General features: G+C 69.0%; 104 protein-coding genes (1 of these 104 running past the window's edge). 47 read left to right on the forward strand and 57 right to left on the reverse strand.

Going from position 1 to position 113,591, the window contains the following annotated elements; translation table 11 throughout:
* The 9 genes from TSH20_RS25710 to TSH20_RS25750 all read left to right on the forward strand — a co-directional run.
* The coding region (locus TSH20_RS25710) for a methyl-accepting chemotaxis protein (protein WP_247874531.1) at window positions 1–425 on the forward strand (425 nt) is incomplete at its 5' end.
* 19 nt (window positions 426–444) lie between these two features.
* On the forward strand, window positions 445–1,368 hold the full coding sequence (locus TSH20_RS25715) for a protein-glutamate O-methyltransferase (RefSeq protein ID WP_109157044.1): 924 nt from the start codon (window positions 445–447) through the stop codon (window positions 1,366–1,368).
* A gap of 3 nt (window positions 1,369–1,371) precedes the next feature.
* Window positions 1,372–2,034 carry a chemotaxis protein gene (locus TSH20_RS25720; RefSeq protein WP_109157043.1) on the forward strand — a complete coding sequence of 221 codons (663 nt, stop codon included), beginning with the start codon at window positions 1,372–1,374 and terminating at the stop codon, window positions 2,032–2,034.
* A gap of 3 nt (window positions 2,035–2,037) precedes the next feature.
* Window positions 2,038–3,099, forward strand: coding sequence for a chemotaxis response regulator protein-glutamate methylesterase (locus tag TSH20_RS25725; protein ID WP_109157042.1), 1,062 nt, complete (start codon window positions 2,038–2,040; stop codon window positions 3,097–3,099).
* Between the two features lie 56 nt (window positions 3,100–3,155).
* A complete protein-coding gene (locus TSH20_RS25730) occupies window positions 3,156–4,292 on the forward strand; it encodes a methyl-accepting chemotaxis protein (protein WP_109157041.1) in 1,137 nt (378 codons plus the stop codon).
* Window positions 4,293–4,345: 53 nt separating this feature from the next.
* The gene (locus TSH20_RS25735; RefSeq protein WP_109157040.1) at window positions 4,346–4,651 is read left to right on the forward strand and encodes an STAS domain-containing protein; all 306 of its coding nucleotides are present in this window, start codon (window positions 4,346–4,348) and stop codon (window positions 4,649–4,651) included.
* Between the two features lie 5 nt (window positions 4,652–4,656).
* Window positions 4,657–5,475, forward strand: a complete 819-nt coding sequence (locus TSH20_RS25740) for an ATP-binding protein (RefSeq protein ID WP_247871507.1) — start codon at window positions 4,657–4,659, stop codon at window positions 5,473–5,475.
* 35 nt (window positions 5,476–5,510) lie between these two features.
* Window positions 5,511–6,734 (forward strand): fused response regulator/phosphatase, encoded by a 1,224-nt coding sequence (locus TSH20_RS36205; protein WP_282183586.1) that lies wholly within the window; start codon window positions 5,511–5,513, stop codon window positions 6,732–6,734.
* Entirely contained in the window at window positions 6,731–7,948 is a 1,218-nt protein-coding gene (locus tag TSH20_RS25750; RefSeq protein WP_109157037.1) for a fused response regulator/phosphatase, read from the forward strand. The genes TSH20_RS36205 and TSH20_RS25750 overlap by 4 nt, the downstream gene beginning before the upstream one ends.
* Before the next feature lie 100 nt (window positions 7,949–8,048).
* Here the strand turns inward: TSH20_RS25750 and rpsD are convergent, their stop codons facing one another.
* Window positions 8,049–8,663: a 30S ribosomal protein S4 gene (rpsD, locus tag TSH20_RS25755; RefSeq protein ID WP_014248629.1), complete on the reverse strand. Its 615-nt coding sequence runs from the start codon at window positions 8,661–8,663 to the stop codon at window positions 8,049–8,051.
* A gap of 240 nt (window positions 8,664–8,903) precedes the next feature.
* Here rpsD and TSH20_RS25760 point away from each other — a divergent pair, with 240 nt between their 5' ends.
* From TSH20_RS25760 to TSH20_RS25775, 4 genes are all read left to right on the forward strand, one after another.
* Window positions 8,904–10,046: an NAD(P)/FAD-dependent oxidoreductase gene (locus TSH20_RS25760; protein WP_109157036.1), complete on the forward strand. Its 1,143-nt coding sequence runs from the start codon at window positions 8,904–8,906 to the stop codon at window positions 10,044–10,046.
* Between the two features lie 143 nt (window positions 10,047–10,189).
* Window positions 10,190–10,666, forward strand: coding sequence for an Hsp20 family protein (locus tag TSH20_RS25765; protein WP_042689584.1), 477 nt, complete (start codon window positions 10,190–10,192; stop codon window positions 10,664–10,666).
* Between the two features lie 130 nt (window positions 10,667–10,796).
* On the forward strand, window positions 10,797–11,018 hold the full coding sequence (locus TSH20_RS25770) for a DUF1150 family protein (RefSeq protein WP_109153517.1): 222 nt from the start codon (window positions 10,797–10,799) through the stop codon (window positions 11,016–11,018).
* A gap of 159 nt (window positions 11,019–11,177) precedes the next feature.
* Window positions 11,178–12,254, forward strand: coding sequence for a hypothetical protein (locus TSH20_RS25775; RefSeq protein ID WP_109157035.1), 1,077 nt, complete (start codon window positions 11,178–11,180; stop codon window positions 12,252–12,254).
* A gap of 35 nt (window positions 12,255–12,289) precedes the next feature.
* Here the strand turns inward: TSH20_RS25775 and TSH20_RS25780 are convergent, their stop codons facing one another.
* The 4 genes from TSH20_RS25780 to rmuC all read right to left on the reverse strand — a co-directional run bounded on the left by TSH20_RS25780 (window position 12,290) and on the right by rmuC (window position 16,602).
* On the reverse strand, window positions 12,290–12,490 hold the full coding sequence (locus TSH20_RS25780) for a hypothetical protein (protein WP_244560865.1): 201 nt from the start codon (window positions 12,488–12,490) through the stop codon (window positions 12,290–12,292).
* 128 nt (window positions 12,491–12,618) lie between these two features.
* Window positions 12,619–14,643, reverse strand: a complete 2,025-nt coding sequence (locus tag TSH20_RS25785; RefSeq protein WP_109157034.1) for a methyl-accepting chemotaxis protein — start codon at window positions 14,641–14,643, stop codon at window positions 12,619–12,621.
* 176 nt (window positions 14,644–14,819) lie between these two features.
* Window positions 14,820–15,008: a hypothetical protein gene (locus TSH20_RS25790; RefSeq protein WP_109153504.1), complete on the reverse strand. Its 189-nt coding sequence runs from the start codon at window positions 15,006–15,008 to the stop codon at window positions 14,820–14,822.
* Between the two features lie 136 nt (window positions 15,009–15,144).
* A complete protein-coding gene (gene rmuC / locus TSH20_RS25795; protein WP_247871506.1) occupies window positions 15,145–16,602 on the reverse strand; it encodes a DNA recombination protein RmuC in 1,458 nt (485 codons plus the stop codon).
* Between the two features lie 173 nt (window positions 16,603–16,775).
* On the opposite strand from rmuC, the gene TSH20_RS25800 reads away from it, so the two are divergent.
* On the forward strand, window positions 16,776–17,369 hold the full coding sequence (locus tag TSH20_RS25800; RefSeq protein WP_109157033.1) for an NUDIX hydrolase: 594 nt from the start codon (window positions 16,776–16,778) through the stop codon (window positions 17,367–17,369).
* On the opposite strand, the gene TSH20_RS25805 is transcribed toward TSH20_RS25800, so the two are convergent.
* Window positions 17,366–18,607 carry a ChaN family lipoprotein gene (locus TSH20_RS25805; protein WP_247871505.1) on the reverse strand — a complete coding sequence of 414 codons (1,242 nt, stop codon included), beginning with the start codon at window positions 18,605–18,607 and terminating at the stop codon, window positions 17,366–17,368. The two genes, TSH20_RS25800 and TSH20_RS25805, sit on opposite strands and share 4 nt — an antisense overlap.
* Before the next feature lie 283 nt (window positions 18,608–18,890).
* Here TSH20_RS25805 and TSH20_RS25810 point away from each other — a divergent pair, with 283 nt between their 5' ends.
* Window positions 18,891–19,628: an SDR family oxidoreductase gene (locus tag TSH20_RS25810; RefSeq protein WP_109157032.1), complete on the forward strand. Its 738-nt coding sequence runs from the start codon at window positions 18,891–18,893 to the stop codon at window positions 19,626–19,628.
* Between the two features lie 45 nt (window positions 19,629–19,673).
* Here the strand turns inward: TSH20_RS25810 and TSH20_RS25815 are convergent, their stop codons facing one another.
* Window positions 19,674–20,837 (reverse strand): aminotransferase class I/II-fold pyridoxal phosphate-dependent enzyme, encoded by a 1,164-nt coding sequence (locus tag TSH20_RS25815; RefSeq protein ID WP_109157031.1) that lies wholly within the window; start codon window positions 20,835–20,837, stop codon window positions 19,674–19,676.
* A 47-nt stretch (window positions 20,838–20,884) separates the two neighbouring features.
* Complete coding sequence (locus TSH20_RS25820; RefSeq protein WP_247871504.1) at window positions 20,885–22,318, reverse strand: gamma-glutamyltransferase; 1,434 nt, start codon at window positions 22,316–22,318, stop codon at window positions 20,885–20,887.
* Between TSH20_RS25820 and TSH20_RS25825 the strand changes: the two genes are divergently transcribed.
* The 4 genes from TSH20_RS25825 to TSH20_RS25840 all read left to right on the forward strand — a co-directional run bounded on the left by TSH20_RS25825 (window position 22,278) and on the right by TSH20_RS25840 (window position 26,770).
* On the forward strand, window positions 22,278–23,645 hold the full coding sequence (locus tag TSH20_RS25825; RefSeq protein ID WP_109157029.1) for a M48 family metalloprotease: 1,368 nt from the start codon (window positions 22,278–22,280) through the stop codon (window positions 23,643–23,645). The genes TSH20_RS25820 and TSH20_RS25825 overlap by 41 nt on opposite strands.
* A gap of 166 nt (window positions 23,646–23,811) precedes the next feature.
* On the forward strand, window positions 23,812–25,227 hold the full coding sequence (locus TSH20_RS25830; protein WP_109157028.1) for an esterase-like activity of phytase family protein: 1,416 nt from the start codon (window positions 23,812–23,814) through the stop codon (window positions 25,225–25,227).
* A gap of 132 nt (window positions 25,228–25,359) precedes the next feature.
* Entirely contained in the window at window positions 25,360–26,127 is a 768-nt protein-coding gene (locus TSH20_RS25835) for a DsbA family protein (RefSeq protein ID WP_109153514.1), read from the forward strand.
* A 13-nt stretch (window positions 26,128–26,140) separates the two neighbouring features.
* Complete coding sequence (locus TSH20_RS25840; protein WP_247871503.1) at window positions 26,141–26,770, forward strand: HAD family phosphatase; 630 nt, start codon at window positions 26,141–26,143, stop codon at window positions 26,768–26,770.
* A gap of 21 nt (window positions 26,771–26,791) precedes the next feature.
* Here the strand turns inward: TSH20_RS25840 and TSH20_RS25845 are convergent, their stop codons facing one another.
* The 5 genes from TSH20_RS25845 to TSH20_RS25865 all read right to left on the reverse strand — a co-directional run bounded on the left by TSH20_RS25845 (window position 26,792) and on the right by TSH20_RS25865 (window position 31,253).
* Window positions 26,792–27,460, reverse strand: coding sequence for an MT-A70 family methyltransferase (locus TSH20_RS25845; protein ID WP_109150884.1), 669 nt, complete (start codon window positions 27,458–27,460; stop codon window positions 26,792–26,794).
* Window positions 27,461–27,591: 131 nt separating this feature from the next.
* Window positions 27,592–28,299 carry a Crp/Fnr family transcriptional regulator gene (locus TSH20_RS25850; protein WP_247871502.1) on the reverse strand — a complete coding sequence of 236 codons (708 nt, stop codon included), beginning with the start codon at window positions 28,297–28,299 and terminating at the stop codon, window positions 27,592–27,594.
* Window positions 28,296–28,928: a YgjV family protein gene (locus TSH20_RS25855; RefSeq protein ID WP_109157027.1), complete on the reverse strand. Its 633-nt coding sequence runs from the start codon at window positions 28,926–28,928 to the stop codon at window positions 28,296–28,298. The genes TSH20_RS25850 and TSH20_RS25855 overlap by 4 nt, the downstream gene beginning before the upstream one ends.
* Before the next feature lie 393 nt (window positions 28,929–29,321).
* Window positions 29,322–29,882: a cold-shock protein gene (locus tag TSH20_RS36210; RefSeq protein WP_109157026.1), complete on the reverse strand. Its 561-nt coding sequence runs from the start codon at window positions 29,880–29,882 to the stop codon at window positions 29,322–29,324.
* 264 nt (window positions 29,883–30,146) lie between these two features.
* Window positions 30,147–31,253, reverse strand: a complete 1,107-nt coding sequence (locus TSH20_RS25865) for an alkene reductase (RefSeq protein WP_109157025.1) — start codon at window positions 31,251–31,253, stop codon at window positions 30,147–30,149.
* A 214-nt stretch (window positions 31,254–31,467) separates the two neighbouring features.
* On the opposite strand from TSH20_RS25865, the gene TSH20_RS25870 reads away from it, so the two are divergent.
* Both TSH20_RS25870 and TSH20_RS25875 read left to right on the forward strand, forming a co-directional pair.
* Window positions 31,468–32,232 carry a histidine phosphatase family protein gene (locus TSH20_RS25870; RefSeq protein WP_109157024.1) on the forward strand — a complete coding sequence of 255 codons (765 nt, stop codon included), beginning with the start codon at window positions 31,468–31,470 and terminating at the stop codon, window positions 32,230–32,232.
* A gap of 25 nt (window positions 32,233–32,257) precedes the next feature.
* On the forward strand, window positions 32,258–33,169 hold the full coding sequence (locus TSH20_RS25875; RefSeq protein WP_109157023.1) for an NAD(P)H-hydrate dehydratase: 912 nt from the start codon (window positions 32,258–32,260) through the stop codon (window positions 33,167–33,169).
* A 3-nt stretch (window positions 33,170–33,172) separates the two neighbouring features.
* Here the strand turns inward: TSH20_RS25875 and TSH20_RS25880 are convergent, their stop codons facing one another.
* Window positions 33,173–33,922 (reverse strand): ribonuclease T2, encoded by a 750-nt coding sequence (locus tag TSH20_RS25880; RefSeq protein ID WP_247871501.1) that lies wholly within the window; start codon window positions 33,920–33,922, stop codon window positions 33,173–33,175.
* A 130-nt stretch (window positions 33,923–34,052) separates the two neighbouring features.
* Here TSH20_RS25880 and aat point away from each other — a divergent pair, with 130 nt between their 5' ends.
* Together aat and TSH20_RS25890 are read left to right on the forward strand one after the other, a co-directional pair.
* Entirely contained in the window at window positions 34,053–34,706 is a 654-nt protein-coding gene (gene aat, locus TSH20_RS25885) for a leucyl/phenylalanyl-tRNA--protein transferase (protein WP_109157048.1), read from the forward strand.
* 125 nt (window positions 34,707–34,831) lie between these two features.
* Entirely contained in the window at window positions 34,832–36,394 is a 1,563-nt protein-coding gene (locus TSH20_RS25890; RefSeq protein ID WP_109157022.1) for a hypothetical protein, read from the forward strand.
* Here TSH20_RS25890 and TSH20_RS25895 read toward each other — a convergent pair.
* From TSH20_RS25895 to TSH20_RS25910, 4 genes are all read right to left on the reverse strand, one after another.
* The gene (locus TSH20_RS25895) at window positions 36,292–37,401 is read right to left on the reverse strand and encodes an anhydro-N-acetylmuramic acid kinase (protein WP_109157021.1); all 1,110 of its coding nucleotides are present in this window, start codon (window positions 37,399–37,401) and stop codon (window positions 36,292–36,294) included. The genes TSH20_RS25890 and TSH20_RS25895 overlap by 103 nt on opposite strands.
* A 39-nt stretch (window positions 37,402–37,440) precedes the next feature.
* Window positions 37,441–38,304, reverse strand: a complete 864-nt coding sequence (locus tag TSH20_RS25900; protein ID WP_109157020.1) for a hypothetical protein — start codon at window positions 38,302–38,304, stop codon at window positions 37,441–37,443.
* A gap of 216 nt (window positions 38,305–38,520) precedes the next feature.
* Window positions 38,521–38,985, reverse strand: a complete 465-nt coding sequence (gene bcp / locus TSH20_RS25905) for a thioredoxin-dependent thiol peroxidase (RefSeq protein ID WP_109150874.1) — start codon at window positions 38,983–38,985, stop codon at window positions 38,521–38,523.
* A gap of 44 nt (window positions 38,986–39,029) precedes the next feature.
* Window positions 39,030–42,032 (reverse strand): bifunctional [glutamine synthetase] adenylyltransferase/[glutamine synthetase]-adenylyl-L-tyrosine phosphorylase, encoded by a 3,003-nt coding sequence (locus tag TSH20_RS25910; protein ID WP_109157019.1) that lies wholly within the window; start codon window positions 42,030–42,032, stop codon window positions 39,030–39,032.
* A gap of 99 nt (window positions 42,033–42,131) precedes the next feature.
* Here TSH20_RS25910 and TSH20_RS25915 point away from each other — a divergent pair, with 99 nt between their 5' ends.
* The gene (locus tag TSH20_RS25915) at window positions 42,132–45,848 is read left to right on the forward strand and encodes a DUF3971 domain-containing protein (protein WP_109157018.1); all 3,717 of its coding nucleotides are present in this window, start codon (window positions 42,132–42,134) and stop codon (window positions 45,846–45,848) included.
* A 109-nt stretch (window positions 45,849–45,957) separates the two neighbouring features.
* Here TSH20_RS25915 and leuC read toward each other — a convergent pair whose 3' ends face one another.
* From leuC to TSH20_RS25930, 3 genes are all read right to left on the reverse strand, one after another.
* On the reverse strand, window positions 45,958–47,361 hold the full coding sequence (gene leuC, locus TSH20_RS25920) for a 3-isopropylmalate dehydratase large subunit (protein ID WP_109157017.1): 1,404 nt from the start codon (window positions 47,359–47,361) through the stop codon (window positions 45,958–45,960).
* A gap of 151 nt (window positions 47,362–47,512) precedes the next feature.
* The gene (locus tag TSH20_RS25925) at window positions 47,513–48,931 is read right to left on the reverse strand and encodes an FAD-binding oxidoreductase (RefSeq protein WP_109157016.1); all 1,419 of its coding nucleotides are present in this window, start codon (window positions 48,929–48,931) and stop codon (window positions 47,513–47,515) included.
* A gap of 111 nt (window positions 48,932–49,042) precedes the next feature.
* Window positions 49,043–50,038: an L-threonylcarbamoyladenylate synthase gene (locus TSH20_RS25930; protein ID WP_109157015.1), complete on the reverse strand. Its 996-nt coding sequence runs from the start codon at window positions 50,036–50,038 to the stop codon at window positions 49,043–49,045.
* A 114-nt stretch (window positions 50,039–50,152) separates the two neighbouring features.
* Here TSH20_RS25930 and parA point away from each other — a divergent pair, with 114 nt between their 5' ends.
* Window positions 50,153–50,797 carry a ParA family partition ATPase gene (gene parA / locus TSH20_RS25935; protein ID WP_109157047.1) on the forward strand — a complete coding sequence of 215 codons (645 nt, stop codon included), beginning with the start codon at window positions 50,153–50,155 and terminating at the stop codon, window positions 50,795–50,797.
* A gap of 110 nt (window positions 50,798–50,907) precedes the next feature.
* Here parA and bfr (TSH20_RS25940) read toward each other — a convergent pair whose 3' ends face one another.
* Both bfr (TSH20_RS25940) and bfr (TSH20_RS25945) read right to left on the reverse strand, forming a co-directional pair.
* Window positions 50,908–51,387 carry a bacterioferritin gene (bfr, locus tag TSH20_RS25940; protein WP_109157014.1) on the reverse strand — a complete coding sequence of 160 codons (480 nt, stop codon included), beginning with the start codon at window positions 51,385–51,387 and terminating at the stop codon, window positions 50,908–50,910.
* Between the two features lie 14 nt (window positions 51,388–51,401).
* Window positions 51,402–51,884 (reverse strand): bacterioferritin, encoded by a 483-nt coding sequence (bfr, locus tag TSH20_RS25945; protein ID WP_109150867.1) that lies wholly within the window; start codon window positions 51,882–51,884, stop codon window positions 51,402–51,404.
* Window positions 51,885–52,305: 421 nt separating this feature from the next.
* On the opposite strand from bfr (TSH20_RS25945), the gene tyrS reads away from it, so the two are divergent.
* Window positions 52,306–53,574: a tyrosine--tRNA ligase gene (tyrS, locus tag TSH20_RS25950; protein ID WP_109157013.1), complete on the forward strand. Its 1,269-nt coding sequence runs from the start codon at window positions 52,306–52,308 to the stop codon at window positions 53,572–53,574.
* A gap of 52 nt (window positions 53,575–53,626) precedes the next feature.
* Here tyrS and TSH20_RS25955 read toward each other — a convergent pair whose 3' ends face one another.
* Window positions 53,627–54,937: a branched-chain amino acid ABC transporter permease gene (locus tag TSH20_RS25955; RefSeq protein WP_109157012.1), complete on the reverse strand. Its 1,311-nt coding sequence runs from the start codon at window positions 54,935–54,937 to the stop codon at window positions 53,627–53,629.
* 210 nt (window positions 54,938–55,147) lie between these two features.
* Window positions 55,148–56,167: an aspartate-semialdehyde dehydrogenase gene (locus TSH20_RS25960; RefSeq protein WP_109157011.1), complete on the reverse strand. Its 1,020-nt coding sequence runs from the start codon at window positions 56,165–56,167 to the stop codon at window positions 55,148–55,150.
* A gap of 227 nt (window positions 56,168–56,394) precedes the next feature.
* Between TSH20_RS25960 and TSH20_RS25965 the strand changes: the two genes are divergently transcribed.
* Window positions 56,395–58,005 (forward strand): ABC transporter substrate-binding protein, encoded by a 1,611-nt coding sequence (locus TSH20_RS25965; protein WP_109157010.1) that lies wholly within the window; start codon window positions 56,395–56,397, stop codon window positions 58,003–58,005.
* 39 nt (window positions 58,006–58,044) lie between these two features.
* Here the strand turns inward: TSH20_RS25965 and TSH20_RS25970 are convergent, their stop codons facing one another.
* A complete protein-coding gene (locus TSH20_RS25970) occupies window positions 58,045–58,650 on the reverse strand; it encodes a cysteine hydrolase family protein (RefSeq protein ID WP_109157009.1) in 606 nt (201 codons plus the stop codon).
* 85 nt (window positions 58,651–58,735) lie between these two features.
* Here TSH20_RS25970 and TSH20_RS25975 point away from each other — a divergent pair, with 85 nt between their 5' ends.
* Window positions 58,736–59,641 (forward strand): LysR family transcriptional regulator, encoded by a 906-nt coding sequence (locus TSH20_RS25975; protein WP_109157008.1) that lies wholly within the window; start codon window positions 58,736–58,738, stop codon window positions 59,639–59,641.
* 24 nt (window positions 59,642–59,665) lie between these two features.
* Here the strand turns inward: TSH20_RS25975 and TSH20_RS25980 are convergent, their stop codons facing one another.
* From TSH20_RS25980 to def, 4 genes are all read right to left on the reverse strand, one after another.
* The gene (locus TSH20_RS25980; protein ID WP_247874533.1) at window positions 59,666–62,143 is read right to left on the reverse strand and encodes a PAS domain S-box protein; all 2,478 of its coding nucleotides are present in this window, start codon (window positions 62,141–62,143) and stop codon (window positions 59,666–59,668) included.
* A gap of 530 nt (window positions 62,144–62,673) precedes the next feature.
* Complete coding sequence (gene truA, locus TSH20_RS25985) at window positions 62,674–63,411, reverse strand: tRNA pseudouridine(38-40) synthase TruA (protein ID WP_109157006.1); 738 nt, start codon at window positions 63,409–63,411, stop codon at window positions 62,674–62,676.
* A 5-nt stretch (window positions 63,412–63,416) separates the two neighbouring features.
* Window positions 63,417–64,361, reverse strand: a complete 945-nt coding sequence (gene fmt / locus TSH20_RS25990) for a methionyl-tRNA formyltransferase (protein WP_109157005.1) — start codon at window positions 64,359–64,361, stop codon at window positions 63,417–63,419.
* A gap of 32 nt (window positions 64,362–64,393) precedes the next feature.
* Window positions 64,394–64,906, reverse strand: coding sequence for a peptide deformylase (gene def / locus TSH20_RS25995; protein ID WP_109157004.1), 513 nt, complete (start codon window positions 64,904–64,906; stop codon window positions 64,394–64,396).
* A 140-nt stretch (window positions 64,907–65,046) separates the two neighbouring features.
* Here def and cobS point away from each other — a divergent pair, with 140 nt between their 5' ends.
* Genes cobS through TSH20_RS26010 form a run of 3 tightly spaced genes read left to right on the forward strand, consistent with a single transcriptional unit; the run spans window position 65,047 to window position 67,074 of the window.
* The gene (cobS, locus tag TSH20_RS26000; protein ID WP_109157003.1) at window positions 65,047–65,856 is read left to right on the forward strand and encodes an adenosylcobinamide-GDP ribazoletransferase; all 810 of its coding nucleotides are present in this window, start codon (window positions 65,047–65,049) and stop codon (window positions 65,854–65,856) included.
* Entirely contained in the window at window positions 65,853–66,497 is a 645-nt protein-coding gene (locus tag TSH20_RS26005; RefSeq protein WP_109157002.1) for a histidine phosphatase family protein, read from the forward strand. Before cobS ends, TSH20_RS26005 begins: the two co-directional genes overlap by 4 nt.
* A gap of 52 nt (window positions 66,498–66,549) precedes the next feature.
* The gene (locus TSH20_RS26010) at window positions 66,550–67,074 is read left to right on the forward strand and encodes a pyridoxamine 5'-phosphate oxidase family protein (protein WP_109157001.1); all 525 of its coding nucleotides are present in this window, start codon (window positions 66,550–66,552) and stop codon (window positions 67,072–67,074) included.
* Between the two features lie 232 nt (window positions 67,075–67,306).
* Here TSH20_RS26010 and TSH20_RS26015 read toward each other — a convergent pair whose 3' ends face one another.
* The 6 genes from TSH20_RS26015 to TSH20_RS26040 form a co-directional block, all read right to left on the reverse strand.
* Window positions 67,307–67,978 carry a ChrR family anti-sigma-E factor gene (locus TSH20_RS26015; protein ID WP_247871500.1) on the reverse strand — a complete coding sequence of 224 codons (672 nt, stop codon included), beginning with the start codon at window positions 67,976–67,978 and terminating at the stop codon, window positions 67,307–67,309.
* 10 nt (window positions 67,979–67,988) lie between these two features.
* Window positions 67,989–68,564, reverse strand: coding sequence for a sigma-70 family RNA polymerase sigma factor (locus TSH20_RS26020; protein ID WP_109157046.1), 576 nt, complete (start codon window positions 68,562–68,564; stop codon window positions 67,989–67,991).
* Window positions 68,565–68,814: 250 nt separating this feature from the next.
* Window positions 68,815–70,803: a molybdopterin biosynthesis protein gene (locus TSH20_RS26025; protein WP_109156999.1), complete on the reverse strand. Its 1,989-nt coding sequence runs from the start codon at window positions 70,801–70,803 to the stop codon at window positions 68,815–68,817.
* A gap of 40 nt (window positions 70,804–70,843) precedes the next feature.
* A complete protein-coding gene (locus TSH20_RS26030; protein WP_109156998.1) occupies window positions 70,844–72,052 on the reverse strand; it encodes a molybdopterin-binding protein in 1,209 nt (402 codons plus the stop codon).
* Window positions 72,049–72,966, reverse strand: coding sequence for a PleD family two-component system response regulator (locus TSH20_RS26035; protein ID WP_109156997.1), 918 nt, complete (start codon window positions 72,964–72,966; stop codon window positions 72,049–72,051). The genes TSH20_RS26030 and TSH20_RS26035 overlap by 4 nt, the downstream gene beginning before the upstream one ends.
* Before the next feature lie 8 nt (window positions 72,967–72,974).
* Window positions 72,975–76,862, reverse strand: a complete 3,888-nt coding sequence (locus TSH20_RS26040) for a response regulator (RefSeq protein WP_109156996.1) — start codon at window positions 76,860–76,862, stop codon at window positions 72,975–72,977.
* 274 nt (window positions 76,863–77,136) lie between these two features.
* Here TSH20_RS26040 and TSH20_RS26045 point away from each other — a divergent pair, with 274 nt between their 5' ends.
* Window positions 77,137–78,531: a PQQ-dependent sugar dehydrogenase gene (locus TSH20_RS26045; protein ID WP_109156995.1), complete on the forward strand. Its 1,395-nt coding sequence runs from the start codon at window positions 77,137–77,139 to the stop codon at window positions 78,529–78,531.
* A gap of 35 nt (window positions 78,532–78,566) precedes the next feature.
* Here TSH20_RS26045 and TSH20_RS26050 read toward each other — a convergent pair whose 3' ends face one another.
* The 4 genes from TSH20_RS26050 to TSH20_RS26065 form a co-directional block, all read right to left on the reverse strand.
* Entirely contained in the window at window positions 78,567–79,343 is a 777-nt protein-coding gene (locus tag TSH20_RS26050; RefSeq protein ID WP_109156994.1) for an RNA methyltransferase, read from the reverse strand.
* Between the two features lie 175 nt (window positions 79,344–79,518).
* Window positions 79,519–80,649: a UDP-3-O-(3-hydroxymyristoyl)glucosamine N-acyltransferase gene (lpxD, locus tag TSH20_RS26055; RefSeq protein WP_109156993.1), complete on the reverse strand. Its 1,131-nt coding sequence runs from the start codon at window positions 80,647–80,649 to the stop codon at window positions 79,519–79,521.
* A gap of 70 nt (window positions 80,650–80,719) precedes the next feature.
* The gene (locus TSH20_RS26060) at window positions 80,720–81,184 is read right to left on the reverse strand and encodes a cupin domain-containing protein (protein WP_109154454.1); all 465 of its coding nucleotides are present in this window, start codon (window positions 81,182–81,184) and stop codon (window positions 80,720–80,722) included.
* Window positions 81,185–81,307: 123 nt separating this feature from the next.
* Entirely contained in the window at window positions 81,308–81,991 is a 684-nt protein-coding gene (locus TSH20_RS26065) for an OmpA family protein (RefSeq protein ID WP_109156992.1), read from the reverse strand.
* A 53-nt stretch (window positions 81,992–82,044) separates the two neighbouring features.
* Here TSH20_RS26065 and TSH20_RS26070 point away from each other — a divergent pair, with 53 nt between their 5' ends.
* From TSH20_RS26070 to TSH20_RS26080, 3 genes are all read left to right on the forward strand, one after another.
* Complete coding sequence (locus TSH20_RS26070; RefSeq protein ID WP_109156991.1) at window positions 82,045–83,082, forward strand: DctP family TRAP transporter solute-binding subunit; 1,038 nt, start codon at window positions 82,045–82,047, stop codon at window positions 83,080–83,082.
* 145 nt (window positions 83,083–83,227) lie between these two features.
* The gene (locus TSH20_RS26075; RefSeq protein WP_109156990.1) at window positions 83,228–83,767 is read left to right on the forward strand and encodes a hypothetical protein; all 540 of its coding nucleotides are present in this window, start codon (window positions 83,228–83,230) and stop codon (window positions 83,765–83,767) included.
* Entirely contained in the window at window positions 83,764–84,258 is a 495-nt protein-coding gene (locus TSH20_RS26080; protein ID WP_109156989.1) for a hypothetical protein, read from the forward strand. The genes TSH20_RS26075 and TSH20_RS26080 overlap by 4 nt, the downstream gene beginning before the upstream one ends.
* Window positions 84,259–84,472: 214 nt before the next feature.
* On the opposite strand, the gene acs is transcribed toward TSH20_RS26080, so the two are convergent.
* Entirely contained in the window at window positions 84,473–86,413 is a 1,941-nt protein-coding gene (acs, locus tag TSH20_RS26085; protein ID WP_109156988.1) for an acetate--CoA ligase, read from the reverse strand.
* A gap of 390 nt (window positions 86,414–86,803) precedes the next feature.
* Between acs and TSH20_RS35090 the strand changes: the two genes are divergently transcribed.
* Entirely contained in the window at window positions 86,804–87,028 is a 225-nt protein-coding gene (locus TSH20_RS35090) for a hypothetical protein (RefSeq protein WP_158282064.1), read from the forward strand.
* A 158-nt stretch (window positions 87,029–87,186) separates the two neighbouring features.
* On the opposite strand, the gene TSH20_RS26095 is transcribed toward TSH20_RS35090, so the two are convergent.
* From TSH20_RS26095 to TSH20_RS26110, 4 genes are all read right to left on the reverse strand, one after another.
* Complete coding sequence (locus TSH20_RS26095; RefSeq protein WP_085090178.1) at window positions 87,187–87,606, reverse strand: EVE domain-containing protein; 420 nt, start codon at window positions 87,604–87,606, stop codon at window positions 87,187–87,189.
* 17 nt (window positions 87,607–87,623) lie between these two features.
* Window positions 87,624–87,908, reverse strand: coding sequence for a YciI family protein (locus TSH20_RS26100; RefSeq protein ID WP_109156986.1), 285 nt, complete (start codon window positions 87,906–87,908; stop codon window positions 87,624–87,626).
* Window positions 87,909–87,988: 80 nt separating this feature from the next.
* Window positions 87,989–88,618, reverse strand: coding sequence for a 3'-5' exonuclease (locus tag TSH20_RS26105; protein ID WP_109156985.1), 630 nt, complete (start codon window positions 88,616–88,618; stop codon window positions 87,989–87,991).
* A 22-nt stretch (window positions 88,619–88,640) separates the two neighbouring features.
* On the reverse strand, window positions 88,641–89,243 hold the full coding sequence (locus tag TSH20_RS26110; protein WP_109154464.1) for an NUDIX hydrolase: 603 nt from the start codon (window positions 89,241–89,243) through the stop codon (window positions 88,641–88,643).
* A 395-nt stretch (window positions 89,244–89,638) separates the two neighbouring features.
* Here TSH20_RS26110 and TSH20_RS26115 point away from each other — a divergent pair, with 395 nt between their 5' ends.
* The 4 genes from TSH20_RS26115 to TSH20_RS26130 all read left to right on the forward strand — a co-directional run bounded on the left by TSH20_RS26115 (window position 89,639) and on the right by TSH20_RS26130 (window position 94,511).
* Window positions 89,639–90,544: a class I SAM-dependent methyltransferase gene (locus tag TSH20_RS26115; protein WP_109156984.1), complete on the forward strand. Its 906-nt coding sequence runs from the start codon at window positions 89,639–89,641 to the stop codon at window positions 90,542–90,544.
* Between the two features lie 347 nt (window positions 90,545–90,891).
* Window positions 90,892–93,579 carry an aconitate hydratase AcnA gene (gene acnA / locus TSH20_RS26120; protein WP_109156983.1) on the forward strand — a complete coding sequence of 896 codons (2,688 nt, stop codon included), beginning with the start codon at window positions 90,892–90,894 and terminating at the stop codon, window positions 93,577–93,579.
* A gap of 240 nt (window positions 93,580–93,819) precedes the next feature.
* Entirely contained in the window at window positions 93,820–94,032 is a 213-nt protein-coding gene (locus TSH20_RS26125) for a hypothetical protein (RefSeq protein ID WP_109156982.1), read from the forward strand.
* Window positions 94,029–94,511, forward strand: coding sequence for a hypothetical protein (locus TSH20_RS26130; RefSeq protein WP_109156981.1), 483 nt, complete (start codon window positions 94,029–94,031; stop codon window positions 94,509–94,511). Before TSH20_RS26125 ends, TSH20_RS26130 begins: the two co-directional genes overlap by 4 nt.
* An 18-nt stretch (window positions 94,512–94,529) precedes the next feature.
* On the opposite strand, the gene TSH20_RS26135 is transcribed toward TSH20_RS26130, so the two are convergent.
* Complete coding sequence (locus TSH20_RS26135) at window positions 94,530–97,682, reverse strand: PAS domain-containing protein (RefSeq protein ID WP_109156980.1); 3,153 nt, start codon at window positions 97,680–97,682, stop codon at window positions 94,530–94,532.
* Window positions 97,683–98,045: 363 nt separating this feature from the next.
* Here TSH20_RS26135 and TSH20_RS26140 point away from each other — a divergent pair, with 363 nt between their 5' ends.
* Both TSH20_RS26140 and TSH20_RS26145 read left to right on the forward strand, forming a co-directional pair.
* Window positions 98,046–99,095 (forward strand): amidoligase family protein, encoded by a 1,050-nt coding sequence (locus TSH20_RS26140; protein ID WP_109156979.1) that lies wholly within the window; start codon window positions 98,046–98,048, stop codon window positions 99,093–99,095.
* Between the two features lie 10 nt (window positions 99,096–99,105).
* Window positions 99,106–99,849 carry a gamma-glutamyl-gamma-aminobutyrate hydrolase family protein gene (locus TSH20_RS26145; protein WP_109156978.1) on the forward strand — a complete coding sequence of 248 codons (744 nt, stop codon included), beginning with the start codon at window positions 99,106–99,108 and terminating at the stop codon, window positions 99,847–99,849.
* A gap of 129 nt (window positions 99,850–99,978) precedes the next feature.
* Here TSH20_RS26145 and TSH20_RS26150 read toward each other — a convergent pair whose 3' ends face one another.
* The gene (locus TSH20_RS26150) at window positions 99,979–100,398 is read right to left on the reverse strand and encodes a hypothetical protein (RefSeq protein ID WP_109493000.1); all 420 of its coding nucleotides are present in this window, start codon (window positions 100,396–100,398) and stop codon (window positions 99,979–99,981) included.
* Between the two features lie 363 nt (window positions 100,399–100,761).
* On the opposite strand from TSH20_RS26150, the gene TSH20_RS26155 reads away from it, so the two are divergent.
* The gene (locus TSH20_RS26155) at window positions 100,762–102,408 is read left to right on the forward strand and encodes a phospholipase D-like domain-containing protein (protein WP_109156976.1); all 1,647 of its coding nucleotides are present in this window, start codon (window positions 100,762–100,764) and stop codon (window positions 102,406–102,408) included.
* Window positions 102,409–102,444: 36 nt separating this feature from the next.
* On the opposite strand, the gene TSH20_RS26160 is transcribed toward TSH20_RS26155, so the two are convergent.
* The 3 genes from TSH20_RS26160 to TSH20_RS26170 all read right to left on the reverse strand — a co-directional run bounded on the left by TSH20_RS26160 (window position 102,445) and on the right by TSH20_RS26170 (window position 104,590).
* Window positions 102,445–103,215 (reverse strand): OmpA family protein, encoded by a 771-nt coding sequence (locus TSH20_RS26160; protein ID WP_109156975.1) that lies wholly within the window; start codon window positions 103,213–103,215, stop codon window positions 102,445–102,447.
* Window positions 103,212–103,802, reverse strand: coding sequence for a DUF4398 domain-containing protein (locus tag TSH20_RS26165; protein ID WP_109156974.1), 591 nt, complete (start codon window positions 103,800–103,802; stop codon window positions 103,212–103,214). Before TSH20_RS26165 ends, TSH20_RS26160 begins: the two co-directional genes overlap by 4 nt.
* A gap of 137 nt (window positions 103,803–103,939) precedes the next feature.
* Entirely contained in the window at window positions 103,940–104,590 is a 651-nt protein-coding gene (locus tag TSH20_RS26170; RefSeq protein ID WP_109157045.1) for a DedA family protein, read from the reverse strand.
* Between the two features lie 135 nt (window positions 104,591–104,725).
* Between TSH20_RS26170 and TSH20_RS26175 the strand changes: the two genes are divergently transcribed.
* The 3 genes from TSH20_RS26175 to TSH20_RS26185 all read left to right on the forward strand — a co-directional run bounded on the left by TSH20_RS26175 (window position 104,726) and on the right by TSH20_RS26185 (window position 106,243).
* Window positions 104,726–105,397: an NnrU family protein gene (locus TSH20_RS26175; RefSeq protein WP_109156973.1), complete on the forward strand. Its 672-nt coding sequence runs from the start codon at window positions 104,726–104,728 to the stop codon at window positions 105,395–105,397.
* A gap of 111 nt (window positions 105,398–105,508) precedes the next feature.
* The gene (locus TSH20_RS26180) at window positions 105,509–105,943 is read left to right on the forward strand and encodes a CBS domain-containing protein (protein ID WP_109156972.1); all 435 of its coding nucleotides are present in this window, start codon (window positions 105,509–105,511) and stop codon (window positions 105,941–105,943) included.
* 33 nt (window positions 105,944–105,976) lie between these two features.
* Entirely contained in the window at window positions 105,977–106,243 is a 267-nt protein-coding gene (locus TSH20_RS26185) for a DUF2934 domain-containing protein (protein ID WP_109154475.1), read from the forward strand.
* Window positions 106,244–106,270: 27 nt separating this feature from the next.
* Here TSH20_RS26185 and TSH20_RS26190 read toward each other — a convergent pair whose 3' ends face one another.
* From TSH20_RS26190 to TSH20_RS26200, 3 genes are all read right to left on the reverse strand, one after another.
* Entirely contained in the window at window positions 106,271–107,077 is an 807-nt protein-coding gene (locus tag TSH20_RS26190) for a cold-shock protein (RefSeq protein ID WP_109156971.1), read from the reverse strand.
* Window positions 107,078–107,249: 172 nt separating this feature from the next.
* Window positions 107,250–107,465, reverse strand: a complete 216-nt coding sequence (locus tag TSH20_RS26195) for a hypothetical protein (RefSeq protein WP_109156970.1) — start codon at window positions 107,463–107,465, stop codon at window positions 107,250–107,252.
* Between the two features lie 38 nt (window positions 107,466–107,503).
* On the reverse strand, window positions 107,504–108,079 hold the full coding sequence (locus tag TSH20_RS26200) for a hypothetical protein (protein WP_247874535.1): 576 nt from the start codon (window positions 108,077–108,079) through the stop codon (window positions 107,504–107,506).
* 222 nt (window positions 108,080–108,301) lie between these two features.
* Here TSH20_RS26200 and TSH20_RS26205 point away from each other — a divergent pair, with 222 nt between their 5' ends.
* On the forward strand, window positions 108,302–109,249 hold the full coding sequence (locus TSH20_RS26205; protein WP_109156968.1) for a DMT family transporter: 948 nt from the start codon (window positions 108,302–108,304) through the stop codon (window positions 109,247–109,249).
* Between the two features lie 9 nt (window positions 109,250–109,258).
* On the opposite strand, the gene TSH20_RS26210 is transcribed toward TSH20_RS26205, so the two are convergent.
* The 4 genes from TSH20_RS26210 to TSH20_RS26225 all read right to left on the reverse strand — a co-directional run.
* On the reverse strand, window positions 109,259–111,790 hold the full coding sequence (locus TSH20_RS26210) for an ATP-binding protein (protein WP_109156967.1): 2,532 nt from the start codon (window positions 111,788–111,790) through the stop codon (window positions 109,259–109,261).
* Window positions 111,791–111,931: 141 nt separating this feature from the next.
* Complete coding sequence (gene maiA / locus TSH20_RS26215) at window positions 111,932–112,582, reverse strand: maleylacetoacetate isomerase (RefSeq protein WP_109156966.1); 651 nt, start codon at window positions 112,580–112,582, stop codon at window positions 111,932–111,934.
* Between the two features lie 50 nt (window positions 112,583–112,632).
* A complete protein-coding gene (locus tag TSH20_RS26220) occupies window positions 112,633–113,337 on the reverse strand; it encodes an ABC transporter ATP-binding protein (RefSeq protein ID WP_109048004.1) in 705 nt (234 codons plus the stop codon).
* A 14-nt stretch (window positions 113,338–113,351) separates the two neighbouring features.
* Window positions 113,352–113,591: the end of an ABC transporter ATP-binding protein gene (locus TSH20_RS26225; protein WP_109156965.1), read on the reverse strand. 585 nt of this gene lie beyond the right edge of the window; only the last 240 of its 825 coding nucleotides appear in the window; its start codon lies beyond the right edge, outside the window; the stop codon is at window positions 113,352–113,354.

The following is a 113,591-nucleotide window of genomic DNA, read 5'->3' on the forward strand; positions in this document are numbered from 1 at the left end:
CGCGGGCCGGCGACGCCGGGCGCGGCTTCGCCGTGGTGGCGCAGGAGGTGCGGCAGCTCGCCCAGCGCTCCGCCCAGGCGTCGAAGGAGATCAAGGCGCTGATCATGGACAGCGGCGGGCAGGTGCGCGACGGCGTCGATCTCGTGCGCTCCGCCGGCAGCTCCCTGACCGAGATCGTGTCGGGCATCGGCCGGGTCGCCGATCTGGTGTCGGAGATCGCGCGGGCGACCGCCGAGCAGGCGTCCGGCCTGGACGAGGTCAACATCGCCATCGCCCAGATGGACGAGATGACCCAGAAGAACGCCGCCCTGGTGGAGGAAAGCACCGCCGCCGCCCGCTCGCTGGAGGAACAGGCCGACCAGCTGCGCCACCAGATGACCTTCTTCACCCTGGACCGCCAGTCCGCCTCCCGCCAGTCTGCCTGAGGACGCCACCGGTGCCGCGATGACCGACCGCTCGCCCGCCTTATCGACCGAACCCGCGACGCCGCGGCGCTCCCTCGCCGCCTCGCCGGCCGCGGTGTTCGGCGGTGCGCGCGAGTTCCGGTTCGAGCGGCATCATTTCGACCTGATCGCCGGGCTGCTCTATCAGCTGGCCGGCATCGCGCTGGCCCCGCACAAGGCCGAGATGGTCTATGCCCGCCTGGCGCGGCGCCTGCGCGAGTTGCGCCTGCCCGACTTCGACGCCTATTGCGCCCTGCTGCAGAGCGACGAGGTGGCGGACGAGATCGGCTTCCTGGTCAATGCGCTGACCACCAACCTGACCAGCTTCTACCGCGAATCGCACCATTTCGACTTCCTCGCCTCCACCGTCCTGCCGGAGGTGCGGGAGCTGAACGTCCAACAGTCGAAACCGCGCCTGCGGCTGTGGTCGGCCGGCTGTTCGTCGGGGCCGGAGCCCTACACCATGGCGATGGTTCTGGTCTCGACCATGGGCGCCGATCTGCGCCGCTGGGACGCCCGCATCCTCGCCACCGACATCGACACCCACATGGTGGACACCGCCCGGCGCGGCATCTATCCGCTGTCGGGCGCCACCGGCATCCCGCCACAGGTCCGCCAGCGCTTCACCCAGGACGTGAAGCTGGACGGCGAGCCGGCGGTGGCGATGGGCGAGGAGCTGAAACGCCTCGTCACCGTCAAGCCGCTGAACCTGCTGGAACATTGGCCGATGTCCGGCCCCTTCGACGCGATCTTTTGCCGCAACGTGCTGATCTATTTCGACCGTCGCGGCCGGATGCAGGTGATAGAAAACTTCGCCCGGATGCTCCGCCCCGGCGGGTATCTGTTCCTCGGCCACTCGGAGAGCCTGTATGGCGTGTCGAACCTGTTCCGCCAGGCCGGTCCGACGATCTACCGGAGGGACTGAGCGATGAACGCCGTCCCCCTTCCCCGATCCGGATCCAACCGGTCCGCGACGCACCGGCGCCTCGGCAGCGGGCGCTACTTCAACCAGGAATTCAAGGTCGACACCGTCAAGATCGCGCTGGGCCAGCAGGCGGTCAGCGACCGGCCCGACCTGATGATCGCGACGACGCTGGGGTCCTGCGTGGCGGCCTGCATTCACGACCCGGTGCGCCGCATCGGCGGCATGAACCATTTCATGCTGCCCGACCTGCCGGAGATCGAGCTGGAGGGGGCCGGCGTCGCCGCGCGCTATGGCTCGGTGGCGATGGAGCGGCTGATCAACGCGCTGCTGGCGGCGGGCGCCGAACGCCGGCGCCTGCAGGTCAAGCTGTTCGGCGGTGGCCGGGTCATCGAGTCGAGCTACGACATCGGCGGGCTGAACAGCCGTTTCGCCCTGGATTACGTGCGGGCGGAGGGGCTGATGCTGGCAGGCCAGGACCTGGGCGGCGGCTCCGCCCGGCGGCTGCATTACTTCCCCCACAGCGGCCGGGCGCTGCGGCGCCTGCTGCGGCCGGAGGCGGCGGCCGACACCGTCACCCGCGAACGGCGCTTCATCACCCACCTGAGCCAGAGCCCCGAGGAAGGCGAGGTCGAACTGTTCGCGCCCGCCGATCCGGGAGGGAGCTGACCGATGCCCAGACCGATCCGTGTCGTCATCGTCGACGACAGCGCCCTGATGCGCGAAATGCTGAAGGATATCCTGAGCCGGGAGGCGGGGATGGAGGTCGCCGGCGTCGCCCGCGACCCCTTCGAGGCGCGCGAGGTCATCAAGGCCACCAACCCCGACGTCATCACCCTGGACGTCGAGATGCCGAAGATGGACGGCCTGTCCTTCCTGGAGAAGATCATGACCCTGCGGCCGACGCCGGTCATCATGGTCTCCTCCCTGACCCGCGAAGGCTCCGACGCCGCCATCCGCGCGCTGGAGCTGGGGGCGGTGGACTGCGTCGCCAAGCCCGGCGGCTCCGACGGGCACGGGTTCGAGGCGACGGCGATGGAGCTGGTCTCCAAGATCCGTGTCGCCGCCACCGCGCGCCTGACCATGCGCCGCCCGGCCGCCGTGCATGGCGTGCTGCCGACGCCGCGCCGCGCCGGGTCGGGAAAACGGCTGATCGCCATCGGCGCCTCGACCGGCGGGGTGGAGCGCATCCGCGACGTGCTGGCCGCCATGCCGGCCGATTGCCCGCCCATCGTCATCACCCAGCATATGGGGCCGAGCTACGTGCCCAGCTTCGCGGCCCGGCTCGACCGGCTGTCAGCGCCCACCGTCCGGGTGGCCGTCCATGGCGACCGGCCGGCCCAGGGGCTGGTGCTGATCGCCCCCGGCGACCGCCATCTCGCCATCGTCCGCGACGCCACCGGCTTCGTCTGCCACATCCAGGACACGCCTGCGGTCAGCGGCCACCGCCCGTCGGTCGACGTGCTGTTCGCCTCGGTCGCCAAGGCGGCCGGCGGCAATGCGGTCGGCGTCATCCTGTCCGGCATGGGCCGCGACGGCGCCATCGGCATGAAGGCGATGCATGAGGCCTGCGCCTTCACCATCGGCGAGCAGGAATCGAGCTGCGTCGTCTATGGCATGCCGCGGGCGGCCAAGGAGGCCGGCGCGGTCGCCGTCGAACTGCCGCTTACCCAAATTCCCGCCGAAATGCTGCGCGCCTTCGACGCCGTCGGCGAGCGCCCCCGTACCGCCTGATCCGACCGGGCATCCGGGCAGAGTTTCCCCGGGCAGAGTTTCTAAGGAGCACCAGTATGTTTACCCCCGCTTCCCCCGATGCCGTGCCCGCGACGCCGGACAGTTTCCAGGACGGAGCCCAAGGCGGAAACGCCAAGGTCGCGGTCACTGCGGAGCTGCTGTCGACATGGCTCGGTTTCGCCGATGTGCAGCGCCGCACGCTGGACGTCGTGCAGGGCGAGCTGACGCGGACCTCGAACCATGTGGAGACCTCCACCCTCGACCTGTCGGACCGCTTCCGCGAGCTGGCCCAGAAGGCGCTGGAACAGTCGGAACGGGTGGCCCAGATCGTCGCCATGGCCGGGTCGGTCGACATCGACGGCGAACGGGTGCCGCTCGACACTCTGGTCGTCGGCATGCAGGACGTCATCACCGACATGGTGACCAACATCGTCACCCTGTCGCGTCACGCCATGAGCATGGTCTATCTGCTGGACGACGTGCAGAAGGACGTGGCCGAGCTGGAGAAGTCGATCGGCGACATCGACGGCATCAACCGCCAGACCAACTTCCTGGCGCTGAACGCCACCATCGAGGCCAGCCGCGCCGGTGAGGCCGGGCGCACCTTCGCCGTGGTGGCGCAGGAGGTGCGCCACCTCTCCCGCTCCACCGGCGAGCTGGCCGAGCGCATGCGCAGCAAGGTCACCGCCGTGGTGAAGGGCGTCCGCAACGGCCACGACATCCTGCGCCAGATCGCCAACACCGACATGTCGCCCCAGATGCTGGCCAAGGAGCGCGTCGACAAGACGATGGACAGCCTGGTGGCGCAGACCAACCATTTCCAGTCGGTGCTGGAAACCGCCGCCTCGGTGTCGTCCGACATGTCCGCCACCATCGCCCATGTCATCACCGGCATGCAGTTCCAAGACCTGACCAAGCAGCGGATCGAGGCGATCAACGACAGCCTCGCCATCATGGGCGCCGGGCTGGGAGAGCTGGAAACCCAAATCCGCGCCCAGGTACCCGCCGGCATCGGCGCACGGGAGCCTGAGGAATGGCTGAACCAGCTGATGGGTCGATTCACGCTGAGCGAGATGCGCGAGCGCTTCGTCCGCAAGCTGCTGCTGGAAGGCACCGCGCTGGACGAAAACGGCGTGCTCGACCTCAATGCCGCAGGGGGAAGCGGCTCGGGCGGTGATATTGAACTCTTCTAGCGCGGTGCGCCCGCCGCCTGTACAGTGAACCACTTTTCCGGAAAGACGGGCCTATGAATTACGGCATAGAAGTGCGCGACCAGGAGGCGGTCGTCCGCCTGCGCGGCCGGCTGACCTTCAACGATCATGCAAAGTTGCGGACCCTGATCGGCGAAATGGGGCAGAACAAGCTCAAGCGCCAGGTGCTCGACCTGTCGTCGCTGGAGTTCGTCGATTCCGCCGGCATCGGCATGCTGCTGATCGCGCGGGAGGAAATGGACCGCGCCGCCAAGCAATTCGTCCTGCGGGGCGCCGCCGGCCAGGTGAAGCGGGTGCTGACCGTGGCGCAGATCGCCAAGATCGTTGCGATGGAGGACTGATCCCGGTGAGCGACGGGACGGCCCAGAGCATGGCCCAGAGCGCGGCCGACAGCGCGGCCCGGGGCGCGACCGGGACGGTCGGATGCCGCACCCGCTTCGCCGGCCTCGCGGCTCCGGGGATGCCGGCCGAACGGCTTGCCCGGCTGGCTCAGGCTCTGGGTCTGGCCCCGGTTGCGGAGCCCGCCGGGCCGGCGGCGCTGGCTGTCCTGCTGACCGGAGCGGACCCCGGCAGAAATGCCGACGAGCTGTGGCTTCCCCCGGTCGCCGCCTGGATCGAACCGCCGGACGGCAGCGATGCCGCCGGGCTGGTCCCGCTGCTCGCCGACGCGGCGGGCAACGACCTCTACCTCAACCTGACCACCGCGACCGCCCATGACCTCCAACTCGGCGGGCGGCTGCTGGCCGCGCTGAACGCGCGCCATCGGCTGGACGGGGACCGCCGCGACGATCTGGAGCTGGCCCTGCACGAGGCGGTCAGCAACGCGCTGGTCCATGGCAACCTGGGCGTCGCCGGCATGAAGGAGCTGAGCGCGCAGGAACTGGAACGCTTTTCCCGCGACCTGGGCGATCGTCTGGCCGACCCGACCCTGGCCGCCCGCCGCATCGTCATCGCGTTGCGGATCGATCCTGCAGAAAATGGGCTGGCAGAAGATGACCGCGCGCTGGCGACGGTGGAGGTCACCGACGAAGGCGAAGGCTTCACCCCCGGCCCGCGCACCAGTTCCGGCGCCTCCGGCCGCGGTCTGGACCTGATCGGCAACATCGCGGACGAGCTGGAGATCGCAAATGGCGGCCGCAGCATCCGCCTGAGGTTCCGGCTGTGACCGCGGTGGGATGGCATAGCCCCGGCTGCACGGCCGTGTCGGCGCCGCCGGACGGGCTTGCCAATCCGCAGCGACCGGACGGCCGCGCCTGCGAATACCAGGACCCCGACTGCACCATCCTCGATTGCCCGATCCTGGTGGTGGACGACACCGCCTTCAACCGCACCCTGATCGGCGCCTTCCTCGCCGAGGCCGGCTTCCGCAGGGTCTCCTTCGCCGCAAGCGGGCTGGAGGCCCTGGCGATGATCGAGGCCGCCCTCCCCGACCTGCTGATCCTCGACATCATGATGCCGGGAATGGACGGGTTCGAGGTCTGCCGCCGCCTGCGCGCCATGCCGGAGACCGCCGACCTGCCGATCCTGGTGCAGACCGCGCTGTCGTCCGGCGAGGACCGCAACCGCGCCTTCGCTGCCGGCACCACCGATCTGGTGTCGAAGCCGCTGGAGCGCACCGAGTTGCTGGCCCGCGTGCGCATCCATCTGGAAGACCGGGTGCTGATCCGCCGTCTGCAGGCCTATCGGGCGCGGGTGGAGGCGGAGCTGGCCATCGCCCGGTCGATGCACGAGCACCTGCTGCCGACCCCGGCGCAATGCGACGCGGTGGTGGCCGCCGCCGGCTGTCGCCTGCGGGCCCACAGCGCGATCTCCCCCCATCTCGGCGGCGATTTGTGGGGGCTTCTGCCGCTCGGCGGAGGGCGCTTCGGCGTCTATCTGCTGAATGTCGCCGGCCGCGGGGTTTCGGCGGCGCTGAACGCCTTCCGCCTGCATGCCCTTCTGCAGGAGCTTGGACCCGTTCACGGCCAGGACGCCGCCGGCCTGCTGACCGCGCTGAACGACCGCGCCGCCGGGCTTCTGGCCGCGGGGGAAAAGGCGACCATGACCTATGGGGTGGTGGACGGCAAGGCCGGCCGCTTCATCCACGCCTCGGCCGACGGCGCCCCGCCGATGATCCTGGATGGTGACGGCGGACCGCATTTCGGCCTGGCCACCGGCCTGCCGATCGGCATCGCCCCCGGCACCCGCTATCGCAGCGAAATGATGGAACTGCCGCGCGGCGGCGTGCTGGCGCTCTACTCCGTCGCTGTGCTGGAAGCGCTGGACGCCGGCGGGACCGGAATCGGGCTTGGCTGGATGATCGCCCGCGCGGTGGCGGAAGGCGAGGGTTTCGACGCGGTGGTCCGTTCGCTGGGCTTTGCCCTGGGCCGGGCCAGCGGCGACGACCACACCTTGCTGTGGATCGAGCGGGAGTCGGCGCCATGACCGGTTCGCCGCCACCCGGCCTGCTGCCGGTCGAGACGCGCGATGCCTTCGACGGGCTGGCCGGCGCCCGTGTGCTGGTCGTCGACGACAACCGCATCAACCGCCATCTGCTGCTGGCATTGCTGGAGCGCGGCGGCATCACCCTGATCGAACAGGCGGAGGACGGGCACGACGCCCTGGTCCGGATCGAGCGGTTCAAGCCCGACCTCGTGCTGCTCGACCTGATGATGCCGCAGATGGACGGGTTCGAGATGTGCCGGCGCCTGCGCGCCGATCCGCGCTGGAAATCGCTGCCGGTCCTGGTGCAGTCCAGCCTGAACCGGGCGGAGGATCGCGCCCGCGCCTTCGCCGCCGGGGCGACCGACTATGTTACCAAGCCGATCAACGCGGTGGAACTGCTGGCCCGCGTCCGCATTCATCTGCGCAAGCGCACCATGCTGCGCGACCTGCAGCAGTATCACGGCCGCACGGAAGCCGAGCTGGAACTGGCCCGTGCCATGCAGGCCCGGATGCTGCCGGGCCCCGACCGCCTGGCGGAGCTGGAGGCGGCGACCGGCATCGCCATCCACACCCATTTCGCCCCCTCGTCCGAGTTGGGCGGCGATTTCTGGGGAATCAATCGGCTGCCGGACGGCCGGGTGGCCATCTATCTGGTCGACTTCTCCGGCCATGGCGTCGGGGCGGCGCTGAACACCTTCCGGCTGGACGCCATCTGTCGCCAGATCGGCAGCACGGAACTGAGCCCGGCGGAGTTCCTGGCCGCCGTCAACCGCCGGCTGTGCGGGCTGCTGCCCTGCGGCCAGTTTGCGACGATGCTGACCGGCGTGATCGACCCGGCAGCCGGCCTGTTCCACTATGCCTCGGCCGGATCGACGGCGCCGATGATGTGGCATCCGGGCGATGAGGCGCCGCGGCTGGGCGACGGCAGCGGCCTGCCGCTCGGCCTGCTGGCATCGGCCAGCTACGACAGCCGCCTGATGCCGATGCCGCCCGGCGCCCGCCTGTTCCTCTATTCCGACGCCGCCATCGAGATCCCGATCGGCGGTGAGGACAGCCACGAGGTTCTGGACGAATACGGTCTCGCCACCCTCTTCGCCCGCCGTCTGCAGGAGCCGGACGACGCCGCCCTGCTGTCCGGCTTGCTCGGCGACCTGAAGGCGACCGGCCCCATCGACGACGACCTGACGGCGCTTCTGCTGACGCGGCGGACATAACACCGCGTGCGGGAGGGACCGCATTGGCGAGATACCGGCCGAAAAGCAAAAAGGCCGCTCCCGAGGGAGCGGCCTTTCGCGTTCGGCGGGAGCCGACCGATCAGCGCGAGTAGAACTCGATGACCAGGTTCGGTTCCATCTGGACCGGGTACGGAACGTCGGCCAGCAGCGGAGCGCGGACGAAGCGGCCCTTCAGCGCGCTGCTGTCGACTTCCAGGTAATCGGGGATGTCACGCTCGCCGGAAGCGGAGGCTTCCAGGATCAGCGCCATCTGCTTGGACTTGGCGCGCACCTCGACGGTGTCGTTGTCCTTGATGCGGGCCGACGCGATGTTCAGGCGGCGGCCGTTGACCAGGATGTGGCCGTGGTTGATCAGCTGGCGCGCGGCGAACGGGGTCGGCGCGAACTTCATGCGGTAGACCACCGCGTCCAGACGACGCTCCAGCAGACCGACCAGGTTCTCGCCGGTGTCGCCCTTGCGGCGGACAGCCTCGGCATAGATGCGGCGGAACTGCTTCTCGCCGATGTTGCCGTAGTAGCCCTTCAGCTTCTGCTTGGCCATCAGCTGCAGACCGTAGTCCGACGGCTTCTTGCGGCGCTGGCCATGCTGGCCCGGGCCATACTCGCGCTTGTTCAGCGGGCTCTTGGCACGGCCCCACAGGTTGACGCCAAGGCGGCGGTCAATCTTGTACTTGGACTCTTGACGCTTGCTCATAACTCTCAGGCCTCGTTGGACACGAGTTGATGTTGTCCCGGTAGTTCCGTCCGCCTTGTTACAGGCGGCGGACGGGGCGTCAAAGATTGCGCGCGCCCGCTTTCCCAGGAGGTGAAGGCGCGCACAATACCCATTGGCGGGCCGGAGTCAAGCCTGACGGCATATCCGGAACTTCTTGCGCACGCCCCTTCTTTGCGCTCCCCTTCCCGGCACAAGATTCGGCAGGCAGGAATAGGCGCGATGGAACGGGTGGAGTGCGTGATCGTCGGCGCGGGCGTGGTCGGGCTGGCGGTGGCGCGGCGGCTGGCGCAGGCCGGGCGCGAGGTGATCGTGCTGGAGGCAGCGGACGCTATCGGCACCGGCACCAGTTCGCGCAACTCCGAGGTCATCCATGCCGGCATCTATTATCCGACCGGCAGCCTGCGCGCCCGGCTGTGCGTGCCCGGCCGCGACGCGCTCTATGACTATTGCGCCGCCCATGGCGTCGAGCATCGCCGCGTCGGCAAGCTGATCGTCGCGACGGAGGAGATCCAGTTGCCCAAGCTGGCGGCGATCCGCGCCCAGGCCGCCGCGAACGGCGTCACCGACCTGACCGAGATCGATGCCGCCACCGCGCGGGCGTGGGAGCCCAACCTGCGCACCGTCGGCGCCCTGCTGTCGCCCTCCACCGGCATCATCGACAGCCACGGGCTGATGCTGGCCCTGCTGGGCGACGCGGAGGAGGCCGGGGCGATGCTGGCGCTGCTGAGCCCGCTGACGCGCTCGCACCGAACCGCCACCGGCTTCGAACTGGAGGTCGGTGGGGCGGAGCCGATGCGCATCGCCTGCTCCACCCTGATCAATGCCGCCGGATTGGGCGCCTGGGGCGTGGCGCGCGGGCTGGAGGGGCTGGATGCCGCCCATGTGCCGCCGCGCGTGCTGGCAAAGGGCAATTACTATGCGTTGGCCGCCGGCCGCTCGCCCTTCTCGCGGCTGGTTTATCCGGTGCCTGTTGAAGGCGGGCTGGGCGTGCACCTGACGCTGGACCTCGCCGGACAGGCCCGATTCGGTCCCGACGTGGAGTGGCTGGGCGATGTGGAGGGCAGCGTTGATTACGCCGTCGATCCCGCCCGCGCCGACTCCTTCTATGGCGCGGTGCGCGCCTATTGGCCGGGGCTGCCGGACGGCGCGCTGGTGCCGGCCTATTCCGGCGTGCGGCCGAAGCTGAGCGGGCCGGGGCAACCGCAGGCCGACTTCCTGATCCAGGGTCCGGACACCCACGGGGTGGACGGTCTGGTCAACCTGTTCGGCATCGAATCGCCGGGCCTGACCTCCTGTCTGGCCATCGCCGACGCGGTGGCGGTGGCACTCGGCGAGGCGCCTGAGATTCTTAACCATTCCTGAGGCTCACAGGGTTCTTGACCGCGACCTCGGCTCTCCCAATCTATAGGCATGGCGGCGCCGGCCGATGCTGGGCCGCCGACCCGCCGGGCGCCGGAAACGGGCCCATCTTCCGCAACTCGCTCCCGTCGTGAGGAGGATGCGTCGTGACGACTCGCCTTTCGCTCTTCAACAGCCCGCTGCTGCTTGGCTTCGACCAGTTCGAGCGGACGCTCGACCGGATCGCCAAGAATTCGGCCGAAGGCTATCCCCCCTACAACATCGAGCAGATCGGCGACGACGGCCTGCGCATCACGCTTGCCGTGGCCGGCTTCACCTCCGATGACCTGTCGGTCCAGATCGAGGACAACCAGCTGGTCATCCGCGGCCGCCAGACCGACGACAAGTCGCGCGTCTACCTGCACCGCGGCATCGCCGCGCGGCAGTTCCAGCGCAGCTTCGTGCTGGCCGAGGGGATCGAAGTGGTGGGCTGCTCGCTCGACAACGGGCTGCTCAACATCGACCTGACCCGCCCGATGCCGGAACCGAAGGTCCGCACCATCAAGATCGAGCAGCCGAAGAAGGCCGCCGGCGGCGCCATGCCCCGCACCATCGACGTGTCCGCCGATGGCCGGGACGACTGATCGCCGGAAAGCCCGATCGCTGGAAAGTCTGATCCAGGTCACAGCCTTCACCCCCGTTCTCCGACACTCTACCCCCGACACTCTGCACGCGCGGTCGCCCATGACGGGGAGCCGCCGGGAGATCACGATCATGATGAACGATACCCACACCCAGCTGCGCCAGCTGTCGCCCCAGGATTTCGCCAGCTTCGGCCTGGGCGACGTGGCCTATGTCCGCCCGGTCGAGATGGACGGAACCGCCGCCTTCGCCATCCACGCCGCCGACGGCACGCCGCTGAGCGTGGTGGCCGACCGCGAGCTGGCCTTCGCCGCCATCATCCAGAACGACATGGAGCCGGTCAGCGTCCATTGACCGGTTCGGCCGGGGCGCCGCCGCCATCGGCGGGCGCCCCCGGCCGGTTGCGCTGCAATCCGCCACATCTCGATCCTTGTCAGCCCTGACTCCTGTTGTAAGGTGCGCTCTGCGATAATCGCCGAGACAAGACGCGAAGAGGCAGTGGGGGACGGTCGGTTGGACGGCGGGGCAAGCGAAACGGCGGCGGATGCGAAGTCCGCTCCCGATACGGAAAAGCGCAGGGCCTGGGATGACGAGGCGCGCGATTCCCTTCACATCCTGCCCTTGTCGGCGATCCCGTTGGAAACGCCCGGCCTTCAGCATGCGCGCCTGATCAAGAATGTCCGGCTGCAGACGGTGGTGGAGATGTTCCGCGATGCCCAGACCGGCAGCGGGCAAGTCTCCCCCCGTCACATCCCCGCCTATTTCGAATCCTACAAGGACGAGGTCGAACGCGATCTGGTGAAGCTGGAGAAGATCGGCGCCGCCTCCAGCTTTGACGTCTATTCCTCGCGGATCGAGCTGCGCCGGCTGAACATCGACGTCAACAATGTCGAATCGCTGACCCTGTCCGACCGCAAGAAGGCCGAGCTGACCAACTACATGCGGGTCTTCACCCGGCCGCTGATGGAATATGTCTATGGCACGGAGGAGCTGCAGGTCTCCGACGTGACCGACATCATCCAGCTGTTCGCCAATCCCAACCGGGACGAGGCTCTGCGCAACCTGCGCATGATGGCCGACCGGCTGGACATTGGCCTGGGCGAGATCCCGCAATTTCTCGAGGAATACGGCGACGTCTTCCTGTCGCTGGCCTATTTCCGCAAATGCCTGGACGAGATCGTGCCGGAGGTGCAGCGCTTCGTCGGCTGGATGGGCGAAATCCGCAGCTCCGCCGAGGTCAAGCGCGACCCCCGCCAGATCAGGATGCTCGACGACATCGCCCGCGACCTGACCGACATCTCGACCTCCATCACCGGCCGGTTCGAGAGCTTCGACAACCGATCGAAGGACTTCTGGAGCGACATCAACGCCGACACCTTCCGGTCGATCCGCGAACTGATCTCGTCCCACCACGTCACCATCGGCGGGGTGCTGTGCGGTCTGGCGGTGAAGATGAATCTGTGGAAGCACCGCTTCGCCCGCGGCGGCGGCGGCCCCAACCGGCGCATGGAGTTCGTGAAGTCGGAGATCCTGCCCGGCCTGTCGCACATCAAGGCGCTGGAACAGTCGGCGCGGACCGGCCACCTATAGTCGCCGGCCGCTCTCCGCCCGATCCCCACCAGCCTTCAATCCATCGACAGCATCTTCCCCATGCCGTTGTCCAGCAGGATGGTGGCGAACAGCGTCAGGATCGGGATCAGGAACATCAGCCCGATGACGCATCGCACGATCAGGTCCTTGCGTCGGGCGGAGCGGCACAGCGGGCAGTCGTCGGGACCATGCCCGTAATCGGACCCGCAATAGGGACAGGCTGTGGTGTCGACCATGGCAGACGGGCTTTCAGCATGGGCGGGAGGCCCTGGAACCAAGGCCATTCTGGACCCGCGCCCCCGCCCGTCGTCATGAAATCCCTGTCATACTTAAGGCTTTTCCCGTCCTGTGGCGGGCCAGCCGCTCAGGCCGCGCGATCCATCGGCACCAGCCCGCCGACGCTGCGGCCGAACTGCGCCGCGAACCGGTCGCGCTCGGCCCCGGCCAGGGTGAAGGTGACATGCAGGCGTCCGGCGGCACCGCGTTCTGCCGCACGCACGACGGCAGGCACCGGCTCCAGCCCCGGCAGCGCGACGCGCAACGCGGTGCCTTCCGCCAGTCCGTTCCACGCCTCCTGCGGCAGGCCGCTCAACTGTGCGCCACCTTCCGAGGCGTTGTCGACCGTCACCGGCAAGTCGCGCCCGCCCACCGTGATCCGGCCCGGACGGTTCAGCGGATAGCGCGGAGCGGCCCGGCGGTTCACCTCCGGCGTCGCCGTGCGGATCGCTTCGATCAGGACGCGGCGGAGTTGGTCGATGCTGGCGGCGACGCGGGTGGACAGCGCATTGACTTCGCTGGCCCGCTCGCCGGTGGCCGTGGCCTCCTGAGACACGGCGGCGATGCGGGTCGCCACCTCCTGCGCGGCGTTGGAGGTCTGGACGACATTGCGGGCGATCTCGCCGGTCGCCGCCTCCTGCTCCTCGATGGCGGCAGCGACGGTGGCCGACACCGATTCGACGCCGCGCACCCGCTCGGCGATGGCGCGCACGGCATTCACCGCCTCCGCCGTGGTGGCCTGGATGGTGGCGATCTGACTTTCGATCTCGTCGGTCGCCCGCGCGGTCTGGCCGGCCAGCTGCTTCACCTCGCTCGCGACCACGGCGAAGCCCTTGCCCGCCTCGCCGGCCCGCGCCGCCTCGATGGTGGCGTTGAGCGCCAGCAAATTGGTCTGGCCGGCGACGTCGTTGATGAGGTCGGTCACCTCGCCGATGCGGGTCACCGCCTCGGCCAGACGCTGGATGGTCTCCTCCGCCCGGACCGACGCGCCGACAGCGTCGCCGGTCATCGTGGTGGCGGTGCCGATCTGGGCCGCGATCTCGCGGATGGAGGCGCTGAGCTGCTCCGACGCGGCGGCCACGGTCTGGGCGTTCGACAGCGCCTGGGTCGCGGCGGCGGCGACATTCTGGCTGTTGTCGCTGACCGCACGGGCCGATTCGGCCATGCGGGTGGCATTGCCGGCCATCTGGCTGGTCTGGCTGGCGACCACGTCGACCGCGTTCGACGCCTCGGTCTCCACCGTTTCGGCCATGCGCTGCAGGGCCGTCTGCTTCTCGCGCTCCGACCGCTCGCGCTCCTCGTCGCGCAGACGGCGCAGGCGCTCGGCCTCCTCGGCATTCTGCTTGAAGACGTTGAGCGCCTGGGCCATCGCCCCCACCTCGTCGCCGCGGTCGGCGCCGGGAATGGCGACGGCGAGGTTGCCCTGGGCCAGGGTCCGCATCGCCACCGTCAGTTCACCCACCGGCCGCACCACCCGGCGCCGGATGCCCAGCACGCCCAGCACCACGACCACCAGCACCAGGGCCGACACACCCCACACCGCGGTCATGAACAGGCTCTCGCGCCCGGCGGCATAAACCTCCGTCTCGCTGTTGTAGCGGGTGGTGTCCTCGACGATCCGGTCGACGACGGCGCGGTGGGCGGCATAGGCCTCGGCGATGGCGGCGTAGGAGGCGCGCGCCGCCGCCTCGTCCTTGCGGGCCAGCGCCGGCAGGAATCTCGTCTCGATTTCGCTCCAGAAGCGCATCACCGGCGCGTGGGAGGTCCGGGTCAACTGGTCGACCAGCGCCGGCTCGAAGCCCTCCTTCAGCCAATACTCGTGCCGCTCGTCATAATCCTTGCGCAGCTGCGCCAGCCGCGTGCGGCGCTGTCCGACCGACGCCGGGTCGTTCATCGCCAACGTCGCCTCCAGATAGGCTTCGATCACATATTCCGGCGGCGGCAGGATGTCGGCGATCAGGTCCTTGCCCAGGACGATGCGCTGGTAGATCGGCCCCCCCACCTTCAACTCGCGGATCGCCAGTGCGCCGGTGACGACCACCGCCAGGAAACCCAGCGTGACCACCACCCCGAACAGATTGGTAAGCGCGGCAATCCGGAGGTTTTTCAGCATGGTGCAACCCCTGCGCAAAGACGACAGCATAGGGTTGCTTCTCAAAATAAACCTAATGTGACAAGCAAAAAACTTGCTCGATTATCGGGTCTATTGGAAATGATGTTTCGTTAAGCGTTTTGCATACGGATTGTGCAGGGTCTGCGCAAGGGTCGACCAAAGAGCTGGACGCGATCTCAGGTCAAGACCAAGGTGCCGACCCAGCCAACCAGGGCAAGAATCACCAGCATCACCAGCAGAGCCACGATCACGGCATTGGTGCGCCGAATCGAACGGCAGCGCGGGCACCCCTCCTCGGCGGCGGGATAGCGGTGGGCGCAACGGTCGCAGCGGACGGTCTGGTCGGTTGCGGTCTGGTCCGACATCGGCGGGTTCCATGGGGTCGAAGGGCGGTAACGCCGCATGGATAGCACGCCCGCCGCCGCACCGCAGCGTCGATGAGCGGCGGCCGGGCGCCGTCGCCGGTGGGGCGAAATGCCGCATCAACCGGCCGGACGCCCATCAATCGGCTGCGGTGGTCTCCACCGGCGGCACGGCGCGCAGTTCGGCCGCCTGCAAACGGCGCGGGCTGTGGTCCAGCGGTTCCAGCAGCGGCATCTCCGCCCCTTCCGGCGCGGCGTGCAGATCGCGGAAGCGGCGTGCGCTGACCAGAACGCGCGACTCCAGCGTCCCCACCGCGCTGTTGTAGCAGCCGACGGCCTTGTCCAACTGCCCGCCCAGCTTTTCCATATGGCCGCCCAGGTCGGACAGCCGCTTGTAAAGCTCAGCACCCAGTGCGCTGATTTCGCGGGCATTGTCGGCCAGCCGCTCCTGCCGCCAGCCGTAGGCGACGGCGCGCAGAAGCGCGATGAGGGTGGTCGGCGTCGCCAGGATGACGCGATGGTCGATGCCGGCCTCGATCAGCGCCGGGTCCTGCTCCAGCGCCGCGGAGAAGAAGTTCTCGCCGGGCAGGAACAGCACGACAAATTCCGGGCTGTCGTCGAACTGGTCCCAATAGCCCTTGGTGCCGAGTTGCTTCATATGCTCGCGCACATGGCGGGCATGGCGGATCAGACCGTCGCGCCGCGCCACCTCCTCCACCGCCTGGATGCCGTCCAGATAGCCTTCCAGCGGCGTCTTGGCGTCGACCACGATGGTCTTGCCGCCGGGCAGCGTAACGATCAGGTCGGGGCGCAGCCGGCCGCTGTCGACCGACACCTGCTCGACGAAATCGCAATGGTCGAGCATGCCGGCCATCTCGCAAACCCGGCGCAGCTGGATTTCGCCCCAGCGCCCGCGTGCCGCCGGGGTGCGCAGCGCACGGACGAGGTTGCCGGTCTCCGCCCGCAGTTGGGTCTGGGTTTCGACCAGCGACAGCACCTGCTGCTTCAGCCCCTCATAGGCGCCGGCCCGCGTGCTTTCCAATTCGCGGATCTGGCGGTCCATCGCCTCCAGCGACTGGCGCACCGGGTCGACGATGGCGGCGATGGCGGTCTGCCGCTTGTCCAGATCGCCCTTCGCCTGTTCCTGGAAGCCGGTCAGCGTCTCCCGCGCCAGATCGAGGAAGCTGCGGTTGTTCTGGTGCAGCGCCTCCGCCGACAGGGCCTTGAAGCTGTCGGCCAGCGCGGCCTGGGCGCGCTCCAGCAGCGCCATCTTCTCAGCCGCGGCGGTGCGCTCCGCCTCCAGCCGGGTGGACATCTGGGCATGGCGTTCGCGGGCGTCGGCGACCTCGCCATGCAGACGGGCGATCTGGTGGTCGCGCGCCTCGATCTCCTCGCGCAGATCGTCCTCTGTCCGTTCGGCGAGATCCAGACGGGTGGCGAACTCCGCATGCAGGGCGGCGGCGGCGGCTTCCGCCCGGCCGGCGGCGGCGCGCATCACCGCCCAGGCGACGGCGGCGCCCAGCAGCAGCCCGGCCACCAGCCCGACCGCCAGCGACAGGCCGTCAATCACCATCCCGTTCACCAGGAACTGCGTCACCCCGACCACCCCCACACCACTGGTACCACCGCTGGCCCCACCACCGAAACCGGCACAGCCTATCGGAACGAATCGCGAATTGGAACAGGCCGCGAACGGACAGAGGGCCGCACCGGCCGAGCCGCCGCTTTCCCCGCTTGCCCAACCAAGGATACGGCGCCATATCGGAAGCCATGCCGAACGACACGCTCCCCGACAAGAATTCCCCCGATTGCGGCCCCGACTGCGGGGGACCGCGCGTCCGCGCCATTCCGCCCGGCGAGGATCGCGAGCGGCTGATGTGCCCGGACTGCGGCTATATCGCCTACCAGAACCCGTTGATCGTGGTCGGGGCGGTGGCGACCTGGGAGGATGGCCGCATTCTGCTCTGCCGCCGCGCCATCGAACCGCGCAAGGGCTTCTGGACCCTGCCCGCCGGCTATATGGAAGAGCGCGAGAGCACCCGCGACGGCGCTGCCCGCGAAGCCTGGGAGGAGGCGCGGGCGCGCATCGACATCGACCATCTGCTGGCGATCTACGACATTCCGCGCATCAGTCAGGTCCAGATGATCTTCCGCGCCCGCCTGCTGTCTCCCGATGTCGAACCCGGCCCGGAAAGCCTGGAGGTCGGCCTGTTCGCCTGGAAGGACATCCCCTGGAGCGAGCTTGCCTTCCCCACAGTCGTCTGGGCCCTGCGCGAGCATCATGAGCGGCTCGGCCGCTCCGACTGCGCGCCGGCGGTCAATCCCACGCCGGACGCGCTCGCGCGGTGGGAGAAGATGCTTTAGGGCGTCCCTGTCTTCTCCGTCGGGAACTTCGCCACCAGTTCCTGCTCCGCCCCGTCGCGTCGGATGGTGAGCGGCAGCCAAGTGCCCGGCGCCTGACGGCGGATCACCGCCACCAGATCGGCCGGCGCGCGCACCGGCGTGCCGGCGGCGATCAGGATGCGGTCGCCGGTGCGCAGGCCGGCCGCAGCGGCCACGCTGCCGTCGCCGACCGCCCCGACCGTGATCCCTTCTGGCCCGGGGTCGAGCTGCACGCCCAGCTTGGGACGTTGCGGTTCGGCATCCTCTCGCGCCGGCCCCAGGCCGAAGACGGCATCGGCGATGCGGCCGTCCAGATCGTCGCAGTCGCGGTCGGCGTCCCAGGGCAGCAGCACGACGGCGTCGCGAATGCCGAGGTCGGCCAACTGGTGCGGCACGCCGTCGCGCCGGGCCACATGCCCCTCCCCCAGGATGCCAACCACGCTGCGGCCGGTGGCGCGGCGGGTCTCGGCGATCTTCTCCGCCATCGCGCGGTCCCAGACGCCTTGTGCCTCGATGAAGCGCTGGGCAGCCTTGTTGGGAGCATCGTCGGGCGCGGCGGCGCGGGCTTCCGAGTGGTCGTGCGCCGCCAGCGTCTCGGTCAGGCGGTTGCGGTAGGCCTCGGTCGGCGGGGCCGGCGTGCCGACACCCTCACGGTCGGCCTCCGGGATGGCGGCCCAGCCATTGCGGGCGGTGCGGCTGACCAGCGATCGCTCCACATTCAGCGCCACCACCGGCAGCCGGTGCAGACGGGCGAACTGCAGGATCGGCAGATAGAATTGCGGATCGAAGCCCCAGACGCTGCGCCAGTCCGTCTGCTTCAGGAACTCGCCCTCCGTCAGTTCTCCCGCCACCCAGCGGTCGAGCACCGGCTGCAGCCGGCGCGGCAGCATCTCCATCCCGACGGCCAGATCGGGGTTCAGCGCGTGCAGCCCGGCCAGGGTATGGAGCTGCCAGCGGTGATGGTCCGGCTTGTCATGCTGCTCCCCCAGCAGGACCACGGGCGCATCGGCGATGCGGCGCAGCAACGGCACCGGCTCCACCGCCGTTCCGGTGCCGTCCGCCCACACGCCGGGCGGCACGCAGCCGATGCGCGCGGCGTCCTCGGCCTTGGCCTCCGTGGCCCAAGCGGTCGGAGCGCTCAGGAACAGCGCCGCGACGGTCAGCAGGGCGAAGCGGCGGCGCGGAACGACGGCGGCGGGACGGAAGGGCTGGCGCGGCAAGGGCTGGCTCCGTCGGTGCGGGGATTGCGCCAAGGTTGGCGCTGCCGGGCGCAACGTCAATGGACAAAGCCGGCGATTGCGTCGTTCAGTCGCGCCCAACAGCGGATGGGCGGCCGGCATACTGGCGGATGACAGGCGAAGCGGCGGCGGGTAGGATCGCCGCAGGCGGTGGACCACCGGCGGATACAGGAGCGCCCGGCTCCCGCATCCGTAACCCCGAGGCCGTTTCCCAGGGCGTCCGCCTTCCCCGCCGACCGCAATCATTCGTGAAGCGCAGCCCCCCATGCCGCACCGCAAAGTCGTCATTCTCACCGGCGCCAGCCGGGGTATCGGACACGCCACCGTCACCCGGTTCAGCAACGAAGGCTGGCGCGTGATCTCCTGCTCGCGCGAGGAGGTGCCGGACCATTGCCGGCGCGATCCCAACTGGACCCACCACATCCCGGCCGACCTGTCGGACCCGGCCAGCCGCGCCGCCTTCGTGGACGAGGCGAACAAGGCGCTGGACGGCGCGCCGCTGCACGCCCTGATCAACAATGCCGGCATCTCGCCCAAGACCCCGATCAAGGAGCGGCTCGGCTGCCTGAACGGCTCGATCGAGGGCTGGCACCGGGTGTTCGAGCTGAACTTCTTCGCCGCCCTGGTGCTGGCGCGCGGCTTCGCCGCCCCGCTGTCGCGGGCGAAGGGGGCGATCGTCAACGTCACCTCCATCGCCGGCCATTCGGTGCATCCCTTCGCCGGCTCGGCCTATTCGACCTCGAAGGCGGCACTGTCCGGCCTGACCCGCGAAATGGCGGTGGAATTCGCTGAGATCGGCGTCCGCGTCAACGCCGTCGCTCCCGGCGAGATCGAGACCGCGATGACCGGCCCGGAATACGACGTGCTCATCCCGCGCATCCCGCTGAAGCGCATGGGCACGCCGGAGGATGTCGCCGCGGTGATCTTTTATCTCTGCGGGCCGGACTCCGCCTATGTGACGGGCACGGAGACCTTCATCACCGGCGGGCAGCATCTGTTTTGAGGGATGGACGGGGGCTGCCGCAGCCGCCCCCGTCCAACAGGTCCATTATTTCCCCGCCCGCCAGGCGATCAGCCGCCGCGCCGCCTCGGCGATGGTCTCCTCCGCCCCGGCGAAGCTGAAGCGCAGGAAGCGGCGGCCGCGGGCGGTGTCGAAGTCGATTCCGGGGGTGCAGGCGATGCCCGTCTCCTCCAGGATCTGCTTCGCCAGCGCCTCGCTGTCGTCGGTCATGTCAGACACGTCGGCATAGATGTAGAAGGCGCCGTCCGCCGGAGCCATCTTGGTGAAGCCCGCCTTCGGCAGTTCCTCCAGCAGCAGCGCGCGGTTGCGGGCATAGCGGGCGACGTGACCGTCTAGCTCCTCCGTGCAGTCGAATGCCGCGACCGCCGAGACCTGGCTGAGCGTCGGCGCAGAGATGAACAGGTTCTGCGCCAGACACTCGACCGAGCGCAGCAGGTCGTCCGGCACGATCATCCAGCCGAGACGCCAGCCGGTCATCGAGAAATATTTGGAGAAGCTGTTGACCACCAGCGCCTGATCATTCACCTCGGCAGCCGTCACCGCGTCAGTGCCATAGGTCAGCCCATGGTAGATCTCATCCGACACCATGCGCACGCCGTTGGCGCGGCACCAGTCGGAGAGCGCGGTCAGTTCCTCACGGCTCAGCATCGTGCCGGTCGGGTTGGCCGGGCTGGCGACGATCAGGCCCTGCACCGGCTCGTCCATGGCTTCCAGCAGTTCGATGGTCGGCTGGAAGCGATGCTCCGGCCCGGTCGGCAGTTCCACCGGGACGACGCCCGCCGCGGTCAGGGTGTGGCGGTAGGCCGGGTAGCTGGGTGACGCCATCGCCACCCGGTCACCCGGATCGAAGGCAGCGAGGAAGCCCAGCTGGAAGGCGCCCGACGACCCGGTGGTGACGACCACGCGGCGCTCCGGCACATCGACGCCGTAACGGTCCTTGTACCATTTGGCGATGGCCGCACGCAGCGGCGGGATGCCGAGCGCGCCGGTGTAGCCCAGCGGGTCGGCGCCCACCACCGCGGTGGCCGCCGCCTGCACCACGCCCTTCGGCGCCCCGGTGGAGGGCTGCCCCACCTCCATATGCAGGACCTCCAGACCGGCGGCCTCGCGCTCGGCCGCGGCGTGCATCACTTCCATCACGAAGAAGGGCGGAATCGCGCCCCGCTTGGAAACCTTGGGCTGCTTGCTCATGATCGTCCGTCTCTAACTTTCTTTGGGCGGGCCGTTTTCCGGTTGGATCATTCCCGCTTGCGTTCGCTTTCGACCGTCAGCCCCAGGCTGCCGGCGCGCGGGTCGATTGCCGTCTGGCAATAGCGGACACCGTCCTCGATCGAAACCCGGCAACCGACGAAGCTGACCCGTCCGGGGATGGATTGCGGACGGGCCGCCTGGATCTGCGGGGCGGTGGACTTGTCCTCCAGACCGGCTGGAAGGGCGGCCGACAGCAGTGCGGCCGGGCCGGCGGCCGGGCCGTCGTCGCCGTTGGCGGTGCCGACCCCGGCGAACAGGGTGCGGCCGATGATGGAGTTGGCGATCAGCGCCGGCGCGCCGAAGCCGCCGCGGTCGACCCCCTGGGCCACCAGCATGCCGGTGCCGGGGATACCGCGGCCGGTGCCGAAGGGCGCCCCCTGGGTGAAGGCGCAGGCGGCGCCGTTCTCGTCCGGATCGATCACCATCACGCCGGCACCGGCGGCGGTCGCGCCCTTGCCGGTGGTGCCCAGCAGCTGGGCGGCGCGGGTGGCGCGCTCGCCCGGCGGCAGGGCGGCGACCGCCTTCCAGGCCTGGATCAGGGCGGCGCCGGCCTCCGGCTCGTTCAGATCGGGCACATGCAGGTCGCTGATGTCGAAGGGCACGGTCAGCGTGCCGGCGACGCGCGGCTGATAAGCGCGCAATTGCGCCGGATCGATGCCGGTGCCCTGGGCGACCGTGGCGGCGAGCGGCCCGCTGTAGAAGGCGCCCACCCCCTGCCGGCGCAGGACCGACAGGGTCGCAGCCAGCTCCGGCTGGCCGACCACCGCGCCGACGGCGGGAGTACCTGTGCCGAGGAAGCGGCGCCGCGTCTCCGAATCGGAAGCCAACCGCCCGCCGAAAGCGGTCAAATCCTGCACCAGCGCGCGGCTGAGACCGGGGGAGAACTGGGCCAACTGTTCGGCCGGGGAGACGACCTGCTCCCACCGCATCACGCCGGCGGAAGCCTGGACGGCGAACAGGCCGCGCGCCATGGCGGGCATGGCGGCGCCGGCGGCGCCAGCCGGACGCGGCAGGAAATCGATGGTGCGGGCCTTCTTCGAGGCGGCATCGAACAGCACGCAGACGCCGCCGCCGGCCAATCCGACGCGGGACGGCAGGCTGGCGGTCATCGCCAGCGCCATCGCGGCCACGGCGTCACCGGCCTTGCCCCCCTGGGCGATGATGTCGCGCCCCACACCGGCGGCATAGGGTTCGTCGGCGACGACGAAGCTCTGCACCGTGGCGTCGGTCTTGAACTTGGTGTTGACGCAGCCCGCCAGCAGTGATGCAGCTATGGCAACTGCGCCCAACCGTTGCCAGATTTGCAAGCGAGTGTGTCGCGGTCCGGAGTTCCGCCGGTCGCGCGCGGGAATCCGCTGTTCCAAGCCGGAGGTCGTCACGGTGCGCAAGCCCAGCAGGCTGGTTTCGGTCGTCGCCATCATGTCCGTTTGTCTGATGTCGCTGGTGTGGGGAGCGCCACCGGCGAGCGCGCAGCGCCGCTCGGAGATGCAAATCCTCAGCGACGCCGAGACGGACCATATCATCCGCAAGATGGCCCGGCCAATCTTCCAGGCGGCAGGCGTCGACCCGGATTCGGTGCAGATCCTGCTGATCAACGACCCGTCGGTAAACGCCTTCGTCGCCGGCGGGCAGAACATCTTCATCCACACCGGTCTGTTGCTCGACGTCGACAATGCCGACCAGTTGCTGGGCGTGATCGCGCACGAAACCGGCCACATCTCCGGCGGCCATCTGGTGCGCGGGTCGGAGGCGATGGACAACGCGTTCCTCTCCTCGCTGCTCGGCATGGGGCTGGGCGTCATCGGCGGTTTGGCGTCGCGCAATGCCGGGGCAGGTGCCGCCGGCGTCATGCTGGGCCAGCATCTGGCGGAGCGGAACTACCTGTCCTTCTCCCGCACGCAGGAGGCATCGGCCGATCAGGCCGGCCTGTCCTTCCTGGAACAGTCGGGCATCTCCGCCAAGGGAATGGAAACCTTCCTGGAGAAGCTGGGCGTCGGCGATCCACTGATGAACGACCGCGACGCCGGTTACCGCCTGACCCACCCGCTGACGCGCGAACGCATCGACGCGGTGAAGTCCTTCGTCTCCCGCTCCCGCTATGCCAACGCCCATCTGCCGGCGGCGACGGAGGCCGATCTGCGGCGCATCCAGGCCAAGCTGTACGGCTATCTCGATCCGCGCGGCGCCCTGCAGCGCTACAAGGCGAACGATCCCTCGCCCGCCGCCCGCTATGGCCGCGCTTATGCCTATTTCCGCCAGGGCGACATCAAGCAGGCGACGCCGCTGATCGACGGGCTGATCGCCGACGAGCCGAAAAACCCCTACCTGTATGAGATGAAGGGCGACCTGATGCTGCAGACCGGCCGGGCGCCGGATGCCGCGGCCCCGTATCGGAAGGCGGTGGAGCTGGCTGGTTCCGAAGCCGGAACGATCCGCGTCTCCCTCGCCCACGCCCTCTTGGAACAGCATGATCCCCGTCTGGCGGACGAGGCGCTGAAGAACCTGCAGATCGCCTCGAAGGGCAAGGCGCAGTCAGCCTTCCTGTGGCGGCTGACCGCGCAGGCCTGGAGCATGAAGAAGAATGACGGCATGGTCGCCTACGCCACGGCGGAGGAGGCGCTGGCGCGCGGCGACATGCCGATGGCCAAGGCGCAGGCGGAGCGGGCTGAAAAGCTGCTGCCCGCCGGATCGCCGGGCTGGCTGCGCGCCCAGGACATCCGCGGCCAGACCGGTGGCGGCCGACAGTAACGTCAGCAGATCGTAACGCCGGGCTGGGGTCATATGACGAAAGCGTCCTTCCGGTAACGCAACGGTCACCGAACCGTCCCGGCCACGTCATCGCCGCTTGCTATTCCGCGGACATCGAGCGCGCCCCGCCAGCCGGGCGCGCGGTTCCGTCCACGGAGTACACCGCATGCCGTCCGCCCGTCCCCAGCCCTGGCATGGCCCCCTGCTCGCCACCGCAGCGCTGCTGTCAGTTAGCCTCGCCGCCCTCCCGGCTCTGGCCCAGGAGCAGCAGGCCAAGCGCTATCCCGCCACGCTCGCCGGACATGCGGTGCTGCCGGCCGACACGCTGGTGCAGGCGCCGGCCGATGCCGGGCCGCTGTTCGCCAGCGCCGGCAAGTTCACCAACGCCGACCGCAAGCGCGTGGATGCCGTCGGCAGCATCCGCGCCACCTCCTTCGCCGCCGATCCCAAGGCACCGCGCGGGACGGAGATCATGCTGCCGGTCGCCGGTCAGGCGGTACAGGGCTTCTCCGCCATCGTGCCGCAGGGCAACGGCGAGTTCCTGGCGCTGACCGACAACGGCTTCGGCAGCAAGGTGAACTCGGTCGACGCCCTGCTGATGGTCCACCGCGTCAAGCCGGACTGGCAGAGCGGCGCCATGCAGCGGCTGGAGACCATCTTCCTGCGCGATCCCGACCGCAAGGTCCCCTTCGCCATCGTCAACGAGAACAGCACCAGCCGCTACCTGACCGGCGCCGATTTCGACCCCGAATCGCTGGTGGTCCAAGGCGACCGCCTGTTCATCGGCGAGGAGTTCGGCCCCTATATCCTGGAGCTGAGCCGCAACGGCGTGGTCATCGCGGTGCATGAGACGGTGATCGACGGCAAGCCGGCCCGCTCGCCCGACCATTACCGCAACAACGGCCTGCCGGCGGTCCCCGGTGCCGTCACCTTCGAGGTCCGCCGCTCCCGCGGTTTCGAGCCGATGGGCGTGTCGCCGGACGGCAAGACGCTGTACCCATCGCTGGAAGGCCCGCTTTGGAACGCCGCCGCCAACGGCTTCGAGAACAAGGACGGGCGCGCGTACACCCGCATCCTCGAGTTCGACGTCGCCAGCCGCACGTACACCGGCCGCTCCTGGAAGTACAGGCTGGAGGACAACGCCAACGTCGTCGCCGACTTGGCGATGATCGACGCCGGCAGCGCCCTGGTGATCGAGCGCGACGACAGCACCGAAGGGGCGAAGACCCAGGCCTGCCAGGGTGAGGCCAAGCCGGACTGCTTCAACGCTCCCGCCGCCTTCAAGCGCATCTACAAGATCGACATCGCCGGGGCCGATGCCGAGGGTTTCGTCCGCAAGGTCGGCTACATCGACCTGACCGACATCGCCGATCCCGACCACAAGGCCCGTGCCGGACAGGCGCCCGAAGGCCGCTTCGTCATGCCCCATCTCGGGCCGGAGGGGGTGAACGTCGTCGACGCCGACCACATCGTCGTCGTCAACGACAACAACCTGCCCTATTCCACCGGCCGGACCATCGGCAAGGCGGATGGCGACGAGATGGCGCTGCTGTCGGTGGGTGAGCTGCTGCGCGCCCGCTGATCGCCAATCGCAGATTACCGATCGCTAAAACGTGAGGTCCGGGCAGGCGCTTTGCACTTGTCCGGACCGGATTGTCGGTCCAGTGTGGGCGGCCTTCGGCCCAACTCCCTTCGTGTTTCGGAGACCGCCCTCATGCGCCCCGCCCTGCCGTTCCTGCGTTCCGCCCTGCTCGCCCTGCCCGTCGCGGCGCTGGCGCTGTCCGCCGCCGTCCCGGCCCGTGCGCAATCGGCGAGCTTCGACAGCACCCAGAAGACCGCCATCGAGAAGATCGTCCGCGACTATCTGATGGAGCATCCGGAGGTGATCCTGCAGGCCGTCGACGCCATGCAGGAGCGCCAGAAGACGGCGGAAGCCGAACAGGCCCGCAAGGCCCTGGTGGAGAACAAGCAGGAGCTGACCCGCAACCCCGCCGACCCGGTCGCCGGCAACCCGCAGGGCGACGTCACGGTGGTGGAGTTCTTCGATTACCAGTGCGGCTACTGCAAGGCGGTACAGGCCGACACCCAGTCGCTGATCAAGGGTGATCCCAAGCTGCGCTTCGTCCTGAAGGAATTCCCGATCCTGGGTCCGGCCTCCGTGGTCGCCTCCAAGGCGGCGCTCGCGTCCCGCGCGCAGGGGAAATACATGGAGTTCCACAATGCCCTGATGGCGCAGCGCGGCCAGTTGGACGAGGCCGTCATCATGCGGCTGGCCAAGTCGGTCGGGCTCGACACCGACCGGCTGAAGAAGGACATGGAGTCGCCGGACGTGCTGAAGGTGATCGCCGCCAACCAGGCGCTGGCCGAGAAGCTGAACATCCGCGGCACCCCCGCCTTCATCTTCGGCGACGAGCTGGTGCCCGGCGCCATCCGGCTGGACGACATGAAGCGGCTGACCGAAGCCGCCCGTGCCAAGGGCTGAGGCGGACCGTTCCATGACCGGAATGACTGAGCAAACCAAGCCGTCCGCCGTCATTTTCGACGTCGGGCAGGTGCTGATCGAATGGGACCCGCGGCATCTCTACCGCGAGCTGTTCGACGGTTACGAAGACCTGATGGAGGATTTCCTCGACCGGGTCTGCACCCCCGCCTGGAACCTGGAGCAGGACCGCGGCCGTTCCTGGTCGGACGGGGTCGCCCTGCTGATCGAGGAGCATCCGGACTGCGCCGAGCTGATCCGCGCCTATGACGACATGTGGGAACGCATGGTGCCCGGCCCGATTCCCGGCACCCCGGAAATCCTGGCGGAGCTGAAGGCCCGCGGCGTTCCCGTCTATGCCATCACCAACTTCTCGGTCGACAAGTTCGAGCTGACGCGCAAGCGCTTCGACTTCCTGAACGGCTTCGACGGGATCATCGTTTCGGGTCAGGAACGACTGGTAAAGCCGGACCCGGCGATCTATCGGCTGCTGATGGATCGTTACGGTCTCGAACCGAAGGACTGCTACTTCATCGACGACAATCCCGACAATGTCGAGACGGCGCGATCGGTGGGAATGTCGGCGCACCTGTTCCTGGGCGCCGAGGCGCTGAGGCGCGATCTGGAGGCGCTGGGGCTGATTTGACGCAGCCCCCTACTCCGCCCCCTACTCCGCCGCAGCCTCGCGATCCGTCGCGGAATTGAACGCGTAGGTCTTCCAGGTCGGCTCATACCCGTCGTCGGCCTGATTGCCCCAGACCGACCAGTTGGGCCGGGCGCCGCGGGCGAACATCTCCAGATAGGGGCCGGGGCTGCAGGACTCGATCAGTTCATACTGCTCGTCGGGCTTGCGGCTGTGCTCGCGCTTGCGGCTTTCGATCAGGTTGACCTGGGTGCGGCCGGGCGGCAGCGTGCGGGCCTTCTTGCCGCGCACGCCGAACAGGATCAGTTCGGTGACGTTGCGGAAGTAGAAGCCCACCCCGCGCCCGTCCGACCCGCCGTCCTTGCGCACCTTGTGCCAGATCAGGTTGGTCTTGTACTCGAACCCCCAGCTGCGCATCACCTGCAGCCCTTCCGGCAGCAGGGCGTTGGGGACCCAGAGATAGAGGTGCGCGGTCGGGGCGGCGATGTCGGCGACCGGCAGGGCGCAGATGTCCTCCACCGTCATGGTGCCGTAGCGCGACAGGCGGCGATGCTCCGGCGCCATCTTGCCAGTGCGGTTGACGAAGCGCCAGGGCGGGTCCGCCATCACGGTGGCGAAGCGCCGGTCACCGGCGAAGGCCACCAGATCCTGCGCCGGATCCGATGCCGTCGCCACCGTCTTGCTGTCGCCCATCGCTGCCTCGAAATCCTGAACAAATGCGGTACCGGGAGGGGTGCAAACTCGCACCTTGTGACAGCGCCGTCAATCGGGTCTGAACCGCCGCGCCGACGCTGTCACAAGGCGCCGGCCCGGCGGCTTACCGGTCACTCCTCCTCGCCGGCCTCGGCCATGGCGCGCAGGGCGGCACGTTCGGCGACGCTGACGGTCAGCCCTTGGGTTTCCACGCCCACGGGGCGCAGCTTGGCCAGCGCACGCGACAGGGTTTCCGGCTGCATGCCCAGGCGCCGCGCGATCAGCGCCTTGTCGAAGGGAAGCTGGAACTGCGCCGGTCCGTCGCCCGGCGGGCAGACGCGCATCAGGAAGGCAGCGACCCGCTGCGGCGCCGGCTGGACCTGGAGTTGCTCGATCTGCGTCACCAGATGGCGCAGGCGGACCGACAGGGAACCCAGCATGCCGAAAGCGATGCGGTCGTCCTCGCGCAGGCAGCGGGCGAAGCCGTCGGCGGTCAGGGTCAGGACGCGGGCGTCGGTCACCGCCTCGGCGCAGACCGGGAATTTGCCGTCGGCGAACATGGCGGCCTCGGCGAAGCTTTCCGCCGGGCCGATGACATGGACCACCGCCTCCGTCCCGTCGCGGGTCAGGCGGTACAGCTTCACCCAGCCGTCGAGCAGGACGAAGAAGCGGTCGGCTGGCTCGTCCTGCAGGAACAGGGTGGTGCCGCGCGACACCGGGCGCACGATGGCGACCCCGCCCAGCAGCGACACCGCCCGGTCGGTCAGCTTGGCGAACAGCGGGATCGCGCGCAGTGCGGCGGCGTCTTCCGCCGACAGATTGGAATGGTTGACGGTCATGACAGCTTCGCCTCCCCGGCCGCCGGCGGCATTGCTGCTGCAGCCGGTGGCATTGGTGTTGGTGAGGGCGGCGTCAGCCCGGTGCCGCGCAGCAGCATCCAGGCATTGACGGCGATTCCGGTCACGTCCGAGATCATTGCCGGCACCGACCCCACCAGACTGTTGTGCACGAACCAACAGGGCAAAGCCACCAACATGATGCCGCGGAAGGGTGCAACCCGCGTCTGGTAGCGGGCAAGGCTGATCGCCGCCATCCCGGCTGCCGCGAAGACGGACGGCAGCCCGGTCCAGGTGACGGCCATCACCGCGGCGATCACCGGAAGGATTGCCAGATAGACGATTCGGAAGGCGGGCCGCGCGCCGATCGCCAGCGCCGCCACCACCTGCAGCGCCGCAAGCCCGTTCAACGCCGACGCTGTCGGAGCGCCCATCATGGCGTAATGCACGGCGAAGCACAGGCAGGGCACCAGCTGCACCAGCAGCATGCCGGCCCGGCTGCGGAAGAATGGCCAGAGCATGCCGCCGACGGTGCCGCAGAAACCGATCAGCTGCGCCGTGGACCATCCACCGCCCGCCACCCCGCCCCCACCGATCAGGACGGCGACTAAGTCGGTCAGCACCTCGCTCATGCCGGATCGGACCTTTGGCAGCAAGGGGGGCAACAGAAGGGAGACGTGGCGCCGGCCGCCCCGGAGGGCGGCGCAGAGGAACAGGCGTCACGAAGAAGGCAGGAACGAAGGATAGAGCGGAAGACACACGCAAAGAACAGCCGGGCCGAACAGCGCCACGGCCGGATCGCTCACGAGCCAGGACCGCAAAAATAGCAGAACAAAAGACAGGAACGCACGGCGCGCCCCCGAAGGGAGGCACCGTGCGCTGAAAGTCCGGATTTCCACCGGGAGGCCCGGAGCCGGTACGGCTCAGGACCTCAAGAGGCTATTCAGCCAAGCGGAGCCGGCCGGTTTGGCGTGCGTCCGGAGAGGACGAACGCCGCGCGGCCGAGGCCCGGGAGTCCCGGAGCCTTACAGGTACTCGACCTTGCCCGCTTCCGGACCCTTCTGGCCCTGGCGAACGGTGACGCGCACCTGATCGCCTTCCTGAAGGGTCTGCATGCCCGAACGGCGCAGCACGTTGACGTGGACGAAGACGTCCTTGCCACCGGTGCTGGGCGTGATGAAGCCAAAGCCCTTGTCGGCATTGAACCACTTCACGGTGCCGTCGACTTCTTCGCCACCGGTGCCGCCGGCATCGTAGCCGCCGCGGTCAAAGCCGCCACGGTCGAAGCCGCCGGTCCGCGGACGGGCCGAACGCTGAGCGGTCGACGCATCGACCGTGTGGATGGAGGCCACCTGCGGACCCTTCGGCCCACGGGCCAGGTCACAGGTGATGGTGGTGCCTTCGTCCAGCGCGTCGTAGCCTGCGGCCTGAACCGCAGAGACGTGCAGGAAGGCATCGGGCGAACCGTCCTCAGGCGACACGAAGCCGAACCCCTTGGTGGGGTTGAACCACTTCACGGTGGCGGTGACGTTGGACTTGGTGATCTCGGGAGCGCGGAAGCCCTGGCGGGGCGGGCGGTCGAACATGTGTCTTCAAGCTCATAGAGTGTGCCGAATGTCTTTTGTCACAGGGATCGGGTCCCAGGTCAAGCCTTCCAAAGGAAAGATGGCCGAATCGCCGTTAATTGCCCCACCCCTGGCTCACGCTTGACGCGTGCGCCCTCCCCCTTGGGGCCTCAGATGGACGGAAACGGCACTGAAGTGCCGCACCGCCACCCCATTTCGGCACTCCCTGCTTCCCGGTTCCGCCGCGACTCGGCAATCTTTTGCACGCGAACCGTGCGCCGCGGATCAGGCCGCCGACTGGTTCAAGGTCGGATAGTCGGTGTAGCCGTGGCTGTCGCCGCCATAGAAGGTCTTCTGGTCCGGCTCGGCCAGCGGGGCGTCGATGCGCAGCCGTTCCACCAAGTCCGGGTTGGCGATGAAGGGCCGGCCGAAGGCGATCATGTCGGCATGGCCGCTGGCCGTCGCCTGGATCGCCATGGCGCGGTCATAGACGTTGTTGGCCATGTAGCGGCCCTTGTAGAGCCCGCGCAGCTCGGCGAGATCGCCGCCGAATCCTGGATGCGGGCCGCGGGTCACCCCCTCGATCATATGCAGGTAGGCAAGGCCGTAGTCGTTCAGGCGGCGGATCACCGGGCTGAAGGTGCCGACCGGGTCGCTTTCCTGGGCGTCGTTGGCCGGGCTCAGCGGCGACAGGCGGATGCCGACGCGGTCGGCACCGGCCTCCGCCACCACGGCGTCCAGCACCTCGAACAGGAAGCGGGCGCGATTCTCCACCGAGCCGCCATAGGCGTCGGTGCGCTTGTTGGTGCCGTCGCGCAGGAACTGGTCGATCAGATAGCCGTTGGCGGCATGCACCTCCACCATGTCGAACCCGGCGGCCAGCGCGTTGCGGGTGGCGCGGCGGTAATCCTCGACGATGCCCGGCAACTCGGACAGTTCCAGCGCGCGCGGGGCCGGTATGTCCTTGAAGCCGTCGACGGTGAAGGCCTTCATCTCCGGCTTGACTGCGGAGGGCGCCACCGGCAGGGCGCCTCCCGGCTGCAGGTCGGGGTGGGAGATGCGGCCGACATGCCAGAGCTGCAGGCTCATGTGCCCGCCCTTCGCATGGACCGCGTCGGTCACCAGCTTCCAGCCCGCCACCTGTTCGGCGCTGTGGATGCCGGGGGTATAGGCATAACCCTTGCCCTGCGGCGAGATCTGCGTCGCCTCGGCGATGATCAGGCCGGCGCTGGCGCGCTGGGCGTAATATTCGGCGTTCATCGCGGTCGGCACGCCGGTGGCGTTGTCGGTGCGGCTGCGGGTCAGCGGCGCCATGGCGATGCGGTTGGGCAGGGTGTAGCGCCCGACCGTCACCGGCTGGAACAGGGGGGCCGCGTCCTGGCTGTCCGTCATGTCCGATCCATTCTGTATGATTGAAGACTGGCTGCTGGTTGGAAACTGGACAGGAAAGTGTGGCCCGGCCGGCGCCAGCGGCAAGGTGCCGCGTCGCCGCAGCGGCGGAACGGGCAGCATGGCTGCCATACCGTGACCCGCACGGCAGAGGGACCTTTCGGCCCGCCCGGCGGTTATTTCCGGCAGCCTCCTCCACCAGAAAACGGGATCGCCGATGCAACAGCGCTGGCCCGACCGATTGTGGATCGTCCGCCATGGCGAGAGCGCCGGGAACGTCGCGCGCGACGCCGCCCACGCCGCCGGGCATGTCCGCATCGCCATCGACGAACGTGACGTCGACGTGCCGCTCAGCCCGCTGGGCGAGCGGCAGTCGGATGCGCTCGGCCGCTGGTTCGCCGCCATGCCGGCGGTGGAGCGTCCGGACGTGGTGCTGACCTCGCCCTACCGGCGGGCACTGCGCACGGCGGAACGGCTGCACCAGTCGGGCGGGCTGCCGATCGACCCGGCCGATTTCGTCATCGACGAGCGGCTGCGCGAGAAGGAGTTCGGCGTGCTCGACCGGCTGACCACCGCCGGCATCCGCCAGGAATTCCCGGAACAGGCCGAATTCCGCCGCCTGCTCGGCAAGTTCTATCACCGTCCGCCGGGGGGCGAGAGCTGGTGCGACGTGATCCTGCGGCTGCGCAGCGCGCTCGACACCGTCAGCCTGCATCACGGCGGCCGGCGGGTGCTGATCGTCGGTCATCAGGTGGTGGTGCTGTGCCTGCGCTATCTGCTGGAAAACATGACGGAGGAGGAAATCCTGGCCGTCGACGCAGCCGGCGACGTCGCCAACTGCTCCGTCACCGAATACCGCTTCGATGCCCAGGCCGGGCCACGCGGCGGACTGCAGTTGCACCGCTACAACTTCGTCGCTCCGCTGGAGGCGGCCGGCGCCCCGGTCACCGCCGAGCCGGATGCCGCCGTTGCCGCCCGTTAAATCACCGCCCGCCGAGGAGAGCCGATTGGACGCCGAGATCGCCATCACCGCTGAACTTCTGCGTGGCATGCCCCTGCCCCAGCCGGACGGCGACGGCGACAAGGAAACCCGCGGAAGGGCGCTGGTGGTGGCCGGCAGCGTGCCGGTGCCGGGCGGCGCCCTGCTGGCCGGGATCGGCGTGCTGCGGGCGGGTGCCGGCAAGCTGCAGATTGCCACCGTGGCCAGCGTCGCCCCCCATCTGGGCCTCGTCCTGCCCGAGGCCCTGGTCGCCGGCCTGCGTGAGACGCCGGAGGGCGGAATCGCCGCCGAGTCGGCCCAGACGCTGGCCGAGCGCGCCTCGCGTTGCGATACGGTGCTGATCGGCCCCGGCATGATGGACGAGCCGGCAACCGCGGCCTTGACCGCCGACCTGCTGAGGCGGCTGGATTCGAGTGGGGACGGCCCCCGCTTTGTTTTGGATGCCGGGGCGCTGGCCGGGCTGGGGCAGGACCCGACGCCGCTGCACCGGCATGAAGGCCGCGTGGTCATCACTCCCCATTCCGGCGAAATGGCCGGACTGCTGGGCTGCCCGCGCGAGCAGGTGGAGGCCGACCCGCTCGGCAGTGCCAGGCAGGCGGCGGCCCGGCTGAAGGCGGTGGTGGCGCTGAAGGGGGGCTGCACCCGCATCGTCGCACCGGACGGCCGCAGTTGGGCCTATCGCGAGGGCACGGTCGGGCTGGCGACCTCCGGTTCGGGCGACACGCTTGCCGGGATCGTCACCGGCCTGCTGGCCCGCGGCGCCAGTCCGGAACAGGCCGCCATCTGGGGGGTCTACCTGCATGGCGAGGCCGGCAACCGGCTGAGCCGCCGCATCGGCCCGCTGGGATTCCTCGCCCGCGAACTGCTGGCGGAAATCCCGGCGGTGATGGCGTCGCTGGCGGAGGGGACGGGCGGCTGAGCCTCACTGCGCCGGAACGCTTGCCGGGGCGGGGGCCGGCGGCAGGGCCGGAGCGGCGGGCGGAGTTGCGCTGCGGCGCGGCTGGGCCGCGACCACGTCGGGCGACAGGACGGCGTCGCGGTCGCGGCAGCGGTCGACCACCTTCTGGCCGCAGGCGACGAAGCCCAGATCCTTGTTCAGGCAGACCCGCACCTCCGCCACATCTCGGCGGGAACAGATGACCGCCACCCCCTCCGCCGTCAGGCCGGGATTGGCCTCCAGAAACAGGCGCTCCACCTGCGTCGCCGGCACGGTCTGGCCGGGAACCTTGAGCTGCTCCGGGATCGCCACCTTGGACGCCGCGGCGCGCAGCTTGGCGAAATAGTCGGTGGCGTTCAGACCGGAGCAGGTCCCGTGCTTGCGCCATTCATGCATCATCAGCCCGACGCTGGGCATCACCGGCATGGTCTGGTCCACCACCGCCTTGGGCAGGTTGCGGTCGCGGGTGCAGGTGGCGGGATAGCTGCCGTCATTGTATTGCGGCCACAGGCCATGGACGACGAAACCGTATTTGCGGTCGCCGCACTGGTCGGGATCGGGGCCGTTCTTGTCGCGGGCGCAATAGGTCGGCGTCCAGGACAGCGACAGCAGATAATAGTCGAAGTTGCCCGGCTCCGCCCGCCTCTGCGCCCAGGAGGGGCTTGCGGTGAACAGTCCGGCAACCATGACGGACAGAATGGCGGCGACGGCGCTTCGCATGACGGTCTTCCCCATGGATGTGCTTCCCTGCGTTGCATACCATGGAAGGAGATTGCTGTCGCGGGGTCTCGACACCAGTATCACTCAGCCAAACTCCGGCCGAACGTTTGCGCGTTCCGCCCCATCAGCGGGTATAGTGACCGGCATGTTCACCCTGTCCGCACCGATCCTGCTTCGCGCCTACGCCGCCGGCATCTTCCCGATGGCCGAAAGCGCCGAATCGCGGGAGCTTCACTGGTTCGACCCGGAACTCCGCGGCATCCTGCCGCTGGACGGTTTCCACGTGCCGCGCAGCCTGCGCAAGACGCTGCGGCGCTGCCCGTTCGAGCTGCGCTTCGACAGCGCCTTCCGCGCGGTGATCGAGGGCTGCGCCGAATCGACGGAGGACCGGCCGAAGACCTGGATCAACGACGACATCGTCCGCCTCTACGGCGACCTGTTCGATTCCGGCTTCGCCCACAGCGTGGAATGCTGGCGCGACGGCCGGTTGGTCGGCGGCCTGTACGGGGTGTCGATCGGCGGCGCCTATTTCGGCGAGAGCATGTTCAGCCGCGAGACCGGGGCCAGCAAGGTGGCGCTGGTCCATCTGATCGCCCGGCTGCGCGCCGCCGGCTTCGCCCTGCTCGACACCCAGTTCGTGACCGAGCATCTGAGCCGCTTCGGCGCCGTCGAGATCCCGCGCACCGAGTACCGCCGCCGCCTTGCCGCCGCGATGGAGCGCAAGACCGACTTCGGCGGCGTCGACCAGCAGGCGGCGCTGGCCGATCTGCTGGAGTCGACCGCCACTCAACACCCCTGACCTGCCACCGGGGGTTATGCCGGAAGCGTCACCCGCAGCCCCGCCCCTACCACGCCCGACTCGTTGTGCATTGCAGCGGGGACGGCCATCCTCCGGTCATCCATCGCTATGGCCGGAAGGCGCCCATGCGCTTTTGGAACGCATCCTGGATTTCGCCGGCCCTGACGATCGTTCTGGCCGGCCTGCTGATCGGCGCACCGCTGCTGGTGCTGAACGGCTTCCCGCTGACCTTCGACGACACGCCGGGCTATCTGGAACCGGCTTTCAACATCCTGCACCGCGCCGCCCAGCCAGCCTGGACTCCCCCGCCGGACCAGTCGCCGCACGGTCCCGCCTCGGCCAACATCTTCTTCCTGCGGCCCTTCGGGTACATGCTGTTCCTGCTTCCCTTCGCCAGCGGCTGGGGCGTGTGGCTGATCCCGCTGGCCCAGGGGATCCTGGCGGCGGCGGTCCTGCGAGCGGCTTTGACTGCGGCGGGGGCGCCGGACCGGCCGGGGATATTCCTCGGCATCGCCGCGGTGCTGGGGCTGGCCACCAGCCTGTCGCTGCATGCGGCGACGATCATGCCGGATTTCCTCACCGGGCTGCTGATCCTGCTGGTCTATGTCGTCGTCGTCCGCTGGCAGGCGCTCAGCATGGCGCAGCGATCACTGACCGTTGCGGCGCTCACCGGCATGATCGTGTCCCATCTCAGCCATCTGGCGATCCTGGGCGGGATGGTCGTCCTGCTCGCGCTTTGGGCGCTGTGGAAGGATCGCGGGATCCTCCGGCCGCTGGCTTTGGGAGTGCTGCTGCCGGTGGCGTTGGCGGCCGGGCTGCTGACCACCTCCAACCTGCTGACGGCCGGGCGGATGGTGCTGTCGGAAAGCTCCCCCGTCTTCCTGCTGGCCCGGCTGATCGGCGATGGTCCGGCCCGCGACTATCTGGCCGAGGCCTGCCGCACCCACGACTATCTGCTGTGCGGCAGCCTGGACACGCTGGGACGCAGCGCGCCGGGCTACGTCGCCTCCGACTATTTCCTCTGGCATCCCAACGGCGCCCGACGCCGCTTCGGCGACCAACCGCGCTTCGTGGCCGAGGCGGCGGAGATCGCCCACAACACCATCGCCAGCCGCCCGGCCGCGGTTGCCGAGCATGGTCTCGCCAACGCCGTAAGCCAGTTCCTGAAGGTCCAGTCCGACGACACCCTGAACGACCCGGTCAAGCCGCTGACCCGCCGGCTGTTCAGCCGCTTCCCCGCGGCGGTCTATGCCGCCTTCGACCACTCGCTGCAGACGCAGCAGCGCTTCCCCCGCAGCGGGCTGGCGCTGGTCGAGGATCTGTCCCTGTCGCTCGGCGTGCTGGGGCTCGCCACGATGGGGCTGGGCCGCTGGCGGCGGGTCGGCGACCGGGTGCGGATGCTGCTTCTGGTCATCGGGCTGGGGCTGGTGCTGAACGCCATCGTCACCGGCGGGCTGTCGGCGGTCCATGACCGCTATCAGAACCGCGTGATCTGGCTGGTGCCTTTCGCCGCCCTGGTGCTGCTGGCGACGGCCCGCAGCCGCGACGCACTGCCCGCCGAACGGACGGGACGCACAGGGCCCGGTCAGTCGACCGGGTGGAACACACCGCCCGGCATGGGCACCGGCACGCCGGTGGTGGCCGGCAGGCTGAGCGGCAGCCCCAGCCGGCTGCGCACCGCCAGATAGCCGAATGCCTGCGCCTCCAGCGCGTCGCCATCCCAGCCGACGAGATCGGCCGACTCGACGGGCACGCCCAGCCGGTCGGCCAGCATCGCCATCAGCGTGGCATTGTGCCGCCCGCCGCCGCAGACCAGCCAGTGCACCGGCGCGGCCGGCAGATGGGGCACGATTCGGGCGACCGATTCGGCGGTGAAGGCGGTCAGGGTGGCGGCGCCGTCCTGTGGTGACAATGCTGCCACCGGCGCTGGATCGAAGGCGTCGCGGTCCAGCGACTTGGGCGCCGGACGGTCGAAATAGGGATGGGCCATCAGGGCTGCCAACGCCGCGCCATCCACCCGCCCCGCCGCCGCCAGCGCACCACCGGCATCAAAACGGCCGATCCCGTGGCGCAGCACCCAATCGTCGATCAGGGCGTTGCCCGGCCCGGTGTCGCAGGCGACGACGTCCGCCTCCCCGTCCGCCGATTCGGGGCCGATCCAGCTGACATTGGCGACGCCGCCGATGTTGAGGACGGCGAGCGGACGCGGCAGCCCATGCGCCAGCGCCCGGTGAAACAGCGGGACCAAAGGCGCCCCCTGCCCGCCTGCGGCGACGTCGGCGCTGCGGAAGTCGTTGACCACGGCGATGCCGGTCGCCGCGGCCAGCCGTGCGCCGTCGCCGATCTGGCGGGTGATGCGCCGGTCCGGGTCATGATGGATGGTGTGGCCGTGGAAGCCGATCAGCTCGACCGCCGCCGGCGCGACGCCCGCCTTGTCGAGCAGGCGGCGCACCGCGTCGGCATGGGCGTCGGTCAGGTCGCGCTCCACCGCCGCCACCGTCCCGTCGCTGTCTGTCCGTCCCAGGCAGCCGCGCAGACGGGCACGGAAGCCGTCGTCATAGGGGATGGTCAGGAAGTCCAGCGCCTCCACCCGGTCGCGGCCGTCGGTGCGCAGCAAAGCGGCGTCGATGCCGTCCATCGAGGTGCCGCTCATCAGGCCGACGACCGTGCACAGCCCGTTCTTCGCTTCCATCATCCGTTCCGCATCCCCTGTGACGATGCGGCGCAGTCTAGCTCAGCTGATCCAGAGCTGCAGCATCAGCCGCTCGCGGCTGACCGGCGGGGTGGCGCGGTGGTAGCAGGAGGTGTCCTCGATGAAACCGGTGCCGGCCGGCCCCTCCACCACCAGGATGCGGTCGCGGGCGAAGCGGGTGAACAGCTCCTCGTCGCGGGCGTTGGCGGAACCCAGCAGCATGCGCAGCGACTTGCCGTGATGGCTGCCGCGGACCAGCGCATGCTCCCCCGCCCCCGGCCCGACATCGGTCAGATAGAACTGCGCCGAGCAGAAATGGAAGTCGTGGACGTCGTAATGCCAGTCGATGGTCTGGCCCAGCTGGCGCCGCTCATCGTCGGTGGCGTCGGTGACGAAGCTCCAGAACAGGCGCGGGATGATCTTGGTGGCGGGAAAGCCCAGGAACGCCCCGGCGCATTGCATCAGCAACGGATCACGGCAGACCCGGCGCACCGCCGGGCAGTCCAGCGGATCGGGGACGATGCCCATAACCGCGGGCGATCCATCCTCCAGCCGGCCCTTGCGGACGTTGTGGCGATAGAACACGCGGTCGTCGCGCAGCCGCCGCTGCAGGGGGGAGTGGGTGGCGAACTCCACCATCTCCTCCACCATGGCCCAAGGCAGATCGAAACCGAGCGCGATCGAGTCGCGCCGCAGATCGGCCAGCGCGCGGTCGATGGCCTGGCCGGGAAACAGGCTGACCGAAAGCGGAGGCAGGGATATGGGCGGGCCGGCCGGCGCCCGCTGGCGCGACCGGGGAGACAGACGGCGCAGGGCACTGTAGCCGCGCCGCACCGATTCGAACCGGCCCAGCGCATAGTGAAGCTCTCCGGCGACGAGGCGCCGGGCAATGTTCGCAACGTTCATGGCGTGTGCATCCCTGGGGCAGCCGAAGGACCAAAACCGCGGTGGGTTGCGCGGCCTCTGGTGCCGGAATGCACGAAGTGTAGGCTTGTTTGGGGCGATTCTAAAAATACCCTTCGGGCGTAAATCCGCACGCCAGGGGAATAGCCGGGTCGGCAGCGCGCCCTTCCCGTCCGGTCCATACCGGGAGAAAAAGGCGCCCCACCTTCCCGTTGGAGGTTACAGCGCCTGCACGGCCTTCAAGACCGCGGCGACATGGCCGGTGACCTTCACCTTGCGCCAGACGTTGCGCACCACGCCGTCCTTGTCGATCAGGAAGGTGGCGCGGTCGATACCCATGTATTTGCGCCCGTACATGCTCTTTTCAACCCAGGTGCCATAGGCCTCGCACACGGCGCCGTCGGTGTCCGACGCCAGGGTGAAGGTCAGCTCGTGCTTGGCCTTGAACTTGTCGTGGCTGGCGACGCTGTCCTTGGAGACGCCAATCACCACCGCATCCACGGCGGAGAAGTCGGGCAGCTGGTCGCGGAAGCCGCAGGCCTCCGACGTGCAGCCCGACGTGTCGTCCTTCGGGTAGAAATACAGCACCACCGGCTTGCCGCGCAGGGCCGACAGCGTGACGCTGCCCCCGCCATCGGTCGGCATGGTGAAATCCGGGGCGGGCGATCCGACGTCTACGGTCATGGCTGCTCGAATGTCCTTCTTCTTGCCGGCGGCGAAGCGAGTTCTCAGGCCGGAGGCGTGTTGGGTGGGGCCAGACGGCCTGCCGGTTCCTCGACCAGGGTCTTGAAATGACCATGGGCGCGGGCGGCGACGGCACGGATTCTGTGGTCCAGTTCCGGGAAGTCAACACCGCCAGGCTCACGCTCGTCAGGAAAGGCGGCGCGGACCAGCCCGGCCAGCAGGCTGGGCGACACCTGGTTGGGGTCGAGCACCCCGGCGGTGGTCAGCCGCAGGAAGCCCTGCACCCGCCGCCACAGCCGCAGCGTCGCCTCCAGATCCTCCGCCACCCCCGGGTCCAGCGTCCCCGTCCGGGCGGCGCATCCCAGCGCCTTGGCGGTGCCGATGTGCAGGATGTCCGGACGCTCGTGCCCATGGCGCAATTGCAGGTACTGGGCGATGAACTCGATGTCGATCAGGCCGCCGCGGGCGTATTTGACGTTCCAGACGTTGGTCGTCCCGAATTCCTTCTCGATTCGCCGCCGCATGTCGGCGACATCCCACAGCAGCCGGTCGGCATCGCGCGGGGCGGTCAGCACCGAGCGGATCGCCGCCGACACACGGTCCGCCAGCGCCGGATCGCCACCAATCACCCGGGCGCGGGTCAGGGCCATATGCTCCCAGGTCCAGGCGTCGGTGGTCTGATACTTGAGGAAGGCGTCCAGCGAGGTGGCGAGCGGCCCGGCATTGCCCGACGGGCGCAGCCGCATGTCCACCTCGTAGAGCCGCCCGTCGCCCATCGGTGCGGTGATGGCGTTGGTCAGGCGCTGGGTCAGCTTGATGTAATACTCGTTGGGCGACAGCGGCTTGGTGCCGTCCGACAGACGCGGCCCTTCTCCGGGCACCACGTCATAGATGACGATCAGGTCGATGTCCGACGTGATGGTCAGTTGCCGGCTGCCCAGCTTGCCCATCGCCACCACCACCCAGGCGCCGCCCGGAATGTGGCCGTGGCGCTGGGCGAACTCCTCCTCCACCCGGCGGGCGAGGTCGGGGACGACGATGTCGGCCAGATCGGCCAGGAAGGCGCCGCAGCGGTCGCCGTCGGTGATGCCGCGCAGGATATGCACCCCGGCGCGGAAGCGCTGGTCGTTGGTCCAGCGCCGCGACAGGGTAAGCGCATCCTCGAAATCACGGGCCGCCGCCATGACGCGGGCATGGTCGTCTGCCAGCCCGTCCTCCTTGCCCGGCAGCGGGTCGAAGAAGTCCGGCGACAGCACGGCATCCAACAGCGACGGGTTGCGCGACAGCGTCTTCGCCATCTGCGGCGCGATGCCCATGATCTCCGCCACCAGCTCCAAGAGCCAGGGATTGGCGACGAACAGGGAAAACAGCCCGACGCCGGCCGGCAGCTTGCCCAGGAAGTCGTCGAAGTTCATCAGCGCCGAATCGGGCGCCGGCGTCTTGGCCAGCGCGCTCAGCAGGGCCGGCGTCAGCTCGGTCAGCAGCTCCCGCGCGCGACCCGACCGGGTGGCGCGGTAGCGGCCACGGTGCCAGGCCGACACCACGCTGATGACGCGCGCCGGATCGGCGAAGCCCATGCCCGTCAGCGTCTCCACCGTGCCGGGGTCGGGATCGGTGCCGGTGAAGACCAGATTGCCGGGGCCGGAGAGCGACGGCGCCTCCTCGAACAGCTCGGCATAGCGGTCCTCGACCTGCCCCAGCGTCGCCAGCAGCTCCGCCCGGAAGGCGGCGGGATCGTCATAGCCGAGGAAGGTCGCCAGATGCGCCACCCCGGCATCGTCGGCGGGAATACGGTGGGTCTGCTGGTCGTCGATCATCTGGATGCGGTGTTCGACACGACGCAGGAAATGATAGGCCCCGGCAAGCTCCTCCACCGTCTGCGGCGGCACCCGGCCGACGTCGCGCAGCGCCTCGTTCGCCATCAGGGTCGGGGCGATGCGCACGCGCGGGTCGCGCCCGCCGAAGATCAGCTGCTGGGTCTGGGCGAAGAACTCGATCTCGCGGATGCCGCCGCGGCCGACCTTGATGTCGTGGCCGTTGACCGTCACCTCGCGGTGGCCCTTGTGGGCGTTGATCTGGCGCTTGATCGAATGGATGTCCTGGATGGCGGCGAAATCCAGGTTGCGGCGCCAGACAAAGGGCTCCAGGAAGCGGAGGAAGGAGGCCCCCGCCTCCGGATCGCCGGCGATGGGGCGCGCCTTGATCATCGCCGCGCGTTCCCAGTTCTGGCCGACGCTGCCGTAATAAATTTCGGCTGCGGAGACGGAAACCGCCAGAGGCGTGGCACCGGGATCCGGCCTAAGCCGAAGGTCGGTGCGGAAGACGTAGCCGTCCTTGGTCCGTTCATCCATAATGCGGACAAGATCGCGTGCGAGCCTGATGAAGGTTCGCGCGAGGTTGTCCGGCTGGGGCGTCTGCACAACAGCGTCGTCGTACAGGACGATCAGGTCGATGTCGCTGGAATAGTTGAGTTCGCGCCCGCCAAGCTTACCCATGCCCAACACGATCAGGCCCGAACCGACCCACGGTCGCTGCGGATCCGGCAGCGTCAGCGTCCCCGCCTCCCCGGCGCGGCGCAGCAGGAAATTCGCGGCCAGTTGCACCCCCGTCTCCGCCAGCTCCGACAGCGCGCCGGTGACGCGGAACAGCGGCCACGCACCGGCGATGTCGGCCAGCGCGATCAGCAGCGCCGCCCGCCGCTTCGCCACCCGCAAGCCCGCCATCAGCCGGTCCATCGACTTTTCCTCGTCATGCTCGGCATGGAGGGCGGCGATCAGCGCGGCGAAGCTGTCGTCGAACCCGTCCTGCACCGTCCGGGCGACGAAGGGCAGCTCCCGCGTCAGGCTGTGGCCGAGATACGGGCTGTTGCCGCACACCGCCTCGATCAGCGCCCGGCCGGGTTCCGAATCGGCGAAGGCCTCCGCCCAGGCACGGGTCTCCGGCTCCGCCGCGGCGGCCTGCTGGCGCCAGCGCTCCATCCCCAGCGCCGCCTGCGCGGCGTCGAAGGGCTTCGGCAAGGGGCTTGAGAACGCGATGGGGCTGGGCATGGCAACCGTCTTTCCTGCTCAAATCATGGGCAGAAAGCTGCACGTGTCGGGCGTGAAGGTCAATCGGACCAATTATCCTTCTTTTTCCGACGGTGACCGATGATCCGCCGCACCGCGAAGATCCTCGGCCTGACGCTGACCGGGGTCGGTGCCGTAGCGCTTGCGGCCGGCGGGCTGTTCGCGTGGCGGCTGTCGCAGGGGCCGATCGCCCTCGACCCGCTGATTCCCTATGTCGAGCAGGCGCTGAGCGACCGCGACGGCCGCTTCCACATCGACATCGGCGAACTGGTGCTGTCGCTGGAGGACGAGGACGGGCTTGAGAACACCGGCGGACGGCGTCTCGACCTGCGCGCCCGCCGGGTGCAGGCGCTGAATGCCGGGGGGGCGGAGCTGGCGGCGGTGCCGGAGATGGGCATCGGCTTCTCCATTCCGGCCCTGTTCCGCGGCACGCTGTCGCCGACGCGCCTGGATCTGGTCCGGCCGCGCCTGACCGTGCTGCGCCGCGCCGACGGCGGCCTCGCCTTCGACGTGCGGGCCGACGCCGAATCCGCCGGCAGATCCGACAATGCCGGCCCCGACCTGATGGACGAGGCGCTGGACAGCCTGCGCCGCCCGCCCGACATCGACCGGCCCCTTGGTCTGCTGCGCCGGCTGTCGGTGGTCGGTGCCGACCTGCGGGTCGAGAACCGCATGCTCGACCTGTCCTGGCACGCCACGCGCGCCGACATCGTGCTGACCCGCGACTCCCAGGGCGCCCAGGGCCGCGCCCGCGTCACGCTGGACCTCGGCAATACCAGCGGAACGGGGACGCCCCAGGCGGTGACCGTCGCCGCCACCGGCCATTACAGCATCGCCGACGCCACCACCGACCTGACCCTGTCGGTCGACGGGCTGGAACCGGCGGCGCTGGCGGAGGTCGGGCCGGCAATGGCGCCGCTGTCGGCGGTGAAGCTGCCGCTGTCCGGCACGGTCACGGCGCGGCTCGACCCGCGCTTCGAACCGATGACGGTCGACCTGAACCTGCGCGGCGGCAGCGGCAGCATCGCCCTTCCCGCCGCCCTGCGGCCGGAGCCGGTCGCGGTGCGGAGCCTGGAGCTGCGCGGCAGCCTGGACGTGCCGGGCCGGCGGCTGCGGATCGACGATCTGTCGCTGGACGCGGCGGATGGCGGCGAAGCGCTGGGCTTGAGCGGCCGGGGCGAACTGGTGGAGACCGATGAGGGGCGCGACCTGCAGGCCGCCCTGTCGCTGACCGCCGGTGGCCGCACCGCCGGGCTGGAGCTGTCGGGACGGCAGGGGCCGGACAAGGACGGCCGTGCGTCGGCGCGGCTGACCGGTTTCACCCCCGCCGCCGTCGCCGGCCTCGCCCCGCTGCTGGCCCCACTGAAGGCTGCCGACCTGCCGCTGTCGGGAACGGTGGAGGTCGCCTTCGGCTCCTCGCTTCAGCCGACCGGCGGCAAGGCCGACATCGCCGCCGGGCGCGGGCATCTGCTTCGCCCGGACCTGTTCGAGGGGCCGCTGCCGATCGAGTCGGCGCGGCTGCGCCTGCATGGCGACCGCGACCGCGTCGAACTGGACGGGCTGAACGCGGTGCTGGGCGACGCCGGCGGGCCTCAGCCGAAGGTGGAGGCCAGCGGCACCGCGCTCCGCCAGGGCGACCGCATGGCGGTGGAGGCGCAGGCGGCTGCCCGCGGCGTGGCGCTGGACGAGCTGCACCGCTACTGGCCCACCGTCGCCGGCCCCAACGCGCGGGAATGGGTGACCCGGAACCTGTCGCATGGAACGGTGACGGAGGCGCGGGCGGAGGTGGACCTCTCGGTACCGCTCGATGGGTCGGGACCGCCCGAACAGACGCGCTTCCTCGCCACCATGGCCGGACAGGACATCAGTGTCCGCTATTTCCACGACCTGACGCCGGTCACCGGCGCCGGGCTGGAGGCGACGACCGACGGCAAGACCTTCACCGTCCTGACCAAGGGCGGCCGGATCGCCGACCCGAAATCCGGCGACATCGAGGTCGGCGACGGCAAGGTGGTGATCGGCGGGCTGGACATCGGCAAGGAGACGATGGACATCCGCCTGCCGGTCCAGGGTCCGGTGCGCTCCATCCTGACCCTGATCGACATGCCGCCGCTGGGCTATCCGACCAAGCTGGAGATGGACCCGAAGCGCACCCAGGGCACCGCCGACGCGCAGCTGCATTTCGCCTTCCCCCTGCTGGCCGACCTGAAGGTGGAGCAGCTGGAGCTGGACGTCACCGGCAAGCTGCACAAGGTGGCGGTGGAGAAGGTCGCGGCCGGGCTGAACGCCACCGACGGCGAGCTGTCGCTGGCGCTCGACCTCAAGGCGATGCAGATCAAGGGCGCCACCAAGCTGGACGGCATTCCCGTCACCGTCGATTGGAACGAGTCCTTCGACAGCGCCGCCAAGGGTCCGCGCACCCGCATCGCCGTGAAGGGCGACGCCACCGCCGACGATCTGCGCGCCCACGGCATCGACCTGGAAGACCGGGTGCAGGGTCCCTTCGGCGCCGACATCCTGTTCACGGTGGACCGCAAGCACAAGCTGCTGCTGACCGGCAACCTGAACCTGGAGAAGACCCGGCTGTCGATCGAGGAACTGGGCTGGGCCAAGCCCCCCGGCAAGCCCGGCACCGGCAAGCTGACGCTGGAGTTCGACAAGGACCGCCCCACCCGCATCAGCAACCTGACCATCGACGCCGGCGGCCTGAAGAGCGTCACCAATCTGGAGCTGGCCGACGGCGGCAAGCGGGTGGCGCGGGTGCAGACTCCCAGCTTCAAGCTGGGCCAGACCGACCTGCGCGCCGACCTGACCGTGCTGCCTCCCGCCAAACCGGGCGGTCCGTCCGGCGGCTATGCCGGTACCATCACCGGCGCCAGCCTGGACGCCCGCGGCCTGACCGGCAAGACGCCGTCCGGCGAGGGCGCCGTCGCGCCCCCGCCCAAGAAGCCGCCCTCCCCCACCGACGACGGCCGCAAGACGCCGCTGGACGTCACCATTAAGTTCGATTCGGTGGTGTTCGGCGAGGGCCGGCGGCTGCGGCAGGTCTCGGGAGCCATGCGGCGGAACGCCGCCGCCTGGACCCTGCTCGACCTCACCGGCCGCAGCGAAGGCGGCGGCGTGTCGATGAAATGGCGGCCGGGTCCGCAAGGCGTCTACGACCTCGCCATCACTGCCGACGATCTCGGTTCCGCCCTGCAGGCGATGGATCTGAACGACCGCATGCGCGGCGGCCGGCTGACCCTGACCGGCCGCTCTGCCGAGCCGCGGGCCGACGCCGCCATCGTCGGCAAGGCCGAGATCCGCGATTACACGCTGATCGACGTTCCTGCGCTGGCCCGCATCCTGAACGCCATCTCGCCATCAGGATTTGCTGAGCTGCTGGGCGGCGGCAAGGGCATCGCGTTCGGCCGCATGGTGGCTGACTTCCGCAAGGAGGGCCGGCTGCTGAATCTTAAGGATCTGCGCACCTCAGGCTCGGCGCTCGGCCTGACGCTGGAGGGTCAGATCGATCTGGAAACGGAAACCGCCAACCTGCAGGGCACCATCGTCCCGGTCTATGGCCTGAACCGCCTGATCGGCCAGATCCCGCTGCTGGGCGACATCCTCAGCGGCGGCGAAGGCCAGGGTATCTTCTCCGCCACCTGGCATGTGCAGGGACCGCTGTCCGATCCCGACGTGTCGGTCAACCCGCTGGCGGTGCTGGCGCCGGGTTTCCTGCGCAACCTGTTCTTCCTGGGCGGCGACGGCACGCCGATGCCCGACACCAAGGCGCCGCCGGAGGCGCATACGCGCTGAAGCGGCAGCCCGCCGCACCAGTACCAAGCGTTGCTTCATGCAAAAGGGGCAGGATCGGGGGGAGAACCCCGAGCCTGCCCCTCCAGCAACTTTACCTTACAGTACAGTCTTACAGAGCGCGGACGTCGGCCAGATGGCCGGTCACCGCCGCCGCCACGGCCATCGCCGGGCTGACGAGGTGGGTGCGGCCGCCGCGGCCCTGACGGCCTTCGAAGTTGCGGTTGGAGGTCGAGGCGCTGCGCTCGCCGGGAGCCAGACGATCGGCGTTCATCGCCAGGCACATGGAGCAGCCCGGCTCGCGCCATTCGAAGCCGGCCTCGGTGAAGATCTTGTCCAGACCCTCTTCCTCGGCCTGCTCCTTGACCAGACCCGAACCGGGGACCACCAGGGCGCGCACGCCCTCGGCGACCTTGCGGCCCTTGGCGACCTCGGCGGCGGCGCGCAGGTCTTCGATGCGGCCGTTGGTGCAGGAGCCGATGAAGACGGTGTCCACCTTCACCTCGGTCAGCGGCTGGCCGGGGGTCAGCCCCATGTAGGCGAGCGAGCGCTCGACGGCGGCGCGCTTGCCGGCGTCGGCGATCTCGGCCGGGTTCGGCACGGTCGCGGTGATCGGCAGCACGTCTTCCGGGCTGGTGCCCCAGGTGACCTGCGGGACGATGTCGGCGGCGTTCAGCACGACGGTGGCGTCATAGACCGCACCCTCGTCCGACGGCAGCGTCTTCCAATATTGGACGGCCTGCTCCCAGGCGCCGGCCTTCGGGGCCAGAGCGCGGCCCTGGACATAGGCGAAGGTCTTCTCGTCCGGGGCGATCAGGCCGGCGCGAGCGCCGCCTTCGATCGCCATGTTGCAGACGGTCATGCGGCCTTCCATCGACAGGTCGCGGATGGCTTCACCCGCGAATTCGATGACGTAGCCGGTGCCGCCGGCGGTGCCGATCTTGCCGATGATGGCCAGCACGATGTCCTTGGCGGTGACGCCCGGGTTCACCTTGCCGTCCACGCGGATCAGCATGTTCTTGGCCGGCTTCTGCAGCAGGGTCTGGGTGGCCAGCACATGCTCCACCTCCGACGTGCCGATGCCGAAGGCCAGCGCACCGAACGCACCGTGGGTGGCGGTGTGGCTGTCGCCGCAGACGATGGTGGCGCCGGGCAGGGTGAAGCCCTGTTCCGGACCGACGATGTGCACGATGCCCTGGCGGACGTCGTCCATCGGGAAGTAGCGGACGCCGAAGTCGCGGGCGTTCTTGTCGAGCGTCTCCACCTGGATCCGGCTTTCCTCCTCGGTGATGCCCTTGGAGCGGTCGGTGGTGGGGACATTGTGGTCGGGCACGGCGAGAGTGGCTTCCGGACGCCGCACCTTGCGGCCGGCAACGCGCAGTCCTTCGAACGCCTGCGGGCTGGTCACTTCATGGACCAGATGGCGGTCGATATAGAGGATGCAGGTGCCGTCGTCCTGGCGATGCACGACGTGGCTGTCCCAAATCTTGTCGAACAGAGTGCGCGGCTTGGACATCGGAAAAACTCTCTCTCGCGGTACGACAGGCGCAGAACAATCGGAGGCCGCACCATAGCCTTGTGTCGCGCCGGGGACAAGCGCGGCCATACGTCTTTCGCCGCAAGCCTGTCCCCCGCAATTTTATGACGCGGGCGACCGGTGAGGGGGTTCAGGGAAGCATCTTGCCGGGGTTCAGCAGGCCCTTGGGGTCCAGCGTCGCCTTGATGGCGCGCAGCATGTCGAACTCCACCGGCCCCTTGATGACCGGCATCTCGTCCTTTTTGAAGCGGCCGACGCCATGTTCGGCGGAGATCGAACCGTCGAGCTTGAAGATCACCTCATTGACGACGTGGCAGATCTCGTCCCAGCGGTCGAGATAGGCCTTGGTGTCGGCGCCCTCGGGCTGGCTGAGGTTGAAGTGGATGTTGCCGTCGCCGACATGGCCGAAGGGGGTCGGGCGGATGCCGGGGCAGGCCTTCGCCACCGCCGCTTCGGCCAGTTCAATGAACTCGGCGACGCGGGAGACCGGGATCGACACGTCGTTCTTGATCGAGCCGCCTTCGAACTTCTGCGCTTCGACGATGGCCTCGCGGATGAACCACAGCTGCTTGGCCTGGGCGTCCGACTGGGCCAGCGTGGCGTCGGTCGCCAGCTCGGCCTCGAACGCCTCGCCCAGCGCGGTCTCCACCGTCTCCTGGAAGGCGTCGGACTGTGTGCCGGCGGTCAGCTCGGTCAGGACATACCAGGGCGACGGCTCCGACAGCGGGTCGATGGTGCCGGCGACGTGTTTCAGGGCGAAATCCAGGCAGCGGCGCGACATCAGCTCGAAAGCCGACACGGCATCGCCGGAGGCGGCGCGCAGGCGGGCCAGCAGCTCGATGGCGGCGGCGGGGCTCGGCACGGCGACGAAGGCGGTGATCGACTGGCGCGGGCGCGGGAACAGCTTCAGCACCGCGGCGGTGATGATGCCCAGCGTGCCTTCGGCGCCGACGAACAGGTTCTTCAGGTCGTAGCCGGTGTTGTTCTTGCGCAGCCGGCGCATGCCGTCCCAGACGCGGCCGTCGGCCAGAACCACCTCCAGCCCCAACACGAGGTCGCGGGTGTTGCCGTAGCGCAGGACGTTGATGCCGCCGGCGTTGGTGGAGATCAGGCCGCCGATCTGCGCCGTGCCCTCCGCCCCCAGGCTGAGCGGGAACAGGCGGTCGGCGTCGGCCGCGGCCTCCTGGATGCTGGTCAGCACCACGCCGGCCTCCACCGTCATGGTGTAGTTCAGCGTGTCGATGTCGCGGATGCGGTTCATGCGCGACAGGCTCAGCACGATCTCGCGCCCCTCCTCGTACGGGATGGAGCCGCCGACGAGGCTGGTGTTGCCGCCCTGCGGGACGATGGGGATGCCGGCCTCGGCGCAGACCTTGACGACCGCCGCGACCTCCTCGGTGCTGGCCGGGCGGACCACCGCCGGGCTGTTGCCCTTGAAGCGCCCGCGCCACTCCGCAAGGTAGGGAGCCATGTCGGCGGCGTCGGTGAGGATGCCGGACGGGCCGACGATGGCGCGGATCTGGTCGAGAGCGGCGGCGATGTTGGTCATGGCGCTTGAGGTCCGGCAGGTGGAGGTGTCGCAATGAAACGCGACACTTCTACAATCTAGCCGCCCCCATTTCCATGCACCTGTTGCGCAGACCAGCCGCCACGGCAGGATTTAGCTGCGCGGGGCGGCGGCACGGCGCAGGCGGTCGTTGATCGCCATCCCCAGACCCACCTCCGGGATCGGCATCACGGCGATGCGCTTGGCGCCGCTCTGGTCCAGGCTGCGCAGGTGCGAGAACAGGTTGGCGGCGGCCTCGTTCAGGTCGCCTTCCAAGCTCAGGTTCAGGCGGGTGGTGCCGCCGAAGACGAAGCGGTCGGGGCCGAAGGTCAGGAAGGCCTCGTCCTCCTCCGCCGACGATGCGTTGAGGCGTACCGCCGCATTCGGGGCGTAGTGGCTTTCCAGCTGGCCGGGCGATTTCGGCGCCGTCGGGTCGCCGGCCGACAGGCGGATCGGGCCGATCAGCCGCTCCATCTCGTCGGGCAGCACGGCGCCGGGGCGCAGCAGCACGGCTTCCGGGCCGGTCAGGTCGATGACGGTGGACTCCAGCCCGACCATGCATTTGCCGCCGGTGACGATGGCGTCGACCCGGTCGCCCAGGCTTTCCAGCACATGATGCGGCGTGGTCGGGCTGACGGCGCCGGAGCGGTTGGCGCTGGGCGCGGCGATCGGCTTGCCGACGGCGCGCAGGATCGCTTGCGCCACCGGGTGGTTGGGCACGCGGATGGCGATGCTGTCCAGCCCGGCGCTGACCAGCAGCGACAGGGCGGAATTGGCCGGGCGCGGCACCACCATGGTCAGCGGACCGGGCCAGAACTGCGTCGCCAGATCATGGGCGCGGTCGTCGAACAGGCCCCAGGAGTGGGCGGCGACCAGATCGGGCACATGGACGATCAGCGGATTGAACTGCGGCCGGCCCTTGGCGGCGAATATGGCCGCCACGGCGCGGTCGTCGGTGGCGTCGGCGCCCAGGCCATAGACCGTCTCGGTCGGGAAGGCGACCAGACGGCCGGCGCGCAGCAGCTCGGCCGCGCGATTGATGCCGGCGGGGGTGGCCGGGATCAGCGCCGGGCGCTTCTCACCGGTATCGGGTGCGGAATGGTCGGTCACGGCGTCTTTCTAGCCAGTGCAGCACCGGTGTCAATTCGCGCGGTTGCACCGGTGCCATGCCCAAGGTTATGAGGGGGATGCGCAATCACCGAACACAACATGATGGGTGCGGGCATGACGGGCAAGGTCTTCACCGTGGCGCAGCAGAAAGGCGGCGCCGGCAAGACCACGCTGGCCGCCCACCTCGCCATCGCCTGGACTCAGCTCGGGTACAAGGTCGCCACCGTCGACATCGACCCGCAGGGCAGCCTGACCCGCTGGCACGCCGTGCGGGCCGAGGCGACCGGCGGGCAGCCCGGCTTCACCCATGTGCAGATCACCGGCTGGCGCACCCAGGCGGAGGTGGAGAAGCTGGCGCGCGCCCACGACATCGTGGTCATCGACAGCCCGCCCCATGCCCAGACCGAGGCGCGCATCGCCGTCCGTGCCGCCACGCTGGTGATCGCCCCGGTGCAGCCGAGCCCGATGGATTTGTGGGCGGTCCATCCGACCATCGATCTGGCGGCACAGGAGAAGCGCCGGCTGCTGCTGGTGCTGAACCGCGTGCCGCCACGCGCCCGCATCGCCGACGAACTGATCGCCAAGGTGCATGACCTGGTCGCCCCGCCGGCGGTGGAGCTGGCGGCGGCGCAGGTCGGCAATCGCACCGCCTATGCCGGCACGCTGATGACCGGCCTGTCGGTGACGGAGGCCGCGCGCAAGACGCAAGCGGCTGCGGAGATGCAGGCGCTGGCGGAGGAGATTTTGGGGCGGGTTTGAGGGGGCGCGACTATTGAGGCGAGTTAGACCCCCACCTAACCTCCCCCGCCCAGCGGGGGAGGATTAAGGTGGGGGTCTAACGTCGCAAAGCTTCGACGCCCCAAACCCCCTCAGTCCTTGAACTCGCCCATCGCCGACTGGATGTAGTTCGGCAGGCCGATGTCGTCGATCAGGCTCAGCTGGGTTTCCAGATAGTCGATGCGCTCTTCCGACTCCTCCAGCAGTTCGGACAGCTCGTCGCGCGACACGTAGTCGGCCTTTTGCTCGCACACGGCGATGGCGTTGGCGATGCGGTCGCGGGCCTCGCGCTCGGCGGCGAGGTCGCTGGCCAGGATTTCCGGCACGTCCTCGCCGATGCGCAGCTTGCCGAGGTCCTGGAGGTTGGGGATCGCCTCGATGAACAGGATGCGTTCGATGATCTCGTCCGCGCTTTTCATCACCTCGATGGAGGCGTGATACTCCCACTTGCCCAGAGCCTTGACGCCCCAGTTCTTCAGCATGCGGGCGTGCAGGAAATACTGGTTGATCTGCGTCAGCTGGTCCTTCAGGACGATCTGCAGCTGGGCGATGACGTCGCTGTTGCCCTTCATGGTCCGTCCCCCTCTCAGCTCGGGAAGCCGCCCATGGCCGACTGCAGGTAATTCTGCACGCCGAGCATGTCGATCAGGCCAAGCTGCTGCTCCAGCCAGTGGGCATGGTCTTCTTCCGTGTCGACCAGCAGTTCCAGCAGGATGCGGCGGGTGTCGTAATCCTTCACCTGCTCGCAATAGGCGATTGCCTCCTTCAGGGCGGCCACCACCTCATATTCGAGGTTCAGGTCGTTCCGCATCATTTCCGGAACGGTCTTGCCGATGTGAATCGGGTCGCGGCTGGCGACGTCGGGCGTGCCTTCCAGGAACAGGATGCGGCGGATCAGCTTGTCGGCATGCTCAAGCTCCTCTTCCCGCTCGTGCGAGATGCGCTCGGCGAGCGCCTTGAGGCCCATGTCCTCCATGCTGCGCGCGTGGGACAGATACTGGTCGGCCGCGCTCAGCTCGCCGGTGAGCAGCTTGTTCAAACGGTCCAGGACCCCTTGATCGCCTTGCATGGTGGGATGCTCCTGAATGGATAATTTGTCGCACCTTGTCACAGACGAAGGACTCGCACAATAAAAATATCCCGCCGAAACAAAGATGTAGTTGATAGTCACTATCAATTGACGCAGGGGCGAACTGCCTAAAATACAGACAAGGCGGCAGGTCTGTCTTGCGAATCAATGTCAATTGCGACTGACGAGGAAACTTGCGAATTCCCAGGCTTCATTTGTGGAATTTGACTTGCGGCAGCGCAGCGATGCTTGAGCCGGAGAACAGGCCGACAGCGGCACCGGTTCCCCCACAGCGATCCGGCGGCGATCCGGCCGCCGCATTGAGGCAGGGGCCGTTCCGTGGTAACAGACCGCGGGAATTCTCCGACCTCTCCCGGCCGGCGGGCCCGCCCTTCATTTCAACGACAGCCGGATTGCGGCCATGACGACGACCACCCCCTCGGCTCCCTCTTCGGAGTTCCTGCGCACCCTTCAGGAGCGCGGGTTCATCCACCAGTGCACCGACCTCGCCACGCTGGACGAGCGTGCGGCGAAGGGACCGATCGTCGCCTATATCGGCTTCGACTGCACCGCCGACAGCTTGCATGTCGGCAGCCTACTGCCGATCATGATGCTGCGCTGGCTGCAGAAGACCGGCCACAAGCCGATCGTCCTGATGGGCGGCGGCACCACCAAGATCGGCGATCCGTCGGGCAAGGACGAGGCGCGCCAGTTGCTGACCGACGAGGTCATCGGCAACAACATGGCGGGCATCAAGCGCATCTTCGGCCGTTACCTGACCTTCGGGGACGGGCCGACCGACGCGGTGATGGCGAACAACGCCGACTGGCTGGACGAGCTGAAATACATCCCGCTCCTGCGCGACATCGGCCGGCATTTCACCATCAACCGCATGATGACCTTCGAATCGGTCAAGCTGCGGCTGGAGCGCGAGCAGCCGCTGACCTTCCTGGAATTCAACTACATGATCCTCCAGGCCTACGACTTTGTGGAGCTGAAGCGGCGCTACGGCTGCACGCTGCAGATGGGCGGGTCGGACCAGTGGGGCAACATCGTCAACGGCGTCGAACTCGGCCGCCGCACCGACGGGGCGGAGCTGTTCGGCCTGACCACGCCGCTGCTGACCACGTCCTCCGGCGCCAAGATGGGCAAGACGGCCGCCGGCGCGGTGTGGCTGACCGCCGACAAGCTCAGCAGCTATGATTTCTGGCAGTACTGGCGCAACACCGAGGATGCCGACGTCGGCCGCTTCCTGCGCCTCTACACCGAACTGCCGCTGGACGAGGTTGCCCGGCTGGAAAGCCTGCAGGGCGCCGAGATCAACGAGGCCAAGAAGATCCTCGCCAATGAGGTGACCAAGCTCGCCCATGGCGAGGAGGCCGCGCTGGAGGCCGCCGAGACCGCGCGTCGCGCCTTCGAGGAAGGGGCCGCGGCCGAGGGTCTGCCCAGCATCGAGGTCTCCCGTGCCGATCTGGAGGCCGGGCTGCCGGTGGTCGACCTGCTGGTGTCGGCCGGTCTGGCGGCGTCGAAGGGCGAGGCGCGGCGCCTCATCAAGGGCGGTGGGGCCAAGCTGAACGACGGGCCGATCGCCGACGAGGCAGCGAAGGCGACGGCGGCGGACCTGAACGCCGACGGCGTGGTCAAGCTCAGCGCCGGCAAGAAGCGGCATGCGCTGGTGAAGGTGGGGTAAGGACGGTCACGGTGCCGGCCGGGGCCTTGAGCCGCCGGCCGGCACCTCCCGCCTAATCGCCCCTGCCCCGCGCCTGCCCCATCAATCCCTGCGGCCGGTAGATCAGGAACAGCGTCAGCAGTCCGAACGCCACGATGTCCTTGTAGGCGAGCGCGAAATAGGCCGACCAGAAGGTCTCCACCAGCCCCAGCAGGGCGCCGCCCAGCATCGCCCCCGGCACCGAGCCGATGCCGCCGACCACCGCCGCGGCCAGCGCCTTGAAGCCGATCAGATAGCCGGTGAAGAAGTTCACCCCGCCGTAATACAGCGCGATCACCGCCCCCGCAGCCGCGGCCAGGCCGCCGCCGATGGCGAAGGTCGCCGCAATCGTCCGGTTGACGTCCACCCCCACCAACTCCGCCGCCGCGATGTCATCGGTGCAGGCGCGATGCGCCCGGCCGAAGGCGGTGCGCTGCATGATCCCCCACAGCGCCGCATAAAGCCCGCCGGTCAGCGCCAGGATCGCCAGCTGCGCCGTCAGCGCGGTGACGGTGAAGGCCCCGTCGCTCAACAGGTCGAAGCGCCCGGTCAGCACCGGCGCCGGCCACCAGTCACGCGCGCCGTGCAGCAGCCGCACCCCCTCCTGATAGGCGATGGACAGCCCCACCGCGACGATCAGCGGCGTGTGGCTGCGCACCCCGCGCAGGCGGCGGAAGACCAGCCGGTCCATCGTCCAGCCCTGCACCGCGGTGAAGCCCATCACCAGCACCAGCACGCCCAGCAGGGCCGGCGGCCATGTCGCCCAGCCGGCCATGCCCAGCCCGGCCGCCGCCATCGCCGTCAGCATGGCGCCGAGCATCGTCAGTTCGCCCATCGCCAGATTGATCTGGCCGAGGATGGCGTAGACCAGCGTGTAGCCCAGCGCCAGCAGCCCATAGACGCAGGCGACGGTGGCGGCGTTGATGATTTGCTGGACCAGGAACAGGACGGGCGTCCAGCGCGTCGGCTGCGCCCGCGGAACCTCCACCACCACGCCAACGGCATCGCGCGGCGGCCTGATGCGCAGCCATTGCTGCAGCATGGCGAATCGGATGCCGGTCAGCCAGCCGTTGCGGTCGGTGGCGACCGCGGCCAGGGTGCGCCGCCCCTCCTCCATCGAGGTGCCGGCGAAGCGGCAGGCGATCCAGTGCGCCTGCCCGCCGCTGCGGTAATCGACGCGCAGCCCCCGCTTGTCCTCGGCGTATGAGCGGGTGGACAGGTCGGTGACGGGTCCATCGTCGAAGGCCGGGATCAGCTTCCGGCACAGTGCGTCCTGGTCGGCATCGACGCCGCACCCGGTGAGCAGCAGCAGGACGAGGCACAACAGCGGCAGGATGCGAGGCACGGAACCGCCCGGTCAGGTGGGATGGTTCAGCCTACCGACAATTTGGGAGGGTGGGAAGGTCGTCGCGCGGGTGCCCCTCCCCATCCCTCCCCCGCTTCGCGGGAGAGGGGGTAGGACATTTGCTGTGGCGAGCCAAAAAACGGCGGCAGTTCCCTCTCCCGCCGAAGGCGGGGGAGGGTTAGGGAGGGGGCAAGAGCTGAGCCCGCCCCTTCACTCCACCATGTAATCCCGCACCAGCAGCTCCGCGATCTGCACGGCGTTCAGCGCCGCGCCCTTGCGCAGGTTGTCGGCGACGCACCAGAAGGACAGGCCGTTCTCCACCGTGAAGTCATCGCGGATGCGGCTGACGAAGACCGGATTGTCGCCGGCGACCTCAACCGGCGTGACATAGCCGTCGCTGGTCTGCTGGTCGACCACCGACACACCGGGGGCGGCGCGCAGGACGATGCGGGCCTCCTCGGCGCTGATCGGCTCCTCCGTCTCGATGTTGATCGACAGGGCATGGCCGATGAAGGTCGGCACGCGGACGCAGGTGGCGGCGACCTTGATCTTGGGATCGAGGATCTTCTTGGTCTCCACCATCATCTTCCACTCTTCCTTGGTGGAGCCATCCTCCATGAAGGCGTCGATCTGGGGGATGACGTTGAAGGCGATCTGCTTGGGGAAGACGCTCTTGGCGATGGGATCGTTGACGAAGATGGCGCGGGTCTGGGTGAACAGCTCGTCCATCGCCTCCTTGCCGGCGCCCGACACCGACTGGTAGGTCGACACCACGACGCGGCGGATCTTGTAGCGGTCGTGCAGCGGCTTCAGCGCCACCGCCATCTGGATGGTGGAGCAGTTGGGGTTGGCGATGATGCCGCGCTTGCGATAGCCGACCAGCGCCTCCGGGTTCACCTCCGGCACCACCAGCGGCACGTCGGGGTCCATGCGGAAGTGCGAGGTGTTGTCGATCACCATGGCACCGGCGGCGGCAGCGCGCGGCACATGGACGGCCGACACCTTGGCGCCGGGCGACGACAGGACGATGTCCACGCCATGGAAGTCGAACTTGTTGAGATCCTGGACCTTGAGGATGTCGTCCTCGCCATAGGACACCTCCTGGCCGATCGACTTTTCCGAGGCCAGAGCGATGACCGTGTCGGCCGGGAACTTCCGCTCGGCCAGCGTTTGCAGGATCTCGCGCCCGACATTGCCGGTGGCGCCGATGACCGCGACGGTATAGCCCATGACGGTGGTTTCCTTCTGCCGAATGTCCGCGAATACAAGAATGGTGCCGGGGGGCGATAGGAGCTAGGCGCTTTCCCCACGAATTGCAACCCGTCCCGGCTGGAAACGGCGGCACGGAATTGGGCGGAACGAAAACGGCCAATCTGCCGGATTGACATACCGGGGAAGGCAGCAGGAAGATTCACACTTCAACAGTGCCCGAACGGGCCTCCAGGGAGACTTCACGGATGACCAGCTTCAAGCGCGGCCTTATTGCCCAGACCGTTCTCGGCGCCGCCGCTCTCGCCCTCGTCAGCCTCGCCGGCCCGGCCATCGCCGCCACGCCCAAGGACTCGCTGGTGATGGCGTGGCAGTTCGACGACATCGTCAGCCTCGACCCTGGTGAGATCTTCGAGCTGTCGGGCGCGGAATACAGCGCCCAGGTCTATGACCGCCTGATCCATTTCGACGTCAACGATGTCAGCAAGATCGAGGGCGAGGTCGCCGAAAGCTGGACCGTGTCGCCGGACGGCAAGACCTTCACCTTCAAGATCCGCGACGGCATCAATTTCCATTCCGGCAACCCGCTGACCGCCAACGACGTGGCATGGTCCTTCGCCCGCGCGGTGAAGATGAACAAGGGCCCGGCCTTCATCCTGACCCAGTTCGGCCTGACGCCGGACAATGTCGACCAGATGGTGCGCGCCACCGATCCGAAGACGCTGGTCTTCACCACCGACAAGGCCTATGCCCCCACCTTCGTGCTCTACTGCCTGACCGCCGACGTCGCGTCGGTCATCGATTCCAAGCTGGTGAAGAGCAAGGAGAAGGACGGCGATTTCGGCGCCGGCTGGCTGAAGACCAACTCCGCCGGCTCCGGCCCCTTCATCCTGAAGCAGTGGAAGCCGAGCGAGCTGCTGACCTTCGACGCCAACACGAAATACTGGCGCGGCGCGCCGAAGCTGAAGCGCGTGCTGATCCGCCACATCGCGGAACCGGCGACCCAGCGCCTGCTGCTGGAGAAGGGCGACGTCGACGTCGCGCGCAACCTGAAGCCGGAGCAGTTCGAACCGCTGAAGTCCAGCGACGCCATCCGTCTGGTCCAGGCGCCGAAGGGCACGCTGTGGTATCTCAGCCTGAACCAGAAGGTCCCCGCCCTGGCCAAGCCGGAAGTGCGCGAGGCCTTCAAGTATCTGGTCGATTACGACGGTATGGCCGGCTCCATCATGAACGGCATCGGCGCCGTCCATCAGGCCTTCCTGCCCAAGGGCTTCCTGGGCGCCGTCAACGACAACCCCTACAAGTACGATCCGGCCAAGGCGAAGGAACTGCTGGCGAAGGCCGGCTATCCCGACGGCTTCACCGTCAGCATGGACGTGCGCAACACCAACCCGACCCAGGACATGGCCCAGGCGATCCAGGCCAGCGCCGCCAAGGCCGGCGTGAAGATCGAGATCATTCCCGGCGACGGCAAGCAGGTGCTGACCAAGTTCCGCGCCCGCAACCATGAACTGATGATCCAGCAGTGGGGCGCGGATTACCAGGATCCGAACTCCAACGCCGACACCTTCGCCTCCAACCCCGACAACAGCGACGACGCCAAGTCGAAGCCGCTGGCCTGGCGCAACGCCTGGGACATTCCGGAACTGACCAAGAAGACCGCCGCCGCGGTCGAGGAACGCGACAGCGCCAAGCGCGCCAAGATGTACGAAGAGCTTCAGCGCTCGGTCCTGGCCGATTCGCCCTTCGTCATCATGTTCCAGCAGACCGAGATGGTGGCGGAGCGCAAGAACGTCACCGGCCTCGTCTGGGGGCCGAGCTTCGACACCAACTACTACTGGAAGGCCGACAAGAAGTAAGAATGCGGCGGGGGCGCCGACCGCGCCCCCGTCTCTCGCTCACCCCCAGGCCCGCGCATCCTCGACCACGGTGGCGAGGCTGTCGGACAGGCCGGTCAACACCCCGCGCTGGATGTCGGCCGCCGGCACCACCCCGCCCTTGCCGTCCGGCAGGTCGCGGGTGGCGGTGGCCGACGCCACGACCGTCACGCGCCAGCCATGATCGACCGCCGACCGCGCGGTGCTGCTGACGCAGTTGTGGGTCATGAAGCCGGCGACGATCATCTCCGTCCGCCCGGTATCGCGCGCCACCGTCTGCAGGTCCGTCCCGGCGAAGGCATTGGCGAGTTTCTTGACGATCACCGGCTCGCCGTCGCGCGGGGCGACCGCCGGGACGATCTCCGCCATCGGCCCGGTCGGGTCGAACACCGGCGCGCCCGCCGCAGTGTGATGGACGATGTGGATCACCGGCACGCCGTTGGCGCGGGCAAGGTCCAGCAACGCCGCCGCCTGCTCCACCGCCGCATCGACGCCCGACAGCCGCAGGGCGCCGTCGGTGTATTCGCGCTGCAGATCGATCAGCACAAGCACGGCCTTGTCGAGCGGGCTGGGCGTGCTCGGCGCGCCGACGATCTGGCGCAGGGTCCGGGCGGGAAGGGTCGTCATCGGGAAATGCTCCGTAGTCGTTGAGCGTTGATGGAGACCATGTTGCCCCGTTCACCGATGCGCAGCCATCCGCTATCCTTGCACGATGACTGTTCAGAAATTCACAGGCCCGCTCGATTGGGACGATTTGCGCGTCTTCCTGGAACTGGCCCGCGCCGGCAGCCTGTCAGCGGCGGCGCGTAGTCTGCGGCTGAGCCACGCCACGGTCGGGCGCCGGCTGGCTGCGTTGGAAGCGACGCTCGGCCGCAGCCTGATGGAGCGCCGCCCCGACGGCTATGTCCTGACGACGGAGGGTGAGAGCGTCCGCGCCCTGGCCGAGGCGATGGACGAGCGGGCGCAGGCGATCCGCCGCCGCGAGGGCGACGACGGCGGCCTCAGCGGCACCGTCCGGCTGACGATGACCCAGGCGCTGGCCGACGTCTTCCTGATCCCCCGCCTGGGGCCGCTGCGTGCGGCAAACCCGGCGCTGAACCTGGAGATCATCGTCGACAACCGCACCCTCAGCCTCGCCCGGCGGGAGGCCGATCTGGCGATCCGGCTGGCCCGGCCGCAGCGCGGCGATCTGGTCGGGCGGCGGCTGGCGACGCTGGGCTATGGGCTCTACGCCGCACCGGAGGCGCCCGACACGCTGATCGCCTATGACGAGTCGATGGCCGAACTGCCGGAGGCGCTGTGGCTGGACCGCCATGGCGGCGGCCGGCGCATCGCCTTCCGCACCAACAGCGTGCAGGGGCAGCTTGCGGCGGCGGTCGCCGGCTTCGGCATCGCCTTCCTGCCCTGCATGCTGGCGGACGGCGTGCCGGGGCTGGAGCGCCGCCCGCTGTCCGGCCCACCATTAACCCGCGAGGCCTGGCTGCTGGTCCACCGTGACCGCCGCGAGGTGCCGCGGGTGCGGGCGGTGATCGAGCATCTGGTGACGGTGTTCACCGCGGAGAAGGAGCGGCTGGCGGGGCGCACCGGCTGTCAGCCGCAGCCGCCGGGAGCCCCATGACCCCCATCAGTGCACAGACGGGCGTTACTCCACGACGGACAACATCTCCACGACGGCGTTCCGCAGATCGGTGGCCGCGACCGGCTTGTGGAGCAGCGCATGCCCGCCGGCCCGCACCTCGACCAGGCGTTCAGGCGCGGTATCGCCGGTGATGACCGTTGCGGGCACCGGCACATCCAGGCGTTCGCACACCGCCTTGATCGCATTCAGGCCGGTTTCGCCGCTCCGCAGCCGGTAATCGGCGAGGATGGCGTCCGGCCATTTGCCGCTCTCGACAAGCAGGACGGCATCCTGGATGGAACCGGCGGTCAGCACCCGATAGCCCCAGCTCTCCAGCATCGCCTGCAGTCCCTTCCGCACCAGAGGCTCGTCATCGATCACCAGGATCAGGCTGGGATGCCCATTCACTGGATGCCCATTCACGGGGTGCACATTGTTCGGCTTGCCGGAGCCGGACGAAGACAGGGCCACCACCGGCACCTCGACGCGGAACATCGAGCCGCCCCCCGGCAACGAGCGGAGTTCGATCCGGTGACCGAGCAGCCGGGCGAGGCGTCGTACCACCGCCAATCCCAGCCCCAGGCCCTTGTTGCGGTCGCGCTCCGGATTGCCGACCTGGAAGAACTCCTCGAAGATCTCCTCATGCTTGTCGGGTTGGATGCCGATGCCGGTATCGATCACGTCGATATGCAGGTTGCCGCCCTGCCGCCGGCATCCGATCAGCACACCGCCACGTTCCGTATAGCGCAATGCGTTCTCGATGAGGTTGCGCAGGATGCGCTCCAGCAATGCCGGGTCGCTGCGGATGGTCGCACCGCTGGGGACAACCCGCAGGCGCAGCCCCTTGGCCGCGGCCTGGGGCTGGTATTCGGCGCCAAGCCGCTCCAGGAGCAGCCCGACCGGCATATCCACCGGCGTCGGCACGATCAGTCCGGCATCGAGCCTGGACACGTCGAGCAGGCTGTCGAGCAGCATCCGCAAGCCTCCCATCGCCTCGCCCAGCGGCTTCAGCAGGCGGGAGGCCGGATGTCCGTCGAGCCGCTCCGCCAACGCGCTCTGGAACAGCATCATGGCCTGGACCGGCTGGCGCAGATCATGGCTGGCGGCGGCGAGGAACTTCGACTTGGCGACATTGGCGCGGTCCGCTTCGGCCTTCGACGCGCGCAGGGCATCCTCGGCAGACTTGCGTTCGGTGATGTCGCGGATGATTCCGCTGAAATAGCGCCGCTTGCCGGAGGTCCATTCGGCGATGGCCAGTTCGATCGGGAATGTCGTGCCGTCCTTGCGCCGCCCCATCAGGTCGCGGCCGGTCCCATGGCCCCGCCACTCGGCCGTCGACAGGCAGGCAACGACGTCGACATCGCCCGCGGAGTGGCACGGTTCCGGCATCAGAATTCTGACGGTCCGCCCGATCGCTTCCTCCGCCTGATAGCCGAAGATGCCCTCCGCCGCCGGGTTGAACGACTGGATGATGCCGGCGTCGTCGACGACCACCATGGCGTCCGCCGCGGTCTGGACCATCGCGCGGTGTCGGGCCTCGCTCTCGGCCAAATCCGCTTCGCGCTGCTGGATCAGGCCCGCCGCATTCCGGATCGCTTTGACGACCGCGTCGATCTCCAGAACGCCTCCGGCGTCGGCAGGCGGCAGACGCCCTGCCGCCAATGCTTCCGCAGCCTCGGCCAGTTGCGCCACCGGGCGCATCAGGCGGCGCCCCAATCCGATGGCGGCGGCGATGCCGATCAGGAAGAGGACGAGCCCGCCACCGACGAACAGCAGCAGCGTCTCACGCGCAGGCGCCGCCAACAGCGATTCGGGAACGCTGGTGGCGACCACCCAGCCGGCCGTCGCGGAGCGGCTGTAGGCCTGAAAGGTGGACATCCCTTCCAGATTGATCGCGCGATGAATCCCCTCCGGCGCGTCGCGCATCCCGGCCCACATATCCGCCGGCAGCGACTGACCGACGAATCGTTCGGCCTGATGCGAGCGGGCGATGACGGTTCCGTCCTCGTCGACCACCCCAGCCCGCCAGCCGCCGGGAAGGCGCTCGGGAGCGACGATCGTCTGGAGCCGCTCCTGGGTGATGGTCAGGCTCAACAGAAGGCGGACATCCCCGTCACGGATCACCGGCACCACGACGATCAGCAGCGGTGCACGCGTCACACCGCCCATGATCAGGCCGGACACCTGCGGCTTCCGCGTCGCGATCGCCCGCTGGTCGGCGACCAGGCCGGAGTTCGCGGGCAGGGGCGTTCCCCAGGGCACGCGGCTGTTGACGATCTGCTGGTTTGCCAAGTCGCGCAGGACCACGTTGGTCCCGAGGCGGTCCCTCACTGCGGCGGCGCTCCGGTGGAAGGTGGCAAAATCGCCCACCGCCAGACTTTCGGAGGTGGCAAGGACCTCGGCTGCGGCGACGAGCCGCGCCACCTCCCGGTCAATGTCCTCGGCCAGCAGGCGCGCCCTGTCACGGACCAGCCGCTCGGTTTCCCTGACTTGGGCCGTCACGTTCCGAACGAGCAGGAACCCCGAAAAAAGGACGAGGGGCACGGCCACGGCCGTAACCAGCAGGATGAGCCAGGTCCTCAGCCGCCGTGATCGCGGCGGCTGAGGATGGAGCCTACTTGATGGCGGCTGCATCATCCGATCCAGGTCGGCGATCGGACATCGGCGGGGCAAGCGCTTTGCTTGGCGCCACCCCCCAAATCCTTGAGCTTGCGAACTTCAGGTTTGGCAACCGAAAGCAGCAAGACACTGATCCGAGGGTTGCAAAATGACATTCTTGCAGATCTTCCTTCCACATCCGCCTGCAGATGCCGTCACCCCTGGCAAATCATACTCAATCCAAGCCCTCAATTTTCCGGAAAAGCAAAAGCTAATTCTCGGCTATTTTCAGCAAGGACGCCAAGAGGACGCACCTCAAAATCAAAGCGTTTTCAGAAGGATTTCATATATCAGTCCCTGCTCAGTGGGAACAATTTTGCTGCAAATCCTGCGATAGCTTTTTTCAGTATTTCTAGGTCGTAGTTACTATGTCTTTAGTAACGCGCCGCCATGAAATACAGCCCGTCCGGCGGGCAGGTCGGCCCGGCCTTGGCGCGGTCGCGGGCTTCCAGCGCGCGACGCACGTCGGCGGGGGTCCATTTGCCGGCACCGACCAGTTCCAGCGTGCCCACCATGTTGCGGACCTGATGGTGCAGGAAGGAGCGCGCGGCGGCATGGACGCGGATTTCCTCGCCCTGGCGCTCCACATCCAGGCGGTCGAGCGTCTTCACCGGCGACTTCGCCTGACACAGCGCGGCGCGGAAGCTGGTGAAATCATGCTGACCGACCAGCACTTGCGCCGCCGCGTGCATCGCCTCCGCATCCAGCGGGCGGGTGACGTGCCACGCCCGGCCGGCGTCGAGCGCCAGCGGCGCCCGGCGGTTGACGATGCGATAGATATAGGCGCGGCCGGTCGAGGTCAGCCGGGCGTGGAAGTCCTCAGCAACCGCCTCCACCTCCAGCACCGCAATGGGGGCCGGTTTCAGGTGGAAGTTCAGGGCGTCGCGCAGCTTCAGGCCGGTGAAGGGCTTCTCCAGGTCGAAATGGCAGACCTGTCCCAGCGCATGCACACCGGCGTCGGTGCGGCCGGAGCCATGGACGCGCACCACCTCGCCCGACAGGCGCTGCACCGCCTCCTCCAGGCTCTGCTGGACGGAGGGGCCGTTGTCCTGGCGTTGCCAGCCGACGAAGGGGCGGCCGTCATACTCGACAGTCAGTTTCCAGCGCTGCACGGCGGTCAGTCCGCAACAGCTTCGGCGGAGACCGGCTGCCCGACCGCCAGCGCGAAGCCGCGCAGGAAGGCGGCGCCATCCACCGGCGCCTTGCCCGGCCGCTGCACCTTGACCAGCCGCACCGCCCCGTCGGCGCAGGCGACCGTCAGCCGATCGTCCAGCAAGGTGCCGGGCGTGCCGGTGCCGGTCGCGGGTTCTGCCGCCAGCACCTTGATGCGCTCGCCATTCGCGGCATCGAACCAGCAGCCGGGCCACGGCGTCAGCGCCCGGACCTGCCGCTCGACATAAGCGGCGGACTTGGTCCAGTCGAGCCGGCCATCCTCGCGCGTCAACTTGGCGGCGTAGGTGACGCCCTCTTCCGGCTGCGGCACGGCGGCCAGCGTGCCCGCGGCGAGCCCCTTCAGCGCCGGGACGATCATGCGGGCGCCGAGCGCCGCCAGTTCGTCATGCAGGCTGCTGGCGGTGGTGGCGGGGGTGATCGCCACCGCCTCTTTCGACAACATGGCCCCGGTGTCGAGCCCGATGTCCATCTGCATGATGGTGATCCCGGTCTCGGCATCGCCGGCCAGGATGGAGCGCTGGATCGGCGCCGCCCCGCGCCAGCGCGGCAGCAGCGAGCCATGCACGTTGACGCAGCCCAGCCGCGGCGCGTCCAGGATCGGCTGCGGCAGGATCAGGCCATAGGCGGCGACCACCGCCGCATCGGCCTCAAGGGCCGCAAACTCCGCCTGGGCCTCGGCATTGCGCAGGCTCTTGGGCGTGCGGACGGGGATGCCGTGCTCCTCGGCGAAGCGGTGGACGGGTGACTTCTGCACCTGCTGGCCACGGCCGGCTGGGCGCGGCGGCTGGCTGTAGGCGCAGACGACCTGATGCCCCGCCTCGATCAGCGCGGCAAGGCTGGGCACGGCGAAATCCGGCGTGCCCATGAAGACGAGACGGAGCGGGGTCATCGGATCAAATCGCAGTTCTGTTTTTGGGCCGGTCAGGCCGTCGCCTTCTGCATCTTCTGGACCTTCTTCAGCAGAATGTTCCGCTTCAGCATCGACAGGTAATCGACGAACAGAACGCCGTTCAGATGGTCGATCTCATGCTGGATGCAGGTGGCGAGCATGCCGTCGGCCTCGATCTCCTGCTGCTGGTTCTTTTCGTCCAGATAGCGGACGCGGATGCGCTGGGGACGGGTGACCTCGGCATACTGCTCCGGCACCGACAGGCAGCCCTCCTCGCACACCGACTTCTCGTCGGACGACCAGACGATTTCCGGGTTGGCGAGGCGCATCGGGTTCGCCGGCTCGCCCTTCTCGTGGACGTCGACGACGATGACGCGGTCGAGCACGCCGACCTGCGGGGCGGCCAGACCGATGCCGTTGGCGTCGTACATGGTCTCAACCATGTCGTCCATCAGCTTGACGACGCGCGCATCCACTTCGGCGACGGGTTGCGCCTTGCGCTTCAGGATCGGATGCGGGGCGACGAGGATCGGAAGACGGGCCATGGGTGCTCGATGCTGGTAGGGGGAGTTCAAACGGACAAAGTAGGCGGACCGAGTGTTCTGGTCAAGGAACCGGACCTGTACGAACGGTGCGGAACCACCCGCCGAGCAGGGTTGCGCCGGACGCCGGTTGGGCGTAGTCGATGCCGATCATGCCTGACGCGACCACCGCCCCCTCCCCCTCCCCGCGCTGGACCCAGGACGCCGCCCTGGCGCTGGTGTTCCTGACCCGCCTGCCCTTCCCGCCCCTGGGTCCGCTCAACGGCCCGCTGGCCGAGGGCGCGCCGGCGCGGGCGATGGGGTGGTTTCCGCTGGTCGGCGCGCTGGTCGGGCTGGCCGGCGGAGCGGTGTTCGCCGCTGCCGCTACGCTGCACCTGCCGCCGCTTGCCGGGGCGCTGCTGGCGCTGGCGGCGACGGTGCGGCTGACCGGCGGGCTGCACGAGGATGGTGCGGCCGACGTCGCCGACGGCTTCGGCGGCGGGCGCGACGTGGCGCGCAAGCTGGAGATCATGCGCGACAGCCGGGTCGGCAGCTATGGTGTGCTGGCGCTCATCTTCTCCATCGGCATCCGTGCGGCGGCGCTGGCCGCCCTGCCGGTGCCGGCGGCGGTAGCAGGGCTGGCGGCGGCGGGCGCCCTGTCGCGCTGCGGGCTGGCGGCGATGGCGCGCGTCCTGTCGCCGGCGCGGCGCGACGGGCTGGCGGCGGCACAGGGCCGGCCGGCGATGGCGACGGTGCTGCTGGCGCTCGCGTCCGGTATCGCGATTGCGGCGGCTGCCCTCGGCGGGCTGGCCTTGCCGGCATTGGCGGCCTCGCTTCTGGCGGTGATCGTGGTGGCGATGCTGGGCCGGCGGCAGATCGGCGGGCACACCGGCGACGTCTTCGGCGCCGCGCAGCAGGTGGCGGAGGCCGCGGTGCTGCTGACCCTGTCGGCGTTTATCGGAGCCGTTGCATGAGCGCGGTGAGCCTCACCCCCCTGACCGTCACCCGCTGGTGGCTGATCCGCCATGCGCCGGTCCACAACCCGCACAACGTGATCTGTGGGGCGAGCGACCGCGAGGCCGACACCGGCAACCGTGCCGCCGCGGCGTCCCTCGCGGCCAGCCTCCCCGCCGACGCCCTGTGGCTGACCAGCCCGCTGCGCCGCAGCCGCCAGACCGCCCAGGCGCTGTGGAGCCGCAACCCACGCCTCGCCGACACCGCCGTCGTCGAGCCGGCGCTGGCCGAGCAGGATTTCGGCGAGTGGGAGGGCATCAGCCACGACACTGCGGCCCTTCGCGACGCCGAGGCGGCGGCCCGCTTCTGGCGCAACCCGGCCCGCCACGCCCCACCCGGCGGCGAGAGCTTCGCCACGGTGATGGAGCGCACGGCGGCGGCATTGCGGCGGCTGACCGATCACCATGCCGGACGCGATTTGGTTGCGGTGATTCACGCCGGCAGCATCCGGGGCGCGCTGGCGCTGGCGCTGGATCTCACGCCGGAGGCGGCATTGCGGCTGCGGATCGACCCCTGGTCGCTGACCCGGATCGACCACTACCACGCCGGGACAGGATCCTGGTCTGTCGGGGGAGTGAATCAGCAGGTCGGAACTTTCTGACCGCGGCGGGCGTTCCCCAGTCTCCGTTGGGCTACCGAACGAGAGGCAGACCATGGTCCATAGCACCACCGCCGGCCACAATCCGGACCAGGGCGAAGTGAAGAAGCTCTGGGAAATGATGAAGGGCGTCCAGGTCGCGATGATGACGACGCTGGACGACAACGGCCGGATGAACTCCCGTCCGATGGCGACGCTGTCCCATGCGGGGTTCGAAGACGGAACCTTATGGTTCTTCACCCGCGCCCATTCCGAAAAGGTGGATGAGATCGACCGCCACTGGCGCGTCAATCTCGCCTACGCCAACCCCGACAAGCAGGATTACGTGTCCGTCTCCGGCGTCGCCGAAGTGGTGCGCGACCGTGACAAGATCCGATTCCTGTGGCGCGACATCATGAGCACCTGGTTCCCCAAGGGTCCGGACGACCCCGAGGTGGCGCTGCTGAAGGTGTCGGTCGATCAGGCCGAATACTGGGACAGCCCGTCGAGCACCATGGTCTACGCCTATGGCTATGTGAAGGCGAAGCTGACCGGCCAGTCGCCCAATCCCGGCGACAACGCGAAGATCGCGTTTCAATAAGGCGCGTGCGATGGGCGCTCCGGCGCCCATCAACCCTCAAATCTTATGATTTTCCAGAGGCTCTTATCAGCCGTGATCCCCGCGAAGGCGGGGATCCAGGCGGCTCCGCGTCCAGGCTTCGGCATCGGCTGGATTCCCGCCTTCGCGGGAATGACGGTCGAGAAGCGGTCACGATGAATCCGACGCAAAGCGCTTCAAACTTCAGGCGCCTCTCAGCAGCAATCGCAAATTCTCAGAACTTCACGAACCGGTTGAACCACCGCCCCAACGGCCCCGTCAGCCTCAGCCCGCCGATGGTGGTGGCGAGGCACAGGCAGCCTTCCGGGTCCGACACCGGCCGGTGGACCAGCGACGGGTCGCCGATGGCGAGATCGCCGGGCAGAAACGCGCCGAACTCGTCGGAGAAGCCACCCTCCAGCACCACGGTCAACTCGATCCCGCCATGGGTGTGCTGCGGTACGCCGACCCCGCCCTTCATGCGGATCAGCCGTGTCGTCCCGTTCGGACCCGACAGCAAATCCATGCAGCGCATGCCCGGCTGAAGGAAACGCCAGCCACCCTCCCCGATCCGCCCGTCGCGGTCGAGCCGCCCGCGCAGATAGCTGCGCAACGGCTCCGGATAACGCGACTTCTCAGGCGACGGCTTTACCGCCGGGCGGCAGGGCGCCGGCCGCTCGTGGTCCAGGCGGGCCATCAGCGCTTCCAGGCAGCCGTCGGACAGCGGTTCCGGCTCCAGATCGTCCAGCAGGGCACCGCCGATCGCCTCCATCTCCGCCACCGCGTGGCGGCAAGCCGGGCAGAAGGCCATGTGGGTGGCAACGGCCAGCGAGGCGCCTTCGCACAGGGCGCCGCCGGCATAGTCGATCAGCAGGGTGTCGCCGGGGTGGTGGCTCGGCCGGTTCATCGGAAATGCCTCATCCGACATCCTTCAGCGACCGGCGCAGGCGTTCCATCGCCAGACGCAGGCGCGATTTGACGGTGCCGAGCGGGATGCCGTTCTCCGCGGAAATGACGCTGTGCGGCTTGTCTTCGAAATAAGCCATGCGCAGAAGCTCGGCCTGTTCCTGCGGCAGGTCCTTCAGCGCGGCGCGCAGGCGCCCGCTGCTTTCCTTCGCCTCGATCCGGCGGTCGGCGGCCTCGTCGGGTTCGGGCACCAGGGCGGGATCGTCGGGGTCGATCTCCGGCCGCTGTTCGCGGCGCAACACATCGATTCGCTTGTTGCGGGCGATGGTGAACACCCAGGTGCCGGCCGAGGCGTGACTCGGATCATAGGTTTCGGCACGACGCCAGACCAACAGCATGACCTCCTGAACAAGCTCTTCCGCCGCACCGGAATCGCATCCCAACCGGCGCAGATACGTCTTCAGCCGCGGCGCGAAGTGGCCGAACAGCACCCCGAACGCCTGTTTGTCCCGCTCGCGCCCGACGGCGACGAGCAGGGTTTCCAGGCTGGGGGCCGTGTCGGCCGCGGGGGTGTGCTGGTCCTGCATGGTCCCATTCAAGGGGAACATCGGCCGCCGCACAAGCCGGGGATGGCACCCATCCCCGGAATTCGCGGCAGCGCCCCCCTTTTTCAAGGCCGCTGCGTCAATCCTGCACTTTGCCCTGCACCCCACCGGCAGTCTCGCCGGGCTTTATGTCGCATCGTGACCTTCGGTACGCAACCGCCCGACCGTTGGATCACGAAAAAACCCGACCTGGGGCATTTTGTTCGGATTTGCCGGACGATTTGGTCAGACTCTATCGCATGAACCCCATCGCGCGCAGGGCCTCCGCCACCTCCGGCGTCTCCAGCGCCTCGACGAAACGGCGGACGGCCGGGCGGTCGCGGCGGGCGGCGGGAATGACGAAGTCGTAATGCTCCTCCTGCAGCGGCAGGAAGCCCAGCCCATAGAGGTTCGCCGCGGTTTCGATGGCGACGCCCCAGTCGGCGCGGTTCTGCGCCACCGCGACGGCAACGGCATTGTGCGACTTGGCCTGCGTCCAATAGCCGGTCGGCCGCGCCGGCCCCAGCAGCCGGTCGGTCAGGATGCGGGTGCCGCTGCCGGCATTCCGGTTGATCAGGATGCAGTCGGCCAGACCGGCGACCGCGGCCACCGCCTCCGCCGCCGTCCTGCCCTCGAACCGCGGGTCGCCGCGGCGGAAGACGATGCCCTGCATGCGGCGGTAGCCGGTGACGAGGTCCAGCCCCGGCGCCAGGAAGGGCGTGTTGTAGGCGCCGGTGGCCGGGTCCATCAGATGGACCGGGGCGATGTCGCACTCCCCGCGCCGCGCCGCCGCAAGCCCGCCCATCGAGCCGACATTCAGCGCCTTGACCGTCATTCCCTCGCCGATCAGCCGGCCGAGCACGGCGTTCAGCCCGATGCACTGGCTGCCGACCACGATCAGGTCGGCGGGAGCCAGCGAGCGGCCGAGCAGTTGGACCGACACCGGCGTGCCGGCCTCCACCGCCTCCGCCTGGGCGTCGATGGCCAGGAAGCCGTCGGCATGGCTGAAGGCGGTGACCGCGCCCGATCCCTTGGACAGCGGATAGGCGACCAGCTCGTCCTCGTTGGCGCCCCCACCGGCCCCATGGACCAGCGAGACCATGACATATTCCGTGCGCCCGCGTTCCGACCCCAGCCGCACCGGCAGGGTGGCCGGCACCTCTTCGGCAAGCGCCGGCGGCAGGCCGGCCATGGCGCGGATCACCGGCGCCACGAAGCTGTGGAAGGTGAACATGGCCGAGGTCGGGAAGCCCGGCAGGATCACCACCGGCTTGCCGCCGGTCACCGCGAGGCACAGCGGCTTGCCCGGCTTCAGCGCCACGCCATGGGCGACGATGCCGGGATCGGACAGCTGCGCGACGATGCGGTGGGAGCGGTCTCCCGCCCCCTTCGACGTGCCGCCCGACAGCAGCAGCGCGTCGCACTCCAGCCCCTGGGCGACCAGCCGTTCCAGCGCCGCGTCCTCGTCCGGGGCGATGCCCAGCGGCACCGGCTCGCCGCCCAGTTCGGAAACCGCGGCGGCCAGGATGGCGCCGTTGCTGTCATAGACCGCCCCGGTGCGGATCGGCTGGCCCGGCGCCACGATCTCGTCGCCGGTCGACAGGATGGCGACGCGCGGCCGGCGCACCACCGGCACCTCGGCCAGTCCGATGGCGGCCAGCACGCCGATCTCGCGCGAGGTGAGCGACTGGCCCCGGCGCAGCACCACCTCGCCCCGGCCGATGTCGGAGCCGGCGGCGGCGACGAAGGCGCCGGGGGTCGCCGGGCGGGTCAGCGTGACGAACAGGCCGTCGGGCCGCTCCACCGCCTCGGTCGTCTCCACCATCACCACGGCGTCGGCGCCCCGCGGCAGCATGCCGCCGGTGGCGATCACGGTGGCGGTGCCGGGCTCCACCGTCAGTTCGGGGGCATGGCCGGCCGCCAGCACCTCGTCGTTCAGGCGCAGGGCGACCGGACGATCCTCCGCCGCGCCCACCGTGTCGGCAGCGCGCACGGCGAAGCCGTCGACCACCGAGCGGTCGAAGCCGGGGACGTCCACCTCCGCCACCACATCGGCGGACAGCACGCGACCCAATGCGGCGGACAGCGGCACCCGCTCCTCCCCCCGCGGCGACAGGGCGAGGTGGCGGTGGAAACGGGCACGCGCCTCCTCCCCGCTGACCACCTCCAGGAACTGGTCCTGGCGGGCGGCCTGGGCGACGAAACGGCGGATGTCCTCACGGCTGCGGTCGGAGCTGTGCACGCGGCAAACCCTTACGGAAGAAGATCAGGGCGGAAGAAGATCAGGCGAAACGATACATAATGACTGCAGCGCCGTCCGGCACGCCTTCGCTGTCCGCCCCGATCAGGACGAAGCCGTCGGCCCGCGCCGCCGCCGCCAGTCCCGGCCAGCCGGGCGAGGCCACCGGCTCCACCCTGCCGTCATCGTCCAGCCGCACCCGGTGCAGGTCGAAGCTGCCGATCTCCGACACCAGCTTGCGCGCAGTCACCGCCTCGACCGTCGCATGGGGCAGAACGGCCGGCAAGCCGGCGGCACGCCGCACCGCGCGTCCGGCCAGCAGCTCATAGGCGGCCAGCGCCGCCATCGGCTCGCCCGGCAGCAGCAGGACCGGGACGCCGCCCCCAAGCCCGCCGCCAAGCCCGAGCCCGGCGCTGCCGCCCGGCCGCATGGCGATGCCGTGCAGGTCGAGGCTGCCGGCCTGCGCCAGGGCGGATGGCGCCACGTCGTCGGGACCGGTGCCTGTGCGTCCGGCCGACAGGATCAGGTCGGCGCCCGGCCGGGCAAAGGCCTCGGCCAGGGCGTCGAGGTCGGCCGGCAGTTCCTCGACCGCCACGACCACACCGCCGTCGCGCCCAACCAGCGCCGCCAGCATCGCGCCGAGCTGCTCCGGGGCGCCGGCCTTGGGTCCGCCGGCAATCAGGATGCGCACTTGCGGCGCCGGCAGGACCGCCACCATTCCATGACCGGCCCCATGGCCGACCCCATGACCGATGGCGGCGAGCAGGCCGAGATCGCCGGCACGCAGGCGCCGTCCGGCCGGCAGCAGCGGACTTCCGGCCACGGTCCAGGCGCCGCGCCGCTCCACCCCGCTGCCGGGCGCCACCGCGTCGATCGCCTCGATGAAGGGGCCGACGGCCTGCGCCGCCTCGAACGGGATCACCGCGTCGCAGCCCGGCGGCAGCGGATCGCCGGCGCTCACCGCCACTGCAGCCGTCAGCGGCACCGGGTTGTAGGAGCCGGCCCCCAGCGTGTCGGCCGCCGCCACGGCAAAGCCATCCACCGCCGCCCGGTCGGCCGGCGGCCAGTCGCCCGTCGCCGCGACCGCATCGGCCAGCCGCAGCCCGGCACACTCCGCCAGGGGCAAAGTCCTTGCAGGCGGCGGGGCAACCCGGGCATCGACCCAATTCCAGGCGTCCGTCAGCGGCACGCGGCGGGCGAAGCCGCGACTGCGGACGTCATGGAAAGGCGTTGGAGGAGGCGGGGCGGTCACAGCGCCGGCACCGTGGCGTCCTGCACGCGGTTCCGGCCGGTGCGCTTGGCGCGGTAGAGCAGCTGGTCGGCCATCTCCGCCAGCTCTTCAGGGCTGCTCTCGGCGGACGGGATCACGGTGGCGACGCCCAGGCTGATGGTGACGAAGGGGGCGACCGGCGACTGCGCATGCGGGATGCGGCGCTCGGCGACGCCGGCCCGGAACCCCTCGGCCACGCGGGTGGCGCCGGGGCCGTCTGTCTCCGGCAGCAGGCAGACGAACTCCTCCCCACCATAGCGGGCGACAAGGTCGCTCGGCCGCCTTGCCCGCTCCGCCAGCACCTCGGCCACGATGCGCAGACATTCGTCGCCGGTCTGATGGCCGTACTGGTCGTTGTAGGCCTTGAAATGGTCGACATCGAGGATGACGAGCGACAGCGGCAGGTGCGACCGGGCGCAGCGCCGCCATTCGCGCGCCATCGCCTCGTCGAAGCGGCGGCGGTTGGCGATGCCGGTCAACCCGTCGAGGAAGGACAGGCTGCGCAGCAGGTCGGTCTGCCGTTTCAGCAGCAGGTGGTTGCGCACCCGCGCCTTCACGATGGGCGGGCTGATCGGCTTGGTGATGAAGTCGATGGCGCCAACCTCCAGCCCGCGCGTCTCGTCCTCCACCTCGCTCTTGGCGGAAATGAAGATGACGGGGATGTCGTGGGTGGTGGGATCGTCCTTGATGCGGCGGCACACCTCGAACCCGTCCATCCCCGGCATCATGATGTCCAGCAGGACGAGGTCGGGCATCCGCGACTGGACCAGATCCAGCGCCTTTTCGCCGTCGGTGGCGAAATAGATGTCGTAATCATCCTTCAGGATGCGACTGAGCACATGGACGTTGGACGGGATGTCGTCAACCACCAGTATTTTAGGGCGGGGATCGGCCATGGGCGCGTTCAGACCGTCGGTAACGAAAGGCCGAGGTCGCGTGCGATCCGCTGCACAATCCCAAGCGCCTTGGTGAAGTCCAGAGCGTCGATGGCGGCGGACAGCCCCTTCATCGTCGAAGGCTCTACCCAGTCCGTCAGCAACGGCGCCAGCATAGCGAACTCTTCCGCCGCTGCGAAGTTGCTGTCCTGCAACAAAGTTGCGAATTGCGGGAGTTGCCCGGCCAGCAGCCGCCGGCTTTCCGCCGACCGGGCGGGCGTGGCCGGTTCTCCCGTCCCTCCGTCCGCCGCCTCTCCGCCGACGCCCTCCGCCGCGAGGCGGCGTGCGCTGTCCAGCACCAGCGCCAGTTCGGCGCGCAACACCGGCACCTCGGCCGCCACCGCCGCGGCGTCCCCGCGCTGGGCCGCGATCTGCACCGCATCGGCGGACTCCGACAGGCGGCGGGCACCGACGTTGCCGGCGACGCTCTTCAATTCATGCGCGATGGATTTCGCCGCCGACAGGTCGCCGCCCTCCAGCGCCCCGGCGATCCGTTCGACGACATCGCCATAGCTCCCGGCGAACTGGCCGATGAAGCGGCGGAACAGGCCGGCGTCGCCGTCCAGCCGGTTGAGCGCGTCGGCAAGGTCGATGCCCGGCAGCTCATCGGGCAGATTGGTCCCTTGGCCGGCCCCTTGTCCGGTCGGGCGGCCGGCCGGCGCGGGCGACGTGGCGGCGAGGCCCGATGCGGAGGCGCCGGCGGCCGTCAGCATGGCTTCCCCCCGGGGCGGGATCGGCCCGGCACCGCATGGCGTGGAGGGCCGGACCGCCACCAGCGGCGGGCCGATCCAGCGGGCCAGCGTGGCGAACAGCTGCGGCAGGTCGAGCGGCTTCGGCACATGGGCGTCTATTCCATTGTCGAGGCAGCGCTGCCGATCGGCCGGCAGGGCGCTCGCGGTCATGGCGATGATCGGCAGTTGCCGTCCGCCCGGCAGCGCACGAATCGCCGCCGTGGCCGCGAAGCCGTCCATGTCCGGCATCTGCACGTCCAGCAGCACGGCGTCGAAGGGCTGCTCCGCGCTCCGCACGCACTCCACCGCCTGCCGTCCGGTGCCGGCCGTGGTGACGCTCGCCCCGGCGCGTTCGAGGATCTCCCACGCCACCTGCCGACTGATGGCGTTGTCGTCGGCCAGCAGCAGGCGGCGGCCATGCAGCGCCCGGCTGGCATCCCAGACCGGCCCCCACAGGCCGCCGCCCGGCGATCCGGCACCCTGCTCCCCGGCAGGCGCCGGGACCGGGACCGGCAGGCGGAGACCGGCGTCGGACTGGCCACTTTGGGCGTAGGCGACCGTGACGGCGTCGAGCAGGGTGGAGGCGGTGACCGGCTTCACCAGGAAACCGGAGATCCCGGCCTCCTCGAACCGGCTGCCCAGCCGCTCGCGGCCATAGCCGCTGATGACGATGATCATCGGCGTGCCGGACTCGGCGTCGGCGCGGATGCGGCGCGCCGCCTCGATGCCGTCCATCCCCGGCATCTTCCAGTCCATCAGCACCACGTCATAGGCATGGCCGGCGGCGGCGGCGCGCTCCAGCTCGGCGATGGCGGACTGCCCGTCGCAGCAGGCGCTGACGGTCCAGCCGAAGGCGGTCGCGATCTCGCCCAGCACTTCGCGCGCGGTGGGGTTGTCGTCGACCACCAGCACCGCCAGGTCGCGCGGCACCGGCCGCAACGGCAGGACGGGCCGTCCCGCCGCGCCGCGCTGGAGGCCGAATTCCGCCTGGAAGCGGAAGACGCTGCCCTTGCCGGGTTCGCTCTCCACATCCATGGCGCCGTTCATCAGCCGGACCAGCCGCGCGCAGATCGCCAGCCCCAGACCGGTGCCGCCGAAGCGCCGCGTGGTGGAGCTGTCGCCCTGGCTGAAGGCCTGGAACAGCCGCTCGCGCTGCTCCGGCGCGATGCCGATGCCGGTGTCACGCACGGCGAAGTCCAGCACGGCGCGCGCGTCGCTCAGCGACCGCACCCGGACCGACACCACCACCTCGCCGGCCTCGGTGAACTTGATGGCGTTGCCGGTCAGGTTGATCAGGATTTGCTGAAGGCGCAGCGGATCGCCGATCAGATCCAGCGGCACGTCCGGCGCCACGGAGAACAGGACGTCGATGTCCTTCTCCTGCGCGGCCGACCCGACGATCACCGCCAGCGTCTGCAAGAGGTCGTCCAGGCGGAAATCGACCCGCTCAAGCTCCAGCTTGCCGGCCTCCACCTTGGAGAAGTCGAGGATGTCGTTCAGGATGCCCAGCAGCGATTGCGCCGAAACCCGCACCTTCTGCACATAGTCCGCCTGCCGGGCGGTCAGCTCCGTCTGCTGCAGCAGGTGGATCAGCCCGAGGATCGCGTTCATCGGCGTGCGGATCTCGTGGCTCATGTTGGCCAGGAACTCGCTCTTGGCGCGGCTCGCCGCCTCCGCCGCCAGACGGGCGCGCTGCATCGCCGCCTCCGCCCGCTTGCGCTCGGCGATCTCGTGGAAGACCACCACGGCACCTTCCACCTTGCCGTCGGCCAGCATGGGCGAAGCGGTGTATTCGACCAGGAACGGCGTGCCGGCCTTGGTCCAATAGGTGTCCTCCAGTCCGCGGCGGCTCTCCCCGCTCAGCAGCACCTCGGTCACCGGGCATTCCAGCGCCGGGAAATGGCTGCCGTCGGCGCGGCGGGAATGGATCAGCAGATGCAGATTGCCGCCCAGCAGCTCCTCGTTGGCATAGCCGGTCAGCGCGGAGGTGGCGGGATTGGCGAAGGTGATCAGCCCGTCGCGGTCGACGCCGCAGATGCTGTCGGACGCCGAATGCAGGATCAGGTTCAGCCGGCGGTTGGCGCTGGCGAAGGCCTCGTTGGCGGTCTCCAGCTCGCGCTTCTTGGCGTCCAGCTCGGCGTTGGTATCGGCCAGTTCCCGGCGGCCGGCGACCTCGCGTTCCAGGCTGCGCAGCGCGGCATAGGCCAGCCCGGCGCAGGCCAGCACCGCCAGCCCGACCAGGATGCTGCCGCGGACCGTCCGCTCCCGCCAGGGCGCCAGCTCCGTCCGCTCCGACAAGGCGACGAAGACGACCAACGGCAGGGTCGGCACCCGCTGGTAGGACAGGATGCGCCGGCCCGCCGGCCCGTCCACCTCGAAGACCTCGGTCGCGGCCTCCGCCGCGTGGCGCAGCACCGTCGGCCCTTCCGGCCCATCCAGCGGTTCGGTGGAGGGGAAACGCAGCACCGGCTTGCCGTCTGTGCGGTAGAGTGCGATCGCCGATCCGTGGCCGAGATCCAGCCCCTCGAACAGCATCCGATAGTAATCGATCTCGATGTTGGCGTGGATGACGCCCAGGAATCGGCCGTCCTGCAGGATGGACCGGCTGACGGTGAAGGACTGGGCACCGGTCAGGCGGCCGGTGATCCGCTCACCGACATGGAAATCGGCACCGTTCCGGTGGGCCTGGAAATAGGTGCGGTTGGACGCGTTGCCGGTCGGCGCCGGGAACTGGCGGCTGGACAGGATGTTGTCGCCGGTCGGGCCATGCACCCACAGCGCCGCGATCTCCGGCAGGTTCTCCACCATGTCGCGGATGGTGATCCAGGCCTCGCGGTTGGTGTCCAGGCCGGCCATGCCGTGATGATGGATCAGATCCTGCGTACGGCCGATGGCGAGGTCGGCGGTTGCGACTGTTCGCCGCACATGCTCCTGCAGCAGGCGGGCGGTGGATTGGGCCTGCTCCCGGCTGTGGCGCAGGGTCTCTTCCCGGTCGGCCCAGACGACATAGCCCCAGAAGCCGGCGCCCATCAGCGCGATCAGGGCGAAGGCGGCGGCCAGCAGCAGGCGGGTCCGCGTGGGCGATAGCGTGAGAACCGCAGCGTCGATCCCGTGTCTGTCCATCATTGCCGAATCATCGCCGCCCGCCGGCCCTTCCGCCTAGATCGGTCGGAGTATGGTCTTGCGCCGGCTGCGACCGCAAGCAACTTGATGGGTGCAACGATGGCGTTGGCGACACCCGGCGCTTGCGGGGGACCCCTCCGGTACAGCCTCCCTTGCACCGCCTGCCTTTGCGCGCGGTCTGCGGCATCGTCCCCATAGTCACGTCCGACATTTGTCTCATCCCCCGTCCGATCCTTCGTTATCCGATCCTCCGTTTCGCCGTGAAAGCGCCCGTCCGATGGCCGACCGCCCTGCCCCGTCGCTCAAGCCTCTTCTGGTCGGCCTGCTCGCGCTGGCCGCCGGTTCCGCCCTCGCCCAGTCCATGCTGCCGGCGACCGCCCTGGCCCAGGCGGCGATGACCGGCCCGGTGCGCTCCGACCCGATGCAGACGGTCGGCGCCGAGGTGCATGTGCGGATCGAAACGCTGCCGAAGCCCTACGCAACCCCCGCCGTCGCCAACCAGGCGGTGCAGGTGCCGCGTCCCGCGGACCAGCCGCTGCGCGCCCCGCGCGGTTTCACCGTCACCCTGTTCCGCGACCATGTGGAGAATGCCCGCAACCTGCTGGTCCTGCCCAACGGCGACGTGCTGGTGGCGCAGCAGCGGCCGGGCAGCCTGACGCTGCTGCGCGATGCCGACGGCGACGGCCGGGCGGAGATGGCCCAGGTCTGGGCCGACGGCTTCGACCATCCCTTCGGCCTCGCCTTTCATGACGGTGCGGTGCTGGTCGGCGATCTTGCGGGGGTGTGGCGCCTGCCCTGGACCGCCGGGACCGTCCAGGCGGGGGAACGGCGGCGGCTGACGGCCGAGGGCGCCTTCGGCCGGCGCAGCGGCCACAACACGCGCTCCATCGCGGTGGCCCCCGACGGACGGCATTTCTATGTCGGCATCGGATCGGAATCGAACATCGGGGTGGAGGCGGAACCGCGCGCCACCATCCAGGAATTCCGCATGGACGGCAGCGGCCAGCGCACCTATGCCGCCGGCCTGCGCAACCCGGTCGGCCTTGCCTTCAAGCCCGGCACCGGCGACCTCTATGCCGTGGTGAACGAGCGCGACGGGCTGGGCGACCAGCTGGTGCCCGATTTCCTGACCATGGTGAAGCCGGGTGGCTTCTATGGCTGGCCCTATTCCTACATCGGCGACAACCCGCAGCCGGACCTCGCCGAACGGCGGCCCGATCTGGTGAAGGCGGCGCTGGTGCCGGGTCTGCTGTTCCAGGCGCATTCGGCGCCGATCGGGCTGGTCTTCGGCGACGCCACCCATTTCCCGGAACGCTACCGCATGGGCGCCTTCGTCTCGCTGCACGGGTCCTGGAACCGGTCCCGCCCCACCGGCTATGCCGTCGCCTTCGTGCCCTTCGACACCGCGCCCTTCGACAAGAGCAAGCCGACCGGCACCTATGAGACCTTCGTCACCGGCTTTCGCGTGACCAGCCCCGCCGGCACCGCCACCGGAAGCGCCGCCGAGGGCGACGAGACACCGAAGGTCTGGGGCCGGCCGAGCGGTTTGGCGGTGACCGCCGACGGCGCCCTGCTGATCGCCGAGGACGCCTCCGGCACGGTCTGGCGCGTCGCCTACGCCGCGGCGGACAAGGAAACGGAGAAGGAGCCAGCGGCGGGCCCCAAGCGCTAACTGTTGGGCGCTGACCGCTCAGCAGCCCCCGTCCCTCAGCTCTCGTCTTTCCGCCGGCTGCCCTGGACCAGGGCGGCGACGACGCCGTGGAAGGTGCGCACCTCCTGCTCGGTCATCTCCATCCGCTCGAAGGCGTTGCGGAGCGTGCGGACCATCGAGGGGCGCTTCTCCTCGCTGGTGAAGAAGCCGGTGCGGTCCAGCGCCGCCTCCAGCCGTTCGAAGAAGTTCACCCGCTCCGCCATCGTCGCCGGGCGGGTCTGGCCGGTGTGCAGGAAGCGGTCGGGCGTGCGGTCGCCGGCCTGGAACCACTCGTAGCCGATCAGCAGCACCGCCTGCGCCAGATTGAGCGAGGAGAAGGCCGGGTTCAGCGGAACGGTCACCAGCGTCTGGGCGAAGGTCAGGTCGTCGTTGAAAAGCCCGGTGCGCTCCGGCCCGAACATCACGCCGACCTTCTGCCCGGCGGCATAGCGTTCCCGCATCTCGCCCGCCGCGACGCGCGGGGTGACGAAACGCTGGATCATGTCGCGGGTGCGCACCGTGGTGGCATAGACCGCCTCCAGGTCGGCGACCGCCTCGGCCGTCGTCTCGAAGATCTTCGCGTTGTCGATGACGAGATCGGCGCCAGAGGCCGCGGCACTGGCCTTCGGGTTCGGCCAGCCATCGCGCGGCTTGACGAGGCGGAGGTCGGTCAGCCCGCAATTCAGCATCGCGCGCGCGCAGGCGCCGATGTTCTCGCCGAGCTGCGGCTGCACCAGGATGACGGCCGGGCCGCCAAGGATGGACTCACGGGTGGGGTTCTGGCCGGAGGTCATGGGAACGATTGTGGTTCGAGTGGCAATCACTTGCCCCCACCCCGACCCTCCCCCGCTCTCGGCGGACCGAAGGTCCGTCCGATGCGGGGGAGGGGGACAGGAGCTTTGTCGGGGTTCGGCGGCAGTCCCCTCCCCCGCCCAGCGGGGGAGGGTTAGGGTGGGGGTCTAACTCCCCCTATTCCTGCTGCTCCGCCGGCTCCGCCTCGACCTTCACCGGGCCGCCGTCGATGGCGGTCAAGCGCTTCTTCAGGTCGGAGACGTCGGCGTACAGGCGCTTGAGGCGGGCGAGGCCCTTGTATTGTTCGAAGGCACGGGCGCGCGGCACGGCGGGATAGCCCATCCACACCGACTTCGGCGGAATGTCCATGCCGACGCCGGAATTGGCGGCCACCACCGCGTCGCTGCCGATCTTCACATGGTCGGCGACGCCGACCTTGCCGGCCAGCACCACGCGGTCGCCGATCACCGTGCTGCCGGCGATGCCGACATGGCCGCACAGCATGCAGTTGGTGCCGACCTGGACGTTGTGGCCGATCTGGACGAGGTTGTCGATCTTGGTGCCGTTGCCGATGCGGGTGGCCGTCACCGTGCCGCGGTCGATGGTGGCGCCGGCGCCGATTTCGACATCGTCGCCGAGGATCACCGTGCCGATGGAGTTCACCCGGCGGATCAGCACGTTGGTGCCGACGACGCGGCCGGTGGTCTTGGCCGATTCAACGCTGCCCGGCTCCGGCGTGACGAAGCTGAAGCCGTCATTGCCGACCGCGGCATTGGGATGGATGATGCAGCGGGCGCCCATCTCCACCCGCTCGCCGATGCGGGCGCCGGGATGCAGCAGGCAGCCCTCGCCGATCACCGCGTCGGCGCCGACGGTGACGTGCGGCAGGATGATGACCCCGGCACCGATGCGGGCGCGCGGACCGACATAGGCGAAGGGGGCGATCGAGGCATCGGGCGCCACCACGGCGTCGGGTGCCACATAGGCCTGCGGCGACACGCCCGGTTCGGCATGGACCGGCTTTTCGAAGATGTCGAGCATCCCGGCCATGGCATAGCGCGGACGCTTCACCACGATGCGGCCCTTGATCGTGTCCGGAACCTCGACCCCTTCGGCGACCACGGCGGCGACCGCCTTGCTGCCGGGCAGCAGGGCCATCAGGTCCTTGTCCATCGCCAGCGCCAGATCCTCCGGCCCCTCCGCTTCCGACGGGTGGACGGCGCGGCGGATGGTGAGGGAGCCGTCGCCTTCGACCACGGCGCCCAGCGCTGCGGCGATCTCGGTGAGGGTACGGGGAGCCTGGGTCATGGAACGCACCGGTGTCAGGGTCTTGCACGGGGGCGGACCCTAACACGGGCGTCCGGCGGATGGCGAGGTGTCAGAACGCGGCCCCGGCCTGCGCATCGGTGGTCCGACCGCCCTTGGCGCCGGGCCGCAGCCAGCCTTTCACCCGCTCCTTCACCCGACGCATCAGCGGCTGGCGCGCCTGCACCGCATAGTATTTGCGCACCGTCTCCAGGATTTCCCAGGTGCCGGTGAAGCCCATCGGCAGCACCAGCGCGTCGCCGGCCTTGTATTCCCGCGGGACCCCGCCCTCCGGCGTGATGATGACCCGGCCCGACAGCAGGACGCAGAACTCGTGGTACGGCCAGTCCTTCATGGCGACGAGGCCCGGCGTGCACTGCCACACCCCCGACCGGAAGCGGCTATAGTCGCCTTCGAAGATGTTGCGGTGAATCTCCAGCGGCTGGCCGGACAGGATGGCGCCGAAGACCGCCGGCTTGCCGACCTCGTCGTCGGCGATGCGGCGGCTGTCGATGGGAATGGGGGTGTGGTCGGGCATCGGCTCTCCCGGTTGGAGGGTGGAGGGTCGGTGCGCACAGGGCCACGGCCCGTCGGCGCCTCTGCGCAACACCTCACACCGCCAAAGGTTCCTTCAGGTGCGAAAAAACGGGGGTAAGAAAAATCAACCGCCCAGATTGACGATCTCCACCCGCCGGTTGGCCGCCGCTTTCGGCTGATCGGGCAGCAGCAGTTCCCGCGCGCCCATGCCCGATGCCTCCAGCCGGTCGCGGCGGATGTGGTGCTTGGACACCAGATATTCGACCACCGCCGCCGCCCGCTTCTTGGACAGGGCAAGGTTCGCCACGTCGCCGCCGACGGCGTCGGTGTGGCCGACGATGCGGAAGCGGGTGTTGCCGGCCGCCGCCATCACCGTTGCCACCTTGTCGAGGATCGCCCGCGATTCCGGCCGGATGCGGGCGGAGTTGAAATCGAACTCCACCCGGAAGGCGGCGCGCAGCTCCGGCGCCGGCATCGCCGTCGGCCCGGGCAAAGGCGGCACCGTCACCGGCGCCGGCCGCCCGGTCGGCGGTGAAGCCGGGGGAGTGGCCGGCGGCGGGGCGGCGGGGCGCTGCATCGCCACCGGCGGGCAATTGGGGCCGGTGGTGCCGAGCAGCGCCGCCTGAATCTCGCACTCGCTGGGATTCGGCCCCATCGGCATCGCCGGGTTCGGCAACCCCTGGGCGACCGCCCCGACCGGCAGGACCAGCCAGACGCAAGCTCCGAACAGCAGGCCGAGCCGCATGGCCGCATTGTTCGGACTGCGGACGGTCGTGTCAAATTGCTCGTGGAACAGTCCTGCGTGCATCTGTACGATCCCGGTCCGTATCTTTCGTATAGGGCGCTTGGGAGGAAACAAGCATGAAATCGCTGAAGGCTCTGCTCGCCGGCATCGCGCTGGCCGCGCTGACGGTTCCGGCCTTGGTTGCCGGTGCGGCGAACGCTGCCGACTACAAGGCGGAGTACAAGCTTTCCACCGTTCTGGGCAAGCCCTTCCCCTGGGGTGTCGGCGGTGACCGCTGGGCCGAACTGGTCAAGGAGAAGACCGGCGGCCGCATCAACATCAAGATGTATCCCGGCACCTCGCTGGTGAACGGCGACCAGACGAAGGAATTCACCGCGCTCCGCCAGGGCACCATCGACATGGCGGTCGGCTCCACCATCAACTGGTCGCCGCAGGTGAAGGAGCTGAACCTCTTCTCCCTGCCCTTCCTGATGCCCGACCACAAGGCGCTGGACGCCCTGACCCAGGGCGAGGTGGGCAAGACGCTGTTCGACCTGCTCGCCACCAAGGACGTGGTGCCGCTGGCCTGGGGCGAGAACGGCTTCCGCGAGATCTCCAACTCCAAGCACCCGATCCGCAAGCCGGCCGACCTGAAGGGGATGAAGATCCGCGTTGTCGGCTCGCCGCTCTATCTCGACACCTTCACCGCGCTGGGCGCCAACCCGACGCAGATGAGCTGGGCCGACGCGCAGCCGGCGCTGTCCACCGGCGCCGTCGATGGGCAGGAGAACCCGCTGGCCATCTTCGTCGCCGCCAAGCTCGCCACGCTGGGGCAGAAGAACCTGACCCTGTGGGGCTATGTCGCCGACCCGCTGATCTTCGTCGTCAACAAGGACGTCTGGGCCAGCTGGTCGAAGGAAGACCAGGAGGCGGTGCGCGCCGCCGCCGTGCAGGCCGCGGCGGAAGAGGTGGCACTCTCCCGCAAGGGCATCACCGCCGAGGACGACAGCCTGCTGAAGGAGATCACCGCCCAGGGCGTCGAGGTGGTGCGCCTGACGCCGGAGGAGCAGAAGGCCTTCCAGACCGCCACCCAGCCGGTCTTCGACAAGTGGACCAAGCAGATCGGCCCCGATCTGGTGAAGGCGGCGCAATCCGCCATCGCCGCGCGGAAGTGATCCTCACCTTCGCTGGTGTACGGAATGACGGCGCCCTTCGGGGCGCCGTTTTTCGTGGCCGCGAAGCACTTGCTTGTGATGCGTGTCCGCACGGATTGCGCTACAACTCACTCAACTTGCCGGAAGGTTTGCGGAGCGGGCGCCTATGACGTCGGAGATGCTGCTGGCGCTGTTCTGCATCGGCGCCACTCTGTTGTTCCTGGGCATCCGCCGTGCCTTGATCCTGCGGGCCGACCGGCAGATCCGCCGCTGCGGCGCCACCCTGGCCGCCGAACGCGATTCCCTGGAAGGCCAGACCAACGAGCTTGAAGCCATGCAGGCAGAGATCGGGGCGATGAAGGCGAAGCTGGTCGAGCTGTCGACCGAAAAACTGATCCTCAACCGCCGCGGCGGCAAGCGCGCCGCCACCACGCGCCGCTTCATCCACGGGATCGGCCGGCCGGAACCAGGACGCAACCGCTTCGTCTTCCGGCTGGCGATGGCGTCCGGCTTCACCGCCCGCCCTGATGCCAAGGCGGTGGTCCATCCCGCCATCTGGCGCTTCGAGAACGAGGCGCAGGTCTGGGCCGGCGATTTCGCCGCGGCCCAGATGCTGGCCCGCAACATCTTCCACGACGGGGTGGGCGTGACCGTTTCCAGCCAGGGTGCGCACGAAGAGGCCGCTGCTGGAGCCGTCGCGCCATGACCGTCGTTTGGCTGCTGGGGGCGGTGACCAGCCTTGGCGTCGGCATGCTGGGCGAACGGATCCTCGGCATCCGCGCCCGCCGGCAGTCGGAGAAGCTCGCTGCGCTGAAGGAGCGGCTGGACGTCTACGCCAATTACGCCAAGCTCGCCGCCGTCCGCCGGGTGGAGGCGGAGGAAACGCTGGCCGGCCTGCGCCACGAAGTGGCGGAGGTCGAGGGCGAGATCCTGTCCCTGCAGTCCGCCATAACCGACGATTCCGCCCTGGCGCCGATGGAGTTCCATTGCGTCGACCGCGTCGCCCGGTCCGGCGGGCCGCTGTGGTATGTCGCGGTGGAGGCGCTGGATGCCAACGCCCCTTGGACGGGCGTCCGCACCTACGCCGTCGCCGCCGAGAGTGCGGAGGACGCGCGCAAACGGATCGCCGAACGCCACCCCTCCCCCGCCGCCTTCGCCATCTCCCCCGCCGCCCCGCTGGTGCTGCCGGAGGGCTGAGGGCATTCGCGGTTTGGGGAGTCGTCGGCTGGCGATTGCCCCCTCCCCAACCCTCCCCCGCTAACGCGGGAGAGGGAGTTAAGCGCGAGAGCGGTGGAGTTCCCTCTCCCACCGAAGGTGGGGGAGGGTTAGAGAGGGGGCAAAAAGCCAACAACTCCAATAGAAAAAGGGGCGCCCCACCAGAGCGCCCCCCTTCCCATCAACCTACCGCCGATCAACCGTTGTTCATGCGGTTGTCGATCAGGTCGGTCACGACACCCGGATCGGCGAGCGTCGAGGTGTCGCCCAGGCTGTCATGCTCGTTCGCGGCGATCTTGCGCAGAATGCGGCGCATGATCTTGCCGGAGCGGGTCTTCGGCAGGCCGGGGGCCCACTGGATCAGGTCGGGCGAGGCGATCGGGCCGATCTCCTTGCGGACCCAGGCGACCAGTTCCTTGCGCAGCTCTTCCGTCGGGGTCTCGCCGGCGTTCAGGGTGACGTAGGCGTAGATGCCCTGGCCCTTCAGGTCGTGCGGATAGCCGACGACCGCGGCCTCGGCGACCTTCGGGTGGGCGACCAGGGCGCTTTCGACCTCGGCGGTGCCCATGCGGTGGCCGGAGACGTTGATGACGTCGTCGACGCGGCCGGTGATCCAGTAATAGCCGTCGGCGTCGCGGCGGCAGCCGTCACCGGTGAAGTACTTGCCCGGGAAGGTCGAGAAGTAGGTCTGGACGAAGCGTTCGTGGTCGCCGTAGACCGTGCGCATCATGCCCGGCCACGCATCGGCGATGCAGAGGTTGCCCTCGGTCTCGCCTTCCAGGATCTGGCCTTCGTTGTCGACGACGACCGGCTGGACGCCGAAGAACGGCTTGGTCGCCGAACCCGGCTTCTGGCCGATGGCGCCGACCAGCGGGGTGATCAGGATGCCGCCGGTCTCCGTCTGCCACCAGGTGTCGACGATCGGGCAGCGGGCGTCGCCAACCACATTGTAGTACCACAGCCACGCTTCCGGATTGATCGGCTCGCCGACCGAACCCAGCACGCGGAGCGAGGCGCGCGAGGTCTTCTTGACCGGGCCCTCACCTTCGCGCATCAGCGAGCGGATGGCGGTCGGCGCGGTGTAGAAGATGTTGACCTTGTGCTTGTCGATGACCTGCCAGAAGCGCGAGACGTCCGGATAGGTCGGCACGCCTTCGAACATCAGCGTGGTCGCGCCATTGGCGAGCGGGCCATAGACGATGTAGCTGTGGCCGGTGACCCAACCCACGTCGGCCGTGCACCAGTAAACCTCGCCGTCCTTATAGTCGAAGACATACTGGTGGGTCATCGACGCATAGACGAGATAGCCGCCGGTGGTGTGGAGCACGCCCTTCGGCTTGCCGGTCGACCCGGAGGTGTAGAGGATGAACAGCGGATCCTCGGCGCTCATCTCTTCCGGCGGGCAGTCGGCGGAGACGCTGTCCATCTCCTCGTGGTACCAGAGGTCGCGGCCCTCGGTCCAGGCGACGTCGCCGCCGGTGTGCTTGACGACCAGCACATGCTTGACCATCGGCGCGCCGGCCACCGCCTTGTCGGCGTTGGCCTTCAGCGGCACCTTGCGGCCGCCGCGCAGGCCCTCGTCGGAGGTGATGACGAAGTGGCTGTCGCAGTCGACGATGCGGTCCTTCAGGCTGTCGGGCGAGAAGCCGCCGAAGACGATGGAGTGAATGGCGCCGATGCGGGTGCAGGCCAGCATCGCATAGGCGGCCTCCGGGATCATCGGCAGGTAGATGGTGACGCGGTCGCCCTTCTTGACGCCGTTCTTCTTCAGAACGTTGGCGAGGCGCGAGACCTTCTCGTGCAGCTCCTTATAGGTGATGGCCTTGGAAACGCCGGGGTCGTCGCCTTCGAACAGGATCGCGGTCTGGTCGCCGCGGGTCGCCAGATGACGGTCGATGCAGTTGGCGGAAACGTTCAGCGTGCCGTCGTGGAACCAGCGGATGTGGACGTCGTCGTTGAAGTTGACATCCTTCACCTTGCTGTAGGGCTTGATCCAGTCGAGCCGCTTGCCCTGCTCGCCCCAGAATGCCTCGGGGTCCTTGACCGACTGCTCGTACATGCGGGCATAGGCTTCCGCATTCACGTGGGCGGTCGCCGCGATCTCGGGCTTCACCGGAAAGAAGCTGTTGTCGGTCATGAGTGCGATTCCCCCGTGGTGCTTCCGAATTGGCCGGAAGATGTTGCAGGGCGGCGGGCCGCCGCCCGGAATTGAGCGGCATTATCCACACAAGTTGCGGGACGAACAAGCAAATCGGCCCCCGCAGGCCCCCCGACCAAAGGAGGATTGTGTCGCTGATTTTGCAGCGCGAGACTGTTTCTTCCTCAAGCATACCAAGGCACGCAGGTTTCGGCGCCGTTCGGGTCCGAATCATGGGCGACCGCGTGCCGCGACCATCCGCCGCGCCGCGGTGCAGCATGCGCCGTGTCGGCCCTGTAACGAACAGTCCCTTGCTTAACCCGACCTTAACCGACTGACAGCTATAGAGTTGCTGCATCACGGTAACGATCATCGGCGGCAAGGATCGCAATGGCCAGCACCACCAACGCGGACGATCTTCCCGAAGCGGGCGACACCGCCGGCCGCCTGACCGGTCTGGCCGACCGCACCAGCCTGACGGCCATCGACGCCACGCTGCACGCCCTGGGCGCGCCCCTCACCGCCACCTCCGCCGCCGGGATGGCCGACATCGCCCGGCGCATGCTGCAGGCGACCAACGACTTCCGCGCGGCGATGCAGGACGCGGCGGAGTAGCAGTTGTTTCGATTGAGTGGGGAGCGTGTCGGCGTTTGCCCCCTCCCCGACCCTCCCCCGCTAAGGCGGGAGAGGGTGCCTTCTGCGAAGCGGCGGTAGTCCCCTCCACCGCACAAAGGCGGGGGAGGGTCGGGGAGGGGGCATGCGGCAGCACCCCCTCAAGCCGGCACTCCGACCCCCGCCAGATCGCACACGCGGGCCCATTCCTCCTCGCTGACCGGGCAGACCGACAGGCGGGACTGGCGGACCAGGGCCATCGACTGCAGCAGCGGGTCGGCCTTGATCTGCTTCAGCGTGACGGGCGTCTTCACCGGCATCACCGGGGCGACGTCGACCATGCCGAAGCGGCCGGACTCGTCGCTGGGATCCGGATAATAGGTGCGGACGATCTCGACGATGCCGACGATCTCCAGCCCTTCGTTGGAGTGATAGAAGAAGGCGCGGTCGCCCACCTCCATCGCCTTCAGATTGTTGGACGCCTGGTAATTGCGCACCCCGTCCCAATGGGTCCGGCCGTCGGCGACCATGCGGTCCCAGGAATATTTGAACGGCTCGGATTTCACCAGCCAGTAGGCCATCGCCGGCGCTCTCCCGCTCAGGCCTTGGGGTAGACGCGGCGCCAGGGCCGGATCGTCACGCTGTCGAACAGGCCGGCCTTGGCATAGGGGTCGCTGGCGGCGAAGGCTTGCGCGGCGGCGGCATCGGCGCACTCGACGATCAGCAGGCTGCCGACCATGCCGCTCTGGTCGTCCGACAGCAGCGGGCCGGCGACGAAGATGCGGTCGGCGTTGGCCTCCAGATAGGCCAGATGCTCGGCACGGTTGGCGGCGCGGATATCGGCGGCACCCGCCTTGTCGACGCAATGGAACATGAACAGCATGCGGCTCGCTCCTTCATACGGTGGAGCGGGAGCCTAGCGCAGGGAACGGCAGCGGGAAAGCGCCGGCTGATGCCGACCGTTCACACCACCACGCGCGGACGCCGGGGCGGTGCCTTGCCGCCTTTGCAGGGGGAATAGCCGCCGGGGGCGATGCGGCCCGGATTGATCCCCGTGCGGGAAATCTCGCCGAAGCCGCGCAGCCCCATCTCCGCCGCGGCAGCCAGCGCAATGCGGCCGCAGGCCTCGGCGTCGCTGCCGGCATGGTGGTGGTCCAGCGCGATCCCCAGGAAGTCGGCCAGATGGTTCAGCCGGTGCGCGGTCAGCGTCGGCCAGGCGCGCCGCGCCATCACGACGGTGCAGAGATAGTCGCAGGCCGGCCAGTCCAGACCATAGTCGGTCAGGGTGTGGCGCAGCACGCTGATGTCGAAGGCGGCATTGTGGGCCAGGATCAGCCGGCCCTGCACCCGCTCGCGCAAGGTCGCCCACACCTCCGGGAATTCCGGGGCGTCGGCGACGTCCTCCTCCCGGATGCCGTGGATGGCGCTGTTGAAGGAGTTGAAGCGCATCTCGCGCGGGCGGATCAGATGCTCCTCCGTCCTGGTCACGCGCCCGTCCTCGATCCAGGCGACGCCGATGGAGCAGGCGCTGGTGCGGGTCTCGTTGGCGGTTTCGAAATCGATGGCGACGGCGTGGCCGGAAATGACGGTCATTGAGATCCGATAAGCAAGCAGGTCACAGGCGCAGAATGCTTGCGAGATCCTCGGGCAGCCCGTCTTCCGCCGCCAGGACCCGCAGTTTCAGCAGGCTGGCGACCGCCATGGCGTCGGTGATGGCGCCGTCCAGCACCATGTCGATCACCTCGGCGAAAGGCAGGCGGCGCACCGCCAGAACCTCGGTCTCGTCGGGAGCGGACTCGCCCTGCTCCAGGCCCCAGGCGACGAAAGTATAAGCCACCTCGTCGGTGATGCAGTTGGACAGATGCAGCTTCATCAACGGCATCCAGCGCCGCGCCGTCAGGCCGGTCTCCTCGCGCAGTTCGCGCGCCGCGGATTCCTGCGGCTCCAAACCCTTGCGCCCGCCGCCCTCGGGGATTTCCCAGCTGTATTGCTTCAACGGGAAGCGGTACTGGCCGACCAGCGTCACCGTCCCGTCGTCGTGGATCGGCACGACGCCGGTGGCGATGCTGCGGGGATGGACGACGCCGTAGATTCCCGGGGCGCCCTTCGGGGTCAGAACCTTGTGTTCGACCACCTCCATCCAGGCGTTTTCGTATTTCGTCGTGCTGGTCAGCACGGTCCAGGGATTGCCGGTGGACTCACCGGATTCGATCGGCACGCGAAGCCCCCTCCGTCGGTTGCGGCCGGAGTATAGTGAGACAGCCCCTCTGCCGCAATGCCCGCACACAGCAGGCCTACAGACAAAAACCCGTAAAATTTTCCAACAATTGAGGAAAACGAAGTCGAAATCGTTAAATAATGGTTTCTTGACAGACAAATGCGTCGCACCTACTTCTAAATCACAGCGTCGAATGCCTATGTCACACCCCACAAGGGTTGGATTGATGTTCCGCCCAACGACCTGGAAAGGGCAGATGCGTGGTTCCGCAGATCAGTCCGCAGGATTTGGAGCGGTGGCGTAACCCCGATTGGCGCATCCGTTTGGCCGCCTGGTGGGAGGGTTATGACCTGTCTCGGCTGCCCCGCGTTTCGCACCGGGCTGACCTGTGTAACTTGGCGGAGCGGCGTCATCCCGGACCAGTGGAGGCGGTCGGCAGCGCCATCCTGCCTGCGGCATCGTCCGGCCCGGCGGCGGTCGACGGCAATCCGGAGCTGGACCGGCTGGCGCTGATGCAACTCGACCGTCACGGCGAACCCGTCTGGTCGCCGGCGCGCAGCGAGGGGGCGCAGCTTCTGTGGGGCCAGGACATGATCGGGCCGGAAGAGGCGGCGTGGATGGTCGACTCCGTCCGCTCCTTCGGGCTCAACCCTGCCAAAAGCGTGCTGGACCTGTCGGCCGGCCTCGGCGGCACCGCCCGCGCGCTCGTTGAGAGTTGCGACACCTGGGTTACCGGGCTGGAGCCGTCGCCGCTGCTGGCGAAGCTGGCGATGGACCGGTCGAAGGCGCTGGGCCTGTCGAAGAAGGCGCCGGTCGCCCACTACGACCCGGAGCATTTCAACCAGGCCGGCAGCTTCGACCTCGTGATGGCCGACCGCATCGTCCACCGGCTGCGCGACAAGGAGCTGTTCCTGGACCGCGTCAGCGACTGCGTGAAGCCCAAGGGCGGCATCGCCCTGTTCGATTACGTGATCGACGGCACTCCCGGTTCCTGGGACGCCTGGAACAGCTGGCGGGAGGAGGAGCCGATGGAGGTCTATCCATGGACCGCCACCCGCATGGCCGACGAGCTGACCCAGCGCAACCTCGACCTCCGTATTTCGGAGGACCTGACCCAGCTGCACCGCCGCCACATCATCGACCGGGTGCGGACGCTGGCCGACACGCTGGCGAACGCCGTACCCCCGCCGGCGCCGGTGCTGGCGGCGCTGAAGCGGGAGCTTGCGCTGTGGTGGGCTCGGCTGCGCGTGCTGGGCAGCGGCCTGCGCTTCGTCCGCTATGTGGCGATGAAGCCGGCGTGATGCGCTCAATGTTCATATGAGTAAAGAACGAGTCCGCAGAGACGTCATAGGATGATGGATGGGGACAGCCCCGTCGCCGCCCGTCAGGGAGCTGACGGCATGCCATCCGTCAACCACGCCCATGCTGGCGCTTTCTTGGAGTCATGCGTTTGATCTGCCGGGGCTTCACCCTACATCTTGCCTGCATGATGTAGGGGCGCCCGCGCGGCTGCCCCAGTCTTTCGGACGAACTTTAGGGTCATTTGACCGATCGTCCTTTGGACCGTCATCACCTGGACCGTAACCGAAGCGCTCTCCCAAGCGCCGACCAAGGCGCACGCCCGACCCAAACGCCAAGGAGGCTTCCCGTGACCACCTTCACCGGTCAGGATTCGCTCAAGACCCGCCGCTCCCTCACCGCCGGCGGCAAGAGCTACGACTATTTCAGCCTGAAGGCCGCCGAACAGGCGGGTCTCGGCGATCTGTCGCGGCTGCCGTTCTCCATGAAGGTGCTGCTGGAAAACCTGCTGCGGTTCGAGGACGGGCGCACCGTCTCCGTCGACGACGTGAAGGCGGTGGCCCAATGGCTGGTCGACAAGCGGTCCGATCGTGAAATCGCCTATCGCCCGGCGCGCGTGCTGATGCAGGACTTCACCGGCGTGCCGGCGGTCTGCGATCTGGCGGCGATGCGCGAGGCGATGGCGTCGCTGGGCGGCGACCCGACGAGGATCAACCCGCTGGTACCGGTCGACCTCGTCATCGACCACTCGGTGATGGTCGACTATTTCGGCGGCAACGACGCCTTCCAGAAGAACGTCGACCTGGAGTTCGAGCGCAACCTGGAACGCTACGCCTTCCTGCGCTGGGGCCAGAAGGCCTTCGACAATTTCCGCGTCGTGCCGCCGGGCACCGGCATCTGCCATCAGGTCAACACCGAGTATCTGGCGCAGGTGGTGTGGGCCGACAACGACCCGTCGGGCAAGCCGGTCGCCTATCCCGACACGCTGGTCGGTACCGACAGCCACACCACCATGGTCAACGGCCTGTCCGTGCTGGGCTGGGGCGTCGGCGGCATCGAGGCGGAGGCCGCGATGCTGGGCCAGCCGATCTCCATGCTGATCCCCGAGGTTGTCGGCTTCAAGCTGACCGGCCGGATGAAGGAGGGCATGACCGCCACCGACCTCGTGCTGACCGTCACCCAGATGCTGCGCAAGAAGGGCGTGGTCGGCAAGTTCGTGGAGTTCTTCGGTCCGGGGCTGGACAGCATGACGCTGCCCGACCGCGCCACCATCGGCAACATGGCGCCGGAATATGGCGCCACCTGTGGCATCTTCCCGATCGACGCCGAGACCATCCGCTACCTGACCTTCACCGGCCGCGACCCCGACCGCGTGGCGCTGGTCGAGGCCTATGCCAAGGCCCAGGGCATGTGGCGCGAGCCGGGCAGCCCCGACCCGGTCTTCACCGAGGTGCTGGAACTGGACATGGCCACGGTGGAGCCGTCGCTGGCCGGCCCCAAGCGTCCGCAGGACCGCGTCGCCCTGTCGGGTATCGCCCAGGGCTTCGCCAAGGACATGACCGACGCCTACAAGGCCGACGATCCCAAGAAGGCGGTTCCGGTGAAGGGCACCGACTACAGCCTGGAACAGGGTGCCGTCGTCATCGCCGCCATCACCTCCTGCACCAACACCTCCAACCCGGCGGTGCTGGTCGCCGCCGGCCTGCTGGCCAAGAAGGCGGTGGAAAAGGGGCTGAAGCAGAAGCCGTGGGTCAAGACCTCGCTGGCGCCGGGATCGCAGGTGGTCACCGACTATCTCGCCAAGGCCGGGCTGCAGCCCTATCTGGACCGCATCGGCTTCAACATCGTGGGCTATGGCTGCACCACCTGCATCGGCAACTCCGGCCCGCTGCCGGAGCCGATCGCCGCGGCGGTGGAGGAAGGCAACCTCGTGGTCGGCGCCGTGTTGTCGGGCAACCGCAACTTCGAAGGCCGCGTCAACCCGCACACCCGCGCCAACTATCTGGCCTCGCCGCCGCTGTGCGTCGCCTATGCGCTGGCCGGCAACCTGAACATCGACCTGACCAAGGATCCCATCGGCACCGGCACCGAGGGCCCGGTCTATCTGAAGGACATCTGGCCGAGCAACCGCGAGGTGCAGGACGCCATCGACGCCTCGCTGACCGCCGAGATGTTCCGCAGCCGCTATTCCGACGTCTTCAAGGGTCCGGAACAGTGGCAGGCCATCGCCACGGCGGAGGGCCAGACCTACCAGTGGCAGGAGGGCTCCACCTACGTGAAGCTGCCGCCCTTCTTCAGCGGCCTGACCAAGACGCCGGACCCGGTGTCGGATGTGCGCGGCGCGCGGGCGCTGGCGGTGCTGGGCGATTCGATCACCACCGACCACATCTCCCCCGCCGGCTCGATCAAGAAGACGAGCCCGGCCGGCGAGTATCTGCTGAGCTATCAGGTCCGTCCGCAGGACTTCAACAGCTACGGCGCCCGCCGCGGCAACCATGAAGTCATGATGCGCGGCACCTTCGCCAACATCCGCATCCGCAACGAACTGATCCCCGGCGTCGAAGGCGGCGAGACCAAGCATTACCCGTCGGGCGAGCGGCTGCCGATCTACACCGCCGCCATGCGCTACGCCGACGAGGGCGTGCCGCTGGTGGTGGTCGCCGGCAAGGAATACGGCACGGGGTCGAGCCGCGACTGGGCGGCGAAGGGCACCCGCCTGTTGGGCATCCGCGCGGTGATCGCCGAGAGCTTCGAGCGCATCCACCGCTCCAACCTCGTCGGGATGGGCATTCTTCCCCTGCAGTTCAAGGACGGCGTCACCCGCGCCGACCTGAAGCTGGACGGGTCGGAGACCTTCGACATCGCCGGCATCGAACAGGATCTGCGCCCGCGCAAGGACGTCACCCTGACCCTGACCCGCGCCAGCGGCACTGTGGAGACCTACCCGCTGCTGCTGCGCATCGATACGCTGGACGAGGTGGAGTATTACAGGAATGGCGGCGTTCTGAACTTCGTGCTGCGGAATCTGGCGAAGTGATCGTGCATGCGCGGCATTTGCCATTTTATTCGTGAGCGAATGTCACACGGGCCGGAGTCTTGGTTGGGCGGCGCCTGTTCTCTTCTTCCTTGACGGGTGCCGCCTTGCCGAACTAGAAAATGTGAAGAGCGATCGGGAATTCCCGGTCGCTTCGCATTTCGGCCGAACGGCCATCACCAACCCGGCCCTGGATGCGGTTCCGACCTGCATCTGGGCGGTCAAACATGGGTTGATCGCACTATGCCCAACCTGCAGGACGTCATGGACAACCCGCAACTGCTCGCGGAATCCATTGAACGGATGATGAAGTATCGCGAGACCCGCGGCGAGGTGTGCCTGAACCACGGCATCCGGACGAGCGAAGAGCTTGACGCGCTGGTCAGCAAGGCCCCCAAGGACGACGATGTGGACGTGAACGCCTATCGGCGGCTGCTGGGGATTCCCACCGAATGATCGATGGCGATCCAGCGTTACCGGAGTTCTCCTTTTCCAACGATGTCTGGTCCAGGATCTTCTCCGAGTATGTAAGCTTCCTATGGAAGGCCTGCGGCGTTTTCGGTCTTTCGCAAAAGCACATCGAATACAGCGACCGTGAACTGGCGCTCGCCGTGAAGGAAGCGGAAATCGATATCCGTGCGATGCTTGCCCGGCGCTCCAAGTCTCGCGGCGTCAGTCACGGCAAGATCGCCGGAGTCCTCGCTTTCCGGCTGAGCCGCTTCAAGATCGTCCACTTCAAGGAAGAGGCCTGGGACAACAGCCACTTCCACCTCATTCAGGAATTGGCTGCGACGCTGCTGGTCCGCAAGCTGTTCGTGCAGCGCCATGTCCCGGAAGCGAACATCCTCGAACTGAGCTATCAGCTGTCGCGCCGCCACGCCAATCAGGAGACCGCCGGGCTGTTCTTCGACGCCTTCGTGGCGGAGGCCGGCTGACCAACCTCCGCCCTACCCTCACGCCGCCCCGGCGCTCGCCATCATGCGGCGCAGGTCGTTGGGGAAGACCGGCTTGTGCAGGATGCGGAAACCGCGGCGCTCGGCCTCCTCCTGCCGTTCGGTGCTGGTGTCGCCGGTCAAGATGATGCCGGGGATCGTCTGGCCCAGCATGGTCTGAACGGCACTCACCGCCTCCGGACCGGTGCGCCCTTGCTGGAGCTGGTAGTCGGCCAGCACGATCTGCGGGCAGCGGCCGTCGGCGCGCAGCCGTTCCAGCGCCTGATCGCCCGACTTGGCGGTCAGCACGTCATAGCCCCAACCCTCCAGGATCGCCTTGAGGCCGAGCAGGATGATCGCCTCGTCGTCGATCACCAGCACCATGCCCTTGGCCCCAGTGGCCCCGTTGGCGGCCGGGGCGGCTATCGTCGCCGCTCCCGCCTTCGCGGCCCCGCCGCCGCTCCGCCCGCCGCCGAAGGCGTTGGCGATGGCGCTGATCGCCTGCCCGCGGTCGTTGCCGGCGGCGTTGGCCGCGGCATCGTTGGCGACGGAGTGGCGCGCCAGCGTCGCCGCGGCGACGGCGGTGCCACCGGCCGGACGCGGCGTGCTCCGGGAGTTGCTCTTGGGAGTGCCAAGGATCACCCGCGGCAGCTCAACCGCGAAGGCCGAGCCCCGGCCCTCCCACGAGCGCACCGTCACCGGATGGCCGAGCAGGCGCGACAGGCGCTTGACGATGGCCAGCCCAAGGCCGAGGCCGCGTTCGCTGCGCTCGCCCAACTGGGTGAACTCCTCGAAAATGTCCTCCAGCCGGTCTGCGGGGATGCCGCTGCCGGTATCCCACACCTCCACCCGCATGCCGGACGGGGTGCGGCGGCAGCCCAGCAGCACCTTGCCCTTGGTGGTGTAGCGCAGCGCGTTCTCGACCAGATTGCGCAGGATGCGTTCCAGATGGGCCGGATCGGTGCGGACCCAGGCGCGGGTCGGCACGGCGCGCAGTTCCAGCCCCTTCTGGGCGGCGCGCGGTCCGTATTCGGCGACCAGCCGGCCGAGCAGCTGGTTCAGCCGCACCTCGACCGGGGTGGCGACGATCTTGCCGGATTCCAGCCGCGACATGTCCAGCAGACCGTCCAGCAGGGTCTTCAGCGTGTCCAGCCCCTGGCGGATGTTGTCGAGGATCGGCAGGGCCGGATTGCCCTGCAGCCGGTCGCTCAGCGCCGCGGTGAAGAGGTAGAGCGACTGCACCGGCTGGCGCAGGTCGTGGCTGGCGGCGGCGAGGAACTTCGACTTGCCCTCGTTGGCCTGATCCGCCTCCTCCCGCGCACGGCGCAGTTCGGCCTCGGCCTTCTTGCGGTCGGTGACCTCGACGGCGGCGCAGGTGACGCCCTCCACACGGCCGGAGGGGTCGCGCAGCGGATCGACGGTCAGGTCGAAGAAGCGGTCCTCGCCCTTGCAGCGGATGCGCACCTCTTCCCGAGCGCCAACACCGCTCTCCATAACGCGGCGCTTCAGCGCCATGATGCCGTCGGCATCCTCGCCATGGTCGGTCAGGTCGGTGTCGGTGCGGCCGATCAGCGCGTCGGGAGCGACGCCGAGCCACTCCGAATGCGCCCAGGTGTAGCGCAAATCCTGGTCCTGGTTGAACACCACCACGCCGGAATTGCGCAGGCCGGTGCGCACCCGCTCCTCGGCCACGCGCAGCGCCTCCTCGGTGCGCTTGCGCTCGGTGATGTCGATGCCCGTCGCGATCAGGTGGGTGACATGGCCGTCGGCGTCGACCATCGGGGTCAGGTTGACGTCCACCACCATCTCGCGCTGGGCCATCTCCCGCGATGCCGACTCCCGCCCCAGCGCCAGCCGCAGCCCGGCGTCGAAGCGGGAGGAGCGGCCGCCCGCCCCCAGCGCCAGCGCCTGCCGCAGCCGCTCGCGTCCGGCCTCGTCGAAGGACAGCCAGCAGATCTCGTCGAAGGGACGGCCGACGATGCGCGCGGCCGGCAGCCCGGCGGCATCGGCCGCGACGCGGTTGACCTGGGCCACCGCCCCGTCCGGCGTCAGCACGCCGACGAAAGCCGGCAGCGCGTCCAGCACGGCGCGGATGTGGCTCTCCGACTGGCGCAGCGCGGCTTCCCGCGCCTCCAGCCGGTCGGCCATCGTGTCGAAGGCGTGGCCGAGCTGGCCGATCTCCGACGAACGGTCGGACAGCTTGACGCGGGTGGTGGTCTTGCCCTCGCTCCAGTCGCGGGCGGCCGAGACCAGTGCGTCGACCGGACGGCGGATGAACAGGGTGCCGCCGATCCAGGCGGCGGCGGCGGCGACCAGGAAGCCGGACAGGGTCATCAGCAGTCCGTCGCGGGTGGCGCGGTCCACCACCCCCATGGCGGCACCGCGGTCGACGCCGACGCTGATGAACAGGTCGCGGATGCCGGCGGACGGCGGGGAGTAGGCGAGGATGCGCGACACGCCGTCCAGCCCGGGCAGCATGGCCACACCGGCCTCCCTGTCCGACAGCAGCGACAGATAGCCGTCCGGCAGCCGTTCGCCGGCGCGGCCCTGGGTGCCCGGCAGCTTCACCAGGATTGTGCCGGACCGGTCGGCGACGGTCAGGGTGGTGTTCTCCGGCATCGGGCGGGCGGCGAACATGGCGGCCAGCCGCGACACGTCGAGCGACAGGGCGACCACCCCGGCCCGCCGGCCTTCGGAATCGGCATAGGGAGCCGCGACCGGCAATTCCCCGCCGGTGTCGCCGGAATGGGTGATCGTCCATTCGCCGACGGAAAAGCGCCCCTGGGCCATCGCCCGGCGGAAATGCGGCTGGGCCGCCAGCGAGGCGCCGATGCGCGACGGATCGGCGCTGCACAGGATGCGGCCTTCGCCGTCGGTGACCGACAGGGTGCGGTAATCGGCGGAGCGGACGGCCAGCCGTTCCAGATAGGGCTGGCAGTTCTCGATCTCGCCCCGGCGCAGGAAGCGCGTCTCGGTGATTGCGGTGACCATCAGACGTGCGCTGTCGATGATGCGGAAATGCTCGCTTTCCACCTGACGCAGCAGCCGCTCGGCCTGAAGCGTGACATCGGCTTCGCGCTCCGCCCGCTGTTCGAGCACGCTGTAGATCTGGATCCCGATCGCCGGAAGCACCGCAAGCAGGACCAGGATGAAGAGGCGTGCCAGAAGGGTCATGGCGTAGACGAGGCTCCTCCGCGAAGCCGACCGGATGGAACACCAGATGCGCCACCGTGCCGCGTGTCTATCGCTAACGCACTTATGGTTAAGCGCCGGTTAATTTAGAGAACTGCAGCACAGCATAAACGGAAGGACATGAACGAAAGTCGGCAGATTTTCTCTAAAGTGCCGGTAATCGAGCGACATTAATATCTAAACTCCAAACATACCACCATCGGACGGCTATCGTCGAAAGGGGTATGCCCGCGTTTCTGCCCTGATTTCTCACCTGCGCGATGATCCGCAACTTCCCCCGCCCCGAATTTGCGCCAAGGTTCCGGTCAGGGAACAGCGTGCGGAATGCGCTGTTGAAGGCTTGCAATGACCACACCCTTCCTCCTCCCCCCGCTCCGCACCACTCCCCAGGGCACGCCGCGCCGTGTGGGGGTGGAACTTGAATTCGCCGACCTGGACGCGCCGTCGGCCGCAGCCTGCGTGCACCGGCTGTTCGGCGGGACGGTCGCCGTCGAGAACCCGCACCGATGTCTGGTGACGGGCACCCGGCTCGGCGACTTCACGGTGGAGCTGGACATGCGCTCCGCCCACAGCGGCAAGGGGGGAGCGGCGGTGCTCGACCCGTTGCGTCCGCTGTGGGGCAACATCGGCAGCCTGGTGATGCCCTTCGAGATCGCCGCGCCGCCGGTGACGGTGGAGCAGATGCCGGAGCTGGAGGAGATGGTCGCCCGCCTGCGCGCGCTGGGCGCCGCCGGGACGGAGGCCAGCCCGCTCTTCGCCTTCGGCCTGCATTTCAATCCGGAGGTGGCGCGGACCGACGCCGACTACCTGCTGGACACCTTGAAGGCCTTCCTGCTGCTGGCCCCCTGGCTGCGCCGGGAGATCCGCGTCGACGTCACCCGGCGGCTGTCAGGCTTCATCGCCGCCTTCCCGACGCCGTACGCCGCCAAGGTGGTCGATCCGGCATACCGTCCCGATCTCGGCGGGCTGATCGACGATTATCTGGCCGACAACCCGACCCGCAACCGCGAGCTGGACCTGTTCCCGCTGTTCGCCCATCTCGACCGCGACCGGCTGGCCGCGGCGATGCAAGATCCGCATATCCGCCCGCGCCCGACCTTCCATTACCGGCTGCCCAACGCGCGGCTCAGCGACCCCGGCTGGTCGCTCGCCGCCGACTGGAACCGCTGGGTGACGGTGGAGCGGCTCGCCGCCGACCGCGCCCTGCTGGACGGTCTCGGCACCGATTACCGCCGGGCGGCCGAGGCGCAGCAGCTGGACGGTTGGGCCGAGCGCATCGACGCCCTGCTCGCCGGCAATCCGACTCTGGGCAATTCGAATCCCGGCAATCCGAATTTGGGCAGGGTCGCCGGCCAGGACGGCGCCCTGGACGACTCCGCCCGTCAGGCGGGCTGAGGGGATCGCCATGGCATCCATCGTCGGCAGATCCCGGCCGCTGGTCGGCATCACCGCCTCGATCCATGGCAGCCGCATCGCCGCCATGGCCAACCGGCTGGCCCTGTGGCGGGCCGGTGCCTCGTCGGTCCGCATCACGGCCGACTCACCCTTTCCCATCGACCGGCTGGACGCGCTGGTGGTCGGCGGCGGCGACGACATCGACGCCTCGCTCTACGGCGAATCCGCCCGCCCGCAAATCCGCATCGATCCCGAACGCGACCGGCTGGAGATGCGGGCGCTGGACTGCGCGGCGAAGATCGCGCTGCCGGTACTGGGCATCTGCCGCGGTTCGCAGATGATCAACGTCCACCGCGGCGGCTCGCTCCACATCGACATCCACGAGGTGTACGAGGAGGCGCCGCACATGCGCACCGTGCTGCCGCGCAAGCGCATCTGGATCGAGCCGGACAGCCGGCTCTACCGCATCCTCGGCATCGCCGAATGCCGGGTAAACGCCCTGCACCACCAATCGGTGGACCGTGTCGGCGATGGGATGCGCGTCGTCGCCCGCGAACGGGCCGGCGTCGTCCAGGGCATCGAGGCGCCGGACGAGCCCTTCCTGATCGGCGTGCAATGGCATCCGGAATATCTGGTCGCCGACAACCGCCAGCAGGCGCTGTTCCGCCGTCTGGTCGCCACCGCCGCCGGCACCGCTCCGCTGGACGAATTCGTGGAGGTTCCGCCCCGCCGTTCGGTCCGCGCATCCGGCTGACGGCGGGCGGCTGACGGCGCACTTGCGTCGCATCACCCTTCACGGGCCTTCAGCGACGTCCAAAACGACGCGGGCGCCGCCGGAGGGATGGCTCCGGGGCGCCCGCGGTGACTGCCGCGATGCGGAAGGTTACTGGCTGCCGCCCTGGTCCGGGCCGCAGTTCGGGGTGCCCGGCGGGCAGTGGGTGCCGGTGGCGGTCTGGTTGTCGCGCGGAATGTTGCTGCCGGTGTTGTTGCCCATGCCCGACGGCGCGGTGGTCACGCCCGGCATCGACGAACCCGAGCCGTTGCTGTAGGTGCCCGACGAACCGGACGTGCCAGGCATGTCCACACCGCCGGTCGAGGAACCGGCCGACGGCGAGGTGGTTGCGCCCGGCGGGGTGCGGACGACGCCGTCCGGCCCGGTGTAGCCGCTGCTGGTGCTCGGGGCGGTGTCGTAGGCGCCGCTGCTCTTGACGGCGCCGGGGCTCTCTGACTGAGCCGTCTGGGCCATGGCCGGTGCGGCCATCAGGAGAACCGCAGAAACGGCGCCGATCATCAGGTTACGCATCCTCGAACTCCTTCATGGTGGCAACGCCTCGCATTTGGGCGTCTTTCAAAACGGGGCGACTGCCGCGCCTTTAGCCGCCTCGCGACTTCCGGCCCAGGCCTCGCGTCTTTCATCGGTTTAGAACAGGGCAGCACTGACTTGGTTGCGGTCTTCGTCTCTTCTTTTTTGGGAAGCCGGTGACAAAAAGCGTACCGAAGCGGTCTCCTTCGGCGAGATACGGACGCCCCGCCGGCGAAACGGGAACATCGGGGCCCCACCGTGGTTCAAGCCGCGAGGCGGACGGTCCCGGGCGTTCCTTCCGATGCGCGTCTTCGCGCCGGATGCCGCCCGCAATGCCGCCGCCCACACTGTCGACGTGTCCCGATGAAGCTCAATTCCTCAGCCCTACCCGCCGACACCTCCGAACCTGCGTCTTTCCAGCCCGAACCGCCGCAGCCGGCAACCGGCCCGGTGCTCCGCCCCGGCCTCACCTGCTGGCGGACCGAGCGGGCCGGGCGGGTGGCGGTGCTGGTCGACGGCGCCGACTATTTCGTCGCCGCCCGCGCCGCGATGGAGCGGGCGCGGCAGTCGATCCTTCTGGTCGGCTGGGACATCGACCCGCGCATGCGCCTCGATCCCGACAGCCCGGAGACGCTGGGCCGCTTCCTCGCCCGGCTGATGCGGTCGCGTCCCGGCCTGCATGTGCGGGCGCTGAAATGGGACATGCCCTTTCCCATCGCGCTGGACCACCCGCACGAACCGCTGGAACGGCTGGACCGCAACACCGGCTACCGGCTGACCGCCCGGCTGGACGGCGAGCTGCCGGTCGGCGCCGCCCAGCACCAGAAGCTGCTGGTGATCGACGATGCGCTGGCCTTCTGCGGCGGGATCGACTTCTCCTTCGACCGCTGGGACACGTCGGAGCATCGCGACGACGACCCGCGCCGCCGCTGTCCGAACGGCGAACCCTATGGCCCGCGCCACGACGTGATGATGATGGTCGACGGCGATGCCGCCCGCGCGCTCGGCGCACTGGCGCGGGAGCGCTGGCGCAACGCCACCGGCGAGGCGCTGGAGCCCTGCCCTCCCCCCGATGTAAAGTCTTCCGATCATGATCCCTGGCCGGACTGCCCCCTGCCCGACTGTGCCCACCCGGTCTTGACCGACGCGCAGGTCGGCGTGTCGCGCACCGTGCCGGCAACCGACGGCCATCCGGCGATCCGCGAGAGCGAGGCGCTGACCTTTGCCGCCATCGCCGCGGCGGAGCGGACGATCTATCTGGAGAACCAGTATTTCGCCTCCGCCCGCGTCGCCGAGGCGCTGGCCCGCCGTCTGGCCGAACCCGACGGGCCGGAGGTGGTGCTGGTGGTGTCGATGGAAAGTCCGAGCTGGTTCGACCGCATGGCGATGGACACGCCGCGCGCGGTCGCCCTGCGCTGCCTGCGCGAGGCCGACCACTTCGGCCGGCTGCGCGCCCTGACCCCGGTGACGGAGCAGGGCCGGCCGGTGATCGTCCATTCCAAGGTGGTGGCGGTCGACGGCCGGCTGCTGCGCATCGGGTCTTCCAACCTGAACAACCGGTCGATGGGCTACGACACCGAATGCGACCTGACCATCGAAGCGCCGCAGGAGGACGGACCGGAACGGGACCGGGCGAAGGCCGCGATCGAGGGTGTGCGCAACCGCCTGCTGGCCGAGCATCTGGGCATCGGGCAGGATCGGCTGGAGGTGGAGATTGCGAAGACCGGCAGTATGGTCGGCGCCATCGACCGGCTTCGCCGGCCGTCCGGGCGGCGGCTGGCGGATTTGCCGGCCAGCGATCCCAGCCTGACCGAACAGGCCTTCGCCGCCCTGCGCATCGCCGACCCGGACGATCCGGAGGAGGCCTGGGCGCCGTGGAAGCGCCTGCCCTCGCCGCCGCGCTCCGCCCTGCGCGCCGGCGCCGCGGCCTTGCTGACGGTCGGTATGGCCACCGGAGCCTGGGGCGTCTTCCGGTCCATGCAGGCAAAAAAACACCCCGCGCGCGACTGACGCCGGCGCGGGGGGCTGGATGGGAGTGGCTGACGCTTACCGCGTCTCCGCCACCCTGCCGTCGTCGGAGATGACGATCTCGACGCGGCGGTTCTGCTGGCGGCCGGCGTCGTTGCTGTTGCTGGCGACCGGCTGCGCCTCGCCCATCCCCTGGGTGACGATGCGCGACGGCGAGACGCCGCGGGCGGTCAGCGCGTCGCGGACGGCATTGGCGCGGGCCTCCGACAGGCGCAGGTTGGTGGCGTCGCTGCCGGTGTTGTCGGTGTGGCCCTCGATCCGGATGGTGCGGCCGGGCTGCGCCTGCAGGAAGCGGGCAAGCCGGTCGACCCGGTCATAGGCGCCGGGGGTCAGCTCCGCCCGGCCGGTGGCGAACAGGATGTCGCCCAGCGTCATGACCAGCCCGCGCTCGGTCCGCTGCGCCTGCAGGTCGCGCAGCTGCTGCTCAAGCTCCGTGTTGCGGGCCTGGAGGCGGTAGGTGTCGGCGTTGGCGACCACGGTCTGGGCGCCCTTCACCCCGGCCGTCTCCTGGGCGATCTGCACCCGGCGGCTGGCGATGTAGGCCTGATGGTCGACCTCGGCGGCGTCGGCGCCCTGGTCGCGCAGCGCCTCGGCCCGGCGCAGCGCCTGCTCGGCATCGCGCAGCTGCAGCGGAGCGTTGCCGGCGACCTGCGGATTGGCGGCAGCGAGGCTGTAGTCCTGGCGCGCCTGGGTCAGGGCGGCGCTGTCGGTCGGCTGGGTGGCGCAACCGGCGAGCCCGAGGCCCAGCCCGGCCAGCACGAGGATGGTGCGGGGAGCGAACGCGGTCATTGACGCACCTCCGGATAGCTGTAGCCCCAGCTGTTGCCGCCGCTCGTGCCGCCATTGGTGCCGAGGGAGCCGGCCGGCGCGGGCGGAACGGCCGGCGGAACGGCATTCGGAACGGTGGCCGGAGCCCCGTAGCTGGAGCCGCTCAGGTTGGAATCGCCGTAACCGGACGTGCCATAGCTCGACCCGCTGTAGACCGGCGCCGCGTTCGGCGCGGCAGCCGATTGCGGGGCGTTGGGAATCGCCGACTTGCGGACCGCGGTGGCGGCCTGCTGCGTCACCGCGCGCTGCGAGGTCACCGTCGCCAGTTCGGCATCGACGCGGGCCTCCTCGGCCAGACGGCGGGCACGGGTGCGTTCGTCGGCCCGCATCGCCTTGTCGGCGGCGGCCAGCTTGTCACGGGCGCTCTGCAGCGCGACGGGAGCGTATTGCAGGGCGTTGGCGCGCTCGGCCTCCTGCACCGCCTGGGAAGCGGCGCCGAGCTGGGCGGTGGGCGGCGGCACGTCGGAGGCGCAGGCGGCCATGCCCAGCGCCGCCGACAGCACGGCGGCGGCTCGCCATCGGATCGGGTTCGCGGATTTGCGGGTCATCGGATCGGTTCCTTTCGGATCGGGCTTCACGCCGGAAACCGTGGTCTGGCCGGAAGGCTATGTCCTTCTGGTCCATGTCCTTTCGGGGATGTCTCGCGCCTCAAACGCGCAAAGCGGGGTGAAGGTTCCGCAGGAACTCAGCCGCCGCCGCGCGAAACGCCGCTCTGCGCCGCCCGGCGCTCCTCCCGACGGTTCTCGCGGCGATGTCGGACCAGCCGCAGCACATAGGTCCCCAGCAGGACGATGAACAACACCAGCGTCGCCGGCACCATCCAGTCGGCAATCCAGGGGAAGCCCACCCGCACCAGATAGCCGGTGGCGGCCAGCACCAGCGACCACAGCGCCGCACCGGCGGCGGCATAGAGCAGGAACACCCCCATCGGCAGCCCGCAGGCCCCGGCGGGAACGGAGATCAGCGTGCGCAGCCCCGGCAGCGGCTGGCACAGCAGCACGGCGAGGCCGCCGCGCCGGGCGAACCATTCGGTGGCGCGGTGGACCTGCTCCGGCTTCACAGTCAGCCAATGGCCATGGCGGCGCAGGAAGGCCTCGAACCGCTCGCGCCCCATCCAGTGCGCCGGCAGGTACCACACCAGTTCCCCGACGGCCGAGCCGAGACCGGCGGCCAGCGCCACCAGCAGCAGGTTGAACTCCCCCGTCGCGGCACCCATGCCGGCCAGCGGGATCACCGTCTCCGCCGGCACCGGCGGCAGCACGCGGGCCAGGATCAGCATCAGGAAGATGCCGAGATAGCCGAACTGCTGCACGATCTGGATGATCCACTCGGTCATGGTGTCCACAAGGGTCGGGGGATGAGCCGGTTCTCCACCTGTGAACCGCGCGGGCCTTGCGGGCGTTCCCCATTTCCCGTCTTCTTGACTCCAATCAAGGCGTGAGTCGTTCGTCCACGGTTTAGTGTCTCCATCATGACCGCATCCCTCACCCTCGCCGCCGCCCTGCTGTTCCTCAGCCATGCCCTGCCGTCCTGGCCGGGGGTGCGGCCCGCCCTGATCGCCCGGCTCGGCCGCGGCGGCTTCGCGACGATCCATTCCGTCGGCTCTCTGCTGACGCTGGCCCTGTTCGTGCTGGCCTACCGTGCCGCCGACGGCGGGGAGGTGGTGTTCACCCCCTTCGACTGGGCGGCTCCGCTGGTCGCCATGGTGATGCCGATCGTCTTCCTGCTTCTGGTCGCCCGCGTCACCACCCGCTTCGGCAGCCAGAGCGAGCCCAATCCGCCGCGCGGCGTCTACCGCCTGACCCGCGCGCCGGGCAGCCTGGCGCTGCTGCTGTGGGCGCTGGCCCATCTGAACGCCACCGGCGACGGGCGCCGCGTGCTGCTGTTCGGCACCATGGCGGCCATCGCCCTGTTCGCGCTGGTGAAGAACGAGGTCGTGCTGCGCCGCAGCCCCGGCGGCCGCGCCTTCCGGGCGGAGACCTCGCTTCTGCCGCTGGCGGGGCCGCAGGGCTGGCGCGGGGCGCTGCGCGGATTGGCGGAGATGGGACCGGCGCGGCTGGCCGGTGGACTTGCCGCATATGGGGGCATGCTGATGCTGCACCCCCTGCTCTTCGGGGTGGATCCACTCTACTGGATAGGTTGAGCGGGATGGCGGACCGGCGCATCTGTTGAGAACGGGACAGGAGTACCGCGCCTCTCCACCACTGTGCCCGATGCCACCGTGCCCTCCGCCACTGTTCCAGGAAGCTCCCGCATGAAAATCCGCGAGATCATGACCCGCGACGTGCAGACGGTACGGCCCGACGACAGCATCCGCCGGGCCGCGCAATTGATGGACCAGTTGAACGTCGGCATCCTTCCCGTCTGCGACGGGCGGGATCTGATCGGCGTGGTGACCGACCGCGACATCACCGTCCGGGCGATTTCCGCCGGGAAGCAGCCCGACCGCTGCAAGGTGTCGGAGGTGATGACCGCCAACCCGCGCTATTGCTACGAGGACGACCCGGTCGGCAGCGTGACCGAACTGATGGCCGGCCAGCAGGTCCGGCGGGTGCCGGTGGTGGACCGCAACGACAGGCTGACCGGCATCGTCTCGCTGGGCGACCTTGCCACCGATGCCAAGAACGACCGCGCGGTTCAGGACGCGCTGGAACGGATTTCCTCCCCCTCCCAGCCGGACCGGACCTGACCAGCCCCCCTTCAGCAACTGGAGCCGACCATCATGGAACACACTCTGGGTCCCAACGACCCGCGGGTCCGTGAACGGGCCTATCAGCTTTGGGAACAGGAAGGGCGGCCCGACCACCGCCATCTCGACCATTGGGCGCAGGCCGCGCGCGAGATCGAGGAGGAGGACCGCCGCAACTCCGGCGGCCCCCATGTCAACAGCCCGGAAGCCGGGTTGGCGGTCCCGGATGACGTCGCCGCCCGCAACCAGCGGGAAGCGGCGGCGCATCTGGGCCAATCCTCGGTGCCGTCGGACAGCTGACGGCCGGCATTGAAGCGGGGGAAGCGGTCACTCGACCTTGATGCTGACCGCTTCCATCCCCTTTTCGCCCTGGCGGACGGTCATGCGCACGCGCTGCCCGTCATCCAGACCGCGCAGGCCGGCGCTTTCCAGCGCACGGGCGGGAATGAAGACGTCGCGACCGCCGTCGTCGGGCTGCGCGAAGCCATAGCCCTTGCCGCCGTTGAACCACTTCACGGTCGCGCCCACCTCACTGGTCGGGCCGCTGGCCTGCGGCCGGCGCGGGCCCCGGTCCTGGAAGCCGCGATCCTGGCCACGATCCTGGAAGCCCCGGTCCTGGCCACGATCCGGCCCACGGCCTTGGAAGCCGCCGCGGTCGCCGCCCCGATCACCGAAGTTGCGGTCGCCGAAGTTGCGCTCACGCGGACCGCCGGCATCGCGGCGCGCCCCGAACCCGCGATCACCGGGACCACGATCACCGGGACCACGATCGCCAAACCCGCGATTCCCACGGTCGCCGAATCCCCGATCGCCGCCCCGATCACCAAAGCCGCGGTCGCGCGCCTGCGGGCGGGCGGGAGCGGCGGTGGAAAGGTCGACGGAATGCAGGACGCTGACCTGCTGGCCCTTGCGGTCCTCGACAATGTCGACGACGACGGTGGCGCCGTCCGGCAGGGTGGTGTGGCCGGCGGGCACGACGAGCGAGGCCGGCAGCAAAGCGTCCTTGCCGCTGTCGCCGACCTTGACGAAGCCGTAGCCGCGTTCGGGGTTGAACCATTTCACGGTGGCCGTCACCTGGGTGGCGACGACGTTGGGCTGGCGATAGACGTGGCTGCGGGGCGGCTGATTGTGCATGGGAAACCCGAACTCCGGCAAACAGAAGCGGCGCCCTTGCCAGCCCATCTATGGACCGGTGGACGCCAACCCCTGACAAATCGCCCGTCCGGGCGCTCTTGGCAAGTCGGGACCGCTCCGAATAGGCCGGACGGGCCATGAAATCACACAAGTGAAGCCATACGGGCTGGCCTCAGCCCATCAGTCGGTCCATCAACTGGTCCGGGGCCAACTGGTCCGAGGCCAGACGGTCCGGTGCCGGCGGCGGCTCACGCGGCGGAACGGGGATCGGCCCCGGCGGCTCCCCCAGCGGCGGGCGCGACGGATCGCCCGGCACCGGCATCGGCTCGTCGGGCACGGACGGCTCGCGCGGCGGTGCCGGCGGAAAGGGTCCAAGACTGAAGGTCATGCATCGCTCCTCGACTCTGTTCAGGGCAACCGGCTCCATCAGCCGCCATGGCCGCCGGGGGCGGTCCGCGACAGGCGGCGGGCGTCGTTCAGGCTGTTCATGCAGCGGGTCTCGTCGCCGTCGCGGGCGGCGCTGCGGGCGGCGGTCACCAGCGATTCCAGCTGGGCGTTCCGCGCCGCCTGCCCCATCAGCCCGTCGCCCCCGCCGGAACCACCCGGACCGCTGTCCGGCGTGGCGCGCGAATTGGCCTGCGGACCGACCGAGGGAGCGGTCGGCATGTTGCTGCCGATGGCCGGCGGTTCGATCACCGCCTGATCGCCGACGGCGGGCGGAGCCACCATGCCACCGGATTGCGCCAGCTCTCCGCTGCTGACGCCCGACCCCTGCTCGTCGCGCGGCGAGGAGCCGGACAGGCCGGGCGCGGCGGTGCCGGGAACGGCGACCGGCGGCGGTTCGGTCGACAGGCGCTGGTCGGCGGCGAACTGCTCCACCATCGCGGCGCAGCCCGCGGGGGCCGCTCCTCCCGTCTGGGCCGCCGCCGGCTGGATGGTGAGAAACCCGGCCGCCAAGATGAGGGCGACGGGGGCGACGGGGGCGACGGTGCCAAGCCTCATGAAATCTGTCCGCATCGGTCGCGTGCTCCTCGGATCGGCAATGCCACAAGAGGCGTGTTCCGACCGAATCAACGGCAGGGGGAGGGGCGCGGTTCCGGCGGACGGACGGAAGATCGGCCCGGCCATGCATCTTGCTCATTTCGCGGGCAGCGTGCGGCGGCTGTAGAGTGCGGGTCCCCCTTCTCAACCCCCCATCTCCAACAAACGGTCCGTATTTCCATCATGATCGCCAACATGGCCGCGCTGGGCGCGGCGCTGTGCTGGGCCGCGGGCGGCCTGATCGCCATCGGACCGGTGCGGGTGCTGGGCTCCATCGCCTTCAACCGCGTGCGGCTGACCATCGTCGCCACCGCGCTGCTGATCGCCACGACGCTGATGGGCGGCTGGCAGACGCTGGATACGGGATCGGCGCTGACGCTGGCTCTGTCGGGTCTGCTGGGGATCGTGGTGGGAGACATGGCGCTGTTCTGGTCGCTCAGCCGGCTGGGACCGCGCCGCAACGTGGTGATCTACGCCGCCAACGCGCCGCTGACCGCCCTGCTCGCCTACGCCCTGCTGGGAGAGGCGCTGGGGCCCTGGACCGTCCTGGGCGTGGCGCTGGTCACGCTGGGGGTGATGCTGGCGGTGGCTCTGCGCTCCGGCTCCACCCACAGCTGGGAGGCGATCCAGGGCAGCCTGCTGGCCGGCGTGTCGGTCTGCCTGCTTGCGGCGGTCGGGCAGGCTGCCGGCTCGATCATCGCCAAGCCGGTGATGGCGGCGGGCGCCGACCCGATCGCCTCGGCCGCGGTGCGGGTCACCACGGCGGCGCTGATGTTCACGGCGATCGGCGCCCTGTCGGCGATCCGCGGCGGTGGTGCGGCGGCAGGCGGCGAGATGCCCGGCGGAATATTCGGTGGGATGCTGGGCGGGATGCTGTTGCCGCGCGGGCTGACGCCGAAGCTGATGCTGCAGATCGCCGGCAACGGGCTGCTGGGCGTCGGGCTGGGGATGACGCTGCTGCTGGTCGGGCTGGCCCACGGCAATGCCGGGGTGGTCGCCACCCTGTCGGCCCTGAGCCCGGTGCTGATCCTGCCGATGATGTGGCTGCTGACGGGCCAGCGCCCGGCGCTGGGCGCCTGGGTCGGCGCCGCGGTCGCCGTGGCCGGCGTCGCCCTGATCGTCAACCGGTAGACGAAAGCCTCAGCGCGCCGTCTCCACCGCCACGCCCAAGGTGGGCAGCGCCGCCTGAAGCGCGGCGGAGGCGCGGTTGACGGCGTCGCGCAGGTCCGCCTTCAGCATCGGCGCGTCCGGCCGATCCTGTTCGCAGGCATGCTGCAGCTTGCGGGCGATGCGCGACAGTTCCAGCAAGCCGACATTGCCGGCCAGCGACACCATGGCATGGGCATCGGCCGCCGCGGCCTTCGCCGTCTCCGCCTCGCTGATGCGGTCGGCGCGCAGGGCCAGCTCGGCCAGCGTTCCGTTGACGAAGCGGGGCAGCACCTCGGCGCCCAGCGTTTGGGCGAGCGTGTCCAGCGTCGCGAGGTTCAGCACCGGCGAACTGTCGGAAACCGGAGCCACTCCGGCCAGCACGGCCGCGTCGTCCAGGGCGTCCTCCGCCCCGGCGTCGAGCCAGCGGTCGACCGCCGACAGCAGGGTGTCGCGCTCGATCGGTTTGGTCACATGGTCGTTCATGCCGACATCCAGGCAAAGCTGCAGCTGATCGGTCAACGCATTGGCGGTCAGCGCGATGATGGGCACGGCGCCCCGCCGTCCGCCAAGCTGACGGATCGCCGCGGTCGCCTGCAAGCCGTCCATGCGTGGCATCTGCATGTCCATCAGGACGAGGTCGAACTCGCCCTTGCGCATCGCCTCGACCGCCAGCACGCCGTCCTCCACCACCTCCACCGTATGGCCGGCCTTGCAGAGGATGGAGGAGGTGACGATCTGGTTCATCGGCACGTCTTCGGCCAGCAGGATGCGGGCGCAACGCGTCGCCGCTGCCTCCCTGCGTTCGGCGGCCAGCCCCGGCGCGGCGGCGACCGGCAGCGGCAGTTCGAACCAGAAGGTGCTGCCGACGCCCGGACTGCTCTGCACGCCGATCCGCCCGCCCATCAGTTCCGACAGCTGTTTCGAAATGATGAGGCCGAGCCCGGTGCCGCCATAGCGCCGGGTGGTGGACCGGTCGCCCTGGCTGAAGCGCTGGAACAGGTTGGCCTGTTCGGCCGACGCGATGCCGGGGCCGGTGTCGCTGACGGAGAAGCGCAGCAGGACCGGCGCCCCCTCGCAGTCCTCCGCCGACAGCAGCCCGGCCGATACCAGAACCGACCCGCGTTCGGTGAACTTCACCGCGTTGCCGACGAGGTTCAGCAGGATCTGGCGGATGCGCGCCTCGTCGCCATGGACGAAACGCGGCACGGTGCCGCCCAGCGACAGCTGCAGCAGCAGCCCCTTCTGCGAGGCGGCGTTGCTCATCAGGTCGCGGCAGTCGCGCAGCAGCCGGTGCAGGTCGAAGGCGCGTTCCTCCAGCTCCAGCTTGCCGGCTTCGATCTTCGAGTAATCCAGGATGTCGCCGATGATCGCCAGCAGGCCGCGCCCGGCCTCGCGCTGGAGCGCCACATACTGGCGCTGTTCGGCCGACAGGTCGGTGCCCAGCAGCAGGTCGGCGAAGCCGATGACGCCGTTCAGCGGCGTGCGGATCTCGTGGCTCATCGAGGCCAGGAACTCCGACTTCACGCGGTTGGCAGCCTCCGCCTCGGCGCGGGCGGCGGACAGCTCCTCCTCATAGCGCTTGCGCTCGGTCACGTCGCGGACGACGCCGACCACCACGAACTCGCCGTCGGCCCCCACCGTTGGGCGCATGCTGGATTCGACCCACAGGTAATGGCCGTCGCGGTGGCGCAGCCGGTGGGTGAAGGTGACGGGAGGCGATCCCGCCTTCATGCCGGCGAAGGCCGTCGCGGCGCTTTCCACATCGTCGGGGTGCAGCAGGGTTGCCGGGGCGCGGCCGACGATCTCCGCCGGATCATGGCCCAGGATGTCGCGCACCGACGGCGACAGGTAGCGCACCGCCCCGTCCGCCTTCATCTCCAGGATCATGTCGGTGGCGTTGTCGGCCAGCAGGCGGTAACGCGCCTCGCTCTCCCCCAGCCGCCGTTCGGCGTCGTGCTGGCGCTGTTCGCGCAACAGCAGGCCACCCAGGAACAGGGTGCCGAGCGGAACGATGGCCAGCAGCGGCGGTGCGGTGCGCTGTCCCACCTGCAGCGCCAGTTCCAGGGTCGGCAGCAGCAGCAGGGTCAGCAGCGACACCAGCGTCAGCAGCAGGCCGAAGCCCAGCAGCGACACGGCGCCGAGGACCACGCCACGCCGCTTCACCCACATCGCGAAGCCGACGCCGGTCAGGAAGGACAAAAGCGCGTTGGCGACGCCGGCCTCCATCCCCACCCCGCCCAGATAGAGGCGATAGCCGGCGACCGTGGCGGCGGTGATGGCGGCAGACAGCGGGCCGCCGAACAGGGCGCTGAGCCCGACCAACGGCGTGCGCCCGTCAATGAAGATGCCCGGCCCGACATGGATGGGATGGACCATGGAGAACAGGGCGGTCAGCGCCATCACCGCGCCGAAGACGACCTGGCGGGTGTTCAGCCTCCAGCCGTCGGAGCGGCGGATCAGGAAGGTGTAGGCGAGAACGACGAAGGCGCTTGCCGCGATGTTCTCGGCAAGGTCGTACGCCATCGAAGAAAAGTTGCCCAACATCGTCCGGCCGCCGTCCCCACCCGAATTCCGGCTAGCTCTATACCACGGAAGGGTGTCGCGAAACCGCTAACACCAATGGGCGGGGATGTGATCTGCGGGAGACAAAAGGCGGGCGCCGGATCAGGCCTCCGCGTCGGGCTGGCGGGCGGGTGCGGCGGCGGCGAAAGCCGGCAGGGCGCGGCAGGCCTCGTCGATACGCAGCAGGGTGGGAAAGCCGTCCAGCGGGCAATCGAGCCGGCGGGCGTTCGCCATCTGCGGCACCAGCAGGATGTCGGCCAGTCCGGGTTCGTCGCCATGGCAGAAGCGCCCGGTGCGCGGATCGGTCGCGAGCTGCGCCTCCAGCGCGGTCAGCCCGATGGCGATCCAGTGCCGGTACCAGCCGTCGACCTCCTCCTGGCTATGGCCCATCGTCTTCAGGTGGTTCAGCACCCGCAGGTTGTTCAGGGGATGGACGTCGCAGGCCACCGCCAGCGCCAGCGCCCGCACCCGCGCCCGGCCCAGCGCATCGACCGGCAGCAGCGCCGGGGTGGGGTGCGTCTCGTCCAGATACTCGATGATGGCGAGCGACTGGGTCAGCACATGGTGTCCGTCCGGCCCGTCGACCTCCAGGGCCGGCACCAGATGCTCCGGGTTGAGGTCGGCATAGGGCGGCTTGGCCTGCTCGCCCCGGCGCAGATGGACGAAGGCCTGCTCCGGCGCCAGCCCCTTCAGGTTCAGGGCGATGCGCACGCGGTAGGCGGCGGAAGAACGGAAATAGGTGTGGAGTTTCACGGGTTTGGGTCCGTTGATGTGTCGCGGCGATAGTGTTGCGTCAGATCCTATCACAGCCCCAGATAAGCCTGCCGCACCCGCTCGTTGCTCAACAGCGCGGCGCCGCTGTCGCTCAGCACGATCTCGCCGGTCTCGATCACGTAGCCGCGGTCGGCGATTGCGAGTGCCGCATGTGCGTTCTGCTCCACCAGCAGGATGGTCGTCCCCTCCCGCTTCAGCCGCTGCACGGCGTCGAAGATCTCCGCCACCAGCAGCGGCGCCAGCCCCATGCTGGGCTCGTCGAGCAGAAGCAGGCGCGGCTTCGCCATCAGCGCGCGGCCCAAGGCCACGATCTGCTGCTGGCCGCCCGACAGGGTGCCGGCGGGCTGGTCGCGCTTGACCTTCAGCACCGGGAACATCTCGTAAAGCCGGTCGATGTCGTCGTCCGGCTTGCCGCTGCCGCGGCGGTAGGCGCCGAGGCGGAGGTTGTCCTCCACGCTCTGCGGGCCGAACAGCTGCCGGCCCTCCGGCACCTGCACCACCCCTTCGGCGACGCGGCGCGACGCCTTCATCCGGGTGATGTCGCAGCCGTCGAAGGTGATGCGCCCGCTGCTGGCGGGGTGGACGCCGGACAGGGTGCGCAGCAGTGTCGTCTTGCCGGCGCCGTTGGCGCCGACCAGCGCCACCAGCTCGCCCTCCCGCACGGTCAGGCTGGCCGATTTCAGCGCGTGGATGCGGCCGTAATGGCTGTTGAGGCCCTCGATCTCCAGAAGCATGCTCCGCGCCTCCCTCACGGTGCCGCGCCGAGATAGGCGGCGATGACGTCCGCGTTGGCCGCCACCTCCTGCGGCGTGCCCTCGGCCAGCATGCGGCCCTGGTTCAGGGCGGTGATCCGGTGAGAGATTCCCATCACCATCTTCATGTCGTGTTCCACCAGGATGATGGTGACGCCGGACGCCGCGACGGTCTTGATGACCTCGTCGATCTCGCGGCTTTCGGTGGCGTTCAGGCCGGCCGCCGGCTCGTCCAG

This window comes from Azospirillum sp. TSH20 (genome assembly GCF_003115935.1).
Classification (GTDB): Bacteria; Pseudomonadota; Alphaproteobacteria; order Azospirillales; family Azospirillaceae; genus Azospirillum.

Coding starts and splice junctions, on each gene's coding strand:
- TSH20_RS26125 (WP_109156982.1), top strand. CDS start 93,820: ATGCCCAACCTGCAGGACGTCATGGACAACCCGCAACTGCTCGCGGAA.
- TSH20_RS25840 (WP_247871503.1), top strand. CDS start 26,141: ATGACCGGAATGACTGAGCAAACCAAGCCGTCCGCCGTCATTTTCGAC.
- TSH20_RS25750 (WP_109157037.1), top strand. CDS start 6,731: ATGACCGGTTCGCCGCCACCCGGCCTGCTGCCGGTCGAGACGCGCGAT.
- TSH20_RS26160 (WP_109156975.1), bottom strand. CDS start 103,215: ATGACCGCGTTCGCTCCCCGCACCATCCTCGTGCTGGCCGGGCTGGGC.
- TSH20_RS26210 (WP_109156967.1), bottom strand. CDS start 111,790: ATGGCGTACGACCTTGCCGAGAACATCGCGGCAAGCGCCTTCGTCGTT.
- TSH20_RS25900 (WP_109157020.1), bottom strand. CDS start 38,304: ATGAACGTTGCGAACATTGCCCGGCGCCTCGTCGCCGGAGAGCTTCAC.
- TSH20_RS25910 (WP_109157019.1), bottom strand. CDS start 42,032: ATGCCCAGCCCCATCGCGTTCTCAAGCCCCTTGCCGAAGCCCTTCGAC.
- fmt (WP_109157005.1), bottom strand. CDS start 64,361: ATGACCCCGCTCCGTCTCGTCTTCATGGGCACGCCGGATTTCGCCGTG.
- TSH20_RS25790 (WP_109153504.1), bottom strand. CDS start 15,008: ATGTCGGACCAGACCGCAACCGACCAGACCGTCCGCTGCGACCGTTGC.
- TSH20_RS26105 (WP_109156985.1), bottom strand. CDS start 88,618: ATGACCGTCATTTCCGGCCACGCCGTCGCCATCGATTTCGAAACCGCC.
- TSH20_RS25835 (WP_109153514.1), top strand. CDS start 25,360: ATGCGCCCCGCCCTGCCGTTCCTGCGTTCCGCCCTGCTCGCCCTGCCC.
- TSH20_RS25890 (WP_109157022.1), top strand. CDS start 34,832: ATGCGCTTTTGGAACGCATCCTGGATTTCGCCGGCCCTGACGATCGTT.
- cobS (WP_109157003.1), top strand. CDS start 65,047: ATGCCGATCATGCCTGACGCGACCACCGCCCCCTCCCCCTCCCCGCGC.
- TSH20_RS25865 (WP_109157025.1), bottom strand. CDS start 31,253: ATGACGGACAGCCAGGACGCGGCCCCCCTGTTCCAGCCGGTGACGGTC.
- TSH20_RS26205 (WP_109156968.1), top strand. CDS start 108,302: ATGATCGCCAACATGGCCGCGCTGGGCGCGGCGCTGTGCTGGGCCGCG.
- TSH20_RS26100 (WP_109156986.1), bottom strand. CDS start 87,908: ATGCTGTTCATGTTCCATTGCGTCGACAAGGCGGGTGCCGCCGATATC.
- bcp (WP_109150874.1), bottom strand. CDS start 38,985: ATGACCGTAGACGTCGGATCGCCCGCCCCGGATTTCACCATGCCGACC.
- TSH20_RS25830 (WP_109157028.1), top strand. CDS start 23,812: ATGCCGTCCGCCCGTCCCCAGCCCTGGCATGGCCCCCTGCTCGCCACC.
- TSH20_RS26195 (WP_109156970.1), bottom strand. CDS start 107,465: ATGACCTTCAGTCTTGGACCCTTTCCGCCGGCACCGCCGCGCGAGCCG.
- TSH20_RS25725 (WP_109157042.1), top strand. CDS start 2,038: ATGCCCAGACCGATCCGTGTCGTCATCGTCGACGACAGCGCCCTGATG.
- TSH20_RS25785 (WP_109157034.1), bottom strand. CDS start 14,643: ATGCTGAAAAACCTCCGGATTGCCGCGCTTACCAATCTGTTCGGGGTG.
- TSH20_RS25965 (WP_109157010.1), top strand. CDS start 56,395: ATGACCAGCTTCAAGCGCGGCCTTATTGCCCAGACCGTTCTCGGCGCC.
- TSH20_RS35090 (WP_158282064.1), top strand. CDS start 86,804: ATGGCCAGCACCACCAACGCGGACGATCTTCCCGAAGCGGGCGACACC.
- leuC (WP_109157017.1), bottom strand. CDS start 47,361: ATGTCCAAGCCGCGCACTCTGTTCGACAAGATTTGGGACAGCCACGTC.
- TSH20_RS26130 (WP_109156981.1), top strand. CDS start 94,029: ATGATCGATGGCGATCCAGCGTTACCGGAGTTCTCCTTTTCCAACGAT.
- TSH20_RS25895 (WP_109157021.1), bottom strand. CDS start 37,401: ATGATGGAAGCGAAGAACGGGCTGTGCACGGTCGTCGGCCTGATGAGC.
- TSH20_RS26020 (WP_109157046.1), bottom strand. CDS start 68,564: ATGCAGGACCAGCACACCCCCGCGGCCGACACGGCCCCCAGCCTGGAA.
- TSH20_RS25820 (WP_247871504.1), bottom strand. CDS start 22,318: ATGATGGCGACGACCGAAACCAGCCTGCTGGGCTTGCGCACCGTGACG.
- TSH20_RS26185 (WP_109154475.1), top strand. CDS start 105,977: ATGGAACACACTCTGGGTCCCAACGACCCGCGGGTCCGTGAACGGGCC.
- TSH20_RS36210 (WP_109157026.1), bottom strand. CDS start 29,882: ATGTTCGACCGCCCGCCCCGCCAGGGCTTCCGCGCTCCCGAGATCACC.
- TSH20_RS25915 (WP_109157018.1), top strand. CDS start 42,132: ATGATCCGCCGCACCGCGAAGATCCTCGGCCTGACGCTGACCGGGGTC.
- TSH20_RS26075 (WP_109156990.1), top strand. CDS start 83,228: ATGACGTCGGAGATGCTGCTGGCGCTGTTCTGCATCGGCGCCACTCTG.
- TSH20_RS26135 (WP_109156980.1), bottom strand. CDS start 97,682: ATGACCCTTCTGGCACGCCTCTTCATCCTGGTCCTGCTTGCGGTGCTT.
- TSH20_RS26060 (WP_109154454.1), bottom strand. CDS start 81,184: ATGCCCGACCACACCCCCATTCCCATCGACAGCCGCCGCATCGCCGAC.
- TSH20_RS26200 (WP_247874535.1), bottom strand. CDS start 108,079: ATGAGGCTTGGCACCGTCGCCCCCGTCGCCCCCGTCGCCCTCATCTTG.
- TSH20_RS26070 (WP_109156991.1), top strand. CDS start 82,045: ATGAAATCGCTGAAGGCTCTGCTCGCCGGCATCGCGCTGGCCGCGCTG.
- TSH20_RS25730 (WP_109157041.1), top strand. CDS start 3,156: ATGTTTACCCCCGCTTCCCCCGATGCCGTGCCCGCGACGCCGGACAGT.
- TSH20_RS25850 (WP_247871502.1), bottom strand. CDS start 28,299: ATGACCGTCAACCATTCCAATCTGTCGGCGGAAGACGCCGCCGCACTG.
- TSH20_RS25815 (WP_109157031.1), bottom strand. CDS start 20,837: ATGAGCAAGCAGCCCAAGGTTTCCAAGCGGGGCGCGATTCCGCCCTTC.
- TSH20_RS25810 (WP_109157032.1), top strand. CDS start 18,891: ATGCCGCACCGCAAAGTCGTCATTCTCACCGGCGCCAGCCGGGGTATC.
- TSH20_RS25735 (WP_109157040.1), top strand. CDS start 4,346: ATGAATTACGGCATAGAAGTGCGCGACCAGGAGGCGGTCGTCCGCCTG.
- TSH20_RS25880 (WP_247871501.1), bottom strand. CDS start 33,922: ATGGGGAAGACCGTCATGCGAAGCGCCGTCGCCGCCATTCTGTCCGTC.
- rpsD (WP_014248629.1), bottom strand. CDS start 8,663: ATGAGCAAGCGTCAAGAGTCCAAGTACAAGATTGACCGCCGCCTTGGC.
- TSH20_RS26150 (WP_109493000.1), bottom strand. CDS start 100,398: ATGCGTAACCTGATGATCGGCGCCGTTTCTGCGGTTCTCCTGATGGCC.
- TSH20_RS26005 (WP_109157002.1), top strand. CDS start 65,853: ATGAGCGCGGTGAGCCTCACCCCCCTGACCGTCACCCGCTGGTGGCTG.
- acs (WP_109156988.1), bottom strand. CDS start 86,413: ATGACCGACAACAGCTTCTTTCCGGTGAAGCCCGAGATCGCGGCGACC.
- TSH20_RS25845 (WP_109150884.1), bottom strand. CDS start 27,460: ATGGGCGACAGCAAGACGGTGGCGACGGCATCGGATCCGGCGCAGGAT.
- TSH20_RS25800 (WP_109157033.1), top strand. CDS start 16,776: ATGCCGAACGACACGCTCCCCGACAAGAATTCCCCCGATTGCGGCCCC.
- TSH20_RS26155 (WP_109156976.1), top strand. CDS start 100,762: ATGAAGCTCAATTCCTCAGCCCTACCCGCCGACACCTCCGAACCTGCG.
- TSH20_RS25720 (WP_109157043.1), top strand. CDS start 1,372: ATGAACGCCGTCCCCCTTCCCCGATCCGGATCCAACCGGTCCGCGACG.
- TSH20_RS26170 (WP_109157045.1), bottom strand. CDS start 104,590: ATGACCGAGTGGATCATCCAGATCGTGCAGCAGTTCGGCTATCTCGGC.
- TSH20_RS25925 (WP_109157016.1), bottom strand. CDS start 48,931: ATGACCAACATCGCCGCCGCTCTCGACCAGATCCGCGCCATCGTCGGC.
- TSH20_RS25855 (WP_109157027.1), bottom strand. CDS start 28,928: ATGAGCGAGGTGCTGACCGACTTAGTCGCCGTCCTGATCGGTGGGGGC.
- TSH20_RS26040 (WP_109156996.1), bottom strand. CDS start 76,862: ATGATGGACAGACACGGGATCGACGCTGCGGTTCTCACGCTATCGCCC.
- parA (WP_109157047.1), top strand. CDS start 50,153: ATGACGGGCAAGGTCTTCACCGTGGCGCAGCAGAAAGGCGGCGCCGGC.
- bfr (WP_109157014.1), bottom strand. CDS start 51,387: ATGAAGGGCAACAGCGACGTCATCGCCCAGCTGCAGATCGTCCTGAAG.
- TSH20_RS25760 (WP_109157036.1), top strand. CDS start 8,904: ATGGAACGGGTGGAGTGCGTGATCGTCGGCGCGGGCGTGGTCGGGCTG.
- TSH20_RS26080 (WP_109156989.1), top strand. CDS start 83,764: ATGACCGTCGTTTGGCTGCTGGGGGCGGTGACCAGCCTTGGCGTCGGC.
- TSH20_RS26035 (WP_109156997.1), bottom strand. CDS start 72,966: ATGGCCGATCCCCGCCCTAAAATACTGGTGGTTGACGACATCCCGTCC.
- tyrS (WP_109157013.1), top strand. CDS start 52,306: ATGACGACGACCACCCCCTCGGCTCCCTCTTCGGAGTTCCTGCGCACC.
- def (WP_109157004.1), bottom strand. CDS start 64,906: ATGGCCCGTCTTCCGATCCTCGTCGCCCCGCATCCGATCCTGAAGCGC.
- TSH20_RS26180 (WP_109156972.1), top strand. CDS start 105,509: ATGAAAATCCGCGAGATCATGACCCGCGACGTGCAGACGGTACGGCCC.
- TSH20_RS26095 (WP_085090178.1), bottom strand. CDS start 87,606: ATGGCCTACTGGCTGGTGAAATCCGAGCCGTTCAAATATTCCTGGGAC.
- TSH20_RS25975 (WP_109157008.1), top strand. CDS start 58,736: ATGACTGTTCAGAAATTCACAGGCCCGCTCGATTGGGACGATTTGCGC.
- TSH20_RS26140 (WP_109156979.1), top strand. CDS start 98,046: ATGACCACACCCTTCCTCCTCCCCCCGCTCCGCACCACTCCCCAGGGC.
- TSH20_RS26190 (WP_109156971.1), bottom strand. CDS start 107,077: ATGCACAATCAGCCGCCCCGCAGCCACGTCTATCGCCAGCCCAACGTC.
- TSH20_RS26065 (WP_109156992.1), bottom strand. CDS start 81,991: ATGCACGCAGGACTGTTCCACGAGCAATTTGACACGACCGTCCGCAGT.
- TSH20_RS26145 (WP_109156978.1), top strand. CDS start 99,106: ATGGCATCCATCGTCGGCAGATCCCGGCCGCTGGTCGGCATCACCGCC.
- bfr (WP_109150867.1), bottom strand. CDS start 51,884: ATGCAAGGCGATCAAGGGGTCCTGGACCGTTTGAACAAGCTGCTCACC.
- TSH20_RS25780 (WP_244560865.1), bottom strand. CDS start 12,490: ATGGTCGACACCACAGCCTGTCCCTATTGCGGGTCCGATTACGGGCAT.
- TSH20_RS26010 (WP_109157001.1), top strand. CDS start 66,550: ATGGTCCATAGCACCACCGCCGGCCACAATCCGGACCAGGGCGAAGTG.
- TSH20_RS25960 (WP_109157011.1), bottom strand. CDS start 56,167: ATGGGCTATACCGTCGCGGTCATCGGCGCCACCGGCAATGTCGGGCGC.
- TSH20_RS26165 (WP_109156974.1), bottom strand. CDS start 103,802: ATGACCCGCAAATCCGCGAACCCGATCCGATGGCGAGCCGCCGCCGTG.
- TSH20_RS25970 (WP_109157009.1), bottom strand. CDS start 58,650: ATGACGACCCTTCCCGCCCGGACCCTGCGCCAGATCGTCGGCGCGCCG.
- TSH20_RS26050 (WP_109156994.1), bottom strand. CDS start 79,343: ATGACCTCCGGCCAGAACCCCACCCGTGAGTCCATCCTTGGCGGCCCG.
- aat (WP_109157048.1), top strand. CDS start 34,053: ATGTTCACCCTGTCCGCACCGATCCTGCTTCGCGCCTACGCCGCCGGC.
- lpxD (WP_109156993.1), bottom strand. CDS start 80,649: ATGACCCAGGCTCCCCGTACCCTCACCGAGATCGCCGCAGCGCTGGGC.
- TSH20_RS25870 (WP_109157024.1), top strand. CDS start 31,468: ATGCAACAGCGCTGGCCCGACCGATTGTGGATCGTCCGCCATGGCGAG.
- TSH20_RS25715 (WP_109157044.1), top strand. CDS start 445: ATGACCGACCGCTCGCCCGCCTTATCGACCGAACCCGCGACGCCGCGG.
- TSH20_RS26220 (WP_109048004.1), bottom strand. CDS start 113,337: ATGCTTCTGGAGATCGAGGGCCTCAACAGCCATTACGGCCGCATCCAC.
- TSH20_RS26045 (WP_109156995.1), top strand. CDS start 77,137: ATGGCCGACCGCCCTGCCCCGTCGCTCAAGCCTCTTCTGGTCGGCCTG.
- TSH20_RS25770 (WP_109153517.1), top strand. CDS start 10,797: ATGATGAACGATACCCACACCCAGCTGCGCCAGCTGTCGCCCCAGGAT.
- TSH20_RS26175 (WP_109156973.1), top strand. CDS start 104,726: ATGACCGCATCCCTCACCCTCGCCGCCGCCCTGCTGTTCCTCAGCCAT.
- TSH20_RS26015 (WP_247871500.1), bottom strand. CDS start 67,978: ATGAACCGGCCGAGCCACCACCCCGGCGACACCCTGCTGATCGACTAT.